Source organism: Nocardia sp. NPDC050630, assembly GCF_044457245.1.
GTDB lineage: Bacteria > Actinomycetota > Actinomycetes > Mycobacteriales > Mycobacteriaceae > Nocardia.
Map to the genome: position 1 here is coordinate 137,865 of NZ_JBITGN010000003.1, position 115,343 is coordinate 253,207.

Here is a 115,343-nt window from a genome sequence, read left to right on the forward strand (position 1 = left end):
CAGATCGCGCTTCGGTTGGGTCCCGGGCTGGATACCTCCGCCCTCCCGGTGGAGCGCCGGATTCGGCACCAACTCGAACTTGCTCGCGCATTCAATCTGGCTGGCCGTCAACAGGATTCGGTATCGGCTCTACTCGACGCCGAGCGGGCGGCACCGGAACAAGTTCGCCACCATTACCTCAGTCGACAACTCGTACTCACCTGGATGCGCAATGCGCACGGCAGTCCTTCGTTCGTTTTGCAAGCCTTGGCCCAACGAATGCACGTCGTGAGGTGAACCAATGACCGACGAAGACAATCATTTTGCGCGCGCACGGCTGGCGGCGGGAGCGCTTTTCGTGCGCGGCGACGAGGTTTTCTTGGTGCACAAGACGTACGGCAGTGGTTGGGATATACCCGGCGGTTATGTCGAGCCGGGGGAGTCGCCAGGAGCGGCCTGTCGTCGCGAGATTCGCGAAGAACTCGGAATCGACCGTAGCCCAAAGCAATTGCTTGTTCACGATTGGGCGCCTACCGAAACCGACGGCGACAAAATTCTCTACATTTTCGATTGCGGCGAGCTCGGATCCGATGAGCAAGCCATCACGCTGCAGGAGACCGAACTCGACCAGTGGGCTTGGGTGTCATTGTCGAAACTCGATGACTATCTCATCCCGCGACTCGCCCGCCGACTACGCCAAGCGCATATCGCGCATTCCACGTGCCGCACCGCCTACCTCGAACACGGTGCGCCCGCGCCACAGTGACCGACTGACTAGTGCCCGTCCAGATAGGTTGCCGCGCTATCAGTTCCGGCTCATTCGCCGAGCGCAGTCGATACGTGGCACGACACGCCCCACGGGCACCGCCGTATGACTGCGCTCGACGGATCTCAGTTACCTCAGAGGCTGGACGCGGCACCAGCCTCGAGCGGGTGCTCGCGATCGATAGTGATCGGCCTGAATCAGTGTCCGGCCAGAGAGGTTGCCGCGCTACCAGTTCCGGCTCATTCGCTGAGCGCAGTCGAAACGTGGTAGGACACGTCCCGCAGGCACTGCCGTCCCGCAGGCACTGCCATATGACTGCGCTCGACGGATCTCAGTTAGCTCAGAAGCTATCTGGACGCGGCACTTGCATCGAGCGGTGCTCGCGATCGATAGTGATCGGCCTGAACCAGTGTCCGGCCAGAGAGGTTGCCGCGCAATCAGTTCCGGCTCATTCGCTGAGCGCAGTCGAAACGTGGCACGCCAGGCAGGCACTGCCGTATGACTGCGCTCGACGTCTCAGTGGCCTCAGAAGCTATCTGGACGCGGCACTTGCATCGAGCGGGTGCTCGCGATCGATATCCGAGGCGGAAAGATTCACTCGCTGTGCGGAATCTCGACGGATCCGTACTTCGGTTGAAGCGACTTGCTGAATAGTTCGAGAGCTGCCTGTCACATGGCCGGCGCGCCGTAGCTCGGCTCGTGAAATTAATCGGTGGCGTGGTGGTGGACAGGCGTGCGACGCTCGGTCGAGTGCGGTCCTATCGGGAGGTGCTGGCGAACTCGGCGTTGCGCAATGTGCTGCTGCTGGGGGTGCTGGTTCGGATTCCGGTGTTCGCCGGGTCGGTAGTGCTCGCACTGCATGTCGTGCAGACATTGCACGGGTCGTATGGACAGGCCGGGGCGCTGAGCTCGATTGTCACGCTGTGTGTTGCGGCGAGTGGGCCCTGGCGCGGGCGGATGCTGGATCGGTTCGGGTTGCGGCGCACGATCCTGCCCTCGATCGTGGTCGGCGCGGTGTGCTGGTCGATCGCGCCGTTCGTCGGGTACGCGGCGCTGTTGGTGCTCGCGGCGATCGCAGGGCTTTTCGATATTCCGATCTTCACGGTGGTGCGGCAGGCCGTGATCGCGGCGACCAGCGAACAGACCCGCCAACCGGCGCTGGCGCTGGAGTCGGTGTCGGTGGAGACGGCATTCATGGTGGGACCGGTGCTCGGCGTTGCCGCCGCGACCGTATGGTCGACGACGCTGACCCTGTTCGCGATGCAGATGGCGCTGGTTTTCGCGGGAGCCTTTCTGTGGGTGCGCGATCCGCCGCTGCGCTCCGCCGATCAGGGTGGGGATGACAAGGTCGAGGTCGCGGCGGTACCGCGGCGCGAATGGTTCCGGCTGGAGTTCGTCGCGCTGTGCGTCGGCGCGGGTGTGGCGATCGCGGTGCTCGCGGGTTCGGAATTGACCTTCGTCTCGGCCATTCGCGAGTTCGGCGCGCAGCAATGGCTCGGCGTGGTCATGGCGGTCTGGGGTTTCGGTTCGCTCGTCGGTGGTCTCGTGTACGGCGCGCTGCGCCGATCCATTTCGACGTATGTGCTGCTCGCCGGACTCGGCGTCGTCACCATTCCGATGTGCTTCGCCGTCGGTCCGCTGTCGCTCGGCGTGGCCGGGCTCTTCGCCGGAGCGCTGTGTGCGCCAACACTTGTCGCATCTGTCGACCAGTTGAGCCGGATCGTCCCCGAGGGCGGGCGCGGCGAGGCGATCGGCTGGCACGCCGCCGCGATGACGTTCGGCAACGGCGTCGGCAGTTCCCTCTGTGGCGTCGCCATCGACGCGGGCGGATTCCCGGCCGGATTCGCGGTGGCCGCGGTACTCGGACTCGGACTCGGGATCGGGCTGGCATTGCTGGTCAAGGTAGTGCGGAACGTCGCGCGGGAAGGGCGGCCCGTCGGGGTTCGCTGAATTCAGCCGATCCGAGGGCTTGCGTTATACGTATACATCTACTTATAGTGATTCTCGACAGAAGCCGACGAGCCTGCTCGAGGCAACCCGAAAACAGCAGATCAAGTCATCGCGGCGGGCCGAATCGGGCCCGCTGGCGTCGATCTCATGCTTTATTGCATATCTATTTATGAGACGGGGAATCATGAACGCGAATCCGCATACACCGGTCGATATCGATAAGAGCTCATCGGATATGCGCGATGTGCTGCTCAAAACCGGTCCCGGCGGCCTGCGCAGGCAGCGTTTCGTCGGACGAAAGCTCGGTGAGGCAAGGGAATTCACCAAGGCGGGCATCGCGGTGATTCGGGTCTACCTGAGCCGCAGGGGCAAATATGTGGTGCACCGGCAGCAGGCCGACTGGATGGATTTCGCCATCACGAACTGGGCGAAGGAGCTGAAGAACTGGCGCGAGATCTTCGATGTCGACGACCAGACCTGGGGCGACTACACGGTGGACATCGTCGACTCGGTCGAGGAACTCGCCGGACGGATTCCGGCCCGCATCTACCGCGAACTCGTCGACACCGCGGCGAGTCCGAAGATCGACGAACTCGACATCTGAGACCGGCCCGCTCGTTCGGACCTCGAAAGGACTTCTCCCACATGTTCGCTCGACTGGGCGCGATCGTTGTGCACCACCCGTGGAAGGTGATCGGTCTCTGGCTGTTCATCGTGATCGCGGTGGTGGCCTCGGCGCCGCAACTGAAATCGACCACCGACCAATCCGAATTCCTGCCATCGCATTACGAGTCGATTCAGGCGATGCAATTGCAGCAGCGGGCATTTCCGCAGCAGCAGGCACCCGCGGCGCTACTTGTCTTCGTTCGGTCGGACGGCGCACCGCTATCCGAGGCCGATTCGGCGAGCGTGACGGCGATCGCATCGAAGCTCAACGGCGACAGAATCAAGGATGTCATCGGCATCCAGACCGCTGTGGTCTCGGAGAACCATTTGGTGCAGGTCGCCGCCGTGCAGATGACGAAGGTGACCAATGCGGGCGATACGACGCAGACCGATGCGGTCGAGAAACTGCGGGACGCATTGCGGGATCAGGTGCGGGGGACGGATCTGAAGGCGGGGGTCACCGGTCAGGCGGCGCAGATGCTGGATCAGACCGAATCCGGCGCAAAGGGTATGGCCATAATCGGTATCGCGACGGTGGTGCTGATTCTGGTGCTGCTGCTGATCATCTTCCGCAGTCCGGTCATCGCGCTGCTGCCGATTGTCGTGATCGGCGCGATCTCCGGCACCGTCGGCGGTCTGATCGCCATGGTCAGCAAGGCCTTCGACCTCGAGGTCGACAGTTCGGTGAATTCCATTCTGCTGGTGGTGCTATTCGGCGTCGGCACCGACTACATCCTGTTCCTGATGTTCCGGTACCGGGAGCGACTGCGCGCCGGTGAGGATCCGAAGACCGCGATGGTCAGTGCGGTCACCAAGGTCGGCGAGGCGATCACGTCGGCGGCGGGTGCGGTCATCATCGCATTCATGGCGTTGGTCCTGTCGACGCTCGGCATGTTCCGTGCGCTCGGTCCGGCGCTGGCGATCGCGGTCGCGGTGGCGTTGGTGGCCGGACTCACGCTCGTGCCCGCCGTGGTTTCGCTGTTGGGCACCAAGGTGTTCTGGCCGTCCAAGGCGTGGCAGCAGGAGCCGAAGGGTGCGCGCTTCAGCGCGATCGGCGCGGCGATGGGGCGGCGGCCCGGTGTGTTCGCGGCGGTATCCGGTGGGCTGCTGGTAGCCCTCGGTGTGTTCGCGTTCGGCTTCCATCCGACATTCGATCTGAGTTCGGGCTCAACCTCGGATTCCGCCGAATCGACGGTCTACAACAAGGAATTGCTCAAGGGCATGCCCGCCGGGTCGACCCAGCCGTCCGAGGTGCTGTTGCGTTCGGACACCGGCGCACCGCTCGACGATGAACAGCTCACCACCTACCGTGCCGTGCTCGCCGCCGTGCCGGGTGTGAATCAGGTTGCGACGCCGACGGTATCGAGCGATCGACTGGCCGCCGACTTCCAGGTGACCCTCAATGGTTCGCCCGAATCGGATGCCGCGCTCGATACGGTGCGTGATCCGCTGCGCAATGCCGCGCATTCGGCGGCACCCGCGGGCACTACCGCCGCAGTGGGTGGCATTACGTCGGTGTATGTCGACTTCCAGGATGCGATGGTCCACGACTACAAGATCGTGTTCCCGGTGGCGGCGATTCTCATCATGATCGTGCTGGCGCTGCTGCTGCGCAGTCTGGTGGCGCCGTTATACCTGATGGCCTCGGTCTTCCTCGGCTTCGCCGCGACGCTCGGTGCCGCAGTGCTGGTGTTCCAACAGTTCCAGGGCAATTCCGGACTGATCTTCCACTTGCCGGTGATCATGTACCTATTCGTGGTCGCCCTCGGTACCGACTACAACATTCTGATGGTCGCTCGTTTGCGCGAGGAGGCGCGGGCCGGAAACGAGCCGAAACAGGCTGCGGCCCTCGCGATTCGGCACACCGGTCCGACGGTCGCCGCCGCTGGTGTGATCCTGGCGGGCACCTTCGCCTCGATGATGCTCGCTGGCAATAACGTGCTGTCGCAGATGGGCTTCGCGATATCGGTGGGCATCGCGATCGCCGCATTCGTCATGGCGATGTTCTTCACCCCAGCGGTGACGGCGCTGATCGGTCACCGGGCCTGGTGGCCGGGACATGGGGACCGGGCTTCGACCGGGGCGTCCGAAGGAAAGTCGCAGGACCCGCGCTCGGATCAGTACGCGTACTCGGATACGTACTACAACTAGGGCCCCCTCTACCGGGGAACGCCGGTAGTTCAGCCGCTGAGTGATAAGGCCGTCCGACTCGGGATATCCAAGTCGGACGGCCTTTCTCGTTGTCCTCGATGCTAGTTGTCGCATACCCAGTGACTACGTCGCATACGTCGCAACCTATGCGAGGTAGTCACTGGGTATGCGCGAGATGGGATCGAAGGCCGCCTACTGCTGTCCTCGCCCTGCCGCCGCGCGATGCTGCTATCGCGCTGACGTGGCGCTGCTGTCGTGCTATCACCATCAGCACTGCATTGTTGGCGCTGTTGTTGCTGCTCGGCCGCAGCGGCGCGGTACTGCGAGAGTGGGGATCACCGAACGCCGCGCTGCTGCTGCCGATCCAGATCGTTCCGAACCCTAGCTGTTTGCTCGACGGCGCGGCGACCACAGCAGCGGCGCTGATGGCCTGATACCTGCCACGCGCGCAGTTCTATGCGCGGGCGTCACTGGAGCGGGCGCAAGCTTTCGACCAGGCGTTGAGAAACCGGTTCCCCGAATACGCTCGCGCGAGGGAGTAGCCGCCACATGATCATCGATGCCCTCGCGTCAGGGAATTGGCGGGCACGGAGGTCACCCTCGGTCTGAAGGTGAGTGGGCGCGCGATCGGGGTACGCGAACAGAACGAGACCACTCGTCGGGGCGCGGGATGGTTCGGCACGGAGCTACACCTGAGGAGGGGCACCGAATGGATACAATCCGGCATCGCTGGATCACGATCGACGGCATCGAAACGTTTTACCGCGAGGCGGGCCCGTCCGACGGGCCGGTAGTGCTGCTGCCGCACGGATACCCGTCGTCTTCGTTCGAGTTCCGCAATCTGATGCCCGCGCTGGTAGATCGCTGGCGCACGCTCGCGCCCGACCTGCCCGGCTTCGGCTACAGCGACGCTCCGGAGGATTTTGCGTATACCTTCGACGGATATTCGGAATTCCTGCGCCGCTTCACCGAAGTGCTCGAGCTGTCCGAATATGTGATCTACCTGCACGACTACGGTTCTCAGTTCGGGCTGCGGTTGGCGATCTCGGCGCCGGAACGCGTGCGCGGGCTGATCGTGCAGAACGGCGACATCTACGAAGACCAACACGGCCCGAAATACGCACCGTTGAAACGGTTCTGGAACAACCCAACCGAGCAGGGCAAAGCCGAGCTGGCCGAAGCGGTGAGTGAGGCCGGATTCCGTAACGAGTTCCTCGGGGAATTGCCGGACGACCTGGTCGACCGGATCAGCCCCGACCTGTGGCGGCTGGCCTGGACGGTGACCGATACCCCACAGCGCCGCGCCAATCTGGTCAATCTGCTCGCCGATCAACGGCATACGGTGGCATGGTTCGCTGAGCAACAAGCGTACCTGCGCGAGCACCGGCCACCGACGCTGATCGTATGGGGCCGCCACGACGGCTACATGCCCGACGGTGCAGCAATGGCCTACCACCGCGACCACCCCGACGCCGAACTGCACATCCTCGACGGCGGCCACTGGTTGCTGGAGACCCATCTCGGTGAGGTAGTAACCCTCATGCGCGACTTTCTCACCCGCATTCTCGATCAGTGAGCTGGGGAGGGTTTGACGAACGAGCGGTGCGGTCTCGACCACTACCAGGTCCGCAAAATGGCAACCGTGGCACAGCACGTCACCTTGGCAATCCACCGGTGACCACGAGCGGCAGCGGCAGGCCCTGCCCGTCGACCCCGACATGAATCTGGTACTCAGCCCGCCATGCGACCATCCGATGCCGTTGACCTGCAGGAAGACAAGCTCTAGCTGCTGATGGCGTAGGGGCGGCGGACTCGTCTGGCGAATTCGAGGACCTGGGCAATGGCCGTGCGGGAGAGGCCGACTTCCGCGCCGATGCTGGTTGGGGTCCAAGATTGGTCGGCGAGCATGAGGATTTCGGCGAGTTGTTCGACGGGGATGACCGAAAGGCCGCGGCCCGCGATCGCGCGGGCGACCGACCACACCTCGACATCGTCGCTTTCGGAGCCGAGGTTTTCGGTCAGCAGGTTCTCGGCCGAAAGTGATTGCACGACTTCGCTGATCACCTCGCTGGTGGTGCGACGAGGTGCGTCATCCGGAAGGAGTTGCCTGCCCTCGGCTTCGGATTCTGCGGTCTGATCCTTGTGATCGCTTGCGGTGTTGTCCGCGCGCGAGCGGTGACCCTCCATTGCCCGGGTCACTCGTTCGGCCGGGGTGGATGTCCCGGAACTGCGCGGAGCGCGCTGGGGTTCGGCGGCTGGGGCTGTGCGCGTGGGAGTTTCGGCGCGAGTGCTTGACTTCGCGGGCCGGGGAGCATCAGCTTCCGTGCCCGTGCCCGTGCCCGTGCCCGTGCCCGCTGTGGTTGCGTTGTGAGAAACCGTGACGCGACTCGTGTCGGGCTGTGCGCGGCCGCGTGGTGTGTGGGCGGTGTCGTCACTGGATTGCACCGCAGGCTCGACAGCGGCCGTATCGAAGATGCTCAGCTGCGACTGTGCTGTGTGGCGTGCCGAGGTCTTCTGCGATTCGACCTCTCCGACAACAGAAGTCGCACTGGTGTCGCGAGTGGGACGCTCGTCGCGAACGGAAGCCGTGGTGGTGGCATCGCCCTCGAAGGCTGCGGTGCCTGGGGTCGTGCGCTCATCGGAAGCACCGATATCAGCCGCCGTCGTAGTACGGAGGTCGATGCCTGTGACGGGAAAAGCCGCGTGATCAGCGGCCGCAGGTGCCGTCCGGGCACTGTCGCCGCTTGTCTCGGAACCCGCGGTCTCGACGCGAGTGGAACCAGTTGTCGCGGACGTGGTACCGATGTCGGCAACGGAGATGTGTTCATCGCGGGTACTGACCGCACTCGGTGCAGCAGTATGGTCCTCGAAACCTTCGGCAGTGAGAGCTGTGTGCTCGCCGGGAGAAGTCACCGCGGTCCGGGGATTCCCGTTTGTCGCAGTGGTGTGCTCATCGCGGGCGTCAGCCGCACTCGGTGCAGCAGTCTGGACCTCGAAACTTGCGGCAGCGCGAGCTGTCTGCTCGCCGGGAGATGCCACCGCGGTCCGGGGATTCCCGTTTGTGGCAGTGGTGTGCTCATCGCGGGCGCGGGCCGCATTCGGTGCAGCGGCCCGAGGGGCGAAGCCTGCGGCAATGAAAGCCGTGTGCTCATCGGCGGCGTTCTGCGCGACGAATCCGGTTGCGGCAATGTCCGTGTGTCCGTCGCGGGTGCTGGCGGCGTTCGCCGCGGCGGTCCGTGGTGCGGAGCCCGTGCTGGCGAAGGTCGCGCGATGATCGGCAGCTGTCCTTGACGCGTTGTTCGCCTCGTATCCGGTGGTGTGTTCGTCGCTGGTGCTGGCGGTGCCTGGCGCAGCCGTCCGTGACGCGAAGCGTGTGCCAGCGGTCACAGGCGCGGTATCGGGCTCGAATCCGGTGGCACCGGTAGCTATGTGCTCGTCGGCAGCCGTAGAAGCAGTCTGAGGAGAGGACACGGTTGGGGCGACAGCTGTGTGCGTGTCGCGAGTGTTCACCTGCGCCATCGCTGACTCGACACGCACGGTGGCATGCGGCGAGCGTTGACTGACGTTTGCGGTGACATCAGGTGTATTGCGCTGATCGACGTCGGCAGCGTGAAATGCGTTTTCGCCGAAGGGGTTCGCGGCAGAGGACGATGGATGCGCGGGCCTTGTGCCATCGGCGTCGGCAACGTTGCGTGCGGTGTCGTGGATCGAATCCGACCCACGCACGGCGTGACCGGATCGGTAGTCCTCGCTCGGAATCTGTTGGGTGAAACGGCCGTTGGTCGAGCGGGTGCTCTGGGCGTGGTACACCAGGGTTTCGGTGCAATCGAGGCGTGAGACGGGGACCGTGTCGGGTTGCGCGGCGCGCATCGCTGCCTCGGCGACGTGGGAATCCATGTCGACCGGGAAGCGGACACCTGCCTGGTCGAGTAGGGGATCGAAACCCTTGGCGGCGAGTAGTTCTCGACGATCGGCGGGTTCGTCGCGGAAGGGGTCGATGGGCGCTCCACGTTCGGTGGTGACCCGATGTCGCGGCGGCAGGTCGGGTTCGTCCTCGACCATCGGAACGCTGTCGATGAGCAGGGCGTATCGTGCGGAAACCCAGGCGTGCAACCAGATGACGACGCCGACCATAACCGGGGCGATCGCGTATTCGGCGGCCTGACCGAAGGATCCGGCGGCCAGATGCGGGCCCGCATTGAGTGCGATGGTCGTACCGAGCAGCGCGGTTTCGAAGAAGACGACTTTGCCTCGATCGAGTTCGCGGCCCCAGCGGGCGGCCGTCGTCGCGGCCACCATGATGGTGATGATCGGGATCGAGATCATCGCCTCGATGCCATAGCTCAACCAGTACAGCGGATCTGCCATATTCCCGCTGGGCACCAGATTGTGCTGGACATTCACCCCGGCCCAAACCATGCCGAGCACGACGACAGCGATCAATGCGCGCGAGGACCATTCGGCCCGGCGGTACAACTGGGCAAGGCGCGCATCCTGATTCGAGACCCGCCGCCGCGCCGCGAGCGCCCGCCGATGCCAGCGCGCATCCGCATCGTCGGCGCGTTGGATGGCGGACATGGTTCGCCGAGTCCGCTTCTCCGCCGCGAGTTCATCCTGGACGGCCCGCTTGCGCTGCCCCCTTCGCTGTGCCCGAACCCACTGCGCGAGTTGCTGTTCGGCATCGATCTCGTCATCCGATAACGCCTGAACCAGCGCCGCATCCTCCTGCAGCGGCAACCGACCCCGCGCGTTCGCGACCCGCTCGGCCAATGCGGCGATCTCGGACCTACCGGTCGACTGTTTGTCGCGCATCGCGAGCCTTCCCAGGAGCAGGTGCATACCGACGCAGACCTACATGCTCGAACATATGTGTGATCGCACCGAGATTAAACCGCTACCCGCTCGAGGTCAATGCTCGGTACCCCCGAAACTCGAACAAATGCGCGAATCACGAGATCCTGTCCGCGGAAAACTTCCTCGCCAGACTCGGCGACCAACGATCGATCGCCCACGTATCGGAGCTCGCCGATGTTCAGAGCGGGCCGAGCGCAACCTCCGACACGCTGGATCCGCCCGGTCATCCCCGCGCCAATCGGCGAGCTCAGGTCAGCGTCGTATGCCAGACGATCGCGGCCGCCAGTGCGCCTGCTCCGTTGACAGACCAGTGCAGCGCGATCGGGGCGAGCAGGCTGCCGCTGCGGCGGCGCAGCCAGGTGAAGACGACGCCCGCGCCAGCCGTGGCGAGGACGGCCAGCAGGATGCCGATGATCCGGCCCGCCGGACCGCCGCCGACGACCCCGGTCAGGCCTCGGTTGCTGGTGGTAAGGCCCAGCGAGGAGGCGATATGCCAGAGGCCGAAAAGCAGCGAGCCCGCCGCGAAGACACCGCGGGCGCCGTAGACGCGGTCCAGCGTGCCGTGCAGGACACCGCGGAAGGCCAGCTCTTCCGGGATCGCGGTCTGCAGCGGGATGACGATCATCGATGCGATGAGTGCGCCGGAGATGGTGGCGTAGCGGTCGGCGAGGAAGAACGGCCGGGTGATCGGTAGCAACGCCCCGATCGCGACCACCGCGAGCACCAGACCGACGGCACCGAGTGCCCAGAGTGTGCTGCGCCGCCAGTGTCGCGGTGCTAGTCCGAGTTCGGACCAGCCGAGTCCGCGTCGGCGCATGAGTGCGAGCAGGACGACGGCGGCGATCGGAACGGTGAGGATGCTCGCCCATGCGGTGGTGAAGTGGGCGATCAGATTGGTGCCGGCCAGGACGGCCACCACAACGGCCACGTCGAGATAGGCGTGCAATTTGTGGCGGGGCGGTGCCGCTTCGTCGAGGTCCTGTTGAAGCACCCGGCCCAGTCTACGGATGCCGGCAAGCGGTGCGCGGTGGTCGGCTTCGGGGGTTCTCGTCATCAACATGGTCGTACCCTGTTTCGCGTTACGCACCGTCGGCGTTAATACCGACCCGCCACCCTTGCGGATCCGCCCATGCCTGCAGTGTCCGAGCGCTGTCGAACCGGCGCGGGGCGCCGCTGATCGGGTCGGTGAATTCGAGTGATGTGGCCAGCAACTGCAATGGCCGAGTGAAGTCGTGCACAGATTTTTCGGTGATTACTGGATAGAAGTCGTCGCCGAGGATCGGAATGCCGAGTCCGTTCATATGCAGTCGCAGCTGATGGGTGCGCCCGGTTAGTGGCCGCAGCCGATAGCGACCTAGGCCGTCGCGCTGCTCCAGCAACTCGATCCAGGTCTCCGCATTGGGCTCACCCGCTACTTCCTTGGCGGCGAGCACCTGCTTCTCCTTGATGATCCGGCTGCGCACCGTGCGCGGCAGCGTCAGCTCCGGATCGAATGGGGCGATGGCCTCGTACTCCTTGCGCACCGTGCGCTTGTGGAACATCGTCTGATATGCCCCGCGCCGGGCCGGATCGACCACGAAGAGCACCAGCCCCGCCGTGACGCGGTCGAGCCGGTGCGCCGGAATCAGATCGGGTAGGTCGAGTTCGCGACGTAGCCGCACCAACGCCGTCTGCAGGATGTGCTGGCCACGGGGAATCGTGGCCAGGAAATGCGGCTTGTCGACGACGAGCAGATCGTCGTCGCGGTAGACGATCGGGATATCGAACGGCACTTCGGTCTCATCGGGTAGGTCACGATGGAACCAGACCGCGCCACCCGGCACATACGGCGCATCCGGGGCGATCGGACCGGATAGGTCGACAATCCCGCCCGCATCCAGCAGCTCATCTATGCGCGCCGCGGGGACGCGAGGCAGCCGGTCCACCAAATGGTCGCGAATGGTCGCCCAATCGCCCTGCTCCGGTAGGCGGAGCCGGGCCGGATCCAGGCCGTGCCGCTTGGGCAACGGCGGCTGCTGCCTCCTTCTCATCACCGATGACCTTAGTCGGCGATGAATGCCCAGCTCACAGCCGGGGCGGGCTCAGAATCCGCGCAGCCGATCCGGCGTGACGCGCACCGTGACCGAATATTCGGCGTGGAATTGTTCCTCGGTCATCGAAATCGATGCGAGTCCCTCGGCGTATTTCTCGGTGAATGCGGCGACTTCCGCCGGTGTCGGCCCGGACTCGTCGATGCGCGCGGTGCCGGTGAGAATCACTACGTCGCCGCCGGTGTCGGTGCTGTTGAGATGCAGTGCGACCCGTGGATTGCGGGCGATATTGCGCAGCTTCGACTTATCGGCCTGGCTGAAGATCAGGAATTCACCGTCGCGCCATTGGAACCACACCGGATTCGGCTGTGGTGTCCCGCTGCGGCCGACGGTGGTCAACCAGATGACATTCTCACGTTCGAGGCGGGCGGCGACCCTGGCGCCGAACGCGGTACCGGTGTCGATGACGGGCGTGGCGGAGCGATCGGATTCGGTAGTGGTCATGGCTGTCGCAACGCCGACAACGCGCAGTCGATTCCGCGTCCGCGAAGGCGCGCCATGGACGACTACGGCGTGGATTCGGCACGTACTTTTGGCGACCTCACGAATCGTCGTGAAAACGGTGCCGCAGGCGGGAATTCGACAAGAACACTGTCTACCTCCGCACCGTCGAGGACTTCTTGGCCGATATCTCCGAGGCGGTGCGCGGCATTCATGAATTTCTCGGATTGCCCGCCGTCGAGCCGGTCCGCCATCACGTCTTGAACCGCGATCCGCTCGAGCTCCCGGAGCCAGGATTCGAGAGCCCGGCTGCGCGAGTTCTATCGCCCTCGGAACGAGACGCTGTTCGCGCTGATCGGGCGTGACCTCGGCTGGAACGACCGCTAGATAAGTTAGCCTAACCTACTTTTTCGGCTCGTCTTGTGTGAAGATGGGTGCCGTCGCGGCACGAGGCTCGGTGAGAGGGAAGGCAGATGAGGGTGGAGGAAACCGGAAATCGGCCGCCGAAGGCGGTGCTGAAGGCGCGAAAGCAGCAGGAAGCCGCGGCCCGCAAGGAGATCCTCGCGCCAGTGCGCGCGACGTTGACGCTCGCAAGCATCATCGTGGCCATTGCCTCGGTCGGCACCGTCGTGCCGTTTGTGCTGATCGTGGCGGCCTGCCGGGAGCTGCTCACCGACCAGGTGGATACCGATCGGGTGTGGCGACTGCTGCTGATCGCGGTGGTTGTGCTCATCGCGCGGGGCTTGCTGCAGGCGGCTGCGCTGACCTGGTCGCATCTGGTCGATGCCGGATACCAGCTGACGTTGCGTAGGTTGTTGGCGGCCAAGCTGACCAGGGTGCCACTGGGCTGGTTCGGTGAACGGTCCTCCGGCGAGGTGAAGAAGTATCTGCAGGACGATGTCGAGGCGCTGCACTATCTGGTCGCGCATGCGCGGCTCGAGTTCGTCGGCGCCCTCACCGTGCCGCTGGTCACGCTCGGCTATCTCGTCAGCGTCGAGTGGCGACTCACGGTGGCACTGCTGATTCCACTGATCGCCTACATGGCGTTGTTCAGCCGGATGATGGACCAGGACGGCCGCGATCGCATGGCCGTCTATACCCGCTGGGAACGCCGAACCCAGGACGCCGCCATCGAATTCGTCGACGGCATCGAGGTGGTGCGGGCGTTCGGGCAAGCGGGCCGGGCGCACAGGGTATTTCAGGAGGCGGTGGACGGCCAAGCCGACAGCCTGAAACGGTTGAAGATGCCGATCATTCGCATTCAGTCGGCGTCCGACATCGTGGTCATGCCGGTATTCGTGATGCTGGTCGTGGTGATCGCCGGGCTCGCCGCGGTGGGACTGGATTGGGTCGCGCCGCTGGATGTATTGCCGTTCTTGCTCATCGGCCTCGGCCTGGGTAGTGCACTGCTCGGTCTAGGGTACGGCTCTCAGGCGTTGCGGGCCGCCGGTGCGGCCGCTGTGCGACTGCACGAACTGCAGCAGACACCCGAATTGACTGTGCCCGAGACGACATCGACATCGGCTCCCGATCCGGAGCAGGTAGGCGTGGTGCGGTTCGAGGGCGTGAGTTTCGGATATCGCGCGGGTCACCAGGTACTACGCGGGATCGACCTCGAGCTGCGGCCGGGTACCATTACCGCGCTGGTCGGGCCGAGCGGGTCGGGTAAGTCGACGCTGGCGAAGCTGCTGCCGCGCTTCTACGACGTCGGTGCCGGGCGAATCACCATTGCGGGCCGCGATATTCGCGACTTTTCGACCGAGGAGCTTTATCGCACCGTCGGATTCGTCTTCCAGGATGTGCGCTTGATCCGCGGCAGCATTCGCGAGAACCTGCGGCTGGCCCGACCCGATGCCGATGATGCCGCGCTGGAGCAGGCGGCGCGGGCGGCCCAGATCCACGATCGCATCCTGGCGCTGCCGCGCGGTTACGACTCCGAGATCGGCGTCGATGCGACGCTGTCGGGCGGTGAGGCACAACGACTTTCGATCGCCCGCGCGCTTTTGGCTGATACTTCGGTGCTGGTGCTCGATGAAGCGACCGCCTTCGCCGATCCGGAATCCGAGGCGGCGGTTCAGGATGGGCTCGCGGTGCTGGTCGCGGGTCGGACAGTGCTCGTGATCGCACACCGGCTGCACACAATCACCGGTGTCGATCGGATCCTGGTGCTGGAGAACGGATCCCTGGTCGAACAGGGGGATCACCACGGTCTGCGCGAAGCGGGCGGTACCTATCAGCGACTCTGGGAAATAAACGAGGCGGCTGTCGGCGCGCTCGCGTCGGTCGAAAATGTCGAGGTGACACGTTGATTCGCAAGGTGCTCGCGCTGGTTCCGGTGGAGTTCGCCCACCTGACGCCGAAACTGTTGGCGGCCATCATCGCTCAGGCGCTGAGTCAGGCTGTGGCGTATCTGCTGTTGGTGCCGGTGCTGGAGGCATTGTTCGACAACGAGCTCGGCCGCGCCTGGTTCTGGGCGCTGTGGATGTTGGTCGCGGTCGCCGGGGTCGTTGTTTTCGGATATCTGCAGGCCGTAATCGGTCTGCGCATCGGCGTCGGTATGCAGCGCGGGCTGCAGTCCAGACTCGGCGACCATCTGAATGCCTTGCCGCTCGGCTGGTTCGAGACGCACAGCGCTGGGCCGCTGTCGCGGATCGTGGTCGAGAATGTGCGTGAGATCCAGGGCCTGATCGCATACCTGCTGGCCAAGGTGCTGACCAGCATTGTGGTTCCGCTCGGTGTCGCGGTCGGCATGCTGTTCATCGATTGGCGGATCTCGCTGGCCATGCTGCTCGCCGCGCCGGTGTTGTTCGTGGTCAATGCACTGGCCAATCGCGCGTACACCAGCTCCGACGCGCGGATGCACGAGACGGCGACCGAAGCCGATTCGCGGGTGGTCGAATTCGCGCAGGCGCAGCCGGTGTTGCGCGCCTTCGGCGCGGTGGGACCGGGTAACCGAGCGCTCGATAGGGCCCTGGCACAACAACGTTCGGCGATCATCCGATTGATGTTCGCGTCGGTGCCGGGGCTGATCGTATTCGCACTGTTCGTGCAGGCCGTGTTCCTGGTGCTGGTCTATATTGCGGTGGGCCGGGTTACCGACGGCGCTGTATCGGCAGCGGCCGCTATCGCCCTCATCGCGGTGAGCTCCAGGTTCATCGAACCGCTGAATCAGGCCGCGCAGCTGGGCAATGCGCTGCGGTCGGCCGCCGCGGCCGCCGACCGCGTCACCGGACTGCTCGCCGAACCTGTACTGCCCGAGGCGAAGGCGTCGGTGACACCGGGTGCGCCGTCGGTTGTCTTCGACAATGTCTGCTTCGGCTACCGGCCGGGTGAACCGGTGCTGTCGGAGCTGAGCTTCGAGGTGCCTGTTGGGAGCACCACCGCGATCGTCGGGCCGAGCGGAGCGGGCAAGACGACGCTGCTGCGGCTCGCCGCGCGGTTCTACGATGTTGGGGCTGGACGCGTAATCGTCGGCGAGCACGATGTGCGCAAGCAGCCGTCGGAGACACTGCTGAATCAGCTTTCGCTCGTTTTCCAGAACGTGTATCTGTTCAATCAGTCGGTTGCGGACAATATTCGGGTCGGCCGCCCCGACGCCACCGACGCCGAACTGTGGCGCGCGGCCGAGGCGGCCAGGGTCGACGAGATCGTCGAGCGGCTGCCCGACGGCTATGACACGGCGGTCGGCGAGGGCGGTGCGACATTATCCGGTGGTGAGCGGCAACGGGTTTCGATCGCCCGCGCGCTGCTCGAGGATGCGCCGATCGTGCTGCTCGACGAGGCGACCAGTGCGCTGGATCCGCACAGCGAGGCGGTCGTTGTGCGCGGGATACACGAACTCACCAGGGATAAAACGGTAATCGTCGTCGCGCATCGGCTGGCAACCATCGCGCATGCCGACCAGATCCTGTTCCTGGATGGTGGCCGGATCGTCGAACGTGGTACGCACGCCGAACTTTTGGCGCTCGGCGGCCGCTATGCCGACTTCTGGAACGAGCGGTCGCGGGCCGCCGGTTGGCGATTGGAGCCCACGCCGGTCTAGAGAATTCGTGAGTTGGCCGCTTCAGTGATGGCTGGAGGGCTCCCGAAGCGGCAGGCCATTTCGCGGACGACCGCGAACCGGTACTCAACCGGCGCGCGTCCCGGAGGCGAAAAAGATCGGGACGGCGACGAACAGTCGATCATTGCGTGCCCTGGCGGCTTGGTCGTCGAGCCAGGCACCTTCTCCCGCGATACTGGCGAGCACCGGCAGGGCCGCGGCGTCTGTCCACACGATCGTGTGGACCTCGACGGCAACGTCGACGAATCCGTTGTCCAGCAGGAGATTGCGGTATCGCCGGGCAACCCGTGGGTTGGGCATAGCGTCCGCGCGAGCGTGGACCAGCCTGCGGGTGAGTTCGGGATCGTCGGAGTCGATGACGAAGGTGTCCCAGTCTTGGCCGATGAGCACAGCGCGGCCGTTGCCTGCCAGGACCCGGCGCGCCTCGACGACGGCTTGCTCGGGCTCGGCGAGGGTGTGCAGAACCTTATCGGCGCGGTAGCCGGTGACCGAGCCGTCATCGAGGGGCAACGCGGTGGCGTCGGCGATATGGAACTCACCTGCGGGCCAGCGCTGGCCGGCGATCTCGATCACGGCCGGGTCGAGGTCGATGCCGATGGCCCGCACCCCGCGCGCGGCCAACTCACCGACGGCGCGCCCGCTCCCGCAGCCGACGTCGACAACGGTGTCGCCCAATGCGTCGTAGGTGCGTTCTCGCAGGTTGCGTACCTGGGGTAGGTCGTCGAAGGCGTCGAGCAGAGTGAGCAACGTAGACATGGCCGTCTGTGTGCGACTTAATGTCGACATGAAGTCAATCGGTGAGGTGGCCGCCCAGTTCGGGTTGCCGAGACATGTACTGCGATATTGGGAGGCCGAAGGACTGCTGACACCGGCCCGCGCAGGTGACCGCCGTCGCTACACCGACGCGGACCTGCACCGGGTGGCGGCGATCCTGATCTCGAAGGAGGCGGGCTTCGGGCTCGCCGACATCCGCACGATGCTGGCCGCCCGGTCCGCACCGGCGCGCCACGAGGTGACGGTCCGCCATCGCGAGCGGCTGCTGGCACGGATCGCCCGAGCACAGGCCGCACTCGACATGCTCGAAGGCGAATGCCCGTACGACGACATCATGACGTGCCCGCGTTTCCAGGGACTGCTGGCTGATCGACTGCGGCCCTCTTCCGCTACCGCGGCGGACGCCGAGTTCCCGGATGCGCTTCACGGAACGGTGTGACTATTTCCAATAAGCGCGGGACTTGATCGCGGTTTTGGGCAGACCATGAGTGGTCTTCAGTGCCTTGACGATCGAGCGCGTGGTGTGGCCGTCACACGCGACCCAGGCGAAAGCGTCCTTCGGGCACTGCATTTCATTGGCCTGCTCGCGCAACAGCCGACCGTTATCGATCCGCTGCACCCATTTCACCTCGTGGTGTGGCTTATTGCGGACCGGGAGCCCGGTATCGGATTCGTATTGCCATTCCAGCCAGACCCGGGCGGGTATATCGCTGATCGCGTCGAGCAGCGAATTGATGGCGGGCAGCGATGCGGTATCGCCGAAGATGACGAACTCGCTCGGGAGCGGTTCGGGCAGTTGGAAGTCCGAGCCGAGCACCGACACATCGATCTGGTCGCCGACGGACGCCTGCTGCGCCCACGTCGAGGCGGGGCCATGGTGTACCGCGAATTCGATCGAGAACTTGTTCCCATCCGGATCGGGATCGACCAGCGTGTAGCCGCGCTGGTGCTCGCGCTCACCATTCGGAATCCACAGCCGCACCCATTGCGTCGGGTGCACCGGATGATCGGCGAGCAGTCCGCCCGCATCGAATCCGAGCCGCAGGTATTTGTCGCTGATGTACTCGGTCGAGGTCACCGTGAGCCGGTAATCCTCGGCGCGCCACGCCTTCAGCATCAACCCTTCGAAGCCTCTACCCATGCAGCTAAGGTTAGCCTAAACATACTCTGATGTCGCGGGGTGTGGCTTGAAACGACTCCGAATGGCCGTGCGGCCCCGAGGCGGTGAGCAACCTCGGGGCCAACTCGCGCGTGGCGCAGGCGATTACAGGTCGCAGGGCAGCATCGCGACGCTTGCGATGGTGCATTCGGCCTCTCGGGTCAGCTTCCAGGTGCCGTCGATCTGCTTCCAGGACAGGTCGAAGTACCAGGGGTCCCAGCCGTCGATGGCGGTGGTCAGCTGGGCGGTGAGCAGATCGCCGGAGACACTGACCGGGCCGAGGACATTCCAGCGGAAGCTCGGCGGGGCCGCGGCCATGACGCCACCGACCTGGTCGACCAGGGGCAGACCGGCCTCGCCCGCCTCGAGTTCGGCTGCGCGGGCGGAGCGCGAAGCGCCGGTGTTCAGCACCAGTTGCAGCTTGGCCTTCAGCTCACCGAGGCCGGGGGTGGCGGTCCGCATCGGTGCGCCGATGGGCGCGGCGGTGGCGGGGGCCACGGTGGCGAATGCGCCGATCGCGGCGGCCGCGGTGAGCGAAAACGCCGCGGCGGCAAGGCGCGCCACCGGCCTATTTCTGGTGCTGAGCATCGGATCATCCAATCGTTCATTTGCCGGGAGTGTGCCGGTCGAGGACTGGCACTGGAGTGCAATATAAGGTAAGCCTATGCAAAGGTGAAGTCGGAAGTTAGGTGACCCTGGCTACCGCGAGATCGAACGCAGGAGAACCGTGGACACACTATTGGTGGTCGGAGCAGGGCCGAAAGCCCTTGCGGTGGCCGCAAAAGCGCACGTCCTGCGAAAGTTGGGGCTCGCGGCCCCACGGGTGATCGTCGTCGAGGCCCATGCCGTCGGCGGCAATTGGCTGCCGAGCGGCGGCTGGACCGACGGGCAGCACCGGCTCGGTACGAGTCCGGAGAAGGACATCGGATTCCCGTACCACTCGACCTGGGCGCGCGGGCACAACCGGGCCATCGACGAGGCGATGATGGCCTACAGCTGGACCTCGTTCCTGGTCGAGCACGGCACCTACGCCGAATGGATCGACCGTGGCCGCCCGAGCCCACACCACCACGTCTGGGCCAAATACCTGCAGTGGGTTGCCCGCGCGATCGATCTCGAATTGGTCCTCGCGACAGTGGATTCGGTCGCCGCGGCGGCCGACGGCTGGCTGGTTTCGGTAACCGACGCCGACGGTGTCACCACCCAAATCGACACGGACGCACTGATGATCACCGGTCCGGGTCACAGCGGCCGTGCCATGGCCGAACACCCGCGGGTGCTCAGCATTGCCGAATTCTGGAACCTGGCAGGCAAACGCGCGCTGCCGGTCTCCTCACGCGTCGCGGTGATCGGCGGCGGCGAAACCGCGGGTTCGGCATTGGACGAGTTGGTCCGCCACGACATGCTGACCATTTCGGTGATCACGCCCAAGGCCACCATCTACACCCGCGGCGAAAGCTATTTCGAGAATGCGCTCTTCAGCGATCCGACCAAATGGAACGCGCTGAGCATGGACGAGCGTCGCGATGTCATCCGGCGCACCGACCGCGGCGTCTTCTCGGTGCGCGTGCAGGAGAGCGTGATCGGCGACAACCGCGTGCACCATATGCAAGGGCGGGTCGTGCGGGTCGCCGACCAGGGCGACGGCGTATCCGTGACGCTGCGCAACGATCGCCGCCCGGATCAGGTGCACAACTTCGATCTGGTGGTCGACGCGACCGGCGGGCAGCCGCTGTGGTTCCTGGAGCTCTTCGATTCCGATGCCGCCGATCTGCTCGAACTCGCCGTCGGCGGTCCGCTGAACCAGGCCAGGCTGGAGGCCGCGATCGACTATGACCTGGCGGTCTCCGGACTGGACGCGAAGCTCTATCTGCCGAATATGGCGGCCATCGCGCAGGGGCCTGGGTTCCCGAATCTCAGCTGCCTCGGCGAACTTTCGGATCGGGTATTGCGTACCGCCCCGGCGCGTCAGGTCGTCGGTGCGCAGCGAGGTGCGACCGCCCGACTGGGCTGATCGGGCCCCGATATCCCCCATTCATTTAGGTGAGGTTTCATGCGCATCGTCTCGTTCGGCTTCCAGACCTGGGGCCGCAGCACCCTTCAGGCATTGATTGATTCCGAGCACGAGGTCGTGCTCGCGGTCACCCATCCGGCCAGTGCGGATTCCTACAAGGGAATCTGGTCGGATTCGGTCGAGGAACTCGCCCGCGAGCACGGTATCCCGGTGCACCTGACCGAACGGGCCGATGCCGAAACCATCGATCTGGTGAAGCGGGCCGAACCGGATGTCATCGTGGTCAACAGTTGGTACACCTGGATGCCTGCCGAGCTCTACAACCTGCCCCCGCACGGCACCCTCAATCTGCACGATTCGCTGCTGCCGAAGTTCACCGGCTTCTCGCCGGTGCTGTGGGCGCTGATCAGTGGTGAATCCGAGACGGGTCTGACCGTGCATCGGATGGACGAGGGCTTGGACACCGGCGACATTTTGGTGCAGCGCGTGTTGCCCATCGGCCCCACCGATACCGGCACCGAATTGGTTGTGCGCGGTATGGAACTCATCCCCGGTGCGCTGCAAGAAGCGCTGCAGGCCCTGGAAACCGGTACCGCGCAATGGAAGCCGCAGCGCAAATCCGAGCGAACCTACTTCCACAAGCGTTCCGAGCGGGATAGCCGCATCGACTGGACCTGGTCCGCCGTCGATCTGGAGCGTTTCGTGCGCGCACTGTCCGAGCCGTATCCGCGCGCGTTCACCTACTACCGCGGTGAGCGGATCGAGGTGCTCGAGGCGGCGGTTTCGGAGGCGCGCTACGGCGGGACGCCGGGGCGGGTGATCGTGCAGGAGGGCGGCGGCGCGGTGGTTTGCGGTCCGGAGGCGCATCGCGGGCGCAATCGCGGCTTGGTGCTCACCCGGATTCGCGCCGCGGACGGCACCGAGCATTCGGCCGCGGAATTCTTCACGCGCGGTGGCTATCTCACAGGTCACGAAGGGCCTGCCTAGACGTGTTAGGGTAGGCTACGCTAATATTGGGCGACCGTTCAGAAGTAACCACAGATCAGTGCAGCGAGCCGGGGGGGTGTTGTACGCCGCCGATTGAACGCCTGGCGCGACCATTGCGCCGGGGCGTCCGGCGGGAGCGCAGGAGTCAAGAAATGCCAGCAAATCTCGGATGGATCCGGCAATTCCACCAGCCCCGCTCCGTCGAGTGCCCGCCATTGTTGATCTGCCCGCACGCGGGTAGCGGCGCGTCAACCTACCGCGCATTCTCGAAGGTGCTCAGCGAACACTTCACCGTCCTGATATTCCAGTACCCGGGTCGCCAGGACCGGGCCCGTGAGGCGGCACTCGCCACGCTGCCCGAACTCGCCGCCGGTGCGTTCGCGGAATTCCTTAGCTCCGAACGCAATCGCGGCCTGCCGCTGACGGTCTTCGGCCACAGCATGGGCGCGATGGTGGCCTTCGAACTCGTGCGCAATGCCGAGGCGGCCGGACTCGAAGTGCGGTTGCTCGCGCCGTCCGCCGCTGTTTCACCGGGCCGGGCCGTGGACCTGCCGCCGCATCCGACCCAGGACGAGCAGATTCTCGACCACCTCGGCGCGTTGGAGGGCACCGGCGCGGATGTACTCGGCAGCCGCGAGGTCATGCGGATGGCGCTGCCGGTGGTGAAGGCCGATTACCGGGCCTTCGATGCCTATACCTGCCCGGTGGATGTCCAGGTGCAGGCCAAGATTCACGTACTCGGCGGTGCCGAGGATCACCTCATTACGCCGCGTGAGCTGTACGGCTGGTCCAAGCACAGCGCACAGGAAATCGATGTCACCATCTTCGACGGCGGACATTTCTACTTGAACGACAACGCCGCCGGTATCGCGGAACTACTCGCGCCCGAACTGGACCGCGTCGGATGAGTGCGGAAATGGACTCGATCGTCATCTCCGGAATGGCCGTCGAGGCGCCGGGCGGTATCGAGACACTGCCCGACTTCTGGTCGGTGCTGGCCGAATCGCGGGAGCTCATCGGACCGTTCCCGCGCAATCGGGAATGGCCGATCGAGGAGTTGCTTGCGTTGCACCGCACAGAAGGTTGGGGTCGGGTTGCCGATGCCGGTGGTTTCCTCTCGGCGGCAACCGAATTCGATCCGATGTTCTTCGGTATCACCCCGCGCGAGGCCATTTCGATGGATCCGCAGCAGCGGGTCGCGCTGCGGGTGGCCTGGCGGGCGTTGGAGAATGCGGGCATCAATCCGGGGACGCTGGACGGCGCCGAGGTCGGTTGCTTCATGGGTGCGTCCATCAATGAGTACGGGCCGCAGTCCGGTGTGGTCACCGAGTACTCCGGATATCGGGCCACGGGAACGGCCCTCGGCGCGGTGGCGGGTCGGATTTCGCACAGTCTCGGACTGATCGGGCCGTCGCTGACCACCGATACCGCGTGCGCATCGTCGCTGACCGCATTGCACCTGGCCGCCAATGCCGTGCGCGCCGGTGAATGCGAGTGGGCGCTGGCCGGTGGCGTCTGTGTCATGGGTTCGCCCGCGGCATTCTTCGAGTTCGCCAAGAACAACGCGCTCGCCGTCGACGGACACTGCCGCTCCTATGCCGCCGACGCGACCGGCACCTTGTGGGGTGAGGGCGCGGGAGTGGTCGTCGTCGAACATGAATCGCGCGCACGTGAACTCGGCCATCGGATCTATGGCCGTGTGCTCGCCACCCGGTTGAACCACAACGGCAAGGGGGCACCGCTCGCGGTACCCAGTGCGGCGGCACAGCAGCGGCTGATCGAGAAAACCCTGGCGGCGGCCGGAGTTCGGCCGGATGACATAGGCCTGATCGAGGGACACGGCACCGGAACGCCGGTCGGCGACCCGCTCGAGCTGGCTGCTCTCGCACAGTCCTACGGCGGCCTCGACCGCGGCACCGATGGCCCGCGACTCGGCTCGGTGAAGTCGAATATCGGCCACGCACAGGCCGCGTCGGGGGTGCTCGGCCTGATCAAGGTGCTGCTGTGCGGCTTGAACGGTCAGATCGCGCCGAGCCTCTACGCGGAGAACCCGACCACCGAGGTGGATTGGGAGGCCACCAGTCTGCGGTTGGCCACGAAACTCGAACCCTGGGAGCCGATCGGTGGCGGGCGATACGGTGCCGTCTCCTCGTTCGGCGTCGCGGGCACCAATGCGCACGCGATCTTGGCCATGCCCGTGCTGGAGGATATCGATGCCTGAATACCGACTTCCGGACGGAACCGTCCCGGTGCTGCTGTCCTCCGATACGGCCGACGGGCTGCGCGGTGAGGCTGCGGCGATTCTCGGATATCTGGAGCGGCATCCCGAAGTAACCCCGAATCGCGTGGCGGACATGCTGTTTCGCACGCGGGTCGCACGTCGGCGGCGGGCACTGGCGATGGTCACCGATCATGCGCAACTACTCGACGCGATGCGGGCGGTCGCCCGAGATGTCGCGCACCCGTCGGTGGTATCGACGGACGGCACTGCGACCGCTCGCCGGATCGGGCTGGTCTTTCCCGGTCAGGGCAGCCAGCGGCCGGGCATGGGCGCACTGTACTACCGAGTTTCCCCGGCCTACCGTGCCGAGATCGATGCTTGCGCCGAGATCCATCAGGAGCGCTTCGGCCACGTCAGCCCGCTGCACTATCTGCTCGGGAACGAGGGCGAATACGCGGACGCCGTCTGGGAAGTGCAGCCCGCCTTGATGTTTCATATGGCGGGTCTGGCCGCTATGTGGCGTGCCGCCGGTGTGCTGCCCGCCGCCACCATCGGGCACAGCCAGGGGGAGTTGGCGGCCGGTGCGGTCTCGGGTGTGATGACGCGCCGCGATGCGGTACTCGCGGTGACGCACCGCGCCCGGCTGGTCGAGCGGATCTCGCCGCGCGGCTACTCGATGGCCGTCCTCGGTATGGACCGCGACGCCTGCGAGGCGCTGCTGGCCAGGCACTCCGGGTGGGCCGAGCTGTCAGTGGTCAACTCGCCACACATTCTGGCCATCTCCGGCGACCGGGAAACCATTGTCGATATGGTCGCGACCGCGACCGCGAACGGCCAGTTCGCCAGGGAGATCCGGGTCGCCTATCCGGCGCACACCTCGATCGTGGCCGAATTGCGGTCGGAGTTCGAGGCCTTCCTCGGCGCGGAGATGAGCGATCCGAACTTCACCGAGACCGATATACCTTGCTACGGGGCCACCCTCGGCGCGGCGATCACGCCGGATCTGCAGCACGAGGAGTACTGGTACTGGAATCTGCGCAACCGGGTCCGTTTCGATCGCGCCATCGTGGCGGCGGCTACCGACGGCATCGACACCTTCATCGAGGTGTCCGAACATCCGATGCTGCAACTGGCGGTGCAGGAGAACCTGACCCTGGTGCCACCCGGTCCGGGGCTGCCGCCGCGCGATCTTCAGGTGCTCGGCACGTCGCTGCGCACCGCGACCGGGCTGACGGAGTTCACGCGCAACGTGGCCACCGTCGCGGTGCACGACCTCAACTATTCATGGGACGCGCTGCGCATCGATTCCGATTCCGGCGCTGTCCCATTGCCGCTGCGCGATTTCCCGAATACGGTGCTCAACCCGCAACGGCTCTGGGCCGCATACCGATCCGCCACCCCGACCCAGCGGCCGCGATCGGTGGGCATCGAATCGCACCGTGCGGGGGAGTACCCGACGCGACTGGCCGAGAGCTGGGTGCGGCTGGAGCGACGTGCACTCGGCGCGCCGCGCACGCTGCTGATCGTCGACCCCACCGGCCGATGCGCCGAACTGGCGGCGGCGCTGGCCACCGCGGCGTACGCCCATGGGGGCGATGCCACGGTTTTCGATCCGAATCGACCCGACGGCGACCACGACACCATTGTGGTACTGCTGCCGGAACTCCCCGATATGGACGGGCCCGCCGCCCTTCGTGCGGTGGCCGAGTTCTATGAGTCGCGGTGGCTACCCGCCATCGACTCGACCGTCACCGAATGCTGGGTGCTGACCATCGGCGGTGAATCCGTCGTGGCCGAGGATGCCGCGCCACACCTGTTCCACGCCGCGATCTCGGCCGGGTTCCGCTGCATCGGCATGGAATACATTGGCACCGCGTTCCGGCATCTGGACCTCGCGCACGATGCCGACCCCGCGCAGGCCGCCGCGATAGTGCGAGCCCTGCACACCAAGGACGAACCGCAACTGGCGTTGCGTGCGGGAGGTCTGTATGCCAAGCGGCTCGAGGTGGACCAGGATTCCGCGCTCGGCGAAGCATCCGATGAGCTCGACCATGTCGTCATCGTCGGCGGCACCGGCACGCTGGGACTGAGGTTCGGTGCGCACTTCGCCGAGCGCGGCGCTCGGCGGATCACGTTGCTGAGCCGTTCGGGGCAGACCGATGCCAACGCGGCCCGGTTGCGTTCGATCCGGGAGATCAGCGATGTCGAGGTCGTGGTCGTCGCATGTGATGTCAGCGACGAGCACGCGGTGCGCCGGTTCGCCGATGCGCAGGCCGATCGGCCGGTGAGCGTGCTGGTGCATGCGGCGGTGAACTATGTCGGCGCCGAACTCGCCGACATCACCGCCGAAAAGGTTTGGGAGATGGGCGGCTCCAAGATCGTCGGCACCGACCTTTTGCTGCGTGTGCTGCCGATGACCGAGGCCAGCCGGATCATCATCTGTTCCTCGGCGGCCGCGACGTTCGGCGGTCGAGGACAGATCCTCTACGCCACCGTCAACCGGATGCTCGATGCCCTCGCCCAGCGACTGCGCGCGGCGGGCGCGAATGCCACAGCGGTGCAGTGGGGCATCTGGGATCTCGAAGGACCATTGCATGCGGTCGGACTGGACCGGGTGACCGCGGCCGGAGTGGTCCCGATGGATGCGGCTGCCGCGCTGGCCGTCGGAATGTCCGAGTACGCCGAAATCGGTCGACCCGGCAACCGGCTGGTCGCCGCAGCCGATTGGTTCCAGGTGCATGCCCTCATCTCGGCGCTCGGGTTCGGTCCGTTGCTCACGAACGTGCTGGCTCGAGTGCCGCGCTCTGCTCCGGCCGTCGAGCCGACGGCGGCGCCGGTGGTAGCCCCCACGCTACGGCCCACCGGTTCACTGTCCGATCAGGTGCGCATCGAACTCGGCAAGGTGATGGGCGCCGATGGGCTCGGCGCCATCGACAGCTCGGTGCCACTGGTGGCGCTCGGCCTGGATTCACTGCAGGCGTTGGACTTCCGTAAGCGGGTGCAGGCCGAACTGAACCGCGATCTTCCGGTGGCGGCCATTCTGGGCGGCGCGTCGTTGGACGACGTCGTGCGCCTGATGGCCGACAGCAACGTCTAGGCGAGGGATTGACGATGTCGAACAACGAGCCGGCCAGCGTGCTGGACCGCCGGAAGGCGCTGCTGCGCCAGCGATTGGCCGAAAAAGGCCTAGCCGCACCCAGTTCCGAAAATGCGACCATTCGGAGATCGAAACCTGGTGAGCGTCATCCGCTGTCGGCCGGTCAGCGTCGCATGTGGTTTCTGCAGACCCGCGACCCGGCGGACACCACCCTCAATATCTGTGTGGCCTACCGGCTGACGGGTGCACTCGACGAGGCGCGGCTGCGCGATGCGCTCGCGGCCGTCGTCAGCGGCCACGACATTCTGCGCACCACCTACGGGCTCGACGAGAGCGGCGAGCCGTACCAGGTCGTGCGGGCAGACCTCGGATTGTCCTGGCAGACACACGATCTGACCGATTTGCCCGCGGCGGCCCGGGCGCGGAGGCTGGAAGTGCTCGCCCGTCGGGAATTCGGCCGACCGTTCGATCTCGCGACCGACTCGCCGTTGCGTGTCAGTCTGGTGCGCACCGGTGGCGATGAGTTCGCACTGTTGTTGGTCGCGCATCACATCAGCTGGGATGACGACTCGTGGGCCGTCTTCTTCACCGAGCTCAATGCTGCCTATCGCGCCGAGTCGGTACAGACTCTCCGTGCGCAATTCGTCGACGTCGCGGTCTTCGGCGATATCACCGACAGCGCCGATATCGACTACTGGCGCGCGGCCCTGCGTCCGTTGCCGGAGTCCCTGGAACTCCCTGGTCCGGCCGCGGTGGCCACGGCTGCGGCCAAGCAGTCCGATCGGTGTACCTTGCCGCTGCCCGCAGAGCTCGTCGGGCGCGTGGAAGCGTTCGCGCGTGCGCACGGCGCCACTGCGTTCATGGTGTGGCTGGCCGCGTACGACGCGGTGATTCACCGCTACACCGCGGCGACGGATTTCCTGGTGTCGGTCCCGGTGACGGTGCGCCGCGATGCCGCCGAATCGTTGATCGGCTACTTCGGCAATACGCTACTGCTGCGCGCCACCATCGGCGCCGAGGACACCTTCGCCCGCTTCACCGACACCATTCGCGACACCTGCCTCGGTGCCTTCGCGCACCAGAATGTCGGAATCGATCGCGTTGTGCGCGAGGCGAATCCGGATCGCATCGGCGGCCGGGACGGGTTGGAACAGCTGGTCCGACTCGGCTTCGGAATGCGCAGGAGCGCACAGGGTTTCGACCTGGCAGGGGTCGAGGCGACACTGCTCGACCTCGGCAGTGCGGTGGCGCAGGTTCCGCTGGGACTGACCGTTGTCACCGAAGCCGATGGCGCTTACCTGGAGGCCGAATACCGGATCGCCGATCTGGACCGCGCCCTGGTGGAACAGCTGCTCGGCCACTACCTGCAGTTGCTGGACAGCGCACTCGCGAATCCGGATCGCAGGCTCGGTGATATCGATATGCTCGGAGCGGCCGATCGCGCCGCGATCCTCGCGCTGTCGCACGGCCCGATTGTCGCGGCCGAACCGACCACTATGGTCGCGCTCTTCGAAAACCAGGTCGCGGCCACGCCCGACGCGCTCGCCATCGTCGCCCCCGCCGAACACGACACCGAACTCAGCTACGCCGAACTGAATCGGCGCGCCAATCGCTTGGCGCATTGGCTGATCGGGCGTGGGCTCGGTACCGAGGACATCGTCGGGCTGCGGCTGTCGAATTCGGTGGAGTTCGTGGTCGCGGTGCTGGGTGTGCTCAAATCCGGTGCGGCCTATCTACCCATCGATCCGGCCTATCCGCAGGACCGCATCGACTACCTGGTCGAGGACGCGCAACCCCGGCTGGTGCTCGGTCGAGAGGAGCTGGATGCCGCCGAATCCGCGGCCGTCGGACTCCCCGACACCGATCCCGGCGATGCGGACCGCGTGCGGCCGCTGCTGCCCGGCCACCTCGCGTACGTCATCTACACCTCCGGATCCACCGGAAAGCCCAAGGGTGTGCCGGTACCCCATGCCGCGATCGCCGAGCATCTCGCGGGCTTTGTCGCGGAATGGAGTATGACCGCCGAGGACCGGCTGCTGCAGTCCTCTTCGGTGAGCTTCGATGCCTCCCTGCTCGATATCTTCGTGACGTTGACGCTCGGCGCCCGATTGGTCATCCCGAAACCCGATGCCTTCCGCGATATTCCCTACGTCGCCGAGTTGATCACCCGCTGCGGGGTCACGGTGCTGCATATGGTGCCGTCGATGTTGAGTACCTTCCTGCTACTGCCCGAGGTGAGCGAATGGCGTGCGCTGCGGCATGTTCCGGTGGGCGGTGAGGCGCTGCCCGGTGAGGTGGCCGACAAGTTCGCCGGTGTCTTCGATGCCGAGCTCCGAAATCATTACGGTCCGACCGAGGCCGTGGTGTGTGCGACGCATATGAATGTGGAAGGCCCGCAGGGCACTCGGATCGTGCCGATCGGTGTGCCGAATCAGAACGTCACGGTATATCTGCTGGATGCGGCGCTGCAGCTGGTGCCATCGGGTGTGGTGGGTGAGATCTATTTGGGTGGAGCGCAATTGGCGCGCGGATACCTGAATCGGCGTGGTTCGACGGCGGAGCGGTTCGTTGCCGATCCGTTCGCGCCGGGCGCTCGGCTGTATCGGACCGGAGATCTAGCGCGGCGCAATGCCCATGGTGAGATCGAATTCGTCGGCCGGGCCGATGAGCAGGTCAAGGTGCGTGGCTTCCGGATCGAACTCGGCGAGGTGGAGGCGGCCATCGCGTCTTATCCGGGCGTCGGCCATTGTGTCGTCATCGCGGTCGATGATGCCGCGGTCGGTGCGATGCTCGCCGCCTATGTGGTCGCGGCCAACGGACTTTCGGAGTCGACGCTCGACATCGACGGGGTGCGCAGGCATGCCGCCGCGACGCTGCCGGAGTACATGGTGCCCAGCGCCTTCGCGGTGATCGATGAAATCCCGTTGACCGTGCACGGCAAACTCGACCGTCGCGCGCTGCCGGATCCGGAACGCGCCACCGCGCACCGCTACCGGGAGCCGAGCACGGCCACCGAAATCCGCCTCGCAGGTCTGTTCGCGCAGATCTTCGGCCGCGAGCAGATCGGCGCGGACGATTCCTTCTTCGAACTCGGCGGGCATTCGCTGCTGGCCACCCGTCTGGTGGTGCGGATTCGCACCGAGTTCGGTGTCGAGATCGATGTGCGCGCACCGTTCGATACACCGACCGTCGCGGGCCTTGCCGCCCTCATCGAGACCACACCGGCGCGCAGCACAGCGGCCGTGCCGCTGCTGAAACGCAAACGGCCCGAGCATATTCCACTGTCGTACTCGCAGCTCGCACTGTGGTTCCAGCGCAAGCTGGAGGGGCCGAGTGCGATCGGCAATATTCCATTCGCGGTGCGGGTCGATGGTCCGTTGGATCTCGATGCGCTGACTGCCGCGCTCGCCGATGTCGTTGCCAGGCACGAGGTGCTGCGCACTGTCTTCCCCGAGAACTGCGGTGTCCCATACCAATTGGTGCTACCCGCCGGTCCGATCGAGGTGCCGGTGGTGGAGCTCGACGATCCAGGAAAACTGCGCTCCGAACTCGCGGCAGCGGGTGGTCACTGCTTCGAAGTCGCTACCGAGCTGCTGATTCGGCCGCGAGTCTTCGTGCTGGACGCCAAGACGCATGTGCTGTCACTGCTCGTTCACCATCTGGTGGCCGATCATTGGTCGTTCCGGACGATTCTGGACGATCTCGGCACCGCCTACCGTGCACGCATCGCAGGCGCTGCTCCGGACTGGACGTCCCCGGACGTTCAGTACGCCGACTATGCGCTGTGGCAGCGCGAGGTCGTCGAGACGCTCGGCACGCAGGTGGACTATTGGCGCGACACCCTCGCTGGTCTGCCCGCCGAGATCAATGTCGCCCTGGACCACCCGCGCCCCGCCGTACTCGGCAAAAACGGACATGTGGTGCCGTTCGCCGTGCCCGCGGCACTGCGCGGCAAGCTGAAGGCCCTCGCCGAGGCGGGCGGAGGCAGCGAGTTCATGCTCTACCAAGCCGCGGTCGCGACGCTGCTGCACAAACTCGGTGCGGGGGTGGATATTCCGCTCGGCACGCCGATCGCGGGTCGAGTCGATCCGGCCGCTGCCGAATTGGTGGGCCTGCTCGCCAATATGGTGGTACTGCGCAATGACCTATCCGGCGATCCGACGCTGCGGACCGTGCTGGAGCGCTCCCGCGATACCGCACTCGGCGCGTACAGCAACCAGGACATTCCGATGGAACGCCTGGTCGACGCACTGAATCCGGTCCGGTCCCGATCCAGGAACCCGCTGTTCCAGGCCATGATGCACTTCCGCGAGGAGAACTGGGACGGCACGGGTCAGGGTTTGGACGCGCACACCGCACTGACGGTATTGCCATTGGACTTCGACATCTCGCTGCTGGACCTCAGCATCAATTTCTTCGCGGGGTCCGACGGCGGCTTCGATGCCAGCATCATCGTGAATACCGATCTGTACGATCCTGCGACCGGGGAGTTGTTCGCGCAGCGCATGCTTCGCGTTCTCACGGCCTTTGCTGATAACCCGGATAGCACCGTCGGTGAACTCGACATCATGCCCGCGGCCGAGCGGCAGCGGGTCCTCGGTGAATGGGCCACCGGTGTGGAGCTGTCCTGGCTGCCCGGCCTTGCCGAGCTGATCCGGCGTGGTCGCGGTGTTCCGCCCGATCGGATCGCGCTGCGCTGTGGTACCGAGACCCTCACCTATGGCGAGCTGTTCGAACGTCTCGATCGAGGCGTGGCACAGGTGCCCGAAGGTGTTTCGGCGGCCGGGGTGGTGCGACGGCTCGCCGCACTGGACGCGATAGCGAATACCGATGGGACCATTTCGGCTTCGCACGTTGTGCTGGGCCGGGAGGCCATAGCCGCCGCGGTAGCCGATCGACGGGCCATTGCCGCCGATCGCCGCGGCGCACCGCTCGACCGGGCAATGGGTTCGGCAGATGTGCGACTCGTTGCCATCCCCTGGGCGGGTTCCGAGATCGAGGTCGAGTTGCTGGCCGCGCTCGTCGACGGGGCGACGCTGATCCTCACCACCGAACAGCAACGCGAAGATCCGGTCGCGCTGGTCGAGCTGATCGCTACGCATTCGGTCACCCATGTGGTCGCCGAGCCCGTCACGCTGTCGCGGTTCGTGCACACCGGCGTCTCCATGCTGCCGTCGGTGCGCAGCTGGCAGATCATCGGAACCGGCTGGCCCGCAGCGCTTCCCGACCTACTGCCCGCGCTGGCGGCCGGTTCGGTCGCGACCTTCGACTTCCGGATTCCGCAGTACGCGGGCGCGGTGGCACGCGGTGCGGTCGACGGGAGCGCACGTGCGCGTCCCATTCCGGGGGCGCGGGTATTGGTGCTGGATGAAGCCCTGCGACCGGTTGCGCCCGGCGTTGACGGCGAGGTGTACGTCGGTGGTGCCGGACTTGCTCAGGGTTATGTCGAGGAGGCGGCAAATGCGTTCATCGACGACCCGTACCTGCCAGGTGCCCGGTTGTTCCGCACGGAGCAGCGGGCGCGTTGGGATACCTCGGGGCGACTGGTGTTCAGGACCGATAGCGTCGGTGAAACCAGGACGAGCACACCATCGCCCGATGCCGAGCACACCGAGACCGAACAGCAGCTCATCGCGATCCTCGAGGAGTTGCTGGAGATCGAGGATGTCACTGCCGAGGACGGCTTCTTCGCGCTCGGCGGCGACAGTGTGATCTCCATTCAGTGGTCGACACGCGCCAATCAGCTCGGCCTTCCGCTGTCTCCACAGCTCGTCTTCGAGCACATCACCATTGCCGAGCTCGCGGCCGCGGTCGACGAGGCGGTGACGGCGGGGATGACCACGACCATCGGCGACACCTTCGGTGCGGCAGCTGAGGCGAACAGCGATGACGGCCAGCCCGATGCGGCACCACCTGACCAGCACCAGCATGCCGCGATGAGCGTATCCGGCCTCAGCTCCGACGCGCTGGCCACCTTGGGCGCGGCATGGAAGCAGTCGCAATGAGGGGCGACTACTTCCGAGCATTCGGGACGACCAGCGATGCGATGACTGCGGGCCGAAAGGTGTTGCGATGACGGTGGACCGGAGCGTCCCGGCCGAAATCGAGGATGTGCTCGCGCTCAGCCCACTACAGGAGGGGCTGTTCTCGTTGGCGCGGTTGGCAGCCGACGGGGTTGATCTGTACACGATGCAGTTCGTCATCGATATCGGCGGTCCGATCGACGTGCCGATGCTACGTCGCAGCGCCGAGGCCATCCTGGAGCGGCACGCCAATCTGCGGGCCTCGTTCTGGGATAAGGATCTACCCAAGCCGGTGCAGATCGTGCCGACCTGGGTGGATCTGCCCTGGTTCGAAATTTCCGCGTTACCATCGGAATTCGATGCCATTGCCGAAGGCGACCGGCAGCGGCGGTTCGATCTGTCTCGCGGTCCCGCGCTGCGCATTACGCTGGTGACACTGCCCGGCGAGCGGCGCAGAATGATCGTGACCGCGCATCACATCCTGATGGATGGCTGGGCGGTCGCGTTGTTCTTCCGCGAGCTGATCGCGGTATACGAGGCTGGCGGACAGGCGAATTCACTGCCACCGGCGCGGCCGTACCGCGATTACATCGGCTGGCTGGCCGCGCAGGACACCGCCGTCATCACCCGCAGCTGGACCGAATACCTCGCGCCGCTGAGCGGTCCGCTCATGCTGGCCGGTGGTACCGCAACCGAAGTCGGCGCGGCGATTCCACGCCGCAGCCGATTCAGTGTGGATAACGCCGAAACCGCACGGCTGGTGCGGTGGGCACGTGCGAACAGCCTGACCATGAGCACGGTCGTCCAATTCGCCTTGGCGGTCGTGCTCGGCAGGCTCACCGATCGACGCGATGTCGTCTTCGGCACCACCATTTCCGGCCGTCCGGATGCGCTGCCCGGCGTCGAAACCATGATCGGACTGTTCATCAATACGGTGCCCGCGCGCGTCCTCATCGACCGGGCCCGCACCGTGACCGAGCAATGTGCGCAGCTACAGCGCGAATCGGCGGCCATGCGGGATGCGGGTTATGTCAGCCTGTCGACTATTCAGCGCGCGCTCGGGCACGGTGCGCTGTTCGATGTGCTGTTCGTCTTCGAGAATGCACCCATCGGCGCGGCCACCGATCCGATCGTCACCGCGAGCGGCACCCGGTTCCTGCCGGTGGCGATGGAAAGTCTGGTGCACTATCCGCTTTCGGTGGTGTCGCATGTGAACGACGGCACGCTCGTCGTGATGCTCGAGGCGATTGCCGAAGCGCTGCCACACTTCCCGGTCGGCGATATCGGTGAGCGGATCCTATCGGTGCTGCGTCAGCTGCCCGATCATGGCGATTCGAGCCCCGATGCGCTGGACCTGCTGCTGGCCGATGAGAAAGTCGCCGTCGCGAGGCAGGACCGCGCGGATGGCACGGTTTACCAGCTCTTCCTCACCCAGGTGGCCAGCACTCCAGATGCGATCGCCCTGCGCACCGGTTGGGATTGCTACACCTATCGTGAATTGCGTGCGGCCGCTGGGCGGCTGGCACATGAGCTGACCGCCAGCGGTATCGGTCCGGAAACCGTTGTTGCCCTGGCGCTACCGCGATCCGCACGGTCCATCATCGCGATCCTCGCTGTACTGGAAGCAGGGGGAGCCTATGTGCCGGTGGATATCTCGGCACCGGCAGCACGCATCGAATCCATCCTGCGCCGAGCGGACCCGAAACTCGTTCTGACGGTGCGGGAGTCCGCAGACCTGCTCGGTGAAACCGCACACCCGGTCCTGGTACTCGACGATCCCGCCGTAGCCGAACGAATCTCGCACCACACCATCGCGCCCTACCATCCGGTCGCTCCCGATACTGCCGCATACCTCATCTTCACCTCCGGCTCGACCGGCGAACCCAAGGGTGTCATCGGCACCCACGCCGCTCTGACCAGCTACTTCACCGACCACCGCGACCGCGTCTACCGCCCGGCAGTGAGCCGTCTCGGTCGCCGCCTGCGCATCGCACACGCCTGGTCGCTGAGCTTCGACGCCTCCTGGCAGCCCATGATCGGCCTATTCGACGGCCACACCGTCCACCTGTTCGATGAGACCGAAATGCGTGATGCGCAGGGCCTCGTCGACGGCATCATCCGGCACGAGATCGATATGATCGACACTTCGCCGTCCATGTTCACCCAGCTCTCGGCCGCCGGTCTGGTCGATGGTGAGCGGCTGACCGTGCTGGCCCTCGGTGGCGAGGCGATCGGTTCGTCCATGTGGGAGCAACTGCGCGCGCTGCCGGGCACCGCGGTCTACAACTGCTACGGACCCACCGAGACCACGGTCGAGGCGGTGGTCGCGACCGTGAATACCGGCCGCAACGAGCCGGGCAGTGCCCAACCCACGATCGGCGGACCGGTGGATCGCATGTGCGCCTATGTCTTCGATGCCATGCTGCGGCCGGTGCCGCGCGGTGTCGTCGGTGAGCTGTATTTGTCGGGTGCGCAGGTGGCGCGCGGCTATATCGGCAAGGCGGCGATCACGGCGGATCGCTTCGTCGCCGACCCCTTCCGGCCCGGCGCGCGCATGTATCGCACGGGTGATCTGGTGCGGCAGTTGCGGAATGGCGATCTCGCCTATCTCGGCCGCGCCGATGACCAGGTCAAGATCCGCGGCTACCGAATCGAAATCGGCGATATCGAAACGGCTTTGCTGCAACTACCGCAGGTGCGTGCGGGCGCTGTGCTGGTTGTGCAGCGCCCGAGCGGGCCGAGTCTCGTCGCCTTCGCGGTCACCGCTGATTCGGCCAACTTGCGTGCCGGACTCGCCGAGCGCCTGCCCGCATATATGGTTCCGGCGCGGGTCCTTGCGCTGCCCGAGCTACCGGTCACCCCTAACGGCAAACTCGACGTCCGCGCTCTGCACGCGCTGGGACTGGAGGCACTGCGGAGTTCCGCTCAGCGCACTCCGCCGAGCACCGACACCGAGCGAACCCTGTGCCGCGCGCTCGCCGAGACACTGGGCGGTACCACGCCGGGCATCGACGACGACTTCATCGAACTAGGCATGGACAGCATTGTCGCCATCTCCCTGGTGAACGCGGTGCGACGCGCTGGACTCTCGGTCAGCCCCGCCATGGTCATGACCAATCCCACCATCCGCGATTTGGCGGCGGCCATGGATTCCAGTGCGGCACAACGAGATAACGCTCCGTCCGAAATCGGCGCGGTAGTTCCGACACCGATCATGTCCTGGATGTTCGAGTACGGCGGCTTCCGCCGACTCGCACTCTCGACACTGGTATCGCTGCCCGCCGAGGCGGAGCGGGCCGAGTTGGAAGCGGTGCTGCAGGCACTCCTCGACGGTCACGACATGCTGCGTGGCCAGCTGTCGACAACCGGTTTCGAAACCAGGGCGCAGGGCAGCGTGCGCGCCGCCGATATTCTGCACGAGGTCCGGGTCTTCGGTGACTTGGGCCCGGTCCTCGAAGAGCATGCGCGAGCGGCGATCGACCGCATCGATCCGGAGACGGGCACCATGATTCAGGCCGTCCGCTTCGTGGGCCCCGATGTGCTGCTGCTATCTATCCACCATCTCGCCGTGGATCCGGTCTCCTGGCACATTATCCTCGCGGATCTCGCCGACACATGGTCGCAACTCACGGCAGGGCAAACACCTGCTGTCGCACCAGAATTCATCGGATATCGCAGCTGGGCCGCACTGCTCGACAAGCGCCGCGGCGCACCGGAAGTAGCAGGCCAACGCGACTTCTGGTCCCACCAACTGACCGGCCCCGATCCGGAACTGGGCCTACGCCATCCGGATCCGACCCGCGACACCTGGTCCGCCTACCGCCTCACCCCATCGTTCACGCCGATCGCCACCACCGGCCGCATCCTCGATGGTCTCGGCGCCGACCTCGGCATGCACGAATTGCTGCTCACCGCACTGACGATCGCACTCACCACTTGGCGAGCCGAACGCAACCAGGACGACTCAACCGGCGCATTGGTCGCCCTCGAGGGGCACGGCCGCGAAGATGCCATCGTCGGCGATGCCGACACATCACGGACGGTCGGCTGGTTCACCACCGTGTACCCACTGCGCGTCGGCGTGGGCTCGACACTCGACATCACCAGCGCTGAGCATGATCCTGCCCGAGCGGCAGCCTTACTGAAAGCCGTTGCAGCACAGCTGGACAGCGTCCCGAACAAGGGTTTGGACTACGGCCTGCTCCGTTACGGCGACACCGAATCGCAGGCAGACCCGCAAGTAATGCTCGACTACCTGGGCCGTATGGATCTCACGGCGGGCACAGCGGGCCCATGGACCCCCATCACCGATCTCACCTTGCACCAACGGCTTCCGGTGGCCCCTGAACCGGATATGCCGCTGCGCTACGCGCTCGACCTCATCGTCGCTGTCTATCCGAGCGCCGACGGACCCCAGCTGGCCACCCTGTTCCGCTGGAGCGACGCACTTTTCGAGGCCACCGAGATCGACCGTTTCGCCACCATCTGGCAGCGCTGCATCACCGCAGTGGCCGCCGCCATACCAAGCGCAACTCCGGGAGAACGATGAACGCGATCGAAAACGCCATCGTGGTCGAGGACGTCCGCAAGTCCTTCGGCGACGTCCATGCCGTGCGCGGCCTGAGTTTCTCGGCGCCCACCGCAAGTGTGCTCGGCGTACTCGGGCCGAACGGCGCGGGCAAGACCACCACGGTCTCCATCCTGTCCACGCTCACCAAGCCCGATGCGGGCCGCGCCCTGGTCGCGGGCCACGACGTGGTGCGCGAGGCCGCGGCCGTGCGGGCATGCATCATGCTCACCGGCCAGTACGCGGCCCTGGACGAGGTGCTGACCGGCCGGGAGAACCTCGTCCTCTTCGGTCGCCTGATGGGTCTGCGCCCGAAGCAGGCCAAGCTCCGGGCCACGGAGTTGCTCGAACAGTTCGATCTGACCGAGGCGGCTGATCGTCGTGTCGGCGGCTATTCGGGCGGTATGCGCAGACGCATTGATATCGCCTGCGGCCTGGTGCGCCTGCCCGAGGTCGTCTTCCTCGACGAACCCACTACCGGCCTGGATCCGGTGAGCAGACAGGGAGTTTGGTCGCTGGTGCGTTCGCTCAAGGAGCAGGGGGTGACGATCCTGCTCACCACGCAGTATCTCGAAGAGGCGGATGCGTTGAGCGACAACATCATCGTCATCGATAAGGGCCGCGTGATCGCCGAGGGCACCGCGGACGAACTCAAGGCCCGCTCGGGTTCGAGCTACTGCGAGGTCGTTCCGGTCGATGCCGGTGACGTGCCCGCCGTGGTCACCGCGCTGGACGACCTCGGCACGGTAACGGTCGCCGAATCCAAGGACCGGGTTTCGCTTCCGGCTCCAGACGGTGCCGCCACATTGGCCGAGGCGTTGCGCCGCATTACCGATGCCGATATCGAACTCATCGATATCGCCCTGCGCAGACCGTCACTCGATGAGGTCTTCATCAAGCTCACCACCGACGAACCGGGGTTGGTGACCGCATGACCGAATCAGTCGCCATTCCCGCCGGAATGCAATGGACCGCACTGAGCGGCCGCACCGTGCGCGCTGCGGTCCGTGAGGGCGATCTGCCCTTCGGTTTCGTCGCGCCGATGATCTTCTTCGTCTGTTTCTATGTCCCGCTGCGCAAGTCGATGGAGCAGGCCGGTGCGGACTACGCCCAGTACCTGCTGCCGGTAATCGTGCTGCAGGGGATGTTCTTCACCGCCATGTCGGCGGGCGATCGCGCTGCCCGAGACACCTTCAGCGGCATGGGTACTCGCATGCGATCCATGCCGGTCAAATCCTGGGTCCCGCTGGCCGCCCGGATGTCCGCGAATCTGGTTCGCGCGCTGGTAGGACTCGCCGGAGCGCTGATTATCGGCACGGTCTTCGGATTCCGATTCCACAGTGGCACAGCGGCTCTCATCTTCGTCGTGCTGTCGCTGGCCTTCGCTGTGGCACTGGTGATCGGTGCCGACACACTCGGCGTGGCCACCGGCAAGCCGGAAATCGGCGCGTCCGCGCTGCTGGCACCGCAATTGCTACTCATCATGATGTCCACGGGTTTCGTTCCGGCCGAGGGCTTTCCGGGCTGGATTCAGCCCTTCGTCCGCAATCAGCCGGTATCCCAGGCCGCTGCCGCCCTGCGTGATCTCGCGAGCGGCGAATACACCTCGGCCGTCACCGTGGCGGCGGTCTGGATTCTCGGCCTGATCGTGGCCTTCACCGCGATATCGGTCTCGGTGGAAAGGCGGCGGCCGTGAAGGCACTGATCGACCAGAGCTTCGTCGAAACGGGCCGACTGCTGCGGCGCTGGCCGCGCGAGCAGGAGGTGCTGACCTCGACGCTGATCCTGCCGGTGCTGTTGCTATTGATGTACCAACTGGTGCTGCACAAATTCTTGAGCGCATCCTCCGGCGTGGACGCCATCTACGGTTTTGTCCCGATGATCGCGGTCACCGGCGCGATGTACGGCGCCATGGGCACCGGCCTTTCACTCTATGCGGAGCGGGAAAGCGGGCTGCTGCGGCGCATCTGGGTGCTGCCGGTGCACCGCGCGGCCGGACTGATCGGCAGACTGCTCGCCGAATGCGGACGCACGCTGATCGCGACGGTCGTCGTGGTCGCCCTCGGCGTGGCGCTCGGATTGCGCTTCGAGCAGGGCTGGCCGGGTGTGCTCGGCGCGCTCGCCGTTCCGGTGCTGCTGATTCCCGGCTTCGCCACCATGGTGATCACGGTCGGCGTCAGCAAGGCGGGCGACAAAGTCGTGCAGTTGTTCTCGGCACTCGTGCTGCTCGGGATGTTCTTCAATTCCGGGTTCGTGCCGGTGCAGAACTACCCGGGCTGGCTGCAGCCGGTGGTGCGTGTCCAGCCGATGAGCTGCGCCATAGAGGCAATGCGCGGCTGCATGATCGGTGGTCCCATCGCCACTGCGCTGCTGCAGACAATCGCCTGGTCCGCGGGGCTGGCCCTGGTGTTCGGCGCCTTCGCGGTCCGCGGCTACCGCAAGGCAGCGCAGGCCTGACGAGTCCACTGAGCGGGCCTTCAGTTGATAGTTACATCGGCTAACTATATAGTTTCCGGAGGTAACAATCAGCAAGGGGCTGCCGTGACGATTCCATCCGCCGATCTCGATCTGGATGATGTCCAGACCATTCGCCGCCGCCTGCGCTACGACCGCGATCATCCGAACTACAAGTGGATCACGCTGACCAACACCACCCTCGGTGTGCTGCTCAGCGCGGTCAATGCCTCGATCGTGCTGATCTCGCTGCCCGCGATCTTCCGAGGTATTGGACTGAATCCCTTGGAAGCGGGCAATGTCGGCTACCTGCTGTGGATGCTGATGGGCTACCTGCTCGTCACCGCGGTGCTCGTGGTGATGTTCGGGCGGCTCGGCGATATCTTCGGCCGCGTCCGGATCTACAACCTCGGCTTCGCGGTCTTCGCGGTGACCTCGGTCGCGCTGTCCTTCGATCCATTCCACGGTGGGTCGGGCGCGATGTGGATCATCGTCTGGCGCGTGCTGCAGGGCATCGGCGGCGCCATGCTGACGGCCAACTCGACGGCCATCCTCACCGACGCCTTCCCGGCCAAACAGCGCGGTACCGCACTCGGCATCAATATGGTCGCCGCGGTCGCGGGCTCCTTCCTCGGGCTGATCATCGGTGGCGTGCTTTCGGAATGGGATTGGCGCGCGGTGTTCTGGGTCAGCGTGCCGATCGCCGTGATCGGCTCGATCTGGTCCTACCGCTCGTTGCACGAAGTGGGCACGCGCACCAAGGGCAAGGTCGACTGGGTGGGCACCATCACCTTCGGCCTCGGTCTGACCGCGCTGCTCACCGGCATCACCTACGGCATCCAGCCCTATGGCGGACACCCCACCGGTTGGTCCAACCCGTGGGTGCTCGGTGCGGTGCTCGGCGGCATCGCATTGCTCGCGGCGTTCTGTGTGGTGGAGACCAAGGTCGCCGAGCCGATGTTCCACCTGTCGCTGTTCGGCAACCGCGCATTCGGCCTGGGCAATTTCGCCAATCTGATGGTCTCGATCGGCCGCGGCGGCATGCAGTTCATGCTGATCATCTGGCTGCAGGGCATCTGGTTGCCGCTGCACGGCTACGACTACGAATCCACGCCGCTGTGGGCGGGTATCTATCTGTTGCCGCTGACCGTGGGATTCCTTGCCGCCGGACCTGTTTCGGGCTGGCTGTCGGATCGCTACGGATCGCGCCGGTTCACCACCGGCGGTGCGACGCTGGCCGGGCTCACCTTCCTGGGGCTGCTGGTCATCCCGGTCGACTTCAACTACTGGGTATTCGCCACCATCGTGCTGCTCAACGGCATCGGCTGCGGACTGTTCTTCTCGCCGAATACCGCGGCCATCATGTCGAGCGTGCCCGCGTCCCAGCGCGGTGCGGCATCGGGTATGCGCGGCACCCTGTTCAACGGTGGCAATGCGCTGTCGATGGGAATCTTCTTCTCGCTCATGGTCGTCGGCCTGGCCGCCAGCCTGCCCTCGGCACTCGACAGCGGTCTGCGCGCCCAGGGCGTATCCGCGGGCGCCGCGTCCCAACTCGCCGATCTGCCGCCCGTCGCGAGTATGTTCGCCGCCTTCCTCGGCTACAACCCGATCCAGGAATTGCTCGGACCCAGCGGCGAATTGGCCAAGCCAGGGGTTAATGCGGACACCCTCACCGGTCAGGAATTCTTCCCGAATCTGCTCACCGGGCCGTTCCACTCGGGTCTGATCGTGGTATTCGTCTCGGCCGCTGTGATGATGTTCCTGGCCGCCGCGGCCGCGTACTTCGCGGGCGATGAGTACGTCGAGGAAGAGCTGGCCGAACTCGCCGAGGCCGACGAACTCGTCGCCGCGCGCTGAGCGCCGAAGGGCCCCGCGCTGGTGCGCGTCGAATCTCCGGCGCTGAACCTATTTCGCCGCGTTGGCGAAAGCAGGCTCCAGCTTGTTCAGCAGATAGGGCACTGAGAGCGCGGTCGGTTGGTTGACGGCGCTGATCTCCTGCACCGTGAGGAAGACCACCGCACCCTTCTTCACCGCGGGCAGATCGGCGTATCCGGGCAGCTGCCGGTACTTGTCGTCCATACCGGGGGAGTAGCCAGCGAGCAACAGATCGGCGGTCAGCTCGTCGACTCGTTCCGGCGACAGCGCGAGTCTGCCCTGACTCGACGGCTGATCGGTGAGGTTCTTCGGAATGCTCAGTCCGAGTTGGGTGAAGATCTTGCTCGACCCGTCGCTCGGATCGGTCAGCACCATCAGCTGAGCTGGGCTGGCCAACCAGGTGCTCGCGAAGGTCTTGCCCTGCAGGCCCGGATTGGCCTGGCCGATGGATTCCACCTTCTTGTCCACGTCGGTGATCACCCGCGTCGCGTCTTCTTCCTTGTGCAGTACCTTGCCGAGCGTGGTAACCAGGTCCTGCCAGGGCTGGATCGAGGAGGAGGTGAGTGCGGGCAGCGTCGGGGCGACCTTGGACAACTCGTCATAGGTCTTCTGGTCGGCCAGGAATCCGTCCACCAGAATCAGATCCGGCTCCAGCGCCGCGACCTGCTCGGCGATATTGCCAGTGGTATTCAAGGCCTTCGCTGATCCGAGCGATTTCGGCTCCCATGCCGGGGTGCTCTTGGATACGGAGGCGACATTGTCGACATAGCCAACTGGGGTCACGCCGAGCGCCAGTGTCGAATCCAGCCACTGATTCCCCAGCGTGACAATCTTTTTCGGGGTGGCATGGACGGTTGTCGTGCCGCGCGCGTGGGTGATGGTGACGGGTGCGCCACTATCGGACCCCGCGTCATCGCTCGACGACCCGCAGGCGGCAATGCCCAAGGTCAGCGCACCGGCCAGTACAGCAACCACCGCCGATTTCCAGCCACGAGACGTCCGAACAGACTCCATCGTCACCCTCTCCTTCATCGAGGAATCCCCCGACTCGGCTCCGTTCGAGCCGCAAAGCAAAGGCCAGCCTAACCTACATTGCTAGTTCCACCGAGCGCCCTGCGATTTGCTGTCACGTCATCTGTTGCGAACCTATTGAACGTGCCGCTATCTAGCGGTACGTTAAATGACGTCAATAAATGATCCTCTCGTCCGGGAGGCATCGACGTCGAACCCGTGAGCACACGGGTCTTCGCACGACTGACGCATACCGAATTGAGGTTAGTTCCGATGAACCAAAAGAGTTCCGCCCGACGCGTCCGCCCCATGGTCGCCCGCATCGCCATCACCTCCGTGCTTGCCTTGGCCCCGATCGCCGCGGTCGCGGGCCCGGCGCTCGCCGATACGGCCGACACCCAGGGCCCGGCGATCGTGCAGGTGGATCAGGCTGACGACATCCACGGTCACGGCGGCTGGGGTCATGGTGGCTGGGGCGGCCACGGCGGTTGGGGCGGCCACGGCGGCTGGGGCCAGCGCAGCTACCCCGGCTACCCCAGCTACCCCGGCTACTTGTTCGGCTGGCCCGGCTACTTCCCCCGCCCCTCCACCGGCAGCGCCTTCTGACCCGCTCGCCTCGGCGGCGCACCCTATTCGCTCGCGAGCGTTTCTCCACGAATGAAGCCCGGCGTGGGGGCCGGGCTTCATGGGAGGTGATTGTCAGAGGGTGATGCGCTGGTTCTCCGGGAGGAAGAGTTTGTCGCCTTCCTTGACGGCGAAGCTGTTGTAGAACTGGGCGATATTGCGGACGATCTGGTTGCAGCGGAATTCGTTGGGCGCGTGGACGTCCTGGAGCAGGCTGATGGTGGATTCCTCGGTCTGCTTTTCGCGCCAGCTGCGGGCGTAGGAGAGGAACATCTGCTGGTAATCGGGGTCGATGCCCTCGCGTTCTGCGGCGATGCGGTAGGCCTCGACGGCGATTTGCAGGCCGCGCAGGTCGGCGAGATTTTCGCCAACGGTGAGCGCGCCGTCGACGTGGTATTTGGGATCGAGGCCCTCGGGGACCAGTACATCGAATTGCTCGATCAGCTGTTTGGTCTTGGCCTCGAATGCGGCCAGGTCCTCCGGTGTCCACCAGTCGCTGCGATTACCGCTGGCATCGTACTTGCGGCCCTGATCATCGAAGCCGTGGCCGATTTCGTGGCCGATGGTCGCGCCGACCGCGCCGTAATTGACCGCTGTGGTCGCGTCCTTGTCGAAGAACGGCGGCTGTAGATAAGCGGCGGGGAAGGTGATCTGGTTGCTGGTGGGTGAGTAGTAGGCGTTGACGGTCTGCGGCGACATACCCCATTCGGACTTGTCGACCGGAGTGCCGAGTCGGTTGAACGCCTTCTTGGATTCGAAAGCATTGACGGCGCGCAGGGATTCGATCAGCTTGCCCCGGGTGATCTTCAGCGCGGAGTAGTCGTCCCACTTATCCGGATATCCGATCCTGGCCTCGATCTTGTCCAGCTTGACGATCGAGGCATCCCTGGTCGGCTTGGACATCCAGGTCGAATTGGTGAAGTTCTCCCGATAGGCGGCCATGAGGTCGGCCACCATCTCCTTGGCCCGATCCTTGGCGGCCGGCGGAAAGTACTTGTCCACATACAGTTTGCCGAGTTGGTCACCGAGATTGTCGTTGACGACCCCGACACCGGACTTCCACGTCTCGGGCCGCTCCTCGATTCCGCTCAGCACCTTGCCGACGAATTCGAACCGCGCGTCGCGGATCGCCTTGGGCAGGAAGCGGGCGTACTCCGCAATCACATTGACCCGCAGGAACTCTCGCCACAGCGCGATATCGGTGTCGGCCCACAGCCGCGCGGCGGCGGTCACGAACGACGGCTGCGCCACCACGAGCTTGTCGAACAGCGAGCGCGGCCGATCGGTATTGCCCGCCATCCACGGATCCCAATCGAATTGCGGTCCGAGCGCGACCAGATCATGCCAACTCATCACGTTGTAGGTGGCATCGGTATTGCGATTGCGCACGCTGTCCCAATGCGCCGCCGCGATCTTGGTCTCCAGATCGAGCATGCGCTGCGCGATGCCCGCCGGATCGGCGAGACCCGCGCCCACCGACATCTTCTCGAGGTAGGTCTTGTAGCCCGCGAGCTGTTTGGCGTATTCCGGCTTGCGGTAGTACTGCTCGCTCAGCGTGATACCCGACTGACTGACGGTGGGGATATAGGCATTGGAGTCCTTGCGATCGATGCCGACTCCGATGCCGATCAGCCCGGCGATCGGCAGCTCCGCCATCACCTTGGCCAGATCCGGTTTGGTCGCCGCGCCGTCGATCTTGGCGAACAGATCGGTCAGCGGTGTCATGCCGAGCGTTTCGAAGGCGGCCTCATCCAGGCGCGCGTCGTAGAGATCGCGAATCTGCTGCGCCTCCGAACCCGGCTTCGGATCCTTGATGCCCTCGATGATCTCGCGCAGCTGAGCCAGCGTCCGATCGCTCGCATCGCTGATCGCCCCGACCGCGGCCTTATCCGGCGGCAGCTGGTACTCGCGCAGCCACTTTCCGTTGACGTGCCGGTACAGATCGTCCTGCGGCCGGACCACCTCGTCCGCGCCGCCCATATCGACCCCGGTGAGCCGCACCGGATGCTCATCCTTCGAGCAGGAGACCAGAGCGACGGCCGCGGGCACCACCCCGAGCGCGACCAGGAAGGCACGACGGTCGAGCTGACCGAGACGACCGGTTGATGTCACGAGGATTTCCTCTCCCGATGCGGTCCCGGCCGCATCCTCGTCAGGCGCGATAGTGCTGGCCCGAGGCTACCCGCCTCCGGCGTTGCCAGCGCGTCGGATCAGAGCGAGACCCGCTGGTCCTTGGCCAGGTACAGCTTGTCGCTCGGTTCGAGCGCGAAAGTGGTGTAGAACTCGTCGATATTGCGGACCACCTGGTTACAGCGGAACTCGTTGGGCGCGTGCGGATCCATGGCCAGTCGCAATTCCATATGCTGCTTTGTCGATTTCTCCCGCCAGATCCGGGCCCAGGACAAAAACAGCGTGCGATTGTCCGGGTTGTCCTTGCCGTCGCGTTCATCGGCGATGCCGAGGGCGGCCAGGGCGATACCGAGACCGCGCAGATCCGCGAGATTCTCCCCGACCGTGAGCGCGCCGTCGACGTGCTTGCTCGGGTCCAGACCCGTCGGGACCAGCGCGTTGTACTGCTCGATGAGCTGCTTGGTCTTGGCTTCGAAGGCGGCCCGGTCCTCGGGCGTCCACCAGTCGCGCAAAGTGCCGTCGCCGTCGTAGCGCGAACCCTGATCGTCGAACCCGTGTCCGATCTCATGACCGATGACCGCGCCGATCGCGCCGTAATTGACCGCGGTCGCGGCATCGGGGTCGAAGAATGGGGGCTGCAGAATGGCGGCCGGAAACGTGATCGAATTGGCATTGGGGTTGTACATGGCATTCACCAGCTGCGGCGCCATCCGCCATTCGGACTTGTCGACCGGGGTGCCGAGGCGCGCGAAACCGCGCTTGGTCTCGAAACGTTGTGCGGCGCGGACCGATTCGATCAACTTGCCGCGCGTGATCGTCAACCCCGAGTAGTCGATCCAGTTGTCCGGATAGCCGATCTTGGTGACGATCTTGTCGAGTTTCGCGATGGCGGCCTGCCTGGTCGGCGGCGACATCCAGGTGGAATCGGTGAAATCGGCTCGATAGGCGGATATGAGATCGGCGACCATCGCCAAGGCGCGCTCTTTGGCCGCGGGCGGAAAGTGTTTTCCCACATAGAGTTTCCCGAGCTGCTGGCTCAGGTTCTCATTCACGGTGGCGATGCCGTCCTTCCACAGTTCCGGACGCTCCTGCGACCCTTGCAGCACCTTGCCGACGAAATCGAATTCGGCATCGGCAATGGCCTTGGGTAGCATCGCCGCGAACTGTTTGACCACCGCCATACGCAGATACTCCCGCCAGACCGCGATATCGACCTCGGCCCAGAGCTTTCCGGTCGCCGCCACGAACGACGGCTGACCAACCACCACGCGATCGAATAGTGCGCGCGGTCGGTCGGTATTGCCCGCCAGCCACGGCTCCCAATCGAATTGCGGTGCTAGCGCGGTCAATTGGGACCAGTTCATCGGATTGTAGACAGCATCGGGATTGCGCAGTCGAACGTCGTCCCAGTAACCGGCGGCGATCTTGGTCTCCAGCTCGAATACCCGCTGGGCGATACCCGCCGGATCGGGAAAGCCCGCGCCCGTGGCGACCCGTTGCAGATAGGTCTGATAGGCGGCACGCTGTTCGGCGTATTCGGGCTTGCGGTAATACTGCTCGCCCATATTGGGGTCGATACCGGACTGGGAGATGTTCGCGACGTACTCGGCCGAGTTCTTCTCATCGACCCCGACGGACAGGCCGACGAGGCCGCCGATCGGCAGCCCGCCCATCACCTTCGCCAGATCCGGTTTGGTTGCTGCGCCGTCGATCGCCGCGAATAGATCGGCCAGCGGGGTCACGCCGAGCCGCTCGATTTGGGCCAAGTCGACCCGCGCGTCGTAGAGATCGCGGATCTGGTGCTCGGCGCTACCGTTCTCGGGCTCGTGGATGCCATCGATGATCTCGCGCAACTGCTGTTCCACCCGGTCGCCGACCTCGTCGAAGGTGGTGTAGGACGGCTTATCCGGCGGCAGTTGGAAATCGCGCAGCCAGCCCCCGTTGACGTACCGGAACAGATCGTCCTGCGGACGAACCGCCTGATCCCCGCCCCGCATATCGACCCCGGTGAGCTGCACCGACTGCTCGCGCGTGCACGAGACCAGTGCGGCGGGAATCACGCCGAGCGCGATCAGAAAGGTACGACGACCGAGCCGGGCGGAACGCGCGGACGAACTCAAGGAAACCCCCTATATCAGCGACGATGCGGATTACGCACAGTTCATCTGGCGATCTTGCTCGTCCCGAGGGTAGTGACGGGACGGCTCGCCAGCACTGATCCACGCGGGTTTCACAGCGGAAGTTCAGCCTGCGGTTGCGGGGCCCGATTTGGGACCGACGTGGGCATCCACCTACACTGAACCGGTTGCCTGCGGGAGCTGTACCCGCAATCCGGCCACGAACCCCCAGTGGTTGATCCATCCGATCGAGAAAACCGCTGGTAGGCGCGCGTTCGGGTGGTAACACGACCATGCCCGTCGGGTCGGCAATCCGGCGTGCGTATACATCCAGGTCAAGGAGGCTGAAGTGATTCAGCAGGAGTCGCGACTGCGCGTCGCCGACAACACGGGTGCGAAGGAAATCCTCTGCATCCGCGTTCTCGGCGGTTCGTCGCGTCGCTATGCCGGCATCGGCGACATCATCGTCGCCACCGTCAAGGACGCTGTCCCCGGCGGCAACGTCAAGAAGGGCGAGGTCGTCAAGGCCGTCGTCGTGCGCACCGTCAAGGAGCGTCGTCGCCCGGACGGTTCGTACATCAAGTTCGACGAGAACGCGGCCGTTCTGATCAAGGCGGACAACGACCCGCGTGGCACTCGCATTTTCGGCCCGGTCGGCCGCGAGCTGCGCGAGAAGAAGTTCATGAAGATCGTTTCGCTGGCTCCGGAGGTGCTCTGACATGAAGGTGCACAAGGGCGACACGGTGCTCGTCATCTCGGGTAAGGACAAGGGCGCCAAGGGTAAGGTCATCCAGGCCTACCCGAAGGAGAACCGGGTCCTGGTCGAGGGCGTGAACCGGATCAAGAAGCACGTTGCCAACTCCACCAACCAGCGTGGCGCCTCCTCGGGCGGCATCGTGACCCAGGAAGCTCCGATCCACGTGTCCAACGTGATGGTCGTCGACTCCGACGGCAAGCCGACCCGTGTCGGCTACCGGGCGGACGAGGAGAGCGGCAAGCGGGTCCGGATCTCCCGTAAGAACGGGAAGGACATCTGACATGACCACCTCTGAGAAGACTCAGCCGCGTCTGAAGGCGCGCTACCGTGCCGAGATCAAGGACGCGCTGAACAGCGAGTTCAACTACGCCAACGTGATGCAGATCCCGGGCGTGGTGAAGGTCGTCGTGAACATGGGTGTCGGTGACGCCGCGCGCGACGCCAAGCTCATCAACGGTGCGGTCCGGGACCTGGAACTGATCACCGGTCAGAAGCCCGAGATCCGCAAGGCCACCAAGTCCATCGCGCAGTTCAAGCTGCGTGAGGGCATGCCGATCGGTGCGAAGGTCACCCTGCGCGGGGACCGCATGTGGGAGTTCCTGGACCGCCTGGTCTCCATCGCGCTGCCCCGTATCCGCGACTTCCGCGGTCTGTCGCCGAAGCAGTTCGACGGCAACGGCAACTACACGTTCGGCCTGAGCGAGCAGTCGATGTTCCACGAGATCGACGTGGATTCCATCGACCGACCGCGCGGTATGGACATCACCGTGGTGACCACCGCGACCAACAACGAAGAAGGCCGTGCCCTGCTCAAGCACCTCGGCTTCCCGTTCAAGGAGAACTGAGCACATGGCTAAGAAAGCACTGGTCAACAAGGCCAACGCCAAGCCGAAGTTCGCGGTCCGGGCTTACACCCGCTGCCAGCGCTGCGGCCGTCCCCACGCCGTCTACCGCAAGTTCGGCCTGTGCCGCGTGTGCCTGCGCGAAATGGCGCACCGCGGTGAACTCCCGGGCGTGCACAAGAGCTCCTGGTGAGCTTGCGCTCCTTGTGAGCGCACCCGCACGAAACTGAACAAGGGCACGGCCTCCACCAGAGGCCGTGCCCTTGCTTGTTTTCAGGCCCGTACATTCATGGGACAGCGGCTGGAGGGATCAACTCCGGGCCCTCGATTCACTTGCCGCGGTTCAGAATTCGAGTTCGGACCAGGGGATGTGGATCGGGAATGGGAAGTCGGCGGTTATCGCGTCGGAATCCTTGGGGGTCCATTTGCCGATGAGCAGGTAGTTCACGGGATACAGCGGGTGGACTCCCTCCGGGAGGTCGCCGTGGGTTGTTTCCAGTGCGAATGCGCGCACCATTGCGATGGCGCTCCGCTCGCGTTCCAGCGTCACTTCCCAGTACCAGGGGATGCCCGCTTTCGCGTAGCGCGCCTTCTTCTCATCGATATCGGTCTGGGTGTTCGATGGTGACAGGACCTCGCCGGCCAAGAGCACGTCGTCAGCACGAACATCCTGATAAGGGACTGGGAGGCACCGATGTACCAGGAAGTCCGGCGTCACGAAATCGGACTTTCCCGATGTGCCGAAGAAGATGTTCGTTTCCGTGTGGACTCGCCAGCACTGCTCCGGGTTCGCGGCCATGTCCCCGCGTGCACACCGACGCAGGCCGCTCCACAGCAGGTTGGTGAATTCCTGATGCTCGGCAGGCCCACGCCGTACCCAGACCACCCGCCCATCCCATAGCTCGATCTGCCGAGCAATCTCCTCGGGCAACTGCTCGAGTTCCTCCCACGTCATGTACTCGGGAAGGTCGGGTCGTTCGAAGCGCGGCAGCGACATCCCCCAATCCTAATCTCGCCCGCCGCCCGCTCGAGGCTCTCGCACACCTTCGGGTTCGAGGCACGGCGTTTCGTGCGGTGAGTCGATGTGCGCGGCGTCGGAATGTCTGCGTGAACAGGCATTCCTCGCGTGTTTGGTGTCCAGAGCGCCTGGAGGTGGGGCTGGGCGATTCGCGGCGGAAGGCATATGCGTATGGCGGCATATGTTGTGGATTTCGGCGAGCGGCTCGAACCGTCGGGGCCGATTTTGTCCTGGTCAGCCCATTGCCTACACTAGAGCGGTTGCGTGGGCACTTCTGTGTCCGCATGTCCTTGGTGCGATGCTGCATCGACGTGTGGACGGCCCTCGCACCGAGAGCTCGTATGAGAACTCAATCCGGTCGGCAAATGTCGGCCGGACCGCCGAATTGCTATAGGCCCACGGCTGGCGTGCCGATGCGTACGCCGGTGTTGCATGGGAACCGTAGCGAGAAAGGTGTCAAGGTCGAACTATGACCATGACTGATCCGATCGCAGACTTCCTGACACGTCTGCGCAACGCCAACTCGGCGTACCACGATCAGGTGAAGGCTCCGCACTCGAAGCTCAAGGCGAATATCGCCGAGATCCTCAAGCGCGAGGGTTACATCGCCGACTACCGGACCGAGGACGCGACCGTGGGCAAGACCCTCGTCGTCGACCTCAAGTACGGCCCCAGCCGTGAGCGCAGCCTGCAGGGCCTGCGCCGCGTGTCGAAGCCGGGTCTGCGTGTGTACGCGAAGTCCACCAACCTGCCCAAGGTCCTGGGCGGCCTCGGCGTGGCGATCATCTCCACGTCGACCGGTCTGCTCACCGATCGTCAGGCGGCCAAGCAGGGCGTGGGCGGCGAAGTCCTCGCCTACGTCTGGTAAGGGAGGTAGGACAAATGTCGCGTATTGGTAAGAAGCCCATCGCCATTCCTGCCGGTGTCGAGGTCGCCATCGACGGCCAGAACGTGTCGGTGAAGGGTCCCAAGGGCACCCTGACCCACGTCGTCGCCGAGCCGATCACCGTCACCAAGGGTGAGGACGGTCAGCTCGAGGTTGCCCGCCCGGATGACCAGCGCCAGAACCGCTCGCTGCACGGCCTGACCCGTACCCTGGTCGCCAACATGATCGAGGGCGTCACCAAGGGCTACGAGAAGAAGATGGAAATCTTCGGCGTCGGTTACCGTGTCGCGGCCAAGGGTTCGAACCTGGAGTTCGCCCTCGGCTACTCGCATCCGGTGCCGATCGAGGCCCCGGAGGGCATCAGCTTCGCGGTGGAATCGCCCACCAAGTTCTCCGTGTCCGGAATCGACAAGCAGAAGGTCGGTCAGATCTCCGCTGTCATCCACGGACTGCGTAAGCCCGACCCGTACAAGGGCAAGGGCATCCGCTACGCCGGCGAGGTCGTTCGCCGCAAGGTCGGAAAGACGGGTAAGTGATCATGGCGCAAACCGAAAACCAGATTGCCAAGCGCAAGCCGCGCGGCAAGGACGTGTCTACCGCACGTCGTCTGTCGAAGACCCGCCGTCACTTCCGTCTGCGCAAGAAGGTCGTCGGCACCACCGAGCGCCCGCGCCTGGTGGTCAACCGCTCCTCGCGTCACCTGCACGTACAGCTCGTGGACGACTCGATCGGCAAGACCATTGCCGCCGCGTCCTCCATCGAGGCCGATGTCCGCGCGTTGGACGGCGACAAGTCGGCCAAGAGCAAGAAGGTCGGCGAACTGCTGGCCGAGCGTGCCAAGGCCGCGGGCATCGAAGCTGTCGTGTTCGACCGTGGTGGTCACGACTACCACGGCCGGATCGCCGCGTTGGCGGACGCCGCTCGCGAAGCGGGGTTGAAGTTCTGATGACTGCAAACAATTACGGAAGGAACGTCTGATGCCGGGACGTCAGAGGCGTGACGGCGGCAACGGACCCGCCGGACAGCAGAATGGTGCCGCCGGTGGCGGCGACAGCCGGGACGGCCGCGGCGGTGGCCGCGATCGTCGTGGCGGTGGTGACCGTCGTGACCAGCAGACCGACAAGAACCAGCTCGAGCGCGTCGTAGCGATCAACCGCGTCTCCAAGGTCGTCAAGGGTGGTCGTCGCTTCAGCTTCACCGCCCTCGTGATCGTCGGTGACGGCAACGGTCTGGTCGGCGTCGGCTACGGCAAGGCCAAGGAAGTTCCCGCGGCCATCCAGAAGGGTGTCGAGGAGGCTCGCAAGGGCTTCTTCCGCGTTCCGATGATCGGCTCGACCATCACCCACCCGGTGCAGGGTGAGGCGGCGGCCGGTGTGGTCATGCTGCGTCCGGCCTCGCCCGGTACCGGTGTGATCGCCGGTGGTGCGGCGCGCGCGGTGCTGGAATGCGCTGGTATCCATGACATTCTGGCGAAGTCGCTTGGTAGCGACAACGCCATCAACGTCGTGCACGCGACGGTTGCGGCACTCAAGATGCTGCAGCGTCCGGAAGAGGTCGCGGCCCGTCGTGGTCTGCCCCTCGAGGATGTTGCCCCTGCGGGCATGCTGCGCGCACGCGCTCAGGCAGCGGGAGGTCGGTAGTTATGGCAGATCTCAAGGTGACCCAGATCAAGTCGTCGATCGGCGCCAAGGCGAACCAGCGGGAGAGCCTTCGTACGCTCGGCCTGCGTAAGATCCGCCAGACCGTGGTTCGGGAGGACAACCCCCAGAACCGTGGGCTGATCAACGTCGTGCGCCACCTCGTAACAGTTGAGGAGGTCTGACATGACCATCAAGTTGCATCACCTGCGTCCGGCTCCTGGCGCCAAGACCGAGAAGACCCGGGTGGGTCGCGGTGAGGGCTCCAAGGGCAAGACCGCGGGCCGCGGTACCAAGGGCACCAAGGCTCGCAAGAATGTCCCAGCCGCCTTCGAGGGTGGGCAGATGCCGATTCACATGCGGCTGCCCAAGCTCAAGGGCTTCACGAACCGGTTCCGCGTGGAATACCAGGTCGTGAATGTCGGCTCGATCGCCAAGCTGTTCCCCGAGGGCGGCGCGGTCGGCAAGGCGGAGCTGGTGGCCGCCGGCGCGGTTCGCAAGAACCAGCTGGTCAAGGTTCTCGGCGATGGCGAGATCGGCGTCGCGGTCCAGGTGACCGTCGACAAGGTGACCGGCGCCGCCAAGGAGAAGATCACCGCGGCCGGTGGCACTGTCACCGAGCTGGGCTGACGGTACTCTGCAGATAGTGGCACCGGACGAGTGAAGAGCTCGTCCGGTGCCACTGTTAGAGTTCAATTGTTGTCTGCCAAGCCTCGTCATGGGTTTTCTATATCCGTGGCATGACCATGTCGTTCGCCAGGAGGATCTGTGCTTTCCGCCTTCGTATCGGCCTTCCGGACTCCGGACTTACGGCGGAAGATTCTCTTCACGCTGGGGTTGATCGCGCTGTACCGCTTGGGTGCTTCGCTGCCGTCCCCCGGTGTCGATTACAAGAGCGTCCAGGAATGTATAGACCTGGTCTCCGGCGGTGATTCCGCCGGTATCTATCAGCTGATCAACCTGTTCTCCGGTGGCGCGCTGCTGCAGTTGTCGGTCTTCGCGATCGGCATCATGCCCTATATCACCGCGAGCATCATCATCCAGCTGCTCACCGTCGTCATCCCGCGTTTCGAAGAACTGCGTAAAGAAGGCCAATCGGGCCAGAACAAGATGACGCAGTACACCCGCTACCTCTCGATCGCGCTGGCGATCCTGCAGGCCACGGGTCTGGTCGCGCTGGCCGCCCGCGGCCAGCTGCTGCAGGGCTGCCAGAAGGACATCCTGGCCGATACCAGCATCTTCGGCATGGTGATCATCGTGCTGGTGATGACCGCCGGTGCCGCACTGGTCATGTGGTTCGGCGAGCAGATCACCGAGCGCGGCATCGGCAACGGCATGTCACTGCTGATCTTCGCCGGTATCGCCGCGCGCATCCCGAACGAGGGCAACAACATTCTGCAGAACCGCGGTGGACTGGTCTTCGGTCTGGTCTGTGTCGCCGCGTTCGCGATCGTCACCGCGGTCATCTTCGTCGAGCAGGGCCAGCGCCGAATTCCGGTGCAGTACGCCAAGCGTGTGGTCGGCCGCAAGATGTACGGCGGTTCCTCGACCTATCTGCCGCTGAAGGTCAACCAGGCCGGTGTCATTCCGGTGATCTTCGCGTCTTCACTGTTGTATCTGCCCAACCTGGTCGCGCAGCTGACCTCCTCGAAGAATGCCGCCGACCAGAGTTGGTGGCAGGAGATCATCCAGAAATACTTGGTGAACCCGGGCAACCCGGTCTACATCGCGATCTACTTCGGTTTGATCGTGTTCTTCACCTACTTCTATGTCGCGATCACCTTCAACCCGGAGGAACGCGCGGACGAGATGAAGAAGTTCGGTGGGTTCATTCCCGGATATCGTCCCGGTAGGCCCACCGCCGACTACCTCAATTTCGTATTGAGCCGCATTACCCTCCCCGGCTCGATCTACCTCGGTCTCGTGGCCGTCCTGCCGAACCTGTTCCTCGATATCGGCGCGTCCGGTGGCACCCAGAACCTTCCGTTCGGTGGCACCTCGGTGCTGATCATGGTGAGCGTCGGCTTGGACACCGTGAAGCAGATCGAAAGCCAGCTGATGAATCGAAATTACGAAGGGTTCCTCAAGTGAGACTTGTACTGCTCGGACCGCCGGGCGCCGGCAAAGGCACTCAGGCCGACCTCCTGTCGGACAAGCTGGGTGTCCCACACATCTCTACCGGGGACCTGTTCCGCACCAATATCACCGCCCAGACGCCGCTGGGCCGGGAGGCGCAGAAATACATCGACGCGGGCGATCTGGTGCCCAGCGATGTGACCAACCGCATGGTCGAGGCTCGGGTCGCCGAGCCGGATGCCGCGAACGGCTTTGTGCTGGACGGCTACCCGCGCACGGTCGATCAGGCCGACGCGCTGGAGAAGATCCTCGCCGATATGGACAAGAAGCTCGACGCGGTGCTCTGCTTCGTTGTGCCCGAGGACACCGTGGTCGCCCGGATGATGGCGCGCGGTCGCAAGGACGACAACGAGGATGTGATCCGCAACCGGCTCCGGGTGTATCGCGAGGAGACCGAGCCGCTGCTGGAGCATTACGACGGTCTGGTCGTCTCGGTAGACGGTGTCGGTGAGATCGACGAGGTCAACACGCGCGCGTTGCGCGCCCTGGGACACTGAGGCCGGATGGTCTTCAACCGCAAGAAGAAGGTCGTGCCGTTCCGGACGGCAGGCGAACTGGATGCGATGGCGGCGGCCGGTGCGATTGTCGGCCGCGCGCTCGTCGCGGTGCGCGCGGCGGCCAAGCCCGGTGTTTCCACCCTGGAACTGGACGAGATCGCCGAGCAGGTGATCCGCGATGCGGGCGCCGTGCCGTCGTTCAAGGGTTACCACGGCTTTCCGGGGTCGATCTGCGCGTCGGTGAACGACCGTGTGGTGCATGGGATTCCGACATCGTCGGAGATCTTGAGCGAAGGTGATCTGGTCTCGATCGACTGCGGCGCGATTCTCGAAGGCTGGCACGGTGATTCGGCGTGGACCTTCGGGGTCGGCACGATCATCGAGGCCGATCAGCTGCTCAGCGATGCCACCAGGATGTCGATGGAGGCGGGTATCGCGGCCATGCTGCCCGGTAACCGGCTGACCGATGTGTCCCATGCCATCGAAATCGGTACGCGCGCCGCCGAAAAGGAGCACGGTCGGTCCTACGGCATCGTCGACGGTTACGGTGGGCACGCCATCGGCAGGGAGATGCATATGGATCCGTTCCTTGCCAACGAGGGTGCGCCGGGTAAGGGGCCGAAACTTGTTGTTGGATCGGTGCTCGCGATCGAGCCGATGTTGACGTTGGGCACGACGCAGACAAAGGTGCTCGACGATGATTGGACCGTGGTGACGCTGGACGGTAGTCGGGCGGCGCACTGGGAACATTCGGTCGCCGTTACCGAGGATGGGCCGCGGATTCTTACGGTTCGTCCGGAGTAAGAGCCTCGAAGGCTGGAGCCGAACAGGTACGGTCGGGCGTGGTTGGGCCGACCGCTCGAAACTATTGCGGCCGAACTCGATCGGGCGCTACGCCTACACTTGGGTCTGTAGCTCGACTGTGTTGCGCGATTCGGCCCACATTGTGCCGTGTGTGGCGGCAACCCCATCCGAGTCCCGAGTTCGGCGACCTCGCGGCGAGGAGCCGAGCCGCACCGACGCCCGAAGGTCGTAAATGTCTGGTACCCAACGGCTTCGGACACAATGCGTCCGCCGCCCGACCTGACGTTACCCAGCTTGCGCTGGACCGGTGACGTCGTTCCTTGCACCCGCGCTCGTGCGTCTTACCGCATTCGGGGTAATCCAGGGGATCGACCGCAATCACAAGGGCGATGATTTCTCCTCCGATTCGTAACGCACTTCGACGATGGAAGAAGCGTATGGCCGGGGCAGGGGTGCATACCCGAGTAGATAGCTACTCGAATTCCCTTGTGGGATTGCGTAGTTCCGCAGCGAACCGTGATCGGACGGTTGGCCTTCCGGCCGTCTGATCCGGTCTCCGCACAGCTCAGGGCCGGTGCCGTGGGGGCACGGCGCCGCGCGTAAGTAGCGGCTTCCGCTAGACGTCCGCCGAGCGCATTACGACTCGATCCGCCCGCGGTGCCGCCGTATCGGCCGGTCGTCGCACGGCGCGGATGACCATGGTGCGGAGGGGAAAGTCGAATTCGCCGTCAGCGGCTTCCCGCCTGCCGTGCGGGTCGCGATCGAGGCCCTGCCCGACCGCTCCGAAACCCAGTGGGAAGTATCCGGTTAACTCCCGTTGCCGCGGTAGAACAGGACGGCCGGGTGCTGCGTCTTTCCAGCTGCGCAGGATCGCGGCGCGCATACCGGCGATCAGGTCCAGTAGCTCGTCGTGGTCGAGCCACAGCGTGTGCCGACGGTAGTCGACGAGACCGGTTGCCGCGTGCGTTTTCGCGGTCGATAACTGCGGGAAAAGCTACTCAGCGGACGAGCGCCCGATTGATTGCTAGTCGTCGCAGCGCTGTGCGCAGCCCGCGACGGCCCGGCGTCCGGTCGGTGTTGACGACCGTGGACGAATCGATGCCATTGAACTTATGTTCAGATGCGGTTTCGGGTGCGTCGTCCGAGGAGGCGATCAGCAGGCTGTCGGGCAGCGCCAGTTTGTGGATGGTGCGTAGCGTCAGCAGATATTGGCGCAGTAGTGGACCGGTGGTGTACGGCAGGTCGTATTTGTCGCACAATGCCCGCACGCGCCGGGCGATCTCGGCGTAGCGGTTGCTCGGCAGGTCGGGGAACAGGTGGTGTTCGATCTGGTAGCAGAGGTTGCCGCTGAGGAAGGCCAGCACCCGGCCCGCGTCGAAGTTCGCGGTGCCGAGCATCTGGCGCAGATACCACTCCGGTTTGGTCTCGTTTTCCAGGACGGTCGGCGCGAATTTCTCTGCGCCGTCGGGGAAATGCCCGCAGAAGATCACTAGATAGGCCCATAGGTTGCGCAGGACATTGGCGCTGGTGTCCGCAGCCAAGGTGCGCCGCCAACGCCGCCCGCTGAACGCGGGGAACAGCAGATAGTCCTTGCCGGCTTGCCTGGCGATCTTGCCGAGGAGCGCTCTGGTCTGCATCGCCTTCTGGGCCGGGGTGACCGCGCGGAGGTGTTCGGAGTCGTTACCATGCAGTGCGATACCCCACTCGAAGGTGGCCGCCAGCACTAGGTTCAGCAACGGCTGCAGCAGATTCCCTGGGCGCCAACGGTCATCGCGGGTCACGCGTATGACGCCGAATCCGATGTCCTCATCCATGCCGAGCACATTCGTGAAGACGTGATGGCGATAGTTGTGCGAATAACGCCACTGCGACGACAGACCCGCCATATCCCATTCCCAACTGCTGGAATGGATTTCCGGGTCATTCATCCAATCCCATTGGCCGTGGCAGACGTTGTGGCCGATCTCCATGTTCTCGATGCTCTTCGCCATCGCCAATCCGGCAGTCCCGAGGATCCAACCGGTCCGCTTGCGACTGAGCGCGATCATCAGCCGCGACCCGGCGTCGAGTGCCCGCTGGAAGGCGATCGTGCGGCGGATGTAGGCCGCATCCCGTGCACCGCGCTGATCGGTGATATCGCGGCGAATCACATCGAGCTCGTCACCGAGTGCCTCGATATCGGCCGCCGTCAGATGCGCATAGACCGCGACCTGTGTGATTGCCATTGCTCATGCCCCCGATCGGGTCAGCGTTTGAATGCGTCCCGCAGCGATCTCGAGAGGCGTTCGACTATGTCGTTGGGGCGCTTGCCGCCGATGTCGGTCCGACGCCGACTGTCATCGTCCGGTTTGGCGAGCAGCTTCCGCAACCTTGTGCGGAGTGCCCGAATCTGCTGGGCGACCCTGTCTTCGATCGTCATCGGAATATTCCTGTCTCGGGATGCGCGGCGCCGATGGTGACAGCCGAAACCGCCCGACCGGCCGCTGCGCGATCCGGTATATCCACAGCTTAAGCCCTATCTACGCCGCCTGTCTACGGCGTAGGCTTACATCGTTAACAGTTGTGCTGGCTTCATCGAGAGGCGCTGAATCAGATGAATGGAATCAGGGAAGGACCCGTCGGTTACCCCAAGAATCCAGTCAGCGCGCACCGCGCCAACGCCAGGAATGCTCCACTGACCAGGGCTGCGATGCTGGCGGCCGCGCTCGAGATCATCGACCGCGACAGCGTCGAGCAGCTTTCGATGCGACGCCTCGGCGCGGCCCTCGGCCGGGACCCCATGGTGCTCTACCGGCATGCCGCGAATAAGGCGGCGCTGCTCGACGGGGTCGCCGAGATCGTGCTCGAGCAGTTGACCGTCGACACTGCCGATCACGATTGGCGCCACCAGCTGCGCAGCATCGCGCGTGACTTCCGCCGTCTCGCGGTAGACCATCCGAATGTGGTTCCGCTGCTGGTCACCCACCCGCTGGCCACCCCACTCGGGCTCCGACCGGTAGGCACGCTGCGTCCGCTGGAGGACATCCTCGCGCTGCTCACCCGTGCCGAATTCAGCGGCACCGACGCGCTGCACATCTACCGCGCGCTGTTCGGCTTTCTCTACGGCCACATCCTCAATGAACGACAGGAACTCGTCGAACGCCCTGAAGAAGCAACCGATCTGCTGCGCCTGGGCTTGCACCGCCTGCCGATCGGCGACTTCCCGCTGCTACGCGGTCTCGCCACCGACCTGGCTGCCTACGACGGCGTCGTCGAACTCGAACGAGGCCTGGACATTCTGCTCACCGGCCTTACCGCCACTATGATCCGCCCGCCACGCGACCGAGAGGGGAGCGTCGACCAATGACGCACCAACTGACCCGAACCGACTCGGGTAGACCCCCACCCAATCCTCGTCGGCTGCGACAGGAACTCGAATTCACAATGGACTCGAGCTGTTCGGTCGACGGAGTATGGCGTCCGCGTAGCAATGACCTTGTGGCCGAACTACCCGATCTGCTCACGGCGGTCGCGACCCGACTCGGCCCGATCCATCGAGTGATCTATCACCTCGACGAATGGGCCGCAGCACCAAGGAAACTCGGCAGTGGTGGGCGACTGGTGCGGCTCGACGGTTACCGGCACAAGGCCCGGCATACGCTCGGTGTTCTCGGGGTGAGTGGTGTTCAGCTCACGCTAGTGGTGGTTACCCCGGCTGACATCGAAACGATTGCGGCGCAGCAGCGTTGGGACTCCGAAGGTGGGTCGGTCGCCTGACCAGCACACGATCATCGCTCTTGGCTGGGCAGCGTCGCCGCGAGTCCGGTGAGCAGAATATCGAGACCTCGTTCGAGTTCGGTGGCGCCGTCATAGGCCGCCAGCGCCGGAGCGAGTTCGCGCAGCAACGGGAACTCCGCGATGGGCAACCGATGCAACCCGAGGCGCAGCACCTCGTCGGTTTCCTCGGGGCTCTCCACGATCTCCTGCAGCTCGTTGAGCACGTGACCGTAGAGAAAGCCGAACAGTGCACGGTAAATGTGCAGGGCATCCGCACCGGAAAACCCGGCGCGGGTGAGCAGCGCGAGGATGTTCTCGAGCGGACGGACCACGGCTTGGGGACGCAGCCCCAACGGAGTAGCCAACGGCCGGGTCACCAGCAGCGGTACCGCCTTCGGATGGGCCAGTGCCAAGCGCCGGAAATCGCGTGCGACCATCCGCAACTGAGCGGCCCAGTCCGCGTCGGAGGCATCGATCGACAATTGCGCGAAGACGACCTCGGCGACACCGTCGAGCACCGCCGCCTTATTCGCCACATGCCGGTAGACCACCATCGGATCCCGCCCCACCGCGTCGGCCAGCCGCCGCATCGAGAGTCCGTCGATCCCGTCCCGATCGACGATCTCGAGCGCCGCGTGCAGCACCGTCGCCCTGGTCACCGGACCGCCGCCTCGGCCTGCGGTGGCCGGGGCGGGCCGCCCGGATCGGGAGTTCATGCGATCGGTCGGTGGTTCGGTCATCTCGAAGAATTCTCCAGTTTCTCAGCGTCTGCGCTGTAGGTCATGATCGTAGACCTACAGTGTTGACATTACGTCATAATGGGCGTCTACTGGAAGAACCAACAGATCTGAGGATCTGCGTCGTCGTCATCTGATCGGTGCTCATGCACGCGGGCGCCAGCGGCCACCCGCGGCTTCTACTGTTCGTCCAGACGGCACGCGGGCACCGTCGCGCACTTCCGCGACGCCCGTCGATCGGTGGGCGCCACAGCCGAAACAGGAGCACCGTCATGTCACCGAAAAAGATCCGCTCATCGTCGGCTCGACATCGTGTCCCGCCGGAATACACACCTCGATTGAGACTGAAGCCGAAGGCCGCACGCGACGGATATATCGATGGCGCCTGGTGGCCCCGATCCGGCGTACTCGCCGCCGAACTCCCAGATCTGCTGGCGGTCCTATCAGTGCGGCTCGGCCCGGTCTGGCGCGTCGTCTATGACCCCGCGTGCTGGTCGGGCGCACCCCAGCAAATAACCGTCGACAACCGAACGGTCCGGCTCGATCCATATCGTTTCGAGCGGTGGAACACGATGTTCGTCTTCGGCCGGGACAGCGGCTTGATCGTGCTCCGCGTCATCCCATCGGCGACCGCCGAGGACATCGCACATGCTGCCCTCATGGCGACCGTCAAGCCCGAACCGGCGACCATGGCCGCCAGTGGAATCGAGTCCAGATCATGAGTCACATCAAGGCACACCGCCCGATCACCAATCACCGCGACATGACCGGTAACACCGGCCCGCCCGTGCTCGATCGGCAACCGTTCCGGAAACCTACCCGGACACCACGTCTGCTGCTGCGCGGAGCCGGCTCCAGTGCCGGACATGTCGACGGCGCATGGTGGCCGTGGACGGCCAACCTCACCGCCGAACTGCACGATCTGATCAGCGTGCTCACCCCACGCCTCGGCTCGACCGTGCGAATCGGCTTCGGTTGGAACGCGGTCAGTCTCGCCCAACGCCGCATCGACCACGACGACGGCATCCGACTGCACGGGCCAGGCGCTGCTCAACCAAACGATGTCATGCATCTGGTAGGCGCCGGCGGAACTCATCTGGCTCTGCTGGTCATCCCCGCCGACACCCCGCCCGATCAAGCGAACAGTCTGATGCGGTCGTCGTCACGAACCGAAACACCGCACCAACTCGGCACCCGAGCTGGAACCCAATAACGCTGGGGCGCTGTCGATTACAGTCCGGCGTGCGAGAACAGTCCGGGGGAGCCGATGGCCTGTTGTGCTACCGGCTCGGCCGATACCTTGCGATGTCCGCAGTCTCGAACGACCCGCTCGAATAGAGCTAGGTAGGCATCGATCATGCGATCAGCGGTGAACCGTTCGAAGACGTCGTCCCGGCAGGCGGAACGGTCGAGTCGTCCGATATCCGATACCGCCGCGACCGCACCCGCGACATCGGAGACGAGGAATCCGGTGCGACCGTGGCGGACGATCTCCGGCATCGAACCCAATGGTGTCGCGATGACCGGTGTCCCGGCGGCCATGGCTTCGACGACCGACAAACCGAACGGCTCGGCGAAACCGATCAAATGCAGTAGCGCGCGGGCGCCCCCGAGTAGCGCGTCCCGCTCTGCCGGGCCGACCGGACCGCGGTAGGTCACATCGGTGCCGCTGAGGTGCGGTTCGACCGCCGTGCGGAAGTATTTCTCGTCTTGGATCACGCCCGCGATGATCAATGGCAGTCCGGCCTGCCGCGCCACCTCGATCGCCAGGTGCGTTCCTTTATCCGGATGAATTCTGCCCAGAAACAGTAGATATTCGCCGTGCTCCGGCCGAAATGTGAACTGAGCGAGATCGATACCGTGATGAATCGTCGCCGCATAGCGCAGACCCGGGTCGCGATCGGCGTCGGTGATCGCCACATAGTGGGCGATGTCACCGAATTCTCGATAAACCGGGACAATATTCGGCGAGGAGAAGCCGTGAATCGTCGTCACCATCGGTGTAGATACCAGCCTGCTGTAAGTCAGCGGCATGAAGTCGAAATGGTTGGCGAGTATGTCGAATTCCCCGGCCCGCGCGAATGCCGTCGAATTATGCAGCGCTTCGAAGACTTTCGCATCCGCACCGGCCGTCTCCTCGTATCCCGACGGTACGGCGGAGACCAGCCGTGCCGAGGTCGCGGAGTCCGCCGTTGCGAACAGTGTGACATCGTGCCCACGCGCGACAAACCCCTCGGCCAGCGTCGAAGCGATTTGCTCCCAGGGGCCGTAATTTTTCGGAGGTGTACGGTGTGCGACCGACGCGATAACGCCGATTCTCATATATTCCTCGATTACTGGCGGCAAGACCGCCGAGAGCCGCCCCAGATGTGGGCGAACAGGATGCGGCGATCATATCACACTAATTTTCGCCGACCCGAGTGTTATGATCGAGACCTGGTTGCCGATCCCTTCGTGTCTTTTTTCCGGAGCGGATTCTCAAGCGCTTCAGCGCAACACGATCAGCCAGTTGAGTGGCTGCAGACAGCGGCACCGTCGGCGCTGCCTCGAATCAGAAAGGCTGGCGTAGTGTCGGTTCGGTCCTATGGCGTTCTGAGTACCTACGCACCGACCCAGTGCGGACTGGCCACCTTCACCGCCGCACTCGTCGATGCATTGTCCGCACCCGGCGAAATCGGTTTCGGGCCGGTCGATTTCGGGCGCCGCCCTACCGTCGGCGTCGTCGCGGTGGTCGACAGTCCGGATCCGACACCGGCCCCCGAGGTGGCACATCAGTGGGAGCGCAGCGACCATCGCGGTGCCGCCGCCGCGGCCATCGCGCTCAACCGTTTCGATATCGCGGTCATCCAGCACGAATATGGCATCTATAGTGGGCGAGACGGCGTCGATGTCCTCGAAATCGTTCGTGCCCTTCGTGTTCCGGCCATTGTCGTGCTGCATACAGTGCTGGTGACTCCGACGCCGCAGCAGCGGATGATCCTCGAGCAGCTCGCCCGCAACTGCGCGGCCATCGTCACCATGACGAATACTGCCCGTCGACGACTCATCGACCACTACGCGGTCGAGCCGGCCAAGGTCCGGGTAATTCCACACGGCGCCACCGACAATCGCTCCGGACAGCCGGGCGATCAACACCAGCCGATCTCCCGCACGCCGGTAATCCTGACCTGGGGATTGCTCGGTGCGGGTAAAGGCATCGAATGGGGCATCGACGCGATGGCCCACATCGCCGACCTGCGCCCGGCCGCGCAGTACCGCGTGGTGGGACAGACGCATCCGAGAGTGCTTGCGCGCCACGGCGAGTCCTATCGCAGCGAACTCGTCGAGCGCGCCCGGCGCCGCGGCGTGGCCAACACCGTGCACTTCGACGCCCGCTACCTGTCCAACATCGAGCTGTACCGGCTCATCAGGCAGGCCGATGTCGTTCTGCTGCCCTATGATTCGCGTGAACAGGTGACATCCGGCGTGCTCATCGAGGCGGTCGCGGCGGGCAAACCGGTGATATCTACCCCCTTCCCGCATGCCGAAGAACTGCTCTCGAGCGGTGCGGGCCTGCTGGTCGATCGAGAATCACCGACCGATATCGCCGCGGCGCTGCGCCGCGTGATCACCGAACCGGGCCTCGCGGCGAGAATGGGTGCCGAAGCGAACCGTATTGCTCCCGAGCTACTTTGGACTTCGGTAGGGCGGAAGTACCGTGATCTTGCCGCGGAAACGCTGCGCGCCGATACGGAACTGGCCACGGCATGAATACCATCAGCATCTCCTACGCGCACCTCTACCGACTCAGCGACGAGTGCGGCATCTTCGAACACTCGAGGTTCACCACGCCCCGCATCGAAAACGGTTACTGTGTCGACGATGTCGCGCGCGCACTAGTGGTGGCCGTTCGCGAGCCCGAGCCGACCGCACAACTCCTCGACAACACCGCCGTATATCTGGACTTCATCGTCGCGGCACTGAACGAGGACGGAACCTGCCACAATCGTCGGGGCACGGACCGGAGTTGGCAGGACGAACCGAGCCTCGAAGATCACTGGGGCCGCGCCCTGTGGGCTCTCGGCTCCGTCGTCGCCCGCCAACCCGATCTGGCGCAGACCGCGTTGGCGCACTTCACCATCGGGGCACAAGGGCGATCCCCGTATCCCCGGGCAATGGCCTTCGCCGCACTCGGCGCCGCCGAGGTGCTGGGTGTCCAGCCGGGAAACACACAAGCGCGTGAGCTATTGGCCGCGGCCTCCGCTCGGATCGGTCCGCCGACGCGCCGTCTCGACTGGCGCTGGCCAGAGCCGCGATTGCACTATGCCAACGCGGTGCTTGCCGAAGCGCTGCTCGCGGTCGGCGCACTGCTACCCGGACAGGGCCGCGTCTATGCCGATGGGCTCGCGATGCTGCGCTGGTTACTCGAGATCGAAACCTCGGGTGATCATTTATCGGTCACCCCCGTCGACGGCTGGGTGACCGGCGAAACTCGGCCCGGCTTCGACCAGCAACCCATCGAGGTCGCGACCTTGGCGGACGCCTGCGCCCGCGCCTACGACGACACCGGCGACCAGCGGTGGAAGGATGCGGTACTGCTGTGTGAGGCGTGGTTCCGTGGCACGAACGACGTCGACACTCCCCTGATCGACCCGGTCAGCGGCGGCTGCTGCGACGGACTCGAGCACACCGGCCGAAACGAGAACCAGGGCGCCGAGTCGACGCTAGCGCTGATCTCCACGCAGCAACAGGCACGCCGACTCACGCTGGCCGGGTAGTGGCCAACCCCACCGATCTCGTCCGGCGCAGTGCCGTGGTGCTGGTGCCGGATGCCAGCAGAGTCTCGGCCAGGCTATTTCTGCCCGGCCAAGAGATTCTCGGACAGGGGATTTCACGTGCCGAGGCCATCATCGACCGGGTGCTCGCACTCACCGAAGCGGATCTGCTGGCCAGCCTGGCCTCCGTGCGTCGCCGGTTCGGCGATCGCCACCGCGATATCGACGCGACATTCGCCACGCATGCGGCGCTGGTCGAACATCTGCTGCCACGGCGGGGGACACTGACGCCCGCGCGCAGACAGCTCATCGGCGCGTACTTCACCCAGGAGTACGCGGTCGAAGCCGCGGCGCTGTTCAATCCGTCGATGGTCGCGCACCCGGACCAATCCGGCCTGGCGGCGGGCGAGCTGCGGTTCGTCATGAGCGTGCGCGCACTGGGCGAGGGGCACCTTTCGAGCGTCGAGTTCCGTTCCGGCACAGTCGCACACCATGATTCGGTTCGCCTCGACAAGCCTTCGCCCTTTCTGGACACCGGCCGGGTCGCCGCCTCGGCGGCAGGCAACTACACCGTGAACTTCCCCGCCGATCGCCCGCTCTCGGAGCGGGTGCTGTTTCCCGAGAGTCCCGACGAGAGCCGCGGCATCGAGGACACGAGGCTGACCCGGTTCACCGAGCCGGATGGGACGATTACCTACTACGGCACCTACACCGCTTTCGACGGCGCGCACATCGCGCCGCGGCTGTTGCGCACCAACGATTTCGGTACCTTCGTCAGCACTCGGCTGGCCGGGTCCGGGGCCGAAGACAAAGGGATGGCACTGTTTCCGCGGCGGGTCGGCAACCGGTACCTGATGCTCTCGCGGTGGGACCGGGAAAACATCAGTGTGGTCAGCTCTTCCGATACCCGTGTGTGGCGTGCGCCGGTCACCGTCTATCGACCGACCAACTCCTGGGAGCTGATCCAACTCGGCAACTGCGGTCCACCGATCGAGACCCCCGACGGCTGGCTGGTGTTGACCCACGGCGTCGGTCCGATGCGCACGTACGGCATCGGCGCGATCCTGCTCGATCTCGACGACCCGACTCGACTCATCGGTGCACTCCGCGAGCCGCTGCTGGTCCCGAACGAAGACGAACGCGACGGCTACGTGCCGAATGTGGTGTACTCGTGCGGCGCGCTCGTCCACCGGAACACCCTGGTGCTGCCCTACGGCTGCGGCGACTCCGCGATCAGGTTCGCATTCGTCGACTTGTCCGCTCTGCGCCGACAGCTCATCGCTTAGACCTGGCGGCACCGGGATCCGGGAGTTGCCGTTCTCGACGTGCACCGGGCGTCGAGGTGGTTCTCAGCCCGCGCTCGACTTGCGGAAGAACAGGACGTTGTCGCCATAGTCGGCGAGCGGAATGGCCAGTGCCGCTTGCCGGATGCCGCTGGCGGGCAGGTGGGTGAGTTTCGCGAACATATCGGTATTGCCGAAAGCGGCACGCACTTGGGTTTCGGACGCGTAGTCCGCGCCATAGTCGGCCAGGGCCGCGAAATCCAGGGGCGCCAATGGTGTATCGAGCGGGGCTTGTCCGCTCGGCCGGCCGAGCGCGGCGTATTGGGTGGCCACACCGTCTTCGTATCGGCACAGCTCGTAGGACATTTTTTCGTTGGCGGTAACGCTGATCACTGGCCAGCGCGCGGAAAGGTGCTGTGCCAGTGGGTGTTTGCCGACCGGCGACATCTCCCAGTTCAAGCTCATGACGACAACCGAACCGCCGTATGGCTGTTCGATCAACACCACATCATCGCCGAGGGTTTCGGCCGTATTCAGTTCGGGGTCGAAGGTGTGCCAGTGGGTTTCGTGTGCGCCGCGCACGGCGGAGCGGTCCACCTGGCGCGCGTTGTCGGTGGCGTAGGCGGCGATTATCGCGGCGCGGACCTGGGTGAGGGCGTCGCGAGCGCTGCAGCGGACACTCAATGCGCCGAACGTCGCACCGATTTCCACCGGCCGGGAAGGGGGATCGGGTAGGGCGCCCGCAGCCAGCGGCTTCAAGCCGACCAGCGCGAGCTTCCAGTTGATCTCCTCGATCGTGGCGAGATCACCGGAGGTTTGGTACAGAATCTGCTGCTGCGTGAGATGTCCCGCGCGCTGCAAGGTCCGGGCCTCGAGTTTGGTGAGCGCGGTGAAGGTCTTGTTCGTGAGATCGATATCCTCGATCCGGGTTTCGCGCAGCCGCGCGGTCATCTCCGGTGAGGTCAGTGCGGCGTACCGCTCGCGGTACATCGCGACGGCCTGTTTGCGCTGGCGGCCGACCATCAGCGTACGCAGCAGCATATTCAGGCTGGCGAGATACTTTCCGGACTGCTCCGGATTCGCCGCGAACAGTGCGCTGCGGATGCGCACGGCATCCTCGCTGGCGGCGACGGCGGCCTTCGGGTCGAGGCGACACAACCAGACGCCGCATTTCGACAGCCCGTCCGCGCAGACCGCGGCCACCTGTGGATGCGTCCGCGACACTTGGCGGTAGGTATGGCAGGCATTGCGGATGGTGCTCGCCGCGAGTTCCCGGTGACCGATATGTCGGGTCGCCTGCTCGAAGACGCGCAGCGCGTCCTGGACTTCGCCCGCGAACTCGGCGGTCACGCGACCGGCGGCGAGCCAGTGCAGCCGGATACCGACGGATTCCTGCGATGGCGCGAGTGCCTCGGCCGTCCGGTCCCTGCCGGGGCCGTTTTTGGTTGCTACCAGGCCCTTTGCGAGGTCGCACAGCGAGGTGGCCAAACGCAATTCGTTCTCGATCGTCCGGTCGATCGCTGCCCGGCGATCCTCGGCTACCCGACGCTCGAGTGCACTCAGATCCATCGCGACCTCAACTCCCGCTTACCCTTCCGCGCCACGGTCGTCGAGCGGCCGCATTCTGCTCGACCGAGTTTGCCATAGAAATGGCCGGAATGAGCAGGCAATCCACCGGTGACCGCTGCCGCCGAGATCGCCCTGTCGACAGTGGTTGTGTTCAGCCCTCGAGCAGCAGTGTCACGGGCCCGTCATTGACGAGTTCGACATCCATGTGCGCACCGAACTTCCCGGTGGCGACGGTTGCGCCGAGCTCGCGCAGCGCCTGGGCGAAGGTCTCGACCAGCGGTTCGGCGACAGCGCCGGTAGCGGCCGCGGACCAGGACGGCCGCCGTCCCTTGGCGGTATCGGCGTACAGGGTGAACTGGCTGACCACGAGAATCGGCGCATTCAGATCCGCGGCGGCGCGTTCCCCCGCCAGGATGCGCAGCCGCCACAACTTGTCCGCCAATGCCTTCGCGGTGGCCTCGGTGTCGTCATGCGTCACACCGACCAGGGCGACCAGGCCCTGCGGATTGGGATCGATCCGGCCCACGGTCTGTCCGTCGACGGTCACTTGCGCGGCGGATACGCGCTGCACCAGTACTCGCATGCATCGATCCTCGCACCCGGAGGTGGGTGCGCCGGACTTCTGTCAGGTCTCGTCCGGGTCGTCGGGTTTCGCTGTTTCGGTGGGCCGTGCCTCTTCGGTGTGTGACGACGCCAGATCGCGCAAGATCGCCGGATCGATCGCGAGGTCCTGCATCGGAGCGGGATCCGTCGACGGGATCGGCGTATCACGGACTGTCAGAAAGGTATCGAGGAGCGCAAGGGCGTCGGGGCAGAGATCGGAACCGGCAGACGCCAGTTCGTCCTGCAGGATCTCCAGCCCGGATGCCGCCTCGATACCGGGTGATGTGGGATCGACCCGCCGCCATCGCACTGCGGCCGTCCACGACGGGTCGCCACCGGCCCACGCCCAGATGACCTCGCGAACAACCTTGTGCCGCAAGGTGTATACGCGAAAATGTTCCGACGTGGATCCGGCCCGGTGCTCGATTTCGTAGACCCACTCGTGGCGGCGCGTTCGGATATAGGTCTCCTCCGCACGTGCGACGACCAGGAACGGGTCATCCGGGTCGGCGGCGGCGACCACGAAGTCGTCGAGCAGTTCGCGGGTGAGGTAGGGCAGTGACCGGCCGTCGCCGACGGTCACGTGGACGTCGAGGTGTCCACGGGGGTCGTAGAGGTGCCCCGTCTCGACGTCGAGCACGGCGAGATCACGGTCTTTGGTGAGTTTCAGCACGGCGAACAGGTGCTGGCCTCGGTTCGGCCCCCAGGTGCGCAGTACGGCGCCACGTGAATCCGCCACTGCCGCAATGAATCCGACCGCGCCTCCGTTGCGGTTGATTTCGGCGATGAGGTCGTCGACGGCGGGTGGGGTCGCGCTGTTGTCCGGTGCCGTGCACATCTGCTGGTACTGCTCGAGCACGTCGAGCGCGGTATCGACGGCGTTGGCGGGTACCACCGCGAACTCACAGGTCACCGCCAGGCTGGTCAGCAACGCCTCGAATTCAGGGGTCGGGCGCACCTCGACATTGTGATCGGGATCGACCTCGGTGACGGCGGCCACGCTGATCTTCCCGTCACCCCACCAGTAGACCGCCGGACTGATGGGCCGCGGCTCGCTGCGGTAGGTATTGGCGGCTACCTTGCCGAGCAGGATCATCGCCGTCAGCGCATTCGGTCCGACAATTGGATGTGCGTAGACATTGCCCTCGTGTGAGACGACGAAAAGCGCACCGTAGGTTCCGATTACCGGATAGTCGCCGAGCCAGTTCGCGTGGGCACTCGCGCAGTCGGAGCCACTCAGAATGGCGAAATGCGCATCGTTGTAGTTGCGCCATTCGATCTCGAGGCGCCCGGCGGCGCGGGTGTTCGCCTCGGCCAGCTCGAAGAGCTCGGTACTGTCGATCTGCCACTGGTCGAGCTGATCGGTGGTGACGGCCTCGGCGGTGAGAAGTTGCTCGATCACCACCACCGCGATGATGCCCGGCGCGACGTAGCGGCCGACGATGTCGATACCCGCAATGGTGTCCGATGACGCGAACCGTGTTCTGAGAAGTGCACGCACCACACCGAATTCGTCGGTAGTGAGTGGATCGGTGCAATCCAGATCCACTCGCGCGAGGAATGTCTCGACATGATCTGCGATGAGCGCGGGCCACTGCTCCAACGGCTGCTCGTTCAGCCTGCGTCGCAGGTTGTGCAACCACAGGGAATGCGGCCCATCCCCGCGCGGCCCCACCAATCGCACCTCGTCGGGTTCAGTTGCCAGGCACGAATACCCCATATGCTCAGCCGCCACGGTCACCAGCGAAATCAACGGGTCCGAAGGCAAGTCGGCCACGATATCTCCTGAAATCGGCGTCCCCTCGACCCTAGGCGCCCCGACACGCACCCGTTGTTGCCGTCTGTGGGAGGTCCGCTCGCTCGGCCATGACCTGCGTTACGGTCTTCCCAGGTGTGGGTACGGTCCGAGCGGTAGACTCGAGGCCGTCGATAGGGTCGGCTCATGACGGGGTGATGGTTGCGTAAAGGCAACCGAAGTCAAGCCGCTACACCAATTCTCTTAGAAGACATGGGGATATGACTAAGGGTTACGATGAGAGGCCGGTCACGCTGGCTCCTATTTTCCTGGCCAGTTTCGCACTATGGGTCGGTCGCAGCGTTCGGGATGTGGTGAATCCGTCGAAAGGCGGGCGGCAAAGGTTGGTCGTACCCGATCGGGATTTCCAACTCGAGACTGTCTTCGATGAGCAGACTCCGGTCGTATTCCGCGGAGTCGCAACGACTTGGCCCGTCTTCGAGGATTTTCAGCCCGCGGCGCTGCGCGAGAAGTACGGCGACCAGAAGGTCGCGGCACTGACCAGTACGACCAATGTGTTCACGCAGGAAACATCGCCGGTAGAGGTACTCGAATACCGCGACGTCATGGCGGCCGTCTTCGACGAGCCGAAGCCGGGCAAGAACTACTACTCACGTGCTGCCGCGGACCCGCAGCCACTCGCCGATCAGCTGCCCGCGCGGGTCGGCACCCGGCAGCAGAGTTCGGCGGCGAGCAGCGTGTGGATCGGCCAGCAGGGCAACCTCACACCGCTGCACAATGACCCGTGGCACGGCCTGCTGATCCAGCTGCACGGACGCAAGCGGGTCCGGTTGTTCCCGCCGAATGAGTACCGCAATGTGTACGGCCGGATACCGATGAAAGTTTCGGACCCCTACACCGGGCTTCCCGACGAATTCGACCCGGACGTGAGCAGCTTCGAGAAGCTGGGCGAGGCGTCCTACTACGACGTGGTCCTCGAGACCGGTGACATCCTCTACATCCCGATGTTCTGGTGGCACCAGGTCGAATCCGTGGATCCGGCGATCTCCTATGTCGCCCGCTACAACCCGAGCTATTTCGAATTCATGAAGGCGGCCTTCTTCCCGATGGCGGTGCGCGGTGTGCTGCGCATTATCGACAGCATCGTCGGCAGGTTCCGCACGCCGAAGTGACCGCGAACCGCGGTTGGTGGGCGCTGTAACTGGCGCGGCACGTTCGTCCTCGAGCTGTTGCCCGATGCCGCTGATCTGATCGCGGACAAGTGCCGCAGCGGCGCGAGCGTCCGCCTCGCCTTCGCAGACCGGAGTCCGCACACGTAGCCGAACGTGATGCGCTCGAGCAGATGCAAGGGACATTGCCCGGACGGATACGAAACGCGCTGAGCATGATCGGCGCCCTTGCCGAGACTCCCGGGTGCCGAATCGGGCTACACACAACGCATTTGTACAACTCGGCGTTCAGGTTCGATGACCTGATGTTGGTGACGCCGTCCCTGGTTCTAGCGATAAAACGACGGGTCCATCCGATACGCAGACGCGGCCGACTACGCCGACGCAGCGTTGGACATCAAAGTACGCGATCGCCGAATGGTGGACTACCGGCGCTGGGATCTGCGCAGGCTTCACCGACGCCGATATGTGAGTCAAATGTACTGCATACCAGCATTATTCGAATGAATAGCATATCGCGCTGCCATATCGCCTGCAGTACCAGACAATTGGGTACAGATGAAGGTTCTGCCGAAGGAAGTCATGAATACGCGCAAGCTCCTACTGGTGTCATTGATGTCCGTGCCGCTATTGACAGCCGGTTGTTCACACCAGAATTCGAAACCGATCTCCCAGGTCGTGCCGCATCCGCCCGCGGCGCACGAGGCCGCGCGGGTGCCGGTTGGTCCGGGACCGTCGGGGACCTATACGGTGCAGCCCCAACCGGCCGAGGGCAGCTGTCATTTCGGCAAGTCTGCCAGCGGGCAGCCGCTTCCCGATCCGGTGTGTACTCCGGGCGCGGCCAATCCCAAGGTCACTGCGGATACTTTGGCCAGCACCATCTGTGCGAGCGGCTACACCTCCTCGATCCGCCCGCCCGCCAACATCACCAACCGGGAGAAAGACGCCAACGCCAAGTCCTACGGTTACACCGGTTCGTTGCACGAAGCCGAATACGACCACTTGGTCTCGCTCGAACTCGGCGGTGACCCCAACGATCCGCGCAACCTGTGGGTGGAGCCGCCTTCCCCCGACCACAAGGCTGGTTCCGGCCCCAACAACCCGAAGGACACCGTCGAGAACCAGCTGCATTCGCTGGTGTGCTCGGGCAAGGTGGCACTGACCGACGTCCAGGACGCCATCGTCGCCGACTGGACTACCGCCCTGTCCACTGTCGGCCATCCCGACGGGAAGTAATAGCCAGCGAGCCGACGGCCACTACGGGCGAACCGCAGTGACCAGGCTGATCAGACCAGACGGGCCCGCGTCCGGGGCCGCACTCGACACCGGCCGCCCTTGCTCACGCAGGTAGTCGTCCAGTCCGATGCGGTCGGCGGTCCAGCCGTGGTCGGCGAACCACTCGGCGGTGTCGGTGCGTGGATCGTTGTAGATCAGGCTGAACCACTCGGCGCGGTCGCGGTCGTTGTCGTCGGAGTGCTCTGCCATCGCCGCCACGGCCTCGACCGGCAGCGGGTCCATCTGCTCGACGGCCACCCAGCTGCCCCGGGCACTGAGCGAGTCGATGGTCTCGAACAGCCGATCCTGGGCGTCCGCGGGCAGGTAGATCAGCAGGCCCTCGGCCAGCCAGGCCGTCGGCGCCGCCGGATCGAAGCCGTGCTTGCGCAATGGCACCGGCCAGTTCTCGCGCAGGTCAACCGGCACTTCGCGGCGGTCGACGTGTGGCTGGTCGCCGTGGGCCGACAGCGTTTCGCGTTTGAACTCCAGTACCTGCGGACGGTCGAGTTCGAACAGGATGGTGCCCCCGGGCCAGGACAGCCGGTAGGCGCGGGCATCCAGCCCGGCGGCCAGGATCACCACCTGTCGAACCCCGGCGGCTGTCGCGGCATGGAAATAGTCGTCGAAATACTTGGTCCTGGCGAGCTGATGCTGCTGGAAACTCTGGCCGAATCCGGGTTGTGACAGCGGATGGTCCGGCAGCTCGCCGTCCAGCAACGCCGCCCACTCCGCGCCAGCGGCGCGCACGAAGACCTCCGCGAGCGGGTCGACAGCCAGCGCACCGGGCCGCCGACCGGCCAGCGCCCGGGCGGCGGCAACGAACATCGCGGTCGATCCGACGCTGGTATTGATGTCCCAGCTATCTCCATCGGTGCGCATGATCGCCAACGTACTCGCCGGACCTCGGGAAATCACGGCACCGGATTGTTGAATGCGATTGGCACCCGTTTGGCTCGCGGCCTATATCGGCCACGGTGACCCGGCAGTCGCGTCCGGCCGCCGCCGCGGCCACGCAGGCCAGGGCGGACCGGGAAACCGGTGTGGGCCCCGTGCTATCCGAGCGGGACTTTCCGGCCTTCCCTATCGTGTCGGCCCGCTGGGCGGTTATCGCCGCTGCCTTCGTGGCCGCCGGATCACGATGGGGGCCAAGGGTTTTGCCCGCACTCGGCTGGTTCGAAGGCGCGAAACGCAGCGGGTCGGTCTACGCGGTGGAGTTCGACCGGCGCTTCCAGCAGCGGCACGGTTCGGCGCGGAGCTAGGATCCGTCGGTGCGCCACCGATAGCCGAAACCGCGGATGGTGGCGATCAAACCGGGCCGGTCGAGTTTCGCGCGCAATCCGGCCATATGCACATCGAGCGCGCGCGATACCGAGGCCGATGAGTCGCCCCAGATGCGGTCCATCAGCTCTTGTCTGCTGACGGCGGTGTCGGGTCGCTCCGCCAGGATCCGAACAAGCTGGAATTCCTTGTGGGTGAGCGTGATCGGCACTCCGGCGACCTCGACTCGCCGAGCCATCAGATCCACCCGAACATCTTGGGACACAACCGCTTCCACGGGCGAGGTGTGGATCACGACGCGACGGGTGACCGTCTCCAGCCGTGCGACCAGTTCCGCGATGCGCGGCGGTTTCACCAGATAGTCGTCCGCGCCGGAGCGCAGCGCGAGGACGACGGTGCGCTCACCGGCCCGGGCGGTGAGGATCAGCACGGGTACCGCACTGACCGCACGCAGCCGCCGCAATACTTCCAGCCCGTCCATATCCGGAAGTCCGAGATCGAGGATCACCGCGTCGTAGTCGCGGTGCGTGCGGAGTAGGTCGGCACCGCGCCGCTTGCGGTCGACGAGGTAGCCCCGAGCTGTGAGCGCGGCCTGCAGCGCGTCACCGACTCCGTCATCGTCTTCCACCAGCACAAGCCGCACGCGCCGATCCTTGCAAAGCGAAGCTTCGACGCGCAGGCGTTTTGCGGATAGCCGTACTCACCTGGTCCTTTCGCGCGACCCTGCAAGCAGTCGACACCACGTCCTCGGCCGTGTCCTGCGTTCGACGCGGAGTTCTTCGAGGTCTCACGCACGAAGTAGTAGATCGTCAACGAGATCGCGATACAGATCGCGACGTAACAGTGAACCCACGGCCAGCAGGGTCACCGAGCGAGTCAGCGCGGCGCGGCGACTGTAGCGGCCGAGCATCCAGCCGCCGATCGGGCGCACCAGGTAGCCCCCGCGAAGACCGCGGCCGAATTGAGTAGCTGTGCGGTGGAATCGCTCTTCGGGATGAAGCTGTGCGCGAAGTGCACGCTGAACGCCGCCTGGACATACCAGTCGTACCACTCGGCGAGATTGCCGAGCGAGCCGCGCAGCACGTGGGCGAAAAGTCCGAGATGAATTCTGCGCTCGTCAATTCGCCGGTCGGGGTCAAAGATGCCCTGGTCGGAGGCGGTTTGAATTCTTAACAATCCCTTTAGCTAGTCACCATCGGTACCGGGATACGGGGGCCGACCCGCATGCCACTATCGGAAATGACACCGATGGCGAGCGCGCCGAACAACAGCGCGTAATCGGCGCATCGATTGTATTGGAACAGGGAACGAGAGCAATGACTCGAGCATCGCGTAGCGATTCCGTGCGGGGTGGCGGTCGAGCTACGGGCGGGCGCGACGGACAGATCGGCGGCGCGGATGCCGTCGCCGACCACGGCCGGTACGCCGATACGTTGGTTTCGCGCATCGCGAGTGAGTTGGCCGAACTCGCACCACGCGGTTGGCAGCGTCTGAACGCGGTATTCGCATTGACCGTGGCCGTCGAGTCTGCGCGCGTCGAGTTCACCGGCGAGCACCGGCCGGTACGTCTGGAGGTCCCGGAGTCGGTCCTCGCATCGGTGCGGCAGTATCGTGGCGAGATCGCCGCGTCCGGCACCGAGCCCTGGTGGCGACTGTTGCTGCGGGCCAACGCATATGGTGACGTAGAGGTCGACTACGACTACGGTGACGACCCGTTCCCGGCCGACCAACTCTTCCGCCCGGAGGCGTATCGCGCCGATGTGGCGACGTATCCACGGCCGCGACTGCCGGTGTGGTTGGCGGCCTATATGGGTCACCGCGACCGACAGTGTCGCCGCCCGCGCCGCGCCGTGGCCGCCGCCCTCGTCGACCGGGCGCACGGGGTGGCCGCGCGGCCGGTGGATCCGGAACTGCCGTCCTTCCCGCAGTTATGGGCCCGCTGGGCGGTGATTTCGGCGGCGCACGTTGCCGTATCTTCCGACCGCGGCCCGCGCGTGGTGCCATCGAACGGCTGGTTCGAGAGCGGCGGCAATGGCAGTAGCGGCTCCACGCTGTACACCGTGCCGGGCGGTCGAGCCGTGCTTTCGGGCGGAGTGTGGGACGCACCGGCATTGAATGCGGCCTACAACGGCGGCGTAGGCCTGCCGAATCTCTATGCGGGGGCACCGGATTGGGTGACCAACGCGGTGCTGAGTCCGCGCGCGGCCGTCGGCTTGCTCTCGTTCTGCTTTTGGTGGGACGGGCAACGGTGGTACTGCGGGGAGTCGCCCTCGGTGCAGCAGTGTGGTGTGGCAATGCCGAAAATCTGGGAGTCGCACACCGTGGTCGAGACGGTGGCCCGGTTACTGTCGGGGGATCCGGGCACCCGAACACGAACCGCGGTGGCGCATTTGCTGACTGGCGCGGAGCGCGGTGCGGTCACGCGAGAGCTGTTGGTCGACGCCTTCGGTCGCGATGCCGATCTCGAAGCCGCGATGCGTCAGCTCTCCGCAGCCGGATTGTTTGCGCCGCAACCGAATCGAGTCCATTCCGGGAATCGGCGGCCCGAGCCGGTTACCGCGACCATGCCGGAATTTCACCTTTTGGACGACAGACGTCCATGCGATGATCGAGTTGCGCTATAGCCCGGGGTCAAGGATCCGCGGACCTGGACACATCGTTGCGCGCATAGCTGCCGGCCCTCCCCGATACGCTCTACCGCGGCTCATCCACCAACAACCGTTTGGCGGTCACCAGAGATGACGAGAACCGACCCGGGTGTGCGCTTTGTCGACACTCCGGTTACGTGGCTCGAAGCGGCAATGGCGGCCGAGGCATTCGACACCATGACCGATCGCTGGCGAGACACGCTGTAGCAGAACGAAATCGAGAGCCTCGAGCCCGGCCCGAAACTGCGCGCACAGCCGCGATATCGCGGCCGAGGGCGTCGAGGCGAACAGCATGCTCAGCGGTAGCACCCGCCCGCGGAGCTGCATGCTACCGGATCGGCCGTGTTCGTTCGATTACCTTGCCGCGGAGAACGATTCGTCGATGTACCGCATCTCGTGCTGGCGTGGTGACCAAGTTGACCGTCGCGCTTGCCGTCGAGGTCCGCACCGTGATCTTGGGCAGATCGAAGTCCCGGATAGATGGTGCGGATTGCCTATCTGCCGCCGCTGTGAGCCTCCGGCGCAGCCTGCGGCACCGGAGTCGGCACCGGCGTCATCGGCTCGAATGTCCAGCTGTCGCAGCGGCGTTGGAACAGCGCGCGGGAAGGTCCCGATGCTGCCGGGCCGGCGATCCTGGCCAGGTGGAAGCCTTCCCTGCGGTAGTAGTCGTGCAGATCGTTATTGGTGGTCCAGGCATCGAGCCGGACCCAATGGCGTTGTCGGTGGCGCGCAAGCGATGCGGCGTGGGCCAGCAGCCGGTGCCCGATGCGCTGACCGGCGAAGCTGACGTCGACGATCATGTAATGCACGATCACCGCATCGGCCAGTTCCCATGGTGACCACAGTCCCGGGTCCGAGCGGTCATTGACGGTGATCGTTCCGGCCGGTTCCCCTGTCACCTCGGCAATCCAGGTTTCGCCCGCGTCCAGCGCTTTGCCGACCGCCCGCGCGAAGATCTCGATGGGTAGGCCGCGGCTTGCGACGGTCCACTGATCGGAGCCGCGTGCGGTGAGCCACGCGGTGCGCTGGATTCGGAGTCGACAGATAGTGCCGAGATCACTCAGAGCCCCCCGGCGGATCGTTATCATGACTGCACCGTATTCATGGCGGAACATTTTTCACGGCAGCGAGATACCCTGCCCGTAGGAGATGCCGAGCGCGTGTCGGATGACGTTGCTGCCCACATCGTCGCCGAGTTCATAGGCCAGCCGGTTGCGGGTGGCGATCGACCGATGCCGGGTGGCCCTGGTGATGCGCTCGTGGTTGGCGCCGATGCGTAGATGGTCCAGCAGTATGGTGCCGGTCGCGACACCGAGCACAATGGCCTCCTCGGTACTGGCCGGGCGGGCGACGAGCGTGTCGCGGTGCGCGGTCTCGGCGTGGCCGCGGTCGGCCAGTCGGCGTGTCGTGCCCTCGGGAATATCGTGCGGCGAGTCGATGCCGGTCGCCTCCGCCAAATCCCGCGGATAGAAACTGACCTCCCACGACCACGGCTCGTGGTCCAGGAACTGGACGACCGTCCTGGCCAGCACCCAGGAATCCTCCGGCAGGCCCAGCCAATGGGCCACCTCCGGATTCGCGGGTTCCATCTTCGCGCTGAATTCCTTGGTGGGCTCGCGATGTGCGGCGCGCGCGATTTCCTCGAAAATATCGTGAGCGGATTGCGGACGATTCGGACGAATATGGTCGGTGACAACCGATTCCAGAACTTCTTGGTTTCGTACGATGGTGCCACGGGAAGTAGCAGTGTAGACCAGATTTTCGGCGACAAGCACCTGAATGGCGTTGCGCGCGGTAGTGATCGAAACCTGCATTTGATCGGCCAACTCGGTATGGCTGGGCAACCGATCGCCCGGATTCCACTTGCCTGCGCGGATCTCCTCCCGGAGGAGGTCTGCGATCCGGAGATATATCGGACCGTCGGCCATCTTGCTCCTCGGTCAGTCGTGCAGGTAACGAAGTCTACTCTTCGTGACTCCCTACGGCCCGGTAACGCTTGACAGGTGCCTGCAGAGGTTTATTGTAATGAAGTCCTGATCCAGGTGTTGTGCGGCGATGACGGCGAGGCAACGTGGCAGGTTCGGATTCATCAACGGTTGTGATGGCTCTTCCCGGCACACCGAGGTGTGCCGATTCGACGGTGCAGTCCCTGACTGCCGGGCTACTTCCCACGTCGGATCTACTTGTTCGGGCGTGTCGCGGTCACCGGGTTGTCGGTGGTCCGCTGCTCTGGTTCGCCCGTGACCTGGCGATTCTGCATGAGAGACGGCTCGTTGGTCGTGGCGGATCGGTATCGACCGATCCGGCGACGATCCTCGAAATCGAGCGTCGCAGAATCGAATTGGTCATGGCGATCGACGATTGGGTGGCGCGCAGTGTGCCGCAGCATCGGCTCGGCGCGACACTACACACCGAAACCGTCGGCTCGGTCATCGACCGGATCGCGGAGTCCTCGGTCCGCGCGCACCATGCGTTGATGACCCTGGACGCCCACGACGACCAGCTACACGGCGCGTGGCATCACCTGGCCGAATTGGCCGATGCCTACGACGATTTGGTGCGCGATGTACTCGCGGGACGGCGGCGACTCCCGGAGTGGTGACGACCCGGGTTGACAAGGGGCCGTGGCTTCCCTACCGGCTGGCCACGGCCCCTCGCTGTTTCGCGAGCCGAGCGTAGTCCAATGACGGCGGCCGAGCGGGCCGCCATTGGACTACCGTCGGCGAGCGGATCAGGTTATCTGCGTCTGGTGTTGGGGGACAGGCACCAGCGGCCGTGCTCGGCTTCGCGGACTAGATCACCGTAGGCATTGGATAGTTCGGCCAGTCGGGTCCATGCCACGTGCATGTGTTCGCCGGTGAGATCGCCGGTCATCAGTAGGTGGAAGGCGTGGTCGGCGCTGGCCGCGATGCGATCGATGATGTCGCCGAGTGCGACGTCGCGATGGTTGTTGGGGCGCAGCGTCAGGTGCTCGGTGGCCCAGGTGTTGATATTGGCGACCAATTCCACTCGGAGGCAGTCGATTACGGCCGCACGCTGTGGATGCTCGCGTCGTATGCGGTGCAACCGGACCAGATCGCGCGACCATCGGCAGACATGGCCGCGGACCTGTTTTCCGCTCAGCGCGCACAGTAGTTCGCTGGTGCTCGGCAGTGCCGAGCCGACATTCGTGCCCGCCAGCGTCGGAGGCCGACGGAACGTCGGGTTACTACAGTGCGCCGGCGCGTTCACAGCGGTGCGGTGAGCTCGAGATGGATACCGTCGGGATCGCTGAAGGACAGGATCGCGATGCCGAGTCCGTCCAGCGAGGTGACCTCGCCGTGTTCGATTCCGGCCTCGGCCAACCGGGCGGCGGTGCGGGTCAGATCGTCGACCGAGGATACCGTGAAGCTGAGATGGTCCAGACCGACGCGTTCGGAATCGAATTTGTCGGTCGGATCGGCCACCGGGCGTAGTCCGAACAGCATTCCGTTCGTTTGGAATACGACGCCGCCGTAGAACTGGGCCGGATCGGTGCGCACCTGCGGATCCTCGGGCCGACCCGGCGATTCCACCGCGATCTCGAAACCGAGGACGTCGCGGTAGAACGCCTTGGAGCGGTCGATATCGGTCACGGTCAGTCGGATGTGGTGGATACCGCTGGTTTCGACGATCGTCATGTGAACTCCGCAGGGCAGGCTGGGCAAGTAGTACGAACCCTAAGCCGCTTATTCCACAGTTCCGAGTGTCGGAAACGACATATTCAGTACTGTTTGCGACATGGATGTTGCGGTCTTCGTGCAGGACGGCGTCGCCGATCTCGGACTGACCGCCGTACTGGAGACTTTCGCGACCGCCAATGGGCTGCGCGAGGAGTTGCAGACGGCACCCGAACCATGGCGGGTGCACATTGTGGCTGATGGCGAAGAAGTGCTTACGGCGCACGGTTTCCGCGCGCAGACGACACCGATGACAGAACTGCCCGATGATGTCGGTCTGATCGTCGTCCCCGCAACGCGGGTCCTGGATGCGGATGGGCTGATCGGCGTGGTCTCCGCACCCGCGAATCGCCCGGTGCTGCGACTGATGACGCGTGCCTATGAATCCGGCGCGCACCTCGCCGCGGCCTGCACTGGCACCTTCTACCTGGCCGAGGCGGGCCTGCTGGACGGCGTGGTGGCGACGACGAGTTGGTGGCTCGGCCCGGCCTTTCGGCGCCGGTATCCGCGCATCGACCTGGACGAGAGCCGAATCCTGTGCCGGGCGGATCGGCTGACCACCGCCGCGGCCTCGCTATCGCATATCGACCTCACGCTGGCACTGATCGCCGCACAGAGTCCGACCCTGGCCGAATTGACTGCCCGATATCTGGTGGTCGGCGATCGTCGAACGCAGATCGACTCCGCGATACCGGAGGTGATCGCCCGCAATGACTCCCTGGTCGCCGCATTCGAGCGCTGGGTACGCGACCATATCGCCGAGCAGTTCCGCATCGCGGACGCGGCGCATGTGCTCGGCGTCACCGAACGCACGTTACAGCGCGCTACCCAAGCCGAAATCGGAATGGCACCAAGGGATTTCGTGCACGAGGTGCGGCTGGAACGGGCCACCCAACTGCTGCGCACCACGACGCTGACCATCGATGCGATAGCGGTAAAGGTCGGCTACCTGAATGCGGGCACACTGCGCGGGCTGTTCCGTCGCCGTCGCGGGCGGTCCATTGCGGAGGTGCGCGCGTCGCGGCTGTCGTGGTGAGTCTCGATGATCACGACTCCCGCGTCGCGCGCTTCACTGGAGAACCGTGCGTCTCAACGGCTCAGTTGTCGGATACGAGCATGCGAGGACCTTATGGCTTTCGTCAAGGGCGTTGTGATTCGGGGCTATGGAGTTCCGGTCGGTTCGGTGGGCTGGTCATGACCGGACGACGATGTAGTGCCCGGATTCTTCTTGGAACTCGACGGCGGTGGCGATCGCTGCGTCATCGAGGTGGGAAGCTCGGGTGGGACGACGATCAGCTTGTCGTCATCGTCGTAGAGCCGGTGGATGATCGCGATGCATGCCCCTGCTGCGGCGGTGATGGGCTCGGTGGGGCCGAGGAAGTAGGCGTCGAGTTCCTCGCCGTCGGGTGCGAGTGTGCCAGGAACAAATCCATAGTTGACGATGTAGCGGAATCCGCAGCTGGGTGGCGGCTTCCGCAGGGCCGGTCGATGGTGAGTTCGACTGTGCGGCCGAGGAACTGGCGTGCCAGCGACAGTGATCCGGATTCGGTGAGCGGGCGCGGTTCGGTCATCGTTCGAGGCTATCGGCGGGAGCTAGCAGCGCGGCTCGGTCGTGAGACACACAGCCGCAGCGTTGCCGACGCTGCTGATCAGACTCGGTAGTGGCGATGATCGATGCCGAATTCGTCTGCGACGGTGGCGGCGAGTTCGACGTAGGCGCGCTTGGTTGTCTTGTGCAGGCGGTGCAGATCGATTTCGGCGCCCTCGGACAGATGCGAGTCGTACGGGATGATGTGCACGGCGCGGCAGCGCGACAGGAAGTATTCGCGCAGCTGCTGGATGCCGACATTCGGGGAACCCTCACGCGGCAAGTTGATCACCACGACCGCATTGCGGACCAGATGATCGTGGCCGTGCAGGGACAACCAGTCGAGCGTCGCCGCGGCACTGCGTGCGCCATCGATCGCGGCAGAAGAGATCAGCACCAGCGAATGCGCTAGGTCGAGTACGCCGCCCATCGCCGAATGCATCAGTCCGGTACCGCAGTCGGTCAGGATGATGTTGTAGAACCGCTGCAGGATGCGCGCGACCGCGCGGTACTCCTCGTCGTTGAACGCCTCCGACGCCGCCGGATCCCGTTCGCTGGCAAGCACTTCCAATCGGCTGGTGCCCTGCGAGGTATGCCTGCGCACATCCGAATAGCGCTGGATCGCTGGATCGAGCAGAAGATCACGCACCGTCGAGCGAGTCTGCAATGGCACCCGCTGCGACAGCGTGCCGAAGTCCGGATTGGCATCGACGGCGATCACCCGGTCACCACGGATGGAGGCGAAGATCGACCCGAGACCCATTGTCGTGGTGGTCTTTCCGACACCACCCTTGAGCGAGAGCACCGCGATCCGATAGTCACCGCGCACCGGCTGACGGATCCGCGCCACCAACTCTTGCAGTCGCAACTCCTCGGCGGACAAACCGGGATTGATCGCGCCACCGGAAACATGGTGCACGGCCTTTCGCCATCCACTGCTCGGCGACTTCTTCGCCCGCCGCAACGGCACGTCATCCAGCGAAGGCTGCGGCCCGTGCGGATGCTGCGGCTGATATTGCCCGCCGTGCTGATACCCGGGCGGCATCCCCTGCCCATACCCAGGTCCTTGCGGCCCAGCCGACGGTTGGCCGTACCTCTGTGGATCCCCAACGGGCGCTTGCTGTCCCATCGGCCCGGACCCCTGCCCATGCTGCCATTGGTCAGCAGGCTCACCTGTCGGCGACTGCTGCCCCGATGCCCGCGCCGCCGGATTCTGCCACTGCTCGCCCTCGGGCGCCCGCCCCATCTGCGGCTGCCCATACGCAGGCGCGCCTTGCTGGGAAGCGTGACCGCCGCCAGGCGCCAGGCCGGTGTGCCCGGGGCCGTGCCACGCTGCCTGATCACCAGCTGCTTGCCCCATGGGTCCGGCCGCGCTTTGCCATGGTGCCTGGTCGCCGCCGGGGGGCTGACCTGTTGATCCCAGCTCGCCCTGCGGCGATGCCTGGACGCCGCCGGGTGCTTGTCCCGTAGGAGCGAGTCCGCCTTGCCTTGGCGCGTGGTCGCCGCCAGGTCGGTGCACGGCGGGTCTGCTCTGCGACAGTGCCTGATCGCCACCGGGTACCTGCCCTGTGGGCGCGTGTCCGCCTTGCGACAGTGCCTGGTCACCGCTGGGCATCTGCCCCGTGGGCGCGGGTCCGCGTTGCGATGGTGCCTGGTCGGTATTGGGCACCTGTCCTGTGGGCGCGTGTCCGCCTTGCGATGGTGCGTGGTCGGTGTTGGCTGTATGGCCCGCGGGTGCCAGTCCGCCTTGCCATGGTGCGTGATCGCCGCCGGGGGCTTGCCCCGTGGGGCCGCTCTGCCATGGTGCGCCAGCCTGATCGCCCACAGATGCCTGCCCGATGGGCGGTTGTGCGTACCCAGGTCCGCTCTGCCACGGCGCGGCCTGATCGCTGCCAGTGGCTTGGCCTTTGAGGCCAACGCCGCTCGGCCGGGGGCCGTGGTCGATGGCGGGTGTGTGTCCGATGCGTTCGCTGTGTGACGGTGCTCGGTCGTCGTTGGGCGCTTGGCCGGTGGGGCCGGGGGCGCCATGCCACGGTGCCTGATCGTCGGACGCTTGCGCCGTGGATTCGGGCGCGCCTTGCGCCGATGTCTGGTCGCCGCCCGGTGCTTGCTCCGTGGATTCCGGTCCGTGTTGCTGCGGTGCCTGGCCCGTGGGTGCGGGGCCGCCCTGCGACAGCGCGTGATCGCGGCCTTGTTCTGTGTGTCCGGGTCCGCTTTGCCACGGTGCCTGGCCGCTGCCGGGTGCGTGTCCGGTGGACGGTTGCGTGTACCCGGGTCCGTTCTGCCACGGCCCGGCCGGGTCGTCGGATGCCTGCCCCGCGGGGCCGGTCTGCCATGGTGCTCGCTCGCTACCAGGCAGCTGTCCCGCAGACCCATGTCCGCTCTGCCATGGTTGGCCGACTCGGTCGTCGCCGGGTGCCTGCGCGGTGGGCTGTTGCGCATACCCGGTCCCGTTGTGCCACTGGCTATTCGGCTGATCGGTGCCCGGCGCATCCGGTCCGGCCGCAGGCTGCCCATATCCGGATGCATTGCGATCGGAGCTCTGGCCCTCGGCTACCGCAGATTGCTCGGCTCCGCCGACAGTTCCTTGGTCGCCCGGCGCGTGCGGTGCGGACTGCTCGCCCGTCGGAACTTGCTTGTTGCCAACGGTATCGGTCGTCCCTGCGGCATCACCGCTGAACTCACTTGCCTCGGCGGCCGCGTCGATTTCCGATGACAATCGGTGTCGGCCACTGTCGGGCGTCGGTGCGCCCGTCGTTCCTGGCGTGGGGTGCGCAGTCCAGCCAGGGGTGGCCAAGCCACCTCCCCGTTGCGCCGCAGCGGATCCCGACTGCCCTGCGGTCCCGGTCGGCAGCTGGGATTCGGCTGCGGTTCCCTGCGGTCCCGAGCCTGGATGTCGGAGCTCCTCGTCCGATGCCTGTGGTGCCGATGCCGGTGCTCGGAACTCGGAGGCGGGATCGGGGCCGGTGACCCATTCTGGCGCCGCCGAACCGCCACCGCGTTGCGGCCGGTCGGACTCCGATTCTCCGGTGCCGGCTGGCCCTCGAGAATCAGCTCCGTGGGCAAACGACGGTTGGTGGAAATCGCTGCCCGGTGCCTGCGGTATCGATGCCGGTCGGTGGAAGTCGTTGGCGGGTGTTCGTGGTGTGGGTTGGTCGGACTGGCCACCGGGTGCGTGCGGTGCTGATGGGGGTTGGTGGAAGTCGTTGCCGGGTGCCTGTGGTACGGACGCGGGGCGATGGAACTGGCCCGGCGTTTGGGATGCTGCGCCTGAGCTGGGGGCCTGCGCGGAGGCCCGATCGTCGTTGGCGGATCGCGGTGCCTGGCTGTAGTCGTGTGGTGCAGTGCCACTCGCGGATGATGTTGTGCCCGAAGCTGACTCGCCTCCGGTGGGGTGGCCGGTGCTCGCTGCCGAATTGGTGCGATCGTGTGGTGCCGGTCCGTACTCCGAGGAGGCGGTGCTGGGAACCCGCGAAGGGCTGCTCGACCGCTTGGTCGGCTCGACCATCGCGGAGTCGAATATCGGTGTCGCACCGTGGGGGGATTCCGCGTGATCGCCTGTTCCCGCGCCTTCAGCGGAATCAACGGCGCTGTTGGCTGTGTGCTCGGCGCCGAGCGCTCGCGCCGAGTCATCCTGACCCGTACGGCTTACCGACGCGGGTTCATCCGTCGCCGCCCCAACTTCCGACCCGGAACCACTTGCCGCGCCGGTATCCGAGGGGCTACTTGTTGTGCGGGTATCCGAGGGACCACTTGCCGTGCCGGTATCCGAGGGACCACTTGCCGTGCCGGTATCCGAGGGACCACCTACCACGCCAGCAGCCGAATACAAGCCGGAATCCGCAGCCGACTGCGCATCGAATTCCCCTGGTGGCGGCGGCAACTCAGGCCGACGCGCGCTCGGCGCACCCACTTGCTCACCAGCGGTTTGATCCTCGGTCGCCCGCTGCGGCGCAAGCCAAGGCGGCGGAGCGTCGAAGTCGCCCGTCGGCGGCATGCCGGGCTGCTCGCTTGTTGGCGGCGGCGGTGCGGCAGGCGAATACGGTTGCGCGGCGGTCTGGTTGGGCGGGGGCGGCAGGTTGGGGCGCGACGGCTGGTAGCGCACCGTTTCCTCAACGGACGCGGGCGACTCGGTGGCAGTCGGTTGGCCCACATCTGGCTGCTGGAAAGCGGGCGATTGGCCCGCGCCCAACTGCTGGGCCGGAGGCATTTGGGTAGCGCCCGGCTGCTGATAGTCGGCAGCGGGTTGGTGCGGGCCGGGAGGGTGTGGCGGCAGCGGTTGCGACGGTGGCGTCGGCGCCCTGCTGCCGAGCGGGTCGAAGGCCGCGGAGGGCTGGCGCGGATTGCGGGTCGGCAGTGGGTTGCCACTTTGCCAGCCGTTTTCGGGACGCGGCGAACCTTGATCCGGGCGCGCGTGTGGGCCGGAGTCGTGCTGCGGTGGCCCTTGGCGCGGGTCCCCTTGCTCGGGACCGCGTTGGGGCTCAGGTCCACGAAAGGTATTCGGGCCCTGGAAACCACCCGGTCCGCTGTGTAGTTCGAAACCCGGACCGGACAATTCGCGCGTCGCCGGACCCGGGCGCTGACCGTGCTCCTCGGGCTGCTCGTCCTTATTCTTGCGGCGGCCGAATCGGCGCTTGTCCCGGCGCGCGGCTTCGGGCCGTTCGGTCTCCGGCGCGCGCTTGGAACGTCCACGCCGCGAAGGCGCTTCATCGATGAGGTCGTCGTGTGGCAGGTTCTGTACGGGCGCTTCGTAGCCGCCGGTGACATCGCTCTCGGATAGCCACGGGGGCAGCATGGGGAGGCCGTCGTTATTACGGCTCACACGTCCCCCTTGATCTGCTCGACCTTTATTCCTGGGCTGTGGTCAGTTTACGCGACGACTCTGCCTCATCACGGGTGGGGAGTGGGCCCGAATGACCGGGTTTTCGACGACCGCGATCGCGGGATCTGTTGGGCCCCATACATGTCTCGATAGGGGGACAGGAATGTGCCATGGGTGTGACCGGGGCTACTCTACGTGGTTGATTGCCGCGCGTCTGCTTAGCCATCGGCGTCGCGTCACGGTCCTGAGGTTCGAGGGCTCAATATCCGTCTAAATCCGGCACGGGCTTCGTATTTCCCGGCAAGAACCATCTTTCCCGGACGCTCCCCGCGCACACGTGCCACAGTGACGATGGCGCTCCACCGTCCCGGCGGGCCGAGGTGAATGGCGTCTACAACCTCGATGTCGACGCCATCAGAGCATGACCGGCTCCCGATTTCATCACCGATGGTGACCTCCGCCGTGCGACGATCACCGCTCCGGTTCGGCCTCCGCGAGTGCGGCTTGTAGTGCGACCTATTCGTACAGACCGGAGGGTTGCGATCGGCCTGTGATTACCCCCGTCCCGACGCCGGCAAAGTCGGCACGATCGGCGGCCGACAGTCGCCTGCGCGAGTGTGGCCTCCGCTTCCGGCGCGACCTATTCACCGAGCGCCGCTCGGCCACTCTGGAACGGCGACGGAAACTCGATGCCCGTGTGGCCACGCCGAGGAGGGCGCCGCGCCGGATAAGACGCCCTTGCCGGTGAAATCGGTGGATATGCGATCAGAGCATGACCGGCTCTCGATCTCGTCACCGTCGGTGCCTTCCGCTGTGCGACGATCACCGCTCTGGTTCGTCCGGGGTGAAACATCGATGTCGACGCCGTCGCCATGCGAGGAAGGGGATCGTGCCGGATCAGATGGCCTTGCCGGTGCAGCCGGTGGGTTTTCGACGACGATCATCAGAGCGTCATGACCTCTGATCTCGTTACCGACAGGTCCCTTGCGGCTGCGCAACGACCAGGGCTTCAAAGCGGCTTCGGCACCCAGGTCTACGCTGGCAACTGCGGGTTCACGCACGCTCTGCGCGCATCAAAAGCGGAATAATAGACGCTCGTGGCCCGTGTGACCAGGGCGAATTGGCCTGCCAGCAGTTAAACCGGTAAGCTTGGTCGGCGGTGCACCTACGCGCCGACTGTTTGCGTGTCACTGATCGGTTCGACCGATCGGTTACATGGAATCAGATACAAGGCAATCAAACCAGGTTTGAGCGTAAACCGGGATCGCGGAGGACATGGCGAAGAAAGACGGGGCCATCGAGGTCGAGGGTCGAGTTGTCGAGCCGCTGCCCAATGCGATGTTCCGGATCGAGCTCGAGAACGGGCACAAGGTTCTCGCGCACATCAGCGGAAAGATGCGGCAGCACTATATTCGTATCCTTCCCGAGGACCGTGTGGTCGTCGAGCTCTCGCCCTACGACCTGTCGCGCGGCCGCATCGTTTACCGCTACAAGTGAATCGGGCTTCGCCTCCGGACCCCCACCGGGGCCGGGGCTCAGCTCGTTGGGCACGCCGCCCAGTACGGCGGTAAAGACCACGTCGTCGCCCAGCGCGGCGGCAAGAGACTTCCTCAGCCCTCCGGCTGGGGAAAAACTGTGTTCACACCCGTGTGGACCGAACAAGATTGGACGGACGTGAAGGTTCAGCCGAGCGTCAAGAAGATCTGCGAGAAGTGCAAGGTGATCCGCCGTCACGGTCGGGTCATGGTGATCTGCGAGAACCTGCGCCACAAGCAGCGCCAGGGCTGATTTCGCGGCACCAGCCGGGCACCGATCACTGATCGGCTTGGCCAACTAAAAGAAGAACTCCCAGCTCCAGCCGCACACTGCGGATATTCGGATCGCGCGGTTCCTCGGAATCGCAAGGTCGGAAGGGTGTGCGAGCCAACCACCGGTACGGAGGCCGGTGCCCCACCAGACGAGGGGACGGACAGGGAGCAGACCTCCGCAACGATTAAGGAACCTGCCACATGGCACGTCTCATGGGCGTTGATCTTCCGCGCGAAAAGCGCATGGAGATCGCGCTGACCTACATCTACGGCATCGGCCGTACCCGCGCCAAGGAAATCCTCGAGGCGACGGGCGTCAGCCCCGACCTGCGGTCGAAGGACCTCAGCGACGAGCAGGTCACGCAGCTGCGTGACTACATCGAGGGTTCGGCCCTCAAGGTCGAGGGTGACCTGCGCCGCGAGGTGCAGGCCGACATTCGACGCAAGATCGAGATCGGCTGCTACCAGGGTCTGCGCCACCGTCGTGGTCTGCCCGTGCGTGGCCAGCGCACCAAGACCAACGCGCGCACCCGCAAGGGCCCGAAGCGCACCGTCGCAGGCAAGAAGAAGTAGGGGATATAAGGATGCCTCCGAAGAGTCGGGCCTCCGGCCCCAAGAAGACCCAGAAGTCGCGTCGCCGGGAAAAGAAGAACGTCCCGCACGGCCACGCGCACATCAAGAGCACGTTCAACAACACGATCGTGTCGATCACCGACCCGTCCGGCAACGTCATCTCGTGGGCGTCCTCGGGCCACGTCGGCTTCAAGGGTTCGCGCAAGTCGACTCCGTTCGCCGCGCAGCTCGCCGCCGAGAACGCGGCCCGCAAGGCGCAGGAGAACGGCGTCAAGAAGGTCGACGTGTTCGTCAAGGGCCCGGGTTCGGGCCGCGAGACCGCGATCCGTTCGCTGCAGGCCGCCGGTCTGGAAGTCGGCACGATCTCCGATGTCACCCCGCAGCCGCACAACGGCTGCCGTCCGCCCAAGCGGCGTCGCGTCTAGCGGGAAAGGAATAACGAAAAATGGCTCGTTACACAGGCCCTATCACCCGCAAGTCGCGTCGTCTGCGGGTCGACCTCGTCGGAGGCGACCAGGCGTTCGAGCGTCGTCCGTACCCGCCGGGCCAGCACGGCCGCGCGCGGATCAAGGAGAGCGAGTACCTGCTCCAGCTGCAGGAGAAGCAGAAGGCGCGCTTCTCCTACGGCGTCATGGAGAAGCAGTTCCGCCGGTACTACGAAGAGGCCAACCGCCTCAAGGGCAAGACCGGTGACAACCTGCTCCGTCTGCTCGAGTGCCGCTTGGACAACGTCGTATACCGCGCCGGTCTGGCGCGCACCCGTCGGCAGGCTCGCCAGCTGGTCAGCCACGGTCACTTCCTGGTGAACAACCGGGCCGTGAACGTCCCCAGCTTCCAGGTGACCCAGTACGACATCATCGATGTCAAGGAGAAGTCGCTCGGCACGCTGCCGTTCCAGGTCGCGCGTGAGACCGTCGGCGACCGCCCGGTTCCGGGCTGGCTGCAGGTGATCCCGGGCCGGCTGCGGATCCTGGTGCACCAGGTGCCCGAGCGCGCTCAGATCGATGTGCCGCTGTCGGAACAGCTGATCGTCGAGTACTACTCGAAGTAACAGCTCACCGCTGCTGGTGCGTGGTCGTCGGCAATGCCCGCGACCACGCACAACCCCCAAGACGTGGGCGTCAAATAGTGGGCGCCCGTACAGGAGGATGATCCAAAATGCTGATTTCACAGCGTCCGACGCTGACCGAAGAGGTCGTCGCCGAGAACCGCTCGAAGTTCACCATCGAACCGCTCGAGCCGGGCTTCGGTTACACCCTCGGCAACTCACTGCGGCGTACCCTGCTGTCCTCGATTCCGGGGGCCGCGGTCACCAGCATCCGCATCGACGGCGTTCTGCACGAGTTCACCACCGTTCCCGGTGTGAAGGAGGATGTCACCGACATCATCCTGAACCTCAAGGGTTTGGTCGTGTCCTCGGAGGAGGACGAGCCGGTCACGATGTACGTGCGCAAGCAGGGCCCGGGCACCGTCACCGCCGGTGACATCGTGCCGCCTGCCGGTGTTGTCGTGCACAACCCGGATATGCACATCGCCACCCTGAACGACAAGGGCAAGCTGGAGATCGAGCTCGTCGTCGAGCGCGGTCGCGGTTACGTCCCGGCGGTGCAGAACAAGGCGTCCGGCGCGGAAATCGGCCGGATCCCGGTGGACTCGATCTACTCGCCGGTGCTCAAGGTGACCTACAAGGTAGAGGCCACCCGAGTCGAGCAGCGCACCGACTTCGACCGTCTGATCCTGGACGTGGAGACCAAGAACTCCATCACCGCCCGGGACGCGCTCGCTTCGGCGGGCAAGACCCTGGTCGAGCTGTTCGGCCTGGCCCGTGAGCTCAATGTCGAAGCAGAAGGCATCGAGATCGGCCCTTCGCCGGCGGAGGCGGATCACATCGCCTCGTTCGGTCTGCCGATCGAGGACCTGGACCTCACCGTCCGGTCCTACAACTGCCTCAAGCGCGAGGGCGTGCACACGGTCGGCGAGCTGGTCGCCCGCACCGAATCGGATCTGCTGGACATCCGCAACTTCGGCCAGAAGTCCATCGACGAGGTCAAGGTCAAGCTGCATGCGCTCGGCCTCTCGCTGAAGGACAGCCCGGCCTCGTTCGATCCTTCGTCCGTAGTGGGTTACGACGCGAGCACCGGAACGTGGAGCGACAGCGGCACGTTCAGTGACACCGATGGCGGCGAGCAGGACTACGCCGAGACCGAACAGCTCTAGGCCGTCGGGGTAGGCACCCCGGCCCGGCCTCGCACCCGCGGCGTGAGCGACGCGCCCGGAGGCGGTAGCGGAGCGTTACCACGCAGGGCGCCGGGAGCGCCGCAATAAGACACAGGAGAACAAACAATGCCCAAGCCCAAGAAGGGTGCCCGCTTCGGTGGGTCGGCGTCGCACCAGAAGGCGATCTTCGCCAATCTGGCCACGGCGCTCTTCGAGCACGGTCGGATCACGACCACCGAGGCCAAGGCCAAGGCGCTGCGCCCCTACGCCGAGAAGCTGGTCACCAAGGCGAAGGCCGGCACCCTGGCCGACCGGCGCGAGGTGCTCAAGGTCATCCGCAACAAGGATGTCGTCCACGAGCTCTTCGCCTCGATCGGTCCGTCGTTCGAGGGCCGCGAGGGTGGCTACACCCGCATCACCAAGACGCTGCCTCGCAAGGGTGACAACGCGCCGATGGCGGTTATCGAGCTGGTCCGTGAGAAGACCGTGACCAATGAGGCCGACCGCGCCCGTCGCGTTGCCTCGTCCAAGAAGGTCGAGGCGCCCGCCGCCGAGACCGTGGTCGAGGAGAAGGCCGAAGAGGCCGTCGCCGAGACCGTCGAGGCCGAGGCACCCGCTGCCGACGAGGCCGCTGAGGACAAGAAGGACGCCTGACGTTCGGTTCTCGAACGAGCCCGCCGCCCCCCATATGGGTCGGCGGGCTTGTTCGTATCCGAGACCACCACGCCGACATCGGGTTTCGCGTGGTGGATGGTTCCGGCCGCACCGCCGCCCGCGTTCGTATCGATTAGGAGATCGCCTGTGACCGAAGAGGATTCGGTGGCTTCGACGGCGTCGGGCGAGTCCGCGCCGATGGATTCGCGCGGATTCGTGCAGGTTCCCGGCGTCATGCAGTCCTCCCCAGTCGAGTATGGCTCTGGGGGCGTGGCACCTGATGTCGTGCAGGCTGCTGGGGTGGTGCGGGCCTCTGGGGTGGGGCAGGCTCCTGGGGTCGTGCAGGCTGCTGGGATCGTGCAGGGTTCTGAGGTGATGCAGGCTCCTGGAGTTGTGGGGGCTCCTGAGGTCGTGCAGGGCGCGGAAGTCGATGCAGGGCCGGAGTCCGACGCCGACACGGTCCGGGTGCGGCTCGATATCGGTTACGACGGCACGGATTTCATCGGCTGGGCGCGGCAACCGGGTCTGCGCACGGTGCAGGGTGTCCTCGAAGAGTCGCTGAGCAAGGTACTGCGCGAACCAATCCAATTGACCGTCGCGGGCCGCACTGATGCGGGTGTGCACGCCGAGGGGCAGGTCGCGCATTTCGATGTCGGTTCGGAGCCGGATGCGGCCAAGCTCATCCATCGCATGGCCCGGTTTCTCCCGAAAGACGTGCGGATCAAGGATATTCGCGTCGCCCCGCCCGAATTCGACGCACGCTTCTCGGCGATCCGCCGCCACTATGCCTACCGGCTGACCACCGCCCCCTATGGGGCTGAGCCACTCCAGGCCCGCAGTGTTGTCGCTTGTCGCCACGACGTCGATCTCGAAGCCATGCGTGAGGCATCGCGAAAGTTATTGGGCCTGCACAACTTTGCCGCATTCTGCCGCCGCCGCGATGGTGCGACCACGGTGCGCGAACTCCAGCGCTTCGATTGGGAGCGCGACGGTGATCTGCTCACCGCCTATGTCAGCGCGGACGCGTTCTGCTGGTCCATGGTGCGCAGCCTCGTCGGCGCGATACTTGCCGTCGGGGAGGGCCGCCGGACGCCGGATTGGGTCGGCGGCTTGCTGGCGGAAACCGAACGGTCCAGCTCCGTCACGGTCGCCCCCGCCCACGGGCTCAGCCTCATCGCCGTCGACTACCCCGCTGACGCGGACCTGGCTTCCCGCAACGCGCAAACGCGTGAAATGCGTACGGTCTCAACGCTCGATGAAGGTTGCTGTGGCAGCTGAGGTTGGCGCATAACGTCTTGACGTCGCACAGAAGGTCCAACCTGTGCGTGGCGGCAACAACCTATGTGCCCTGTATTGGTGGCGCTCCCGCACCGCGAATCTGCGGGCGCGGGCGGTGCGGGAGCATGACCCTCCCGGTCAGCTGGACGAACCCGCCTCGATCGTTCGCGGCTGGTTGGAGCCGGAGATTTCGATGCGGCGTGGCTTGGCCTTCTCGGCGATCGGAAGCGTCACCGACAGCACGCCGTTGTTGTAGGTTGCGCTGATATTGTCGGCATCGACATTGTCGCCGAGGCTGAGCTGGCGCATATAGGTGCCTGCGAAGCGCTCGGACGCGATCCATTGGACGCCTTCGTCACTCGGCAGGCTGCGCTGCGCGCGCAGGGTGAGGGTGCCGTTGTCGACGCTCACATCCACTGAGCCGGGGTCCACACCGGGCAGGTCGGCGTTGAGTACGTAATGATCGCCTGCCTTGAACAGATCCATCGGCATGAATCGTGGCGCCCGCGATGTCCCCATGGATTCGCCGAGCAGCTGGCGGGCAACGGTGTCGATGTCATGGAACGGATCGAACCGGAGCACAGCAATCACCTCCATTTCACTAGCGGCGACGCCTGCCACGGCGGTAGGCGCCGGAAGCTGTGCACCATCTAAGTTAGCACTCTCGATACGAGAGTGCTAACAGTAGTTGGCTCGAAAATCATGACCGTCTCGGATCGGGGGCGCGGCTGCGACGGAATAGCGACAGCTGCGGGCTCGTTCATTCCGAGCATGGCTATCGGAGACCTCGGACGGTTCGGTGTATGGCGGTACTACGGGGCGTTCACCCCGCAGGACGCGCAGGACTTGGAAGGACTCGGCTATGGCACGCTGTGGCTCGGCGGGTCCCCGCCCGCCGAATTACCCGTGATCGAGTCGCTGCTCGAGGCGACCGAGTCGATCACCGTCGCCACCAGCATCGTGAACATCTGGACGGCGCCCGCGAAGCAGGTCGCGGAGTCGTTCCACCGGATCGAGGCGCGCTTTCCCGGCCGGTTCCTGCTCGGCCTCGGTGCGGGCCACCCCGAACATCAGGGTGAGTACCGCAAGCCCTATGACGCGTTGGCCGAATATTTCGACGAACTGGATGCCGCGGGTGTCCCCAAGCAGCGCCGCGCCCTCGCCGCCCTCGGCCCGCGGGTGCTCGGGCTGGCGGCGGAACGGTCTGCGGGCGCGCTGCCCTACAACGTCACCCCCGAACACACCGCCCGCGCCCGCGCGCTGCTCGGCGAGGGTGTACTGCTGGCCACCGAACACAAGGTCGTCCTCGACGAGGACCCGGTCCGGGCCCGCGCCGCCGCCCGCCCGCGCGTCGAGTTCTACCTCGACCTCCAGAACTACGTCGCCAATCTCCGTCGCCTCGGTTTCACCGACGACGACCTGACCAAACCAGGCAGCGACCGTCTGATCGATGCCCTGGTAGCCCACGGCGCCGCGGATTCGATCGTCGATCGGCTCTCGACCCATCTGAACGCAGGCGCCGACCACGTCGTCATCCAAGTCCTCGCCGACGAACCCGCCACCCTCCGCACCCTCGCACCACTGCTCGCGAAGTAGTACCGCATCGGCGATCGGCACGAATTACCCGCCGATCGCCCTGACGGACTGGTGGGGCCGCGCCAGCAGCTGCCGTCGCCGCCCCACCGAAATCGTCCTAAGACAGCGTTAGAAAGCGCCTCGTGCGCTTCCATCGGCGCTGTGACTGCGCACACACTGGTCTCCGACCGACGCAAGGCCGCGTCGAAGAAGGAGATCTTGTGACTACGACACAGCCTGTCGGCGAGCGCCGGGTGGTCGCGAATGTATTGCGTGGTTCCATCGGTAATCTCGTCGAGTGGTACGACTGGTACGTCTATACCGCATTCAGTGTGTACTTCGCGAAATCGTTCTTTCCGAAGGGCGATTCCACCGCGCAATTGCTTTCCACCGCAGCGATTTTCGCGGTCGGCTTCCTCATGCGGCCGCTCGGTGGTTGGTTGCTCGGTCGCTATGCCGACAAGTTCGGACGTCGCTCGGCGCTGACGCTGTCGGTGACGGTGATGGCGGCGGGTTCGCTGCTGATCGCGGCCACGCCGGGATACCAGACGATCGGAATCGCCGCGCCGGTACTGCTTTTGCTGGCCCGGCTGTTGCAGGGGCTTTCGGTGGGCGGTGAATACGCAACCAGCGCAACGTATTTGTCCGAGGTGGCCTCGACGGGTAAGCGCGGATTCTATTCGAGCTTCCAATACGTCACGCTGGTCGCCGGACAATTGGTGGCGCTCGGTGTGCAGATCATCCTGCAGCAGTTCCTGAACAACGCTCAGATGAACAACTGGGGCTGGCGCATTCCGTTCGTGATCGGTGCGGCGGGCGCGCTGATCGTGATGTGGCTGCGGCGCAGCATGGACGAATCGGAGCACTTCGAGGCCGAGGTCGAGTCCGAGCGTGATCCGGCGGCGAGCAGCACCGATGCCAAGCAGCCCGCGCGCGGTTCGCTGCGGATGCTGCTGCAGTACCCGCGGGAATGCCTGCTGGTGATCGGGCTGACGCTCGGCGGCACCGTCGCGTTCTACACCTACACGACGTACATGCAGAAGTTCATGATCAATACCTCCGGCATCTCCAAGCCGACGGTCTCCTGGATCAACTTCATCGCACTGCTGGTCTTCGTGGTGCTGCAGCCGCTGGCCGGCGCATTGTCCGACCGCATCGGGCGACGTAAGTTGCTGATCTTCTTCGGCGTCGCGGGCACCCTGCTCACCGTGCCGATCATGACCGTGATCGCGCACACCAAGAATCCGATCGCCGCGTGGGCGCTGATGATGGGCGCTCTGGTCATCATCACCGGCTACACCTCGATCAATGCCATCGTGAAGGCCGAGCTGTTCCCGACCAAGATCCGCGCGCTCGGAGTCGGCCTGCCGTACGCATTGACCGTCGCGATCTTCGGCGGTACGGCCGAAACCATCGCGCTGTCGTTGAAACAGGCGAACCATGAATCGCTGTACTTCTGGTACGTCGCCGGATGCATCGGAATCTCGCTGCTGACCTACTGGTTCATGCGAGAGACCTCGAAAGGATCCGCCATCGACGCCGACGCCGCTGCCTCGGACGATATTTCGCTCACCAAGGCGGATCCCTCGGCTACCGAGCCAGACCGTGACCTCACGACGGCTCGACCCTGAGGGCCCGACCGCACCCGCCGCTGCGCCGCTGTGGGAGGATCGGCGGGTGCGGCTTGCGGTGGTCGAGGACGATGACGGCGTAGGCGACGCGCTGGTAGAGGCGCTCAACGCCCGCGGTTATCAGGCCGAGCGCAAGCGCCGCGGCGCGGATCTGCTCATCGCCCACCGCGGCTACGACGCCGTCATCCTGGATCTCGGACTGCCCGATGGCGATGGTCTGCATGTGCTGCGCCAGCTGCGCGAGGTGAGTTCGGTGCCGGTGCTGATCCTGACCGCGCGCAGCGACGAACGCTCGATCGTGCGCGGGTTGCGCGGCGGCGCCGACGACTATTTGGTGAAGCCGCCGCGGATCGCGGAACTGATGGCCCGGCTGGAGAACGTGGTGCGCCGTGCCGCCGCCGGATCGCAGCCGGAGCGAGCCGAGGTGGTCACCGGGGACGTGCGAGTAGATCTGGCGGCCCGGGTGGTCGAGGTCGCCGGACGGCAGATCCCGTTGACCCAGAAGGAATTCGAGTTGGTCGAGGCATTGGTGGAGCGGCCCGGTGCCGCGGTCAGCCGTCAACAGTTGATGGATCGAATCTGGGGTGACGCGTTCGTCGCGGTATCCCGATCACTGGATGTGCATATGACCGGATTGCGCGCGAAATTGGACCGACCTGGGCTGATAACGACGATTCGCGGCTACGGTTACCGCTGGGGCCAATGATCGTATTGGCCCGGCGGACCTAGGAGCGGAGCCCGGCATGCGCAGACGACTACTCGTCGCGCTGACGGTATTCGCGGCGATCGCCGTCTTCGCCTTCGCGGTACCGCTCTCGCTGACCTTCGCGACCAGCCGCACCCAGGAGTTCGTCGCCGATCGGTCCGGTGATGCCGATCGGTTCGCCAGCCTCGCCGATGCCGCGGTGGCCGAGGGGGACAGTCGGGCATTGGCCGACGAGGCCGGCCGCTACCACGATCTCTATGGGGAAAATGTGCTCGTGGTCGATGCGCGCGGCGCGCGGACGGTGAATGCGGGCGTGGATGCGGCCGCCGCGCCCGTCGAGGCCGCCGTTGCCGCGGCTCGTCGCAATCAGCGGCCACAGCCGGTCTATCGGCTCACCCCGTGGAGTGGGCCGAGGGTGCTGATCGCCCGGCCCGTCGGCACCGGGGTGCAGGTCAACGGTGCGGTGGTGATCGAGGCATCCACCGCACGCGCCCGGCGCGATATCGGCCGTGCGTGGGCGGTGATCGCGGTCGGCGCGGTGCTGGCAATGGTGGTGTTCACCATGCTGGCCCTCAGCTTGGCGCGCTGGGTGCTGCGCCCGCTGGCGGCGCTGTCGCAGGCGGTCGCCGAGTTGGCCGCGACCCTGCCGAAGCCGCGCGCCGAGGCCGCCGCGCACGTCTCGATCGCCCGCCACCACGGCGGGCCGCCGGAGATGCGGGCGGTCGCGGAATCCTTCGATGCCATGGCATTGGCGGTCGCCGATTCGGCGGATGCGCAACGTCAGCTCGTTGCGGATACCGCGCATGCCATGCGAAATCCGCTTGCCGCCTTGACGATTCGTCTCGATTCTTTGGAAGCCGCCATTCCCGAAGGCGCGGTGGCCACCTTCCGCAGCGCGGGGGCGGAAGTCGAACGGCTGACCGCGCTGCTCGACGGTCTGCTGAGTTTGGCGGTTGCCGAGACCCCGGCCGCCTTCGAGGCCGCGCGGACTCCGTCTGATGACGAAAACCATTGCGACGCGGTGCAAGTCGCTGCGGATCGGATCGACGCCTGGTACTCCGCCTATGAGAACGCCGGGCAGGAGTTGCGGGCGGAACCGCAGGTGGCCGAGGCCGATACCGCGGTGTCCGCTGACGTTCTCGCCCAAATTCTCGATGTGCCGCTGAGTAATTCGTGCAGCTATGCCGGTTCCGGTGCGCAGACCGTCATCGTGGTCGAGGCCGAACCGGGTTGGGTAATCGTGACTGTCCGTGACAATGGCGTCGGCGTCGAACCTGGCGAACTCGACAAGCTGACCACCCGGTTCTTCCGCGGCTCCGGTGCGTCCTCCGGCGGCTCCGGCCTCGGTCTACCGATCGCGACGGCATTGGCCCAAGCGCGCGGCGGCACCCTGTCCGTGCTCCCCATCGATCCGCACGGTCTCGCGATCGAGATCCGGCTGCCGCAGGCGGTGCGGTCGTGATGCGGCGGCGGAAGTTCTTGACGCTCAGCGCCTTCGGTGTAGCGACCGGTGTTGTCGGATGTGGTCAGGACCCGGAGCTGGTACGGCTGGCCTCGGGTGAGGTCGGCGGCTTCTATCACGCATTCGCGGAACTGCTCGCGGCGGTGGCCCAGGAGGCGGGCACGGTGCGGATCGAACCGGTGACGACCACCGGATCGCAGGAAAATCTGGGGATGTTGGCGAACGGCCAGGTGGATGCCGCACTGGCGCTCGCGGATTCGGTGCAGAGTGAGCGGGCCCCGTTGGTGGCGCTCGGTCGCGTGTATGAGAACTATCTGCAACTGGCCGTGCGGTCGGACGCGCCGATTCAGCAGGTCACTGATTTGCGCGGGACCCGAGTCAATCTGGGGGCCGCGGGATCCGGTGCGGCGATGACCGGAGAGCGTCTGTTGTGGGCGGCGGGCGTGAATCCCGTTTCCGATGTGGATATTTCGCATCGACCGCTGCGAGATGCGGTGGCGGGTGTGGAATCCGGTGAGCTCGACGCGCTGCTATGGGCGGGTGGCGTGCCCACCGACGCACTCGATGTGCCGCAGCGGCTGCGGTTGGTGGAACTCGGTGAGTTGGCCGCGCCGATGCGCGAACGCTTCGGACACCTCTACGATTTGGTCGAGATTCCGGCCGACGCCTATGACAGTGGTCGTTCGGTCCGCACGGTCGGCGTCGCGAATCTGCTGCTCGCCGCCCCGACCATGTCCGATGCGGCGGCCGGGGCGATCGTCGAGCTACTGGTTTCCCGTGCGGACCGGCTGGTGCCCGCCGAGGCGGCGGGCACCCAATTCCTGGATAGCCGCTCGCTCATCGGAACCGATTCCGTCCCGTTGCATCCGGGTGCGGCGGCGGTGTACCGGCGGCGACACGGTTGAGCGTCAGGAACGCACCAGACGAGCGATGGCATCGGTGGCCTCTTTGATCTTGGCATCAGCCTCGGGACCGCCGGCGACCGCCGCGTCCACTACACAGTGGCTGATGTGGTCCTCCAGCAGGCCCATCGCAACGGCCTGCAGTGCCTTCGTCATCGCGGAGACCTGGGTGAGGATATCGATGCAGTACTTCTCTTCCTCGACCATGCGCTGCAGGCCGCGGGCTTGGCCCTCGATCCGGCGCAGACGCTTGAGGTAGTCGTCCTTCGCGGTGATGTAGCCGTGTGCGGTGTGGTCGTGGGTGCCCGCCGAGTCAGTACCCGGCGCGGGCGCGGTGTCATTGTGTGACGGGGTGGATGTCACCGACTGTCTCCTCGCTGCTCACCGGCTTGACCGGCCTCATTAATACCCCCCTAGGGTACAGTGTCGCGAGGGCGTTGTCAGGTTACCGAGATCCGGTGATGGCGACCAGCTGGCACCTCATCCCCAGGCCAATTCAGGTCATGATGAACGAAGGTCAGTTGGCCCGATGTGGACCCGTGTGGTCGGGGATCCGGGCCGGGCGAGAGAATCGGTGCATGAGTTTGGATGTTCGGCCCGCGCTCGCCGTGATCGGTGGTAGTGGCTTCTACGATTTCTTCGATGACGAGGCGACCACCGTCGAGGTCGAGACGCCCTACGGCAAGCCCAGCGCGCCGATCGCGGTCGGTGAGGTGGAGGGTCGGCCGGTGGCCTTCCTGCCCCGGCACGGCAAGCAGCACGAATACGCACCGCATACGCTGCCCTACCTGGCCAATATGTGGGCGCTGCGCTCGATCGGAGTGCGGCGGATCTTCGCGCCGTGCGCGGTCGGCAGCCTGCGCGCGGACTGGGGGCCGGGGACCGTGGCGGTGCCGGAACAGTTGGTCGACCGGACCTCCGGTCGACCGCAGACCTACTTCGACGGCGGTGGCGTGCACGTCTCCTTCGCCGACCCGTACTGCGATGATCTGCGTTCCGCGGCAACGAAATCCGCTACGGACGCGCTGCCGGTGAAGTCTTCGGGCACCATGGTCGTGGTACAGGGCCCGCGCTTCTCCACCCGGGCCGAGAGCCGGTGGTTCGCCGCTCAGGGCTGGGAGCTGGTGAATATGACCGGGCATCCCGAGGCGGTGCTCGCCCGTGAACTCGAAATGTGCTACGCCGCAGTCGCTTTGGTGACCGATCTGGATGCCGGACTGGAGGAGGGCGATGGTGTGCACGCGCTCGACGTCTTCGCTGAATTCAAGAAGAACCTCGGGCCGTTCAAGGAGCTGATCCGGCGCTCGGTTTCGGCGGTCACCGGAACCGATACTTGCGACCGTTGCCGTGTCCATGCGGGGGTGTCGCTGCCCTTCGAACTACCGTGAATCAGATTGGGTCGGAGCCGAAACGCGAGGTGCGGATGCGATGAAAGTGCTGGTCACCGGGGCTGCCGGTTTCGTCGGGGCACGGTTGCGGAGGGCGTTGGCCGCGGTCGGGCACGACGTGGTCGCGATCGATCTACTCGAGCCGGATGTGGAAGTGCCGGACGGTGTTTCGCGGGCTGACGTGCGCGATGCCGATGCGCTCGAGCCATTGCTGCGCGGCATCGATACGGTTTGTCATCTCGCTGCCGTCACCTCCGGGACCGAATCGGCCGTATTCGCCACGAATAATGATCTCGGGACGGCGGTGCTGCTCGATGTGATGGGGCGGGCGAAGGTACGTCATCTGGTGCTCGCCTCCTCGATCGTGGTGTACGGCGAGGGTCGGTATCGCGGAGTGAACAGCGGTCCGTTCTACCCCGGACTGCGGCGGCGCGCTGATCTGGATCGTGGCATGTTCGACCACTTGGCGCCGCGCACCGGGGAATTGCTCACCTGGGAGCCGGTCACCGAGGACGCGCCGCTGCGTCCGCGCGGCTTTTATGGTGCCAGCAAGCTGGCGCAGGAAAACTATGCGCTCGCTTGGGGTTTGGCCACCGGCGCTGCCGTCACGGCATTGCGCTACCACAACGGTTACGGCGAAGGCACGCGCACCGGCTTCATCGGAAACTTCCTCACCGCACTGGACCAGGGCCGTCCGCCCTTGGTCGGCGAGGACGGTGGACAGGTCAGGGACGTAGTGCACGTCGACGACATCGTGGCCGCCACTGTGGCCGCCGTCGACCGCCGTCCACCGGGTTTCGTCCCCCTGAATATCGCCTCCGGACACCCCATCACCCTGTGGGAAGTCGCCTCGATCATGGCCAAAGCGCGCGGCGGCCCCGCCCCTGTGGTAACCGGCCGTTACCACCTCGGTGACGCCCGCCACCTCGCCGCGGACCCCGAACGAGCCAGGCGCACATTGGGTTTCACTGCCCGAATCGCACCCACCCAGGGCCTCGCCGAACTCGCCGCTCCCGCAGTCGAGCCAGCCAAACGTGAATCCACTCCACTACATGTGCGAGTTGCTCCGTCGCCGCCGACCACACCCGAGCATCGGGTTCGTCCGGAACCTCGGCCCGCCGCGCCGATCGTGCGGTCCGAATCCCGCCCGGACGCTCCGGTGCCGAATGCGCAGACGGCCGCACCCCAACCGGAGCCAGCGAGCCAGGATGCCGATCCGAATGTGATGCCTGCGCCCTAACCCGAGTTGGCGACTCCGGCGGCCGGGACGGGTTCGCCCGCCTGGTGGTGGGTTTGCGCCTGACTCGATTGGGGGCGGCGGTGGTCGGGGTGCGTTCGCTGGATCGGCTGCGTTGCGTATGGGGGCGTAAATCTGGTGCGCAGCACCGTTGCCATTGCGGGGCCGCATGCTTTCGCGGCCAGGGGCAGTGATGATCGGCTTCGGCGCCCTCGACGATGGCCTGCTAGGTGCCGATGGTGGTCGCGGTGATCGCGCCCAGCAAGGCTGGGGTCGCAGGCCCAGGATGGTCAGCTGGGTCCGGGGTAATCCAGTACTTCGAGTTGGACGAGGACGAATTCGGGAGCGGGGGAGTTCGGGGTGGTGGCGGGAAGGGGGGAGATTTCCAGGTTGGTGATAATCCATCCGCTGTTTTCGCTGGCCAGGCGGACGGCGCGGAGTTGGTGGTGGTCTGCGCCGGAGCGCATTGCGTTGCGGGCGGCGATGATCCGGGGTCGGTCGGCGGGGTGGGGGACGGTGCGTTCGTCGATGCTGGCCCAGCGCATTGCGGGAACTGGTTCGGTGACCCAGCGGATCAAGCGGATCTGGGCGGTGTCCACGATCGCGAGGTAGAGGTTGGGTTGGGCGCGGCGCAGCATATCGAGGGCGGTCGCCTCGAAGGATTTGTGTTGCGGCGCAACGGTATCGGTAACATCCACGGCCAGACCACGCCAGCGGTGCCGTTCGGCTACCGTATCCGCGTTGCGGGTGGCCGCCAGTATGGAGCGCGGGCCCGTCTTCGAGCGCACGGTTGCCGTACCCAGCCACCGGGAATCGGGCTCGGAGCGGGTCAGGTTCGCGACGAGATCCAGTGCGCCATCGAATCTTTCGACCATCTCGAAGATTTCGGCACCGATCCGGCTGGTGCGATCGGGCGCGAAATCCGGCCAGAGGCCGCGCGTCAGCGCATCCAACTTGCGTGTGCGCGCATCGATGACAAACGGAGCTACCCCCGGCGCGGGTGGGGGATTCCCGGCGCCGACCCACAGATGGATCGCGTACACCTGCTGATCCGTACCCAATATCGGCACGGCTCGCAGATGCTGTCCCGACCACGCCTGCCGCGAGGTCGGCAGCACCTGATCCACCATCGATCCGCTCGCATACGCAGCAGCGACAAGCGGCTGCAACCGACCCGGCACGGCCCGCTGAAACGACTTCCATTCACGTGGCGAAGTGCCAATGGCCAACACCGACCAGCTGTCGACACGGCCGAGCGTTTCGATCAATAGCCAGCGCTCGATGATCACTTCGCCCCCTCCCGAACTCGAATCTACGTCAAGATCACCGCTGATAGCCAACGCATATCGTGCACGATACGAAGAAGCTCAGCACGTAGTTCGGGACGAACTGCATTCAATGGGCCTGTCGAATGCTGCGACCGCTCAAGCCTTAGCGAAGGCGTCGGCGTGTGCGCGGGCCCACTGGTCGAAGGTGCGCGGTTCTCGGCCGGTCACCTCATGCACGGTCGGGTAGACCTGGGATTCGTCGAGGGTGCCGTCGACGAAGAAGCTCCAGAATGCGTCGACGTAGTGCTGCGGCATGGAGGCCTCGAGTTCGGCCCGCGTCTGCGCATTCGTCAAGCCTTGGCAGACCAGCGGCCGGTTGAGCACGTCGGCCAGCACGGCGACCTGATCGGCGGGCACGAGCGCTTGCGGGCCGGTCAGCTCGAGGATGCGCCCGGCCAGTGCGCCGCCGGTCAAGGCGACCGCCGCGACGGCCGCGATATCGGCGGGATCAATCGCGGCGACCGGTACATCGGGGAACTGAGCGCGAATCACATCGCCCTGTTCGAGTTGTGGCAGCCAGCGCAGCGCATTCGACATGAACGAGCGCGGGCGCAGAAAGGTCCACGCCAGACCGGATTCGCGCACGTCCCGCTCAGCCTGCGTCATATACGCGGAGACCGCATTGTTCATATCCTCGAGCGCCGCCGAACCACCCGAGAGCAGGACGATGTGCTGAACGCCCGCCTTCTTCGCGCGTGCGAGCAGATCGGGGGCGTCGGTGTAGCCCGGCAGCAGGAATATTCCGGTGACCCCGTCCATGGCCTGCGTCACGCTCTCCGGCCGATTCAGGTCGCCGGTCACCGCCTCGACACCGGCAGGCAGCCGTGCCCGCGCGGGATCGCGGACCAGCGCGCGCACAGCAGTGCCGGAATTATTCAGTGCCGCAACCAGTTCCGTGCCGATATTGCCGGTCGCACCGGTCACCAGGATCATGCCGTCTCCTCCAGAGTCGTACCGGGCTGCCCCGTCCATCATGCGGAATCATCGGCCGATCTCCGCGAATGAATCGAGATCGCCGCACCCGCCTCGACCGTACCGTCGGCTCACCGAGTTAGGCTCGCGCGGTGGATACTCCGCTACGGCTAGAGGTCATCGTGGCCAGCACGCGCCCGGAGCGATTCGCTCCGGTGGTCGCCGACTGGTTTCTGCGCACGGTCCGGGCGAGCCCCGAATTCGACACCGGCGTCATCGATCTGATCGCCACCCCTCTGCCGACGGACCTGACCGTCACCGCCGAGGTCGAGGCCTACCGCCAGCGCCTGGCCGCCGCTGACGCCTTCGTCGCCATCACCTCCGAGTACAACCACGGCTATCCCGCGTCCCTGAAAACCGCCTTCGACAACGCGAAACACGAATGGCGCGCCAAACCCATCGGCTTCGTCTCCTACGGCGGCCTCTCCGGCGGCCTGCGCGCCGTCGAGCAACTCCGCCAGGTAGTCGCCGAAATCCACATGGTCTCCATCCGCGAAACCGTCAGCTTCCACCAGGCCAAAAAGCAATTCGACAAATCCGGCAATACCCAAGACGGCGCCGCCATCGATGCCGTCGACCGCCTGATCCGCCAATTGGCCTGGTGGGCACGAACTCTCCGCGCCGCCCGGACCGCAGACCCCTATCCAGGCTGACCCGCGGGGCCGCACAACCCGTTGCCCAACCTGCGCACCCCGAATAGCGGGCGTGCGCGCGCCACAACTATGCATCCATGCAGGCAAACGTCGAGAGCGCGTCGAGCCACCATTCGAGTGGTGGGCAGGGCTACTGCGGGCTGTCTGCCATTGCGCGGCGGCCGCGTGGGTGGCCGATGTAGGTTGCCTCGCGGGGGATGGAGACCAGCGTCAGGTCGACCTGAGCCGTACCGGTCCGCAGCACCACATGGTTCCCGATGGCGCCCGGCTGGTGGATCGACAGGTCCGGCCGAGTCGCGGGCCAGCCCATGGGATCTCCGGTCACATAGATGGTCGTGACACCGGCGTGCGGCGCGGGCGCCAGCACACCGTCGACCACCGTCGCGGTGAATCCGGCATCGGATTGATGTGTCTCCACCGCGATCTGCAGCCGCTCGGGATTCCCGATGGTCGTCACCAGGTTCTCCCAGGCATGCGTCCGATCGGTTCGGATCAGGATGCGTTCACCGACCGCCAACGCGCGGAATACCAACTGCTGAGCCAGATACAGCTCACCGGCCACATACACCGTCGAGATACCGGTACCGACAATGCGGACCGCGACACCCTGACCCTCGTCATCCGACCCGATCAGCTGACCGCACCCCGACGACGGTAGATGCAGCGCACTGATCACATCGATCGGATACTCGGTCACTGGAACCGCGTCGTCGAGATCCGGAATGCCCAGCGGCAGATGCGCGAGCAGACCATCGCGCTGCCGTCCGTTCATCGAGATCAGACCCTTGAGCTTCGTGCGCTCCGGGAGCTCCCGCGTGGTCAGCCGCCAGGCTGCGCCGATGCTCACCGACTCGGCGGAACTACCCGGACGCAGCCGCACCGCCACGGTCGTACCGCGCGACGGCGCGACCCAGAGCTGCGAGAGCAGATCCGAGCCGAGCCGCTTCGGATCGACCGCGCTACCGATATTCACACTGTTGCCGATTTCGGCGTACCGCCAGCGGTGGGTCAGCGTGCGCGGATCGAAGCCCTGCGTGACCTGAAGAACCGCCTTGCGGATCTCGGGCGCGGTGAGGATGCGCGCGCTGCAGTCGGCGTCCTCGAGTGTGCGCATAATGCGTTGCGTCGCAATGGTTACCGCGCGAGAGGCGCCCTCATTACCGCCACCCCGCCGGGCGGCGGCCTCCGGGCAGGCGATCGCGTCGAAGCTAATGGCGAGCCACACATTCCGGTGCGCGGTGGCGGGCAACGGACCCAGCAGCGATTCGTAGATCTTGCCCGCGGGCGTACCCGAACGGCTGCGGTGGCCGTGGCTGATGATGTCGATACCGCTGAGCAGAATGTCGTGCTGGTTCAGGCATTTCGCCAATTCCGGCAGCGGCAGCAGATGCGAGGCGTGCACGGTGGTGCGAGCGATCCGAGTCAGCCCGCCCTTGGGGGCCAGCACTTCGACGACCGTGACGACTCTTGTTCCGTCCCAGTACAACCCGGCCGAGCGACCGTCCGAGCCGCGGAAGTCGACGGTATCCCCGAGTTCGTAATCGCGGCGGGTGATGTAGCGCCACCACGTGCCGATCCAATCCAGGATGGTGCGCTTGGCGACCGGGATCAGCGGCAGCAGTCCGACGACCATCGCGACGCTCAACGCAGGCCATGCGGCGAGCCCGACCAATAAGGCGAGCAGTCCGGCAACGAGCCCGATCACCTGCGCGATCAGCAGATTCGGCAGTGAGATGCGCCCGAGCAGCGGGCGTGGTCCCGCGCCGCCTTGTTCGGCCATCGTCGTCCCCCAAGTACCCGGTACGGCCGTATCGCAGCGGCCGAGCTGAACAATAGTCCTCGGGAACTGTACTGTGTTCGGCGAACGCGAGCATTGTTCGGGGAGGGAAACATGCCTTCAAAACCCACTACACGCTGGCAGGTGAGCGGTTACCGCTTCCTGGTCCGCCGGATGGAACACGCGCTGGTGCGCCGGGACGTGCGCATGCTGCACGATCCGATGCGCTCCCAGTCCCGTGCCTACGCATCCGGATTGATCATGGCGATCGTGGTGCTGGCCGGTTGTGGCGTGCTCGCACTGCTGCGTCCGCAGGACAAGGTAGGCAGCAACAAGATCCTGATCGGCAAGGAATCCGGCGCCGTCTACGTGATGATCAACGATGTGGCGCATCCGACGCTGAATCTCGCCTCGGCCCGGCTGGCCGCGGGATCGCCGGAAAAGGCCGTCATCGTCAAGGAATCCGAGATCGGCAAGAAAACCCGCGGCCAGCTGATCGGCATTCCGGGCGCACCGTCTTCGCTGCATTTCGACACCGACGGCAAGGGCCGGATCTGGACCGTCTGCGATCAACTGAAGGTGGACGGGAGCAAGGATTTCACCACCTCGGTGCTGGCCGGAAGTCTCTCGCTCGGTGAGAAGGCCTCGGTCATGGGTAAGGACCGGGCGCTGTTGGTCCAGGGCAAGGACTCGGCGTATCTGGTCTACGACGGTAAGCGCGCCCGCGTCGACCTCAAGGACCGCGCTGTCACCGATGCATTGAAGATCACCGGCGCTACCGCTCGGCCGATCGGTGAGGGTCTGCTCAATACGATTCCCGAAGTGCTGCCGATCAAGCCACCCCACATCGATAACCCGGGCGGTTCGGTGACCTACTCGGTCAGCGGCCACCGGATCGGGGACGTAGTACAGGTACCCAACGAACCCGAACTGAACTATGTGGTGCTGCAAGACGGTCTCCAGCCGGTCTCCCGGGTGACCGCCGAAATCATCCGCAATAGCAATCCGACTAGTGGCAGCAACAGTTGGATCGAACAGATCGAGCGCACCCGCGCGGACGTCTCTCGGGCGCTGCCGGTCGGGGACTATCCGCAGTCGGCTCCGTCGCTTATCCAGGCCAAGGATGATCCCGTCAGCTGTCTGTCGTGGAAGCCGCTAGCTGCGGCTGCTGAGAACAAGGACGGCGGCAAGCGCGCCGAAGTGACGGTGCTCACCGGTGTGGCCCTGCCGATTCCGGATAGCGCCGAACTCGTACCGCTGGCCCAGGCCGACGGCTCCGGTGCCAATGCCGACTCGGTCTACATCCCGCCGGGCACCGGCGCCTTCGTTCAGACCACCGGCATCGAACCCGACAGTCGCCGCAAGGACAGCAAGTTCTACATCGCCGATACCGGTGTCCGTTACGGCATCAAGGATTCCGAGGCGGAAAAGGCGCTCGGCATGGATTCGGATTCGGGCACCAAGGCCGAACCAGCACCGTGGCCGATCGTGGGCCTGCTCGCGGCCGGTCCGAGCCTGTCCCGCGCGGACGCCATGGTCGCCCACGACGGCGTCGCCGCAGACCCATCACCCTCGAAATCGCCTGTGGCCTCCGCGAATTGAGCTAATCCTCGGACTTCGAGGCCGCGCGCAGCTCGGCGACTTCGCTTCGTAGTGCACGGATTTCGTCGATCAGCACGGTAATCTCACCTTCGGTGCGATCGGCGGTCACCTCGACGGCTTTCAGCTGATCCATCAGCCAGCTGGTCGTGGTGCCGATGGCGAAGCTGATCAGGCCGATGCCGAGCGTCATCAGTATCAGCGCGATCAGGCGGCCGTGCACGGTCACCGGATACACATCGCCGTAGCCGACCGTGGTCACCGACACCATGGACCACCACAGGGCATCGCCGAAGTTGTGGATCTTGCTGTCGGGTGCGCCGTATTCGGCATCGAAGAACGCCAGACTGCACAGCACCAGCGTGAGTGCCGAACTGGTGCCGACGAATATCGCTAACCGGGCGCGCGTCACCCGGTTGCGGTTGAGCTGGTCGAGCACCAACAGCGCTGCTCGCAATAGCCGCACCGGGCGGAACGGCGGCAACAGCACGATCACCAGTTCCAGTGGATGTGTGCGCACGAACCGCCAGCGATCGCCGGACAGCCAGGTCCGGATGCCGAAGTCCGCCGCGAATGCCGCCCAGATCATGATGTCGATGCGTTCGAGCCAGGTATCGAGACGCGGTGACACACCGGTATCCAGCACGTGCCAGGCGTAGACGCAGATGAAGAGCACGGCAAGCACCAGCATCGGGATACCGGTCGCGTGTTCCCAGGCTTGTCGACGACTCGGATGGCTGGGTGCTGCGTGCATGGGAACTACCTGTATCGATCGGGCGCGACACTCTATGTACCGCTGTTCGCCACGACGACGCTACAGATCGTCGGAGTCGACCCCGAACCGGCGGCGGATCGGGAACGAGGCGAGGTAGCCGAGCACCAAAAGGCTCCCGATGACCCCGGTGCCGATCAGCGCCACATTGCGGGCTCGATTGTCCGGCGGCGGAGGCGGTTTCGGCACGGCGAGCTGGGCACTCTTGGCCGGGCTCGGCCGCTTGGGCGGCAGCGGTGTGCTGTCCACCTCGTCGGTCAGCGCCGCGACCGGATCGACCGCGCCGTAGCCGATATACGGGCTCCAGCCCTCGGCGGGCGCGTGCGCGGTGGCCTGTATCCGCTTGACCACGTCCAACGCGCTCATATCTGGAAAGCGGGCACGTACCAGCGCGACCACACCGGAAACCAGCGGCGTCGCGAAGCTCGTCCCGCTCATCGCCTGTTGCTGCCCTTGCTGATTCACGGTGCCCGTCGCGGTCCCGGTGCCGCGCGGGTCGAGCGACGTCATATTCTCGCCGGGCGCGGCCACACTCACCCACGGTCCGGGCACGGTGAACTTCGACGGCGCGCCGTTCGAATCGATCGAACCCACCGAGAGCACATAGTCGTCCCAGCGTGCCGGGCTCACATTGACCTTGACATTGCTCCACGGGTCGGCGGACGGACGCAGCGGATCGATGATCTGCTGTTCGGTCTTGCAGGAGCCGTCCTGGTTTCCGGCGGCAACAACCACCACCACGTCCTTCTCCAGCGTCGCGTATCGCACTGCCGCACCGATGGATCCGTCGACGTCATTGGATGAGCCGCACCACACCTCGGAGATATTGATGACGCTCACGTTCGCATCGGCCGCACGCCGGATCGCCGAGGCCATGGTGGCCAGATTGCCGTAGCCCTCGGGCAGGTCGTCGGGATTGCGCTCCCTGGCCCGACCTTCCTTCTGATACATCTTGCTGGTCTGACGGATGGTCATGATGCGCGCTTCCGGTGCGACACCGGAGAACCCCTGACCGTCGATCTTGGAAGCCGCGATCAACCCTGCGACGAAGGTGCCGTGTCCGTCGCAGTCCTCGGTGCCGTCACCCGAGTTCGCCACGAAGTCGCCACCGGCGATCAATCCGGGCAATCGGGGATGCCGCGCGACACCGGTATCGATGACGGCGACGGTCTGGCCTTCTCCCTTGGAGAACCGCCACGCGCTGTCCAGATCGAGGGAGCGCTGCGCGGTCGGAATTGTTGCGCCCTCACCACCGGACACGGTATTCGAGCAATCGGAATTCGCTGGCCGCTCGGTCTTTTCAGGCGGCGCGGCCGGATCACCCGCGGGCAGCAGACCCGGATTCACCGCGGGCGGGTGATCCGCGGAAGCGGCGCCGGCACCGAGACCCAACGACGCGCTCAGGCCCAACGCCACGGCCGCCGCCGCGACGCGCACATGCCGGTTCACAGCCCGCGAACGAGCGAGTAGAGCGAGGCCACCCAGAACACCAGCGGCAGCACGGCGGCCACGAACCCGTACTCGAGCAATTCGACGCCACGGCGCATCGGCGGTGTCGCGGACTGATTCGGAATGATGATTCCGAGAATCAGCGCGGCCACCAGCACCACCATCGCGGCGCCGAAGACGGCCAGCGGCTGCTCCATGCCGATAGCGACACCGACCATCATGATCAGCACGATCGCCGCACCGCCCGCGATCAGCACCACGGCCTGCTCCGCACCCGCGTAGGTCCGGCTGCGGAACATCAGCACCACGGCGGTGACCAGCGCGAGCGCGATACCCGGCCAGTACGGATCACCGGCCCTCGGATCAGTGGACGCCAACGCACCCGCCACCGAGACCAGCGTGGTCGCCGAGACGAGTCCGGCCAGATACATGCGGGCCCGCTCGGATTTCACCCGCAGCACTTCCATGGTCGGCAGCGCCCGGTGGTCGTCCGGGTCGTCCTCGGTGGGGTCGATCGGGGTGCCGGGGGACGGGACAGGTGGCAGTGGCAGTTTGGCCAGCAGCATCGAAACCCGTGGCGAGAGTGAAAGACCCGCGAGACCGAATGCGGCGACGACCGCACCGATGGCCTTCTCTTCCTGGTCGGTCAGCACGCCGACCAGCGCGGCCGGTACCGCGTACACCGCGAGTGTGGCCGCGCCGATGAACAGCGCGAGCCCGACGCCGGTGACGCGCCAGGCGAGAACCGCTGTCGCGCCGAGCATTACCGAGCCGAGCAGTAGATGAGCCCAACCGTAATCGTCTGGCACGTAAAGCATTCCGGCGGTGAACGCGGCGGGCAGCGCGCAGCCGCCGAGCACCAGCGCGGTCGCGGTATCGCCGTACATCCGGCTGAGCACCATGCCAGCGACCACGAGCAGAATCGCCACGGTCAATGCCAGCGAACCGCTGACCCAGCCCGGCAGTGCGTCTTTGGACAGCAGTAGACCGAGGCAGCCGACGATCATGGTGAGCGCGGCGAGCACCGAACCGGTGATCCGCGCGACTTTCGGTGTCCAACTGCGATAGTGATCGGCGTCGGCGATCGCGACGTTGTACATGATGTCGTCGAACAGCGGCGTCGGCGCGGTATGCGAGGCGCTCTCCAACATGAGCAGTTCGCCGTCGCGCACACCGTGCTCGCCGAGGCTCAGCGAATTGGAGAACGGGGGATGGCCGATTCGGGCCAGCACCCACTCGGCGGGCTCGAAGCGCTCGCCCTCATTGTCGAAATCGTTGGTGCGGCTGTGTTGAGCGACCATATCGACGACACTCGGAATCACCAGCGCGACCGGCACATCGACCGGAATCGCCATATCCACCTGGGTGTGCTTCGCGAGAATCGTGACCCGGGCGAGGTCGGGTGCACGGACGATGCCGCGCGAGGATTCTTCGTCGATGTGGTCAAGTCGCGCGTGCGTCAAGCTTCCCCCAACTCGGTCTCTACCTCGTATTTCCGCGTCCCGTGAGCGAGGGGGCCGAGCTTGCGAACCCACCGTTCGGGCAGCAGAATGCTGGTCGAACTGTACGACATGTCAGCTGTGCCCTCTACACTGAGGCCGAAAAAGCGCAGCTTGCGAAGAGGGGGATCTCGTTCGATGAGTACCGTCCGGTTCCAGCGGCGTGCGCGTCGCGAGATGCCGCGCTCGCCGGGTGGCGAGGTCACGCTGCAGCCGCCGCCCGAAATCCCAAGGGTGACACCGGGCAGTCTGGTATCGAAGCTGATGCCGGTCGTGATGGTCGTCGGCATGGTCGGCATGATGGCGTTGCTGTTCACCCAGGGCGGCAGCATCGCGTCGAACCCGATGAGCATGATGTTCCCGATGATGATGGTCGTCTCCATGGTCGGCATGTTCGCCGGTCAGGGCGGCGGCAAGGGACAGAAGGCGGCCGAGGCGAACGAGGACCGCAAGGACTATCTGCGCTACCTCGACCAGGTCCGCAAGGATGTCGACCAGACCGCAACGCAGCAGCGCGCTTCGGTCGAATGGAGCCATCCGGAGCCGGCCCTGATCTGGATGCTGGCCGGAACTTCCCGGATGTGGGAACGCCGCGCCGGGGACAAGGACTTCTGCCACGCCCGCATCGGCATCGGTGGACAGCGTCTGGCCACCCGTCTGGTCGCGCCGGAGACCGGCCCGGTCGAGGAATTGGAGCCGATCGCGGCGGTCTCGCTGCGCCGCTTCGTGCGCGCGCACTCCACCGTGCCGGATCTGCCGACCGCGATCGCGGTCAAGGGCTTCGCGACCATCGCCCTCGACGGCGACCGTGCCGAAGCTCGCGATATGACCCGCGCAATGCTGTTGCAGCTGTGCATGTTCCAGGCCCCGGACCAGGTGCTCATCGCCGTCGTCTGCGGTCCGGACACCGCCCGCGAATGGGAGTGGACCAAGTGGCTGCCGCACACCCAGCACCCGGATGCGCAGGACGGCATCGGCACTCAGCGTATGTTCTACGGCTCGATCCGGGAGGCCACCGCGGGCCTGCATCCATTGCTGGCCAACCGCGTGCGCTACTCCCGTAACCAGCCCGCCAACGCCAACCTGGTGCATATCGTCATAGTCGTCGACGGTGGCCTGCTCGAGGCCGAAGAAGACCAATTACGGGAATCCGGTTACGAAGGTGTGACCATCCTCGACTTGTGCGGCTACGCACCGCGTTTGGCGGTTTCGCGCGGCATCAAGATGGTCGTGGAGAACGGTGAATGCGTCGGTCGAGGGGCCACCGGCAACCAGGAGCGTTTCGCGCTCATCGACCGGATCAGCCCGCAGCAGGCTCAGCAGGTCGCCCGCCGCCTCGCGCCGTATCGCGCCGCGACTCAGCGCAGCAGCGATGTCGAAAACGATGATGCCGAAGTGATTTCGACCTGGACCCAGCTGATGAAGCTCGGCGATATCGGCACATTCAATCCCGAACACGCCTGGCGTCCGCGCTACGGCCGCGAGCGGTTGCGCGTGCCCTTCGGTGTCGGCGCGGACGGCGCGCCCATCGAACTCGATATCAAGGAAGCCGCCGAAAGCGGTATGGGTCCGCACGGATTGTGCATCGGCGCAACCGGTTCCGGTAAATCGGAATTCCTGCGCACCCTGGTGCTCAGCCTATTGGCCACGCATTCGCCCGACCAGCTGAACCTGGTGCTCGTCGACTTCAAGGGCGGTGCGACCTTCCTCGGCCTGGACGGCGTTCCGCACGTCGCCGCCGTTATCACCAACCTCGAAGAGGAAGCCGATCTCGTCGACCGTATGCGCGACGCCCTGGCCGGTGAAATGAATCGCCGCCAAGAGGTGCTGCGCCAGGCGGGCAACTTCGCCAACGTTTCCGAATACGAGAAGGCGCGCGCCGCTGGCGCCGATCTGGACCCACTGCCCGCGCTGTTCGTCGTGCTCGACGAGTTCTCCGAATTGCTCACCCAGCACCCGGATTTCGCCGAACTGTTCGTGATGATCGGTCGTCTCGGCCGCTCGCTGCACGTGCACCTGCTGCTGGCCTCGCAGCGCCTCGAAGAGGGCAAGCTGAAGGGTCTGGAGAGCCACCTGTCCTACCGCATCGGCCTGAAGACCTTCTCCGCCAATGAATCCCGCCAGGTCCTCGGCGTCCCGGACGCCTATAACCTGCCCGGCATCCCCGGTGGTGGTTACCTCAAGTCCGACTCGGGCGAGATCCAGCGCTTCCAGGCCGCCTATGTCTCCGGGCCCTACGTCGGTGGCGGTTCGCAGCGCGAGGTCACCCAGGCCGGCGTCGCCGGTGGCGAAATCGACGTCAAGGCAAGGCCGTTCACCGCCACCCACGTCGACTTCCGC

General features: G+C 65.3%; 102 protein-coding genes and 2 pseudogenes (2 of these 104 cut by a window edge). 68 read left to right on the forward strand and 36 right to left on the reverse strand.

The window, feature by feature from the left end:
• The 7 genes from ACIBG0_RS10835 to ACIBG0_RS10865 all read left to right on the forward strand — a co-directional run.
• A protein-coding gene (locus tag ACIBG0_RS10835) for a helix-turn-helix domain-containing protein (protein ID WP_397031982.1) crosses the window boundary here: on the forward strand, window positions 1–276 show its final stretch. The gene continues 936 nt to the left of window position 1, outside the view; 276 of the gene's 1,212 nt are visible here — the last part of the coding sequence; its start codon lies off the left edge, out of view; the stop codon is at window positions 274–276.
• 4 nt (window positions 277–280) lie between these two features.
• On the forward strand, window positions 281–745 hold the full coding sequence (locus tag ACIBG0_RS10840) for an NUDIX domain-containing protein (protein WP_397031402.1): 465 nt from the start codon (window positions 281–283) through the stop codon (window positions 743–745).
• A 750-nt stretch (window positions 746–1,495) separates the two neighbouring features.
• Window positions 1,496–2,695 (forward strand): MFS transporter, encoded by a 1,200-nt coding sequence (locus ACIBG0_RS10845; RefSeq protein ID WP_397031404.1) that lies wholly within the window; start codon window positions 1,496–1,498, stop codon window positions 2,693–2,695.
• Between the two features lie 184 nt (window positions 2,696–2,879).
• On the forward strand, window positions 2,880–3,299 hold the full coding sequence (locus ACIBG0_RS10850; RefSeq protein WP_397031406.1) for an EXLDI protein: 420 nt from the start codon (window positions 2,880–2,882) through the stop codon (window positions 3,297–3,299).
• A 41-nt stretch (window positions 3,300–3,340) separates the two neighbouring features.
• Window positions 3,341–5,512 (forward strand): MMPL family transporter, encoded by a 2,172-nt coding sequence (locus ACIBG0_RS10855; RefSeq protein ID WP_397031408.1) that lies wholly within the window; start codon window positions 3,341–3,343, stop codon window positions 5,510–5,512.
• Window positions 5,513–5,793: 281 nt separating this feature from the next.
• Complete coding sequence (locus ACIBG0_RS10860; RefSeq protein ID WP_397031410.1) at window positions 5,794–5,946, forward strand: hypothetical protein; 153 nt, start codon at window positions 5,794–5,796, stop codon at window positions 5,944–5,946.
• A gap of 275 nt (window positions 5,947–6,221) precedes the next feature.
• Complete coding sequence (locus ACIBG0_RS10865; protein ID WP_397031412.1) at window positions 6,222–7,088, forward strand: alpha/beta fold hydrolase; 867 nt, start codon at window positions 6,222–6,224, stop codon at window positions 7,086–7,088.
• Between the two features lie 206 nt (window positions 7,089–7,294).
• On the opposite strand, the gene ACIBG0_RS10870 is transcribed toward ACIBG0_RS10865, so the two are convergent.
• The 4 genes from ACIBG0_RS10870 to ACIBG0_RS10885 all read right to left on the reverse strand — a co-directional run bounded on the left by ACIBG0_RS10870 (window position 7,295) and on the right by ACIBG0_RS10885 (window position 12,900).
• Window positions 7,295–10,324 carry a hypothetical protein gene (locus ACIBG0_RS10870; RefSeq protein ID WP_397031414.1) on the reverse strand — a complete coding sequence of 1,010 codons (3,030 nt, stop codon included), beginning with the start codon at window positions 10,322–10,324 and terminating at the stop codon, window positions 7,295–7,297.
• Window positions 10,325–10,613: 289 nt separating this feature from the next.
• The gene (locus ACIBG0_RS10875; protein ID WP_397031416.1) at window positions 10,614–11,420 is read right to left on the reverse strand and encodes a lysostaphin resistance A-like protein; all 807 of its coding nucleotides are present in this window, start codon (window positions 11,418–11,420) and stop codon (window positions 10,614–10,616) included.
• Between the two features lie 25 nt (window positions 11,421–11,445).
• Window positions 11,446–12,396, reverse strand: a complete 951-nt coding sequence (locus ACIBG0_RS10880; RefSeq protein WP_397031418.1) for an RluA family pseudouridine synthase — start codon at window positions 12,394–12,396, stop codon at window positions 11,446–11,448.
• A 51-nt stretch (window positions 12,397–12,447) separates the two neighbouring features.
• Window positions 12,448–12,900: a TIGR03667 family PPOX class F420-dependent oxidoreductase gene (locus ACIBG0_RS10885; RefSeq protein ID WP_397031419.1), complete on the reverse strand. Its 453-nt coding sequence runs from the start codon at window positions 12,898–12,900 to the stop codon at window positions 12,448–12,450.
• A 470-nt stretch (window positions 12,901–13,370) separates the two neighbouring features.
• On the opposite strand from ACIBG0_RS10885, the gene ACIBG0_RS10890 reads away from it, so the two are divergent.
• Entirely contained in the window at window positions 13,371–15,206 is a 1,836-nt protein-coding gene (locus ACIBG0_RS10890; RefSeq protein WP_397031421.1) for an ABC transporter ATP-binding protein, read from the forward strand.
• Entirely contained in the window at window positions 15,203–16,939 is a 1,737-nt protein-coding gene (locus tag ACIBG0_RS10895; protein WP_397031423.1) for an ABC transporter ATP-binding protein, read from the forward strand. Before ACIBG0_RS10890 ends, ACIBG0_RS10895 begins: the two co-directional genes overlap by 4 nt.
• An 84-nt stretch (window positions 16,940–17,023) precedes the next feature.
• Here ACIBG0_RS10895 and ACIBG0_RS10900 read toward each other — a convergent pair whose 3' ends face one another.
• On the reverse strand, window positions 17,024–17,713 hold the full coding sequence (locus tag ACIBG0_RS10900) for a methyltransferase domain-containing protein (protein ID WP_397031425.1): 690 nt from the start codon (window positions 17,711–17,713) through the stop codon (window positions 17,024–17,026).
• 28 nt (window positions 17,714–17,741) lie between these two features.
• On the opposite strand from ACIBG0_RS10900, the gene ACIBG0_RS10905 reads away from it, so the two are divergent.
• Window positions 17,742–18,170 carry a MerR family transcriptional regulator gene (locus tag ACIBG0_RS10905; RefSeq protein WP_397031427.1) on the forward strand — a complete coding sequence of 143 codons (429 nt, stop codon included), beginning with the start codon at window positions 17,742–17,744 and terminating at the stop codon, window positions 18,168–18,170.
• On the opposite strand, the gene ACIBG0_RS10910 is transcribed toward ACIBG0_RS10905, so the two are convergent.
• Both ACIBG0_RS10910 and ACIBG0_RS10915 read right to left on the reverse strand, forming a co-directional pair.
• Window positions 18,171–18,872: a siderophore-interacting protein gene (locus ACIBG0_RS10910; protein ID WP_397031429.1), complete on the reverse strand. Its 702-nt coding sequence runs from the start codon at window positions 18,870–18,872 to the stop codon at window positions 18,171–18,173.
• 123 nt (window positions 18,873–18,995) lie between these two features.
• Complete coding sequence (locus tag ACIBG0_RS10915; RefSeq protein ID WP_397031431.1) at window positions 18,996–19,478, reverse strand: hypothetical protein; 483 nt, start codon at window positions 19,476–19,478, stop codon at window positions 18,996–18,998.
• A gap of 139 nt (window positions 19,479–19,617) precedes the next feature.
• Between ACIBG0_RS10915 and ACIBG0_RS10920 the strand changes: the two genes are divergently transcribed.
• From ACIBG0_RS10920 to ACIBG0_RS10970, 11 genes are all read left to right on the forward strand, one after another.
• Window positions 19,618–20,904 carry a SidA/IucD/PvdA family monooxygenase gene (locus ACIBG0_RS10920; RefSeq protein WP_397031433.1) on the forward strand — a complete coding sequence of 429 codons (1,287 nt, stop codon included), beginning with the start codon at window positions 19,618–19,620 and terminating at the stop codon, window positions 20,902–20,904.
• Between the two features lie 39 nt (window positions 20,905–20,943).
• On the forward strand, window positions 20,944–21,891 hold the full coding sequence (locus tag ACIBG0_RS10925; RefSeq protein ID WP_397031435.1) for a methionyl-tRNA formyltransferase: 948 nt from the start codon (window positions 20,944–20,946) through the stop codon (window positions 21,889–21,891).
• Between the two features lie 152 nt (window positions 21,892–22,043).
• Window positions 22,044–22,799: a thioesterase II family protein gene (locus ACIBG0_RS10930; protein ID WP_397031437.1), complete on the forward strand. Its 756-nt coding sequence runs from the start codon at window positions 22,044–22,046 to the stop codon at window positions 22,797–22,799.
• Window positions 22,796–24,112, forward strand: a complete 1,317-nt coding sequence (locus tag ACIBG0_RS10935) for a polyketide synthase (protein WP_397031439.1) — start codon at window positions 22,796–22,798, stop codon at window positions 24,110–24,112. Before ACIBG0_RS10930 ends, ACIBG0_RS10935 begins: the two co-directional genes overlap by 4 nt.
• The gene (gene nbtC / locus ACIBG0_RS10940) at window positions 24,105–27,209 is read left to right on the forward strand and encodes a nocobactin polyketide synthase NbtC (protein WP_397031441.1); all 3,105 of its coding nucleotides are present in this window, start codon (window positions 24,105–24,107) and stop codon (window positions 27,207–27,209) included. The genes ACIBG0_RS10935 and nbtC overlap by 8 nt, the downstream gene beginning before the upstream one ends.
• A gap of 14 nt (window positions 27,210–27,223) precedes the next feature.
• Window positions 27,224–33,214 carry an amino acid adenylation domain-containing protein gene (locus ACIBG0_RS10945; RefSeq protein WP_397031443.1) on the forward strand — a complete coding sequence of 1,997 codons (5,991 nt, stop codon included), beginning with the start codon at window positions 27,224–27,226 and terminating at the stop codon, window positions 33,212–33,214.
• A 67-nt stretch (window positions 33,215–33,281) separates the two neighbouring features.
• Window positions 33,282–37,781 carry an amino acid adenylation domain-containing protein gene (locus tag ACIBG0_RS10950; protein ID WP_397031445.1) on the forward strand — a complete coding sequence of 1,500 codons (4,500 nt, stop codon included), beginning with the start codon at window positions 33,282–33,284 and terminating at the stop codon, window positions 37,779–37,781.
• Window positions 37,778–38,734, forward strand: a complete 957-nt coding sequence (locus tag ACIBG0_RS10955) for an ATP-binding cassette domain-containing protein (protein ID WP_397031447.1) — start codon at window positions 37,778–37,780, stop codon at window positions 38,732–38,734. Before ACIBG0_RS10950 ends, ACIBG0_RS10955 begins: the two co-directional genes overlap by 4 nt.
• Window positions 38,731–39,495, forward strand: coding sequence for an ABC transporter permease (locus ACIBG0_RS10960; protein ID WP_397031449.1), 765 nt, complete (start codon window positions 38,731–38,733; stop codon window positions 39,493–39,495). The genes ACIBG0_RS10955 and ACIBG0_RS10960 overlap by 4 nt, the downstream gene beginning before the upstream one ends.
• Window positions 39,492–40,256, forward strand: a complete 765-nt coding sequence (locus ACIBG0_RS10965; RefSeq protein WP_397031451.1) for an ABC transporter permease — start codon at window positions 39,492–39,494, stop codon at window positions 40,254–40,256. The genes ACIBG0_RS10960 and ACIBG0_RS10965 overlap by 4 nt, the downstream gene beginning before the upstream one ends.
• 84 nt (window positions 40,257–40,340) lie before the next feature.
• Complete coding sequence (locus ACIBG0_RS10970) at window positions 40,341–42,110, forward strand: MFS transporter (RefSeq protein ID WP_397031453.1); 1,770 nt, start codon at window positions 40,341–40,343, stop codon at window positions 42,108–42,110.
• A gap of 48 nt (window positions 42,111–42,158) precedes the next feature.
• Here ACIBG0_RS10970 and ACIBG0_RS10975 read toward each other — a convergent pair whose 3' ends face one another.
• A complete protein-coding gene (locus ACIBG0_RS10975) occupies window positions 42,159–43,142 on the reverse strand; it encodes an ABC transporter substrate-binding protein (RefSeq protein ID WP_397031455.1) in 984 nt (327 codons plus the stop codon).
• A 270-nt stretch (window positions 43,143–43,412) separates the two neighbouring features.
• Here ACIBG0_RS10975 and ACIBG0_RS10980 point away from each other — a divergent pair, with 270 nt between their 5' ends.
• Window positions 43,413–43,745 carry a hypothetical protein gene (locus ACIBG0_RS10980; protein ID WP_397031457.1) on the forward strand — a complete coding sequence of 111 codons (333 nt, stop codon included), beginning with the start codon at window positions 43,413–43,415 and terminating at the stop codon, window positions 43,743–43,745.
• A gap of 93 nt (window positions 43,746–43,838) precedes the next feature.
• On the opposite strand, the gene ACIBG0_RS10985 is transcribed toward ACIBG0_RS10980, so the two are convergent.
• Together ACIBG0_RS10985 and ACIBG0_RS10990 are read right to left on the reverse strand one after the other, a co-directional pair.
• Window positions 43,839–45,875 carry a M13 family metallopeptidase gene (locus tag ACIBG0_RS10985; RefSeq protein WP_397031459.1) on the reverse strand — a complete coding sequence of 679 codons (2,037 nt, stop codon included), beginning with the start codon at window positions 45,873–45,875 and terminating at the stop codon, window positions 43,839–43,841.
• 98 nt (window positions 45,876–45,973) lie between these two features.
• Window positions 45,974–48,013: a M13 family metallopeptidase gene (locus ACIBG0_RS10990; protein WP_397031460.1), complete on the reverse strand. Its 2,040-nt coding sequence runs from the start codon at window positions 48,011–48,013 to the stop codon at window positions 45,974–45,976.
• Between the two features lie 346 nt (window positions 48,014–48,359).
• Between ACIBG0_RS10990 and rplN the strand changes: the two genes are divergently transcribed.
• The 4 genes from rplN to ACIBG0_RS11010 are packed head-to-tail and all read left to right on the forward strand — an operon-like array spanning window position 48,360 to window position 49,802.
• Window positions 48,360–48,728, forward strand: coding sequence for a 50S ribosomal protein L14 (gene rplN, locus ACIBG0_RS10995; protein WP_040686591.1), 369 nt, complete (start codon window positions 48,360–48,362; stop codon window positions 48,726–48,728).
• Window position 48,729: 1 nt separating this feature from the next.
• The gene (gene rplX / locus ACIBG0_RS11000) at window positions 48,730–49,047 is read left to right on the forward strand and encodes a 50S ribosomal protein L24 (RefSeq protein ID WP_040686592.1); all 318 of its coding nucleotides are present in this window, start codon (window positions 48,730–48,732) and stop codon (window positions 49,045–49,047) included.
• A 1-nt stretch (window position 49,048) separates the two neighbouring features.
• Entirely contained in the window at window positions 49,049–49,612 is a 564-nt protein-coding gene (rplE, locus tag ACIBG0_RS11005; RefSeq protein ID WP_062983164.1) for a 50S ribosomal protein L5, read from the forward strand.
• 4 nt (window positions 49,613–49,616) lie between these two features.
• On the forward strand, window positions 49,617–49,802 hold the full coding sequence (locus ACIBG0_RS11010) for a type Z 30S ribosomal protein S14 (protein ID WP_014981705.1): 186 nt from the start codon (window positions 49,617–49,619) through the stop codon (window positions 49,800–49,802).
• 150 nt (window positions 49,803–49,952) lie between these two features.
• On the opposite strand, the gene ACIBG0_RS11015 is transcribed toward ACIBG0_RS11010, so the two are convergent.
• Window positions 49,953–50,606: a Uma2 family endonuclease gene (locus ACIBG0_RS11015; protein ID WP_397031462.1), complete on the reverse strand. Its 654-nt coding sequence runs from the start codon at window positions 50,604–50,606 to the stop codon at window positions 49,953–49,955.
• A gap of 490 nt (window positions 50,607–51,096) precedes the next feature.
• Here ACIBG0_RS11015 and rpsH point away from each other — a divergent pair, with 490 nt between their 5' ends.
• From rpsH to map, 9 genes are all read left to right on the forward strand, one after another.
• A complete protein-coding gene (gene rpsH / locus ACIBG0_RS11020; RefSeq protein WP_062983150.1) occupies window positions 51,097–51,495 on the forward strand; it encodes a 30S ribosomal protein S8 in 399 nt (132 codons plus the stop codon).
• 14 nt (window positions 51,496–51,509) lie between these two features.
• The gene (gene rplF / locus ACIBG0_RS11025; protein ID WP_397031464.1) at window positions 51,510–52,049 is read left to right on the forward strand and encodes a 50S ribosomal protein L6; all 540 of its coding nucleotides are present in this window, start codon (window positions 51,510–51,512) and stop codon (window positions 52,047–52,049) included.
• 2 nt (window positions 52,050–52,051) lie between these two features.
• Window positions 52,052–52,459 (forward strand): 50S ribosomal protein L18, encoded by a 408-nt coding sequence (gene rplR, locus ACIBG0_RS11030; RefSeq protein WP_397031466.1) that lies wholly within the window; start codon window positions 52,052–52,054, stop codon window positions 52,457–52,459.
• 31 nt (window positions 52,460–52,490) lie between these two features.
• Entirely contained in the window at window positions 52,491–53,153 is a 663-nt protein-coding gene (rpsE, locus tag ACIBG0_RS11035; protein ID WP_364780190.1) for a 30S ribosomal protein S5, read from the forward strand.
• 2 nt (window positions 53,154–53,155) lie between these two features.
• Window positions 53,156–53,335 (forward strand): 50S ribosomal protein L30, encoded by a 180-nt coding sequence (gene rpmD / locus ACIBG0_RS11040; protein WP_062983142.1) that lies wholly within the window; start codon window positions 53,156–53,158, stop codon window positions 53,333–53,335.
• A 1-nt stretch (window position 53,336) separates the two neighbouring features.
• Window positions 53,337–53,780 carry a 50S ribosomal protein L15 gene (gene rplO, locus ACIBG0_RS11045; protein WP_062983140.1) on the forward strand — a complete coding sequence of 148 codons (444 nt, stop codon included), beginning with the start codon at window positions 53,337–53,339 and terminating at the stop codon, window positions 53,778–53,780.
• A 138-nt stretch (window positions 53,781–53,918) separates the two neighbouring features.
• The gene (gene secY, locus ACIBG0_RS11050) at window positions 53,919–55,241 is read left to right on the forward strand and encodes a preprotein translocase subunit SecY (protein ID WP_397031468.1); all 1,323 of its coding nucleotides are present in this window, start codon (window positions 53,919–53,921) and stop codon (window positions 55,239–55,241) included.
• Window positions 55,238–55,783, forward strand: coding sequence for an adenylate kinase (locus ACIBG0_RS11055; RefSeq protein WP_397031470.1), 546 nt, complete (start codon window positions 55,238–55,240; stop codon window positions 55,781–55,783). The genes secY and ACIBG0_RS11055 overlap by 4 nt, the downstream gene beginning before the upstream one ends.
• Window positions 55,784–55,789: 6 nt before the next feature.
• A complete protein-coding gene (gene map / locus ACIBG0_RS11060; RefSeq protein WP_397031472.1) occupies window positions 55,790–56,587 on the forward strand; it encodes a type I methionyl aminopeptidase in 798 nt (265 codons plus the stop codon).
• A 616-nt stretch (window positions 56,588–57,203) separates the two neighbouring features.
• On the opposite strand, the gene ACIBG0_RS11065 is transcribed toward map, so the two are convergent.
• From ACIBG0_RS11065 to ACIBG0_RS11075, 3 genes are all read right to left on the reverse strand, one after another.
• The gene (locus ACIBG0_RS11065) at window positions 57,204–57,470 is read right to left on the reverse strand and encodes a hypothetical protein (protein WP_397031474.1); all 267 of its coding nucleotides are present in this window, start codon (window positions 57,468–57,470) and stop codon (window positions 57,204–57,206) included.
• A gap of 115 nt (window positions 57,471–57,585) precedes the next feature.
• On the reverse strand, window positions 57,586–58,812 hold the full coding sequence (locus ACIBG0_RS11070; RefSeq protein ID WP_397031475.1) for a fatty acid desaturase family protein: 1,227 nt from the start codon (window positions 58,810–58,812) through the stop codon (window positions 57,586–57,588).
• A gap of 20 nt (window positions 58,813–58,832) precedes the next feature.
• Window positions 58,833–59,006 (reverse strand): hypothetical protein, encoded by a 174-nt coding sequence (locus tag ACIBG0_RS11075; RefSeq protein ID WP_397031476.1) that lies wholly within the window; start codon window positions 59,004–59,006, stop codon window positions 58,833–58,835.
• 270 nt (window positions 59,007–59,276) lie between these two features.
• Between ACIBG0_RS11075 and ACIBG0_RS11080 the strand changes: the two genes are divergently transcribed.
• A complete protein-coding gene (locus tag ACIBG0_RS11080) occupies window positions 59,277–59,933 on the forward strand; it encodes a TetR/AcrR family transcriptional regulator C-terminal domain-containing protein (protein ID WP_397031984.1) in 657 nt (218 codons plus the stop codon).
• 131 nt (window positions 59,934–60,064) lie between these two features.
• Window positions 60,065–60,343, forward strand: coding sequence for a DUF5994 family protein (locus tag ACIBG0_RS11085; protein WP_397031477.1), 279 nt, complete (start codon window positions 60,065–60,067; stop codon window positions 60,341–60,343).
• An 11-nt stretch (window positions 60,344–60,354) separates the two neighbouring features.
• Here the strand turns inward: ACIBG0_RS11085 and ACIBG0_RS11090 are convergent, their stop codons facing one another.
• Window positions 60,355–61,083 (reverse strand): TetR/AcrR family transcriptional regulator C-terminal domain-containing protein, encoded by a 729-nt coding sequence (locus ACIBG0_RS11090; protein ID WP_397031479.1) that lies wholly within the window; start codon window positions 61,081–61,083, stop codon window positions 60,355–60,357.
• A 335-nt stretch (window positions 61,084–61,418) separates the two neighbouring features.
• Between ACIBG0_RS11090 and ACIBG0_RS11095 the strand changes: the two genes are divergently transcribed.
• Both ACIBG0_RS11095 and ACIBG0_RS11100 read left to right on the forward strand, forming a co-directional pair.
• The gene (locus tag ACIBG0_RS11095) at window positions 61,419–61,802 is read left to right on the forward strand and encodes a DUF5994 family protein (protein WP_397031481.1); all 384 of its coding nucleotides are present in this window, start codon (window positions 61,419–61,421) and stop codon (window positions 61,800–61,802) included.
• Window positions 61,799–62,293 carry a DUF5994 family protein gene (locus tag ACIBG0_RS11100; protein WP_397031482.1) on the forward strand — a complete coding sequence of 165 codons (495 nt, stop codon included), beginning with the start codon at window positions 61,799–61,801 and terminating at the stop codon, window positions 62,291–62,293. Before ACIBG0_RS11095 ends, ACIBG0_RS11100 begins: the two co-directional genes overlap by 4 nt.
• A 17-nt stretch (window positions 62,294–62,310) precedes the next feature.
• Here the strand turns inward: ACIBG0_RS11100 and ACIBG0_RS11105 are convergent, their stop codons facing one another.
• Window positions 62,311–63,402: a glycosyltransferase family 4 protein gene (locus ACIBG0_RS11105; RefSeq protein ID WP_397031483.1), complete on the reverse strand. Its 1,092-nt coding sequence runs from the start codon at window positions 63,400–63,402 to the stop codon at window positions 62,311–62,313.
• A gap of 246 nt (window positions 63,403–63,648) precedes the next feature.
• On the opposite strand from ACIBG0_RS11105, the gene ACIBG0_RS11110 reads away from it, so the two are divergent.
• From ACIBG0_RS11110 to ACIBG0_RS11120, 3 genes are read left to right on the forward strand one after another with little or no spacing between them, the layout of a single operon-like run.
• A complete protein-coding gene (locus ACIBG0_RS11110) occupies window positions 63,649–64,830 on the forward strand; it encodes a glycosyltransferase (RefSeq protein WP_397031485.1) in 1,182 nt (393 codons plus the stop codon).
• The gene (locus ACIBG0_RS11115; protein ID WP_397031486.1) at window positions 64,827–65,837 is read left to right on the forward strand and encodes a glycosyltransferase; all 1,011 of its coding nucleotides are present in this window, start codon (window positions 64,827–64,829) and stop codon (window positions 65,835–65,837) included. Before ACIBG0_RS11110 ends, ACIBG0_RS11115 begins: the two co-directional genes overlap by 4 nt.
• Window positions 65,837–67,120 carry a glycoside hydrolase family 130 protein gene (locus ACIBG0_RS11120; protein ID WP_397031487.1) on the forward strand — a complete coding sequence of 428 codons (1,284 nt, stop codon included), beginning with the start codon at window positions 65,837–65,839 and terminating at the stop codon, window positions 67,118–67,120. Before ACIBG0_RS11115 ends, ACIBG0_RS11120 begins: the two co-directional genes overlap by 1 nt.
• A gap of 63 nt (window positions 67,121–67,183) precedes the next feature.
• On the opposite strand, the gene ACIBG0_RS11125 is transcribed toward ACIBG0_RS11120, so the two are convergent.
• The 3 genes from ACIBG0_RS11125 to ACIBG0_RS11135 form a co-directional block, all read right to left on the reverse strand.
• A complete protein-coding gene (locus tag ACIBG0_RS11125; RefSeq protein WP_397031489.1) occupies window positions 67,184–68,686 on the reverse strand; it encodes a hypothetical protein in 1,503 nt (500 codons plus the stop codon).
• 151 nt (window positions 68,687–68,837) lie between these two features.
• Window positions 68,838–69,269, reverse strand: a complete 432-nt coding sequence (gene dtd / locus ACIBG0_RS11130) for a D-aminoacyl-tRNA deacylase (protein ID WP_397031491.1) — start codon at window positions 69,267–69,269, stop codon at window positions 68,838–68,840.
• A 42-nt stretch (window positions 69,270–69,311) separates the two neighbouring features.
• Complete coding sequence (locus tag ACIBG0_RS11135; RefSeq protein WP_397031493.1) at window positions 69,312–71,066, reverse strand: hypothetical protein; 1,755 nt, start codon at window positions 71,064–71,066, stop codon at window positions 69,312–69,314.
• Between the two features lie 239 nt (window positions 71,067–71,305).
• Here ACIBG0_RS11135 and ACIBG0_RS11140 point away from each other — a divergent pair, with 239 nt between their 5' ends.
• Both ACIBG0_RS11140 and ACIBG0_RS11145 read left to right on the forward strand, forming a co-directional pair.
• Window positions 71,306–72,217, forward strand: coding sequence for a cupin-like domain-containing protein (locus tag ACIBG0_RS11140; protein WP_397031495.1), 912 nt, complete (start codon window positions 71,306–71,308; stop codon window positions 72,215–72,217).
• 579 nt (window positions 72,218–72,796) lie between these two features.
• A complete protein-coding gene (locus ACIBG0_RS11145) occupies window positions 72,797–73,450 on the forward strand; it encodes a hypothetical protein (RefSeq protein ID WP_397031496.1) in 654 nt (217 codons plus the stop codon).
• 21 nt (window positions 73,451–73,471) lie between these two features.
• Here the strand turns inward: ACIBG0_RS11145 and ACIBG0_RS11150 are convergent, their stop codons facing one another.
• Window positions 73,472–74,368 (reverse strand): SAM-dependent methyltransferase, encoded by an 897-nt coding sequence (locus tag ACIBG0_RS11150; RefSeq protein WP_397031498.1) that lies wholly within the window; start codon window positions 74,366–74,368, stop codon window positions 73,472–73,474.
• A 95-nt stretch (window positions 74,369–74,463) separates the two neighbouring features.
• Here ACIBG0_RS11150 and ACIBG0_RS11155 point away from each other — a divergent pair, with 95 nt between their 5' ends.
• Window positions 74,464–74,748 carry a hypothetical protein gene (locus ACIBG0_RS11155; RefSeq protein ID WP_397031500.1) on the forward strand — a complete coding sequence of 95 codons (285 nt, stop codon included), beginning with the start codon at window positions 74,464–74,466 and terminating at the stop codon, window positions 74,746–74,748.
• Here ACIBG0_RS11155 and ACIBG0_RS11160 read toward each other — a convergent pair.
• Both ACIBG0_RS11160 and ACIBG0_RS11165 read right to left on the reverse strand, forming a co-directional pair.
• A complete protein-coding gene (locus ACIBG0_RS11160) occupies window positions 74,745–75,410 on the reverse strand; it encodes a response regulator transcription factor (RefSeq protein WP_397031501.1) in 666 nt (221 codons plus the stop codon). The genes ACIBG0_RS11155 and ACIBG0_RS11160 overlap by 4 nt on opposite strands.
• A gap of 195 nt (window positions 75,411–75,605) precedes the next feature.
• Window positions 75,606–75,889 (reverse strand): annotated as a pseudogene (locus ACIBG0_RS11165) (alpha-ketoglutarate transporter); the annotation flags it as partial.
• Between the two features lie 194 nt (window positions 75,890–76,083).
• On the opposite strand from ACIBG0_RS11165, the gene ACIBG0_RS11170 reads away from it, so the two are divergent.
• Window positions 76,084–77,391, forward strand: a complete 1,308-nt coding sequence (locus tag ACIBG0_RS11170) for a hypothetical protein (RefSeq protein WP_397031502.1) — start codon at window positions 76,084–76,086, stop codon at window positions 77,389–77,391.
• A gap of 518 nt (window positions 77,392–77,909) precedes the next feature.
• Here the strand turns inward: ACIBG0_RS11170 and ACIBG0_RS11175 are convergent.
• Window positions 77,910–78,503, reverse strand: coding sequence for a GNAT family N-acetyltransferase (locus ACIBG0_RS11175; protein WP_397031504.1), 594 nt, complete (start codon window positions 78,501–78,503; stop codon window positions 77,910–77,912).
• Window positions 78,504–78,533: 30 nt separating this feature from the next.
• Window positions 78,534–79,343, reverse strand: coding sequence for a GntR family transcriptional regulator (locus ACIBG0_RS11180; protein ID WP_397031505.1), 810 nt, complete (start codon window positions 79,341–79,343; stop codon window positions 78,534–78,536).
• Between the two features lie 212 nt (window positions 79,344–79,555).
• Here ACIBG0_RS11180 and ACIBG0_RS11185 point away from each other — a divergent pair, with 212 nt between their 5' ends.
• On the forward strand, window positions 79,556–80,017 hold the full coding sequence (locus tag ACIBG0_RS11185) for a DUF4254 domain-containing protein (RefSeq protein WP_397031507.1): 462 nt from the start codon (window positions 79,556–79,558) through the stop codon (window positions 80,015–80,017).
• 134 nt (window positions 80,018–80,151) lie between these two features.
• Here ACIBG0_RS11185 and ACIBG0_RS11190 read toward each other — a convergent pair whose 3' ends face one another.
• Both ACIBG0_RS11190 and ACIBG0_RS11195 read right to left on the reverse strand, forming a co-directional pair.
• A complete protein-coding gene (locus tag ACIBG0_RS11190) occupies window positions 80,152–80,646 on the reverse strand; it encodes a hypothetical protein (protein ID WP_397031508.1) in 495 nt (164 codons plus the stop codon).
• The gene (locus tag ACIBG0_RS11195) at window positions 80,643–81,074 is read right to left on the reverse strand and encodes a VOC family protein (RefSeq protein WP_397031510.1); all 432 of its coding nucleotides are present in this window, start codon (window positions 81,072–81,074) and stop codon (window positions 80,643–80,645) included. Before ACIBG0_RS11195 ends, ACIBG0_RS11190 begins: the two co-directional genes overlap by 4 nt.
• 100 nt (window positions 81,075–81,174) lie before the next feature.
• On the opposite strand from ACIBG0_RS11195, the gene ACIBG0_RS11200 reads away from it, so the two are divergent.
• Window positions 81,175–82,149, forward strand: a complete 975-nt coding sequence (locus tag ACIBG0_RS11200) for a GlxA family transcriptional regulator (protein ID WP_397031512.1) — start codon at window positions 81,175–81,177, stop codon at window positions 82,147–82,149.
• A gap of 125 nt (window positions 82,150–82,274) precedes the next feature.
• On the opposite strand, the gene ACIBG0_RS11205 is transcribed toward ACIBG0_RS11200, so the two are convergent.
• Both ACIBG0_RS11205 and ACIBG0_RS11210 read right to left on the reverse strand, forming a co-directional pair.
• Window positions 82,275–82,697, reverse strand: coding sequence for an inorganic diphosphatase (locus ACIBG0_RS11205; RefSeq protein WP_397031986.1), 423 nt, complete (start codon window positions 82,695–82,697; stop codon window positions 82,275–82,277).
• 65 nt (window positions 82,698–82,762) lie between these two features.
• Window positions 82,763–83,746 (reverse strand): MinD/ParA family protein, encoded by a 984-nt coding sequence (locus ACIBG0_RS11210; protein WP_397031514.1) that lies wholly within the window; start codon window positions 83,744–83,746, stop codon window positions 82,763–82,765.
• A 1,329-nt stretch (window positions 83,747–85,075) separates the two neighbouring features.
• Here ACIBG0_RS11210 and ACIBG0_RS11215 point away from each other — a divergent pair.
• The 10 genes from ACIBG0_RS11215 to truA all read left to right on the forward strand — a co-directional run bounded on the left by ACIBG0_RS11215 (window position 85,076) and on the right by truA (window position 94,053).
• Entirely contained in the window at window positions 85,076–85,417 is a 342-nt protein-coding gene (locus ACIBG0_RS11215; protein WP_397031516.1) for a hypothetical protein, read from the forward strand.
• Between the two features lie 649 nt (window positions 85,418–86,066).
• Window positions 86,067–86,255 (forward strand): hypothetical protein, encoded by a 189-nt coding sequence (locus ACIBG0_RS11220; protein WP_397031518.1) that lies wholly within the window; start codon window positions 86,067–86,069, stop codon window positions 86,253–86,255.
• A 2,543-nt stretch (window positions 86,256–88,798) separates the two neighbouring features.
• Window positions 88,799–89,020, forward strand: coding sequence for a translation initiation factor IF-1 (gene infA, locus ACIBG0_RS11225; RefSeq protein ID WP_003418601.1), 222 nt, complete (start codon window positions 88,799–88,801; stop codon window positions 89,018–89,020).
• Between the two features lie 177 nt (window positions 89,021–89,197).
• A complete protein-coding gene (gene rpmJ / locus ACIBG0_RS11230; RefSeq protein ID WP_040686659.1) occupies window positions 89,198–89,311 on the forward strand; it encodes a 50S ribosomal protein L36 in 114 nt (37 codons plus the stop codon).
• A 221-nt stretch (window positions 89,312–89,532) separates the two neighbouring features.
• Complete coding sequence (gene rpsM, locus ACIBG0_RS11235) at window positions 89,533–89,904, forward strand: 30S ribosomal protein S13 (RefSeq protein WP_364390903.1); 372 nt, start codon at window positions 89,533–89,535, stop codon at window positions 89,902–89,904.
• Between the two features lie 11 nt (window positions 89,905–89,915).
• Window positions 89,916–90,329, forward strand: a complete 414-nt coding sequence (gene rpsK, locus ACIBG0_RS11240) for a 30S ribosomal protein S11 (protein ID WP_014349147.1) — start codon at window positions 89,916–89,918, stop codon at window positions 90,327–90,329.
• Window positions 90,330–90,349: 20 nt separating this feature from the next.
• On the forward strand, window positions 90,350–90,955 hold the full coding sequence (gene rpsD / locus ACIBG0_RS11245; protein WP_327095488.1) for a 30S ribosomal protein S4: 606 nt from the start codon (window positions 90,350–90,352) through the stop codon (window positions 90,953–90,955).
• Window positions 90,956–91,062: 107 nt separating this feature from the next.
• Window positions 91,063–92,121: a DNA-directed RNA polymerase subunit alpha gene (locus ACIBG0_RS11250; RefSeq protein WP_040686662.1), complete on the forward strand. Its 1,059-nt coding sequence runs from the start codon at window positions 91,063–91,065 to the stop codon at window positions 92,119–92,121.
• A 126-nt stretch (window positions 92,122–92,247) separates the two neighbouring features.
• On the forward strand, window positions 92,248–92,775 hold the full coding sequence (gene rplQ / locus ACIBG0_RS11255) for a 50S ribosomal protein L17 (RefSeq protein WP_397031521.1): 528 nt from the start codon (window positions 92,248–92,250) through the stop codon (window positions 92,773–92,775).
• A 375-nt stretch (window positions 92,776–93,150) separates the two neighbouring features.
• The gene (gene truA, locus ACIBG0_RS11260; protein WP_397031987.1) at window positions 93,151–94,053 is read left to right on the forward strand and encodes a tRNA pseudouridine(38-40) synthase TruA; all 903 of its coding nucleotides are present in this window, start codon (window positions 93,151–93,153) and stop codon (window positions 94,051–94,053) included.
• A 138-nt stretch (window positions 94,054–94,191) separates the two neighbouring features.
• On the opposite strand, the gene ACIBG0_RS11265 is transcribed toward truA, so the two are convergent.
• On the reverse strand, window positions 94,192–94,635 hold the full coding sequence (locus ACIBG0_RS11265; protein ID WP_397031523.1) for an Hsp20/alpha crystallin family protein: 444 nt from the start codon (window positions 94,633–94,635) through the stop codon (window positions 94,192–94,194).
• 189 nt (window positions 94,636–94,824) lie between these two features.
• Here ACIBG0_RS11265 and ACIBG0_RS11270 point away from each other — a divergent pair, with 189 nt between their 5' ends.
• From ACIBG0_RS11270 to ACIBG0_RS11290, 5 genes are all read left to right on the forward strand, one after another.
• Complete coding sequence (locus ACIBG0_RS11270; RefSeq protein WP_397031525.1) at window positions 94,825–95,649, forward strand: LLM class F420-dependent oxidoreductase; 825 nt, start codon at window positions 94,825–94,827, stop codon at window positions 95,647–95,649.
• A gap of 200 nt (window positions 95,650–95,849) precedes the next feature.
• On the forward strand, window positions 95,850–97,259 hold the full coding sequence (locus ACIBG0_RS11275) for an MFS transporter (protein WP_397031527.1): 1,410 nt from the start codon (window positions 95,850–95,852) through the stop codon (window positions 97,257–97,259).
• 46 nt (window positions 97,260–97,305) lie between these two features.
• Window positions 97,306–97,965, forward strand: a complete 660-nt coding sequence (locus ACIBG0_RS11280) for a response regulator transcription factor (RefSeq protein WP_397031988.1) — start codon at window positions 97,306–97,308, stop codon at window positions 97,963–97,965.
• 37 nt (window positions 97,966–98,002) lie between these two features.
• Entirely contained in the window at window positions 98,003–99,427 is a 1,425-nt protein-coding gene (locus ACIBG0_RS11285) for a sensor histidine kinase (RefSeq protein ID WP_397031529.1), read from the forward strand.
• The gene (locus tag ACIBG0_RS11290) at window positions 99,427–100,332 is read left to right on the forward strand and encodes a TAXI family TRAP transporter solute-binding subunit (RefSeq protein WP_397031531.1); all 906 of its coding nucleotides are present in this window, start codon (window positions 99,427–99,429) and stop codon (window positions 100,330–100,332) included. The genes ACIBG0_RS11285 and ACIBG0_RS11290 overlap by 1 nt, the downstream gene beginning before the upstream one ends.
• Window positions 100,333–100,335: 3 nt before the next feature.
• Here ACIBG0_RS11290 and ACIBG0_RS11295 read toward each other — a convergent pair whose 3' ends face one another.
• Entirely contained in the window at window positions 100,336–100,605 is a 270-nt protein-coding gene (locus ACIBG0_RS11295; RefSeq protein WP_062983353.1) for a metal-sensitive transcriptional regulator, read from the reverse strand.
• Window positions 100,606–100,907: 302 nt separating this feature from the next.
• Between ACIBG0_RS11295 and ACIBG0_RS11300 the strand changes: the two genes are divergently transcribed.
• Both ACIBG0_RS11300 and ACIBG0_RS11305 read left to right on the forward strand, forming a co-directional pair.
• A complete protein-coding gene (locus ACIBG0_RS11300; protein ID WP_397031533.1) occupies window positions 100,908–101,717 on the forward strand; it encodes an S-methyl-5'-thioadenosine phosphorylase in 810 nt (269 codons plus the stop codon).
• A gap of 40 nt (window positions 101,718–101,757) precedes the next feature.
• Window positions 101,758–102,726, forward strand: a pseudogene (locus ACIBG0_RS11305) (NAD-dependent epimerase/dehydratase family protein); the annotation flags it as partial.
• A 518-nt stretch (window positions 102,727–103,244) separates the two neighbouring features.
• Here ACIBG0_RS11305 and ACIBG0_RS11310 read toward each other — a convergent pair.
• Both ACIBG0_RS11310 and ACIBG0_RS11315 read right to left on the reverse strand, forming a co-directional pair.
• Complete coding sequence (locus ACIBG0_RS11310) at window positions 103,245–104,243, reverse strand: GAF domain-containing protein (protein ID WP_397031536.1); 999 nt, start codon at window positions 104,241–104,243, stop codon at window positions 103,245–103,247.
• 135 nt (window positions 104,244–104,378) lie between these two features.
• Window positions 104,379–105,215: an NAD(P)H-binding protein gene (locus ACIBG0_RS11315; RefSeq protein ID WP_397031538.1), complete on the reverse strand. Its 837-nt coding sequence runs from the start codon at window positions 105,213–105,215 to the stop codon at window positions 104,379–104,381.
• A gap of 131 nt (window positions 105,216–105,346) precedes the next feature.
• On the opposite strand from ACIBG0_RS11315, the gene ACIBG0_RS11320 reads away from it, so the two are divergent.
• Entirely contained in the window at window positions 105,347–105,907 is a 561-nt protein-coding gene (locus tag ACIBG0_RS11320; RefSeq protein ID WP_397031540.1) for an NADPH-dependent FMN reductase, read from the forward strand.
• A 130-nt stretch (window positions 105,908–106,037) separates the two neighbouring features.
• Here the strand turns inward: ACIBG0_RS11320 and eccE are convergent, their stop codons facing one another.
• Window positions 106,038–107,687, reverse strand: coding sequence for a type VII secretion protein EccE (gene eccE / locus ACIBG0_RS11325; protein ID WP_397031542.1), 1,650 nt, complete (start codon window positions 107,685–107,687; stop codon window positions 106,038–106,040).
• A gap of 111 nt (window positions 107,688–107,798) precedes the next feature.
• On the opposite strand from eccE, the gene eccB reads away from it, so the two are divergent.
• On the forward strand, window positions 107,799–109,286 hold the full coding sequence (gene eccB, locus ACIBG0_RS11330) for a type VII secretion protein EccB (RefSeq protein WP_397031544.1): 1,488 nt from the start codon (window positions 107,799–107,801) through the stop codon (window positions 109,284–109,286).
• Between the two features lies 1 nt (window position 109,287).
• Here the strand turns inward: eccB and ACIBG0_RS11335 are convergent, their stop codons facing one another.
• From ACIBG0_RS11335 to eccD, 3 genes are read right to left on the reverse strand one after another with little or no spacing between them, the layout of a single operon-like run.
• Window positions 109,288–110,037, reverse strand: coding sequence for a potassium channel family protein (locus tag ACIBG0_RS11335; protein ID WP_397031546.1), 750 nt, complete (start codon window positions 110,035–110,037; stop codon window positions 109,288–109,290).
• A 60-nt stretch (window positions 110,038–110,097) separates the two neighbouring features.
• On the reverse strand, window positions 110,098–111,504 hold the full coding sequence (mycP, locus tag ACIBG0_RS11340; protein ID WP_397031548.1) for a type VII secretion-associated serine protease mycosin: 1,407 nt from the start codon (window positions 111,502–111,504) through the stop codon (window positions 110,098–110,100).
• Complete coding sequence (gene eccD / locus ACIBG0_RS11345) at window positions 111,501–112,967, reverse strand: type VII secretion integral membrane protein EccD (protein ID WP_397031549.1); 1,467 nt, start codon at window positions 112,965–112,967, stop codon at window positions 111,501–111,503. Before eccD ends, mycP begins: the two co-directional genes overlap by 4 nt.
• 174 nt (window positions 112,968–113,141) lie before the next feature.
• Here eccD and eccCa point away from each other — a divergent pair, with 174 nt between their 5' ends.
• A protein-coding gene (gene eccCa, locus ACIBG0_RS11350) for a type VII secretion protein EccCa (protein ID WP_397031551.1) crosses the window boundary here: on the forward strand, window positions 113,142–115,343 show its 5' portion. Its footprint extends 1,839 nt past the window's final position; only the first 2,202 of its 4,041 coding nucleotides appear in the window; it begins with the start codon at window positions 113,142–113,144; its stop codon lies off the right edge, out of view.

What these genes read in the sequence shown, in the direction of transcription:
- ACIBG0_RS10840 (WP_397031402.1), top strand. Translation starts at nt 281, where the DNA reads ATGACCGACGAAGACAATCATTTTGCGCGCGCACGGCTGGCGGCGGGA.
- ACIBG0_RS10850 (WP_397031406.1), top strand. Translation starts at nt 2,880, where the DNA reads ATGAACGCGAATCCGCATACACCGGTCGATATCGATAAGAGCTCATCG.
- ACIBG0_RS10855 (WP_397031408.1), top strand. Translation starts at nt 3,341, where the DNA reads ATGTTCGCTCGACTGGGCGCGATCGTTGTGCACCACCCGTGGAAGGTG.
- ACIBG0_RS10865 (WP_397031412.1), top strand. Translation starts at nt 6,222, where the DNA reads ATGGATACAATCCGGCATCGCTGGATCACGATCGACGGCATCGAAACG.
- ACIBG0_RS10870 (WP_397031414.1), bottom strand. Translation starts at nt 10,324, where the DNA reads ATGCGCGACAAACAGTCGACCGGTAGGTCCGAGATCGCCGCATTGGCC.
- ACIBG0_RS10875 (WP_397031416.1), bottom strand. Translation starts at nt 11,420, where the DNA reads ATGACGAGAACCCCCGAAGCCGACCACCGCGCACCGCTTGCCGGCATC.
- ACIBG0_RS10880 (WP_397031418.1), bottom strand. Translation starts at nt 12,396, where the DNA reads ATGAGAAGGAGGCAGCAGCCGCCGTTGCCCAAGCGGCACGGCCTGGAT.
- ACIBG0_RS10885 (WP_397031419.1), bottom strand. Translation starts at nt 12,900, where the DNA reads ATGACCACTACCGAATCCGATCGCTCCGCCACGCCCGTCATCGACACC.
- ACIBG0_RS10890 (WP_397031421.1), top strand. Translation starts at nt 13,371, where the DNA reads ATGAGGGTGGAGGAAACCGGAAATCGGCCGCCGAAGGCGGTGCTGAAG.
- ACIBG0_RS10900 (WP_397031425.1), bottom strand. Translation starts at nt 17,713, where the DNA reads ATGTCTACGTTGCTCACTCTGCTCGACGCCTTCGACGACCTACCCCAG.
- ACIBG0_RS10905 (WP_397031427.1), top strand. Translation starts at nt 17,742, where the DNA reads ATGAAGTCAATCGGTGAGGTGGCCGCCCAGTTCGGGTTGCCGAGACAT.
- ACIBG0_RS10910 (WP_397031429.1), bottom strand. Translation starts at nt 18,872, where the DNA reads ATGGGTAGAGGCTTCGAAGGGTTGATGCTGAAGGCGTGGCGCGCCGAG.
- ACIBG0_RS10915 (WP_397031431.1), bottom strand. Translation starts at nt 19,478, where the DNA reads ATGCTCAGCACCAGAAATAGGCCGGTGGCGCGCCTTGCCGCCGCGGCG.
- ACIBG0_RS10925 (WP_397031435.1), top strand. Translation starts at nt 20,944, where the DNA reads ATGCGCATCGTCTCGTTCGGCTTCCAGACCTGGGGCCGCAGCACCCTT.
- ACIBG0_RS10930 (WP_397031437.1), top strand. Translation starts at nt 22,044, where the DNA reads ATGCCAGCAAATCTCGGATGGATCCGGCAATTCCACCAGCCCCGCTCC.
- ACIBG0_RS10935 (WP_397031439.1), top strand. Translation starts at nt 22,796, where the DNA reads ATGAGTGCGGAAATGGACTCGATCGTCATCTCCGGAATGGCCGTCGAG.
- nbtC (WP_397031441.1), top strand. Translation starts at nt 24,105, where the DNA reads ATGCCTGAATACCGACTTCCGGACGGAACCGTCCCGGTGCTGCTGTCC.
- ACIBG0_RS10945 (WP_397031443.1), top strand. Translation starts at nt 27,224, where the DNA reads ATGTCGAACAACGAGCCGGCCAGCGTGCTGGACCGCCGGAAGGCGCTG.
- ACIBG0_RS10950 (WP_397031445.1), top strand. Translation starts at nt 33,282, where the DNA reads ATGACGGTGGACCGGAGCGTCCCGGCCGAAATCGAGGATGTGCTCGCG.
- ACIBG0_RS10955 (WP_397031447.1), top strand. Translation starts at nt 37,778, where the DNA reads ATGAACGCGATCGAAAACGCCATCGTGGTCGAGGACGTCCGCAAGTCC.
- ACIBG0_RS10960 (WP_397031449.1), top strand. Translation starts at nt 38,731, where the DNA reads ATGACCGAATCAGTCGCCATTCCCGCCGGAATGCAATGGACCGCACTG.
- ACIBG0_RS10975 (WP_397031455.1), bottom strand. Translation starts at nt 43,142, where the DNA reads ATGGAGTCTGTTCGGACGTCTCGTGGCTGGAAATCGGCGGTGGTTGCT.
- ACIBG0_RS10980 (WP_397031457.1), top strand. Translation starts at nt 43,413, where the DNA reads ATGAACCAAAAGAGTTCCGCCCGACGCGTCCGCCCCATGGTCGCCCGC.
- rplX (WP_040686592.1), top strand. Translation starts at nt 48,730, where the DNA reads ATGAAGGTGCACAAGGGCGACACGGTGCTCGTCATCTCGGGTAAGGAC.
- rplE (WP_062983164.1), top strand. Translation starts at nt 49,049, where the DNA reads ATGACCACCTCTGAGAAGACTCAGCCGCGTCTGAAGGCGCGCTACCGT.
- ACIBG0_RS11010 (WP_014981705.1), top strand. Translation starts at nt 49,617, where the DNA reads ATGGCTAAGAAAGCACTGGTCAACAAGGCCAACGCCAAGCCGAAGTTC.
- ACIBG0_RS11015 (WP_397031462.1), bottom strand. Translation starts at nt 50,606, where the DNA reads ATGTCGCTGCCGCGCTTCGAACGACCCGACCTTCCCGAGTACATGACG.
- rpsH (WP_062983150.1), top strand. Translation starts at nt 51,097, where the DNA reads ATGACCATGACTGATCCGATCGCAGACTTCCTGACACGTCTGCGCAAC.
- rplF (WP_397031464.1), top strand. Translation starts at nt 51,510, where the DNA reads ATGTCGCGTATTGGTAAGAAGCCCATCGCCATTCCTGCCGGTGTCGAG.
- rplR (WP_397031466.1), top strand. Translation starts at nt 52,052, where the DNA reads ATGGCGCAAACCGAAAACCAGATTGCCAAGCGCAAGCCGCGCGGCAAG.
- rpsE (WP_364780190.1), top strand. Translation starts at nt 52,491, where the DNA reads ATGCCGGGACGTCAGAGGCGTGACGGCGGCAACGGACCCGCCGGACAG.
- rpmD (WP_062983142.1), top strand. Translation starts at nt 53,156, where the DNA reads ATGGCAGATCTCAAGGTGACCCAGATCAAGTCGTCGATCGGCGCCAAG.
- rplO (WP_062983140.1), top strand. Translation starts at nt 53,337, where the DNA reads ATGACCATCAAGTTGCATCACCTGCGTCCGGCTCCTGGCGCCAAGACC.
- map (WP_397031472.1), top strand. Translation starts at nt 55,790, where the DNA reads ATGGTCTTCAACCGCAAGAAGAAGGTCGTGCCGTTCCGGACGGCAGGC.
- ACIBG0_RS11065 (WP_397031474.1), bottom strand. Translation starts at nt 57,470, where the DNA reads ATGCGCGCCGCGATCCTGCGCAGCTGGAAAGACGCAGCACCCGGCCGT.
- ACIBG0_RS11070 (WP_397031475.1), bottom strand. Translation starts at nt 58,812, where the DNA reads ATGGCAATCACACAGGTCGCGGTCTATGCGCATCTGACGGCGGCCGAT.
- ACIBG0_RS11075 (WP_397031476.1), bottom strand. Translation starts at nt 59,006, where the DNA reads ATGACGATCGAAGACAGGGTCGCCCAGCAGATTCGGGCACTCCGCACA.
- ACIBG0_RS11080 (WP_397031984.1), top strand. Translation starts at nt 59,277, where the DNA reads ATGCTGGCGGCCGCGCTCGAGATCATCGACCGCGACAGCGTCGAGCAG.
- ACIBG0_RS11090 (WP_397031479.1), bottom strand. Translation starts at nt 61,083, where the DNA reads ATGACCGAACCACCGACCGATCGCATGAACTCCCGATCCGGGCGGCCC.
- ACIBG0_RS11100 (WP_397031482.1), top strand. Translation starts at nt 61,799, where the DNA reads ATGAGTCACATCAAGGCACACCGCCCGATCACCAATCACCGCGACATG.
- ACIBG0_RS11105 (WP_397031483.1), bottom strand. Translation starts at nt 63,402, where the DNA reads ATGAGAATCGGCGTTATCGCGTCGGTCGCACACCGTACACCTCCGAAA.
- ACIBG0_RS11115 (WP_397031486.1), top strand. Translation starts at nt 64,827, where the DNA reads ATGAATACCATCAGCATCTCCTACGCGCACCTCTACCGACTCAGCGAC.
- ACIBG0_RS11125 (WP_397031489.1), bottom strand. Translation starts at nt 68,686, where the DNA reads ATGGATCTGAGTGCACTCGAGCGTCGGGTAGCCGAGGATCGCCGGGCA.
- dtd (WP_397031491.1), bottom strand. Translation starts at nt 69,269, where the DNA reads ATGCGAGTACTGGTGCAGCGCGTATCCGCCGCGCAAGTGACCGTCGAC.
- ACIBG0_RS11140 (WP_397031495.1), top strand. Translation starts at nt 71,306, where the DNA reads ATGACTAAGGGTTACGATGAGAGGCCGGTCACGCTGGCTCCTATTTTC.
- ACIBG0_RS11145 (WP_397031496.1), top strand. Translation starts at nt 72,797, where the DNA reads ATGAATACGCGCAAGCTCCTACTGGTGTCATTGATGTCCGTGCCGCTA.
- ACIBG0_RS11150 (WP_397031498.1), bottom strand. Translation starts at nt 74,368, where the DNA reads ATGCGCACCGATGGAGATAGCTGGGACATCAATACCAGCGTCGGATCG.
- ACIBG0_RS11170 (WP_397031502.1), top strand. Translation starts at nt 76,084, where the DNA reads ATGACTCGAGCATCGCGTAGCGATTCCGTGCGGGGTGGCGGTCGAGCT.
- ACIBG0_RS11175 (WP_397031504.1), bottom strand. Translation starts at nt 78,503, where the DNA reads ATGATAACGATCCGCCGGGGGGCTCTGAGTGATCTCGGCACTATCTGT.
- ACIBG0_RS11180 (WP_397031505.1), bottom strand. Translation starts at nt 79,343, where the DNA reads ATGGCCGACGGTCCGATATATCTCCGGATCGCAGACCTCCTCCGGGAG.
- ACIBG0_RS11195 (WP_397031510.1), bottom strand. Translation starts at nt 81,074, where the DNA reads ATGACGATCGTCGAAACCAGCGGTATCCACCACATCCGACTGACCGTG.
- ACIBG0_RS11200 (WP_397031512.1), top strand. Translation starts at nt 81,175, where the DNA reads ATGGATGTTGCGGTCTTCGTGCAGGACGGCGTCGCCGATCTCGGACTG.
- ACIBG0_RS11210 (WP_397031514.1), bottom strand. Translation starts at nt 83,746, where the DNA reads ATGCCGCCCGGGTATCAGCACGGCGGGCAATATCAGCCGCAGCATCCG.
- ACIBG0_RS11215 (WP_397031516.1), top strand. Translation starts at nt 85,076, where the DNA reads ATGTCCGCTCTGCCATGGTTGGCCGACTCGGTCGTCGCCGGGTGCCTG.
- infA (WP_003418601.1), top strand. Translation starts at nt 88,799, where the DNA reads ATGGCGAAGAAAGACGGGGCCATCGAGGTCGAGGGTCGAGTTGTCGAG.
- rpsM (WP_364390903.1), top strand. Translation starts at nt 89,533, where the DNA reads ATGGCACGTCTCATGGGCGTTGATCTTCCGCGCGAAAAGCGCATGGAG.
- rpsK (WP_014349147.1), top strand. Translation starts at nt 89,916, where the DNA reads ATGCCTCCGAAGAGTCGGGCCTCCGGCCCCAAGAAGACCCAGAAGTCG.
- rpsD (WP_327095488.1), top strand. Translation starts at nt 90,350, where the DNA reads ATGGCTCGTTACACAGGCCCTATCACCCGCAAGTCGCGTCGTCTGCGG.
- ACIBG0_RS11250 (WP_040686662.1), top strand. Translation starts at nt 91,063, where the DNA reads ATGCTGATTTCACAGCGTCCGACGCTGACCGAAGAGGTCGTCGCCGAG.
- rplQ (WP_397031521.1), top strand. Translation starts at nt 92,248, where the DNA reads ATGCCCAAGCCCAAGAAGGGTGCCCGCTTCGGTGGGTCGGCGTCGCAC.
- truA (WP_397031987.1), top strand. Translation starts at nt 93,151, where the DNA reads ATGCAGGCTCCTGGAGTTGTGGGGGCTCCTGAGGTCGTGCAGGGCGCG.
- ACIBG0_RS11270 (WP_397031525.1), top strand. Translation starts at nt 94,825, where the DNA reads ATGGCTATCGGAGACCTCGGACGGTTCGGTGTATGGCGGTACTACGGG.
- ACIBG0_RS11285 (WP_397031529.1), top strand. Translation starts at nt 98,003, where the DNA reads ATGCGCAGACGACTACTCGTCGCGCTGACGGTATTCGCGGCGATCGCC.
- ACIBG0_RS11290 (WP_397031531.1), top strand. Translation starts at nt 99,427, where the DNA reads ATGCGGCGGCGGAAGTTCTTGACGCTCAGCGCCTTCGGTGTAGCGACC.
- ACIBG0_RS11300 (WP_397031533.1), top strand. Translation starts at nt 100,908, where the DNA reads ATGAGTTTGGATGTTCGGCCCGCGCTCGCCGTGATCGGTGGTAGTGGC.
- ACIBG0_RS11315 (WP_397031538.1), bottom strand. Translation starts at nt 105,215, where the DNA reads ATGATCCTGGTGACCGGTGCGACCGGCAATATCGGCACGGAACTGGTT.
- eccE (WP_397031542.1), bottom strand. Translation starts at nt 107,687, where the DNA reads ATGGCCGAACAAGGCGGCGCGGGACCACGCCCGCTGCTCGGGCGCATC.
- eccB (WP_397031544.1), top strand. Translation starts at nt 107,799, where the DNA reads ATGCCTTCAAAACCCACTACACGCTGGCAGGTGAGCGGTTACCGCTTC.
- ACIBG0_RS11335 (WP_397031546.1), bottom strand. Translation starts at nt 110,037, where the DNA reads ATGCACGCAGCACCCAGCCATCCGAGTCGTCGACAAGCCTGGGAACAC.